The sequence below is a fragment of the Nonomuraea sp. NPDC046570 genome (assembly GCF_040645915.1).
GTDB lineage: Bacteria > Actinomycetota > Actinomycetes > Streptosporangiales > Streptosporangiaceae > Nonomuraea.
Genome location: NZ_JBEYZF010000015.1, coordinates 1 through 112,424, shown reverse-complemented (window position 1 = coordinate 112,424; position 112,424 = coordinate 1). Strand labels below are relative to the sequence as shown.

Below are 112,424 nucleotides of genomic sequence, written 5' to 3'. Positions count from 1 at the left end.
AACACCGAGAGCCTGGCCCACAGCAGCCGTTCCAGCGGCTCGCACAGCTCGTGGCTCCAGCCGATCGCGGTGCGCAGCGTCTGGTGGCGGGGCATCGAGGTACGGCTGCCCGCCGAGAACAACCGGTCGTCGAGGTTCTCCAGGATCTGCTCGGGCGAGAACACCCGAAGCTGTACGGCGGCCAGCTCGATCGCCAGCGGGATCCCGTCCAGTCTGCGGCAGAGTCGCAGCACCGCCCCGCTCGGCTCGAAGCGCGGTTGCACGGCGACGGCCCGCTCGGCGAACAGCCGTACCGCGTCCCCGCCCATCTCGACCGCGTCCAGCGGGGGTACGGCCAGCACGTGCTCGGCGGGCAGCCCGAGCGCCTGCCTGCTGGTGACCAGCAGCCGTACGCCGGGCGCGGCCCGCAGCAGCGCCTCGGCCAGGGACGAGCAGGCCCGCACCAGGTGTTCGCAGGTGTCGAGCAGGATGAGCAGCCGCTTGTCGGCGAGCTGTCCGACCAGGACGTCGAGCTGCGGCTTGGCGCTCTGGTCGCGTAGTCCGAGGGCTTCGCAGATGGTGTGCGCGAGCAGCGCCTCGTCCTGCAGCGCGGACAACTCGACCAGCCAGACGCCGTCGCGGTAGGCGCCCGCCACCCGTTCGGCCGCGCGCAGCGCCAGCCTGGTCTTGCCGACGCCGCCGACGCCGGTGAGGGTGAGCAGGCGGACGCGCGCCAGTAGCCCGGTCGCGTCCTCCAGCTCCCGCGACCTGCCGACGAAGCTCGTCATCTCCGCGGGCAGGTTTCCGGACCGCCCGCCCTCCACCGCACCGATCACGCGTTCTCATGTCGTCGTCGTGGATTTGACGTCAGCCGATCGTAACCATGAAGGCGTCACGGCCTGAGCACGATCAGTGAGATCGGTGGCGGATTGTCCAGCATGCGAGGGATGACAGCCGCCCGTCGCCCCCTGGGACGACCCGGCGGTCATCCCGTCCGGTGGGACATTCGGCACCGCGCGGTAATTACGCTCGCCCCCGTGGGCACACTAGGCTGGTGGCCGACACCGATGACCCCGTGCGGGAGAGCGTCCTGACATCCGGTCAGGACCCCTGAAGGAGCAAGCCCTCCCCGCAAACCTCTCAAGGCAAAGGACCGCGCGGACCAGGTGAGCTCTGGAAAGCAGGCCTGTGGCCTCGCCGAAGGTGAAAGTCCGGCAAAACACCGGGCGAAGCTCTCAGGCAACCATGACAGAGGGGGAGGATGCTGGCATCCAATCTGTCGTGAGGTGCGAACTATGTCCCGACCTACACCGTTGCGAGACATCCACCAGGATCTCGGTGCGACGCTGACCGACTTCGCCGGTTGGCTCATGCCGCTGCGCTATGGCAGCGAGTCCGCCGAGCACAACGCCGTCCGCACGGCCGCGGGTCTGTTCGACCTCTCGCACATGGGCGAGATCTTCGTGACCGGGCCGCAGGCGGGCGAGGCCCTGGACTACGCGCTGGTCGGCCACCTGTCGGCGCTGGCGCCCGGCCGTGCCCGGTACACCATGATCGTCAACGAGCGGGGCGGGGTGCTCGACGACCTGATCGTCTACCGCCTCGGCGACGAGGAGTTCATGGTCGTCGCCAACGCCTCCAACTACCCGATGGTGGCCGTCGAGCTGGCCGAGCGGGCCAAGCCGTACGACGCGGTGGTCGAGGACCGCTCCGAGCAGTGGGCGCTGATCGCCGTGCAGGGGCCGCGCGCCCAGGAGATCCTGGCCACGCTGACCGACGCCGACCTGGAGGGGCTGAAGTACTACGCGGGGCTGCCCGGCGTGGTCGACGGCCGCGAGGCGCTGATCGCCCGCACCGGGTACACCGGCGAGGACGGCTTCGAGCTGTTCGTCGCCAACGCCGACGCCACCCCGCTCTGGCACGCGATCACCGCCGCGGGCGCGCCGTACGGCCTGCTGCCCGCCGGGCTGTCCAGCCGTGACACGCTCAGGCTGGAGGCGGGTATGCCGCTGTACGGCAACGAGCTGAACGCCGAGCTCACCCCGTTCGACGCGGGCCTGGGCAGAGTGGTGAAATTCGACAAGCCGGGCGACTTCGTCGGCAGGGCCGCGCTGGAGCCGCTCAAGGACATCCCGCCGGGCCGTCGGCTGGTCGGCCTGGTCGCGCGGGGCCGCCGGGTGCCGCGCCACGGTTACCCGGTCACGCACGACGGCGCCGTGGTCGGCGAGGTCACCAGCGGGGCCCCGTCCCAGACCCTGGGCAAGCCCATCGCGCTCGCCTACGTGGACACTGGGGTAAGTGAAGATCTGGCCGTGGACATCCGCGGCAGCCATGAGGCGGTAGACCTGGTCGCGCTGCCTTTCTACAGGAGGAACAAGTGAGCAACATCCCCGACGACCTGAGCTACACCAAGGAGCACGAGTGGGTCGCCGGCCTCGACGACGGCCGCACCGTGACCGTGGGCATCACCGCCTTCGCGGCCGAGGCTCTCGGTGACGTCGTCTACGTGCAGCTTCCCGAGATGGGCGCCACGGTGGCGACCGGCGACTCGATCGGCGAGGTCGAGTCGACCAAGTCCGTCAGCGAGATCTACGCGCCGGTCTCCGGCGAGGTGGTCGAGGTCAACCAGAGCGTCGTGGACACCCCCGACCTGGTCAACAACGACCCCTACGGCGAAGGCTGGATGTTCCGCGTCCGCCTCGACAGCGACCCCGAGGACCTGCTGAGCGCGGAGGAGTACACCGCGCTGACCTCCGGCGACTCATAGTCCCGCAACCGCCGGGGCCCTTCCGGGCCCCGGCCTTCGATCCCCCGCCTGAAGGGCGCATCATCAATGGCGATCAGCGTCTTCGACCTCTTCAAGATCGGCATCGGCCCGTCCAGCTCGCACACCGGCGGCCCCATGGCGGCGGCGCACAAGTTCGCCCGCGGCCTGCACGACGACGGGCTGCTGGAGAAGACCGCACGCGTCGAGGCCATCCTGTACGGCTCGCTCGGCCTGACCGGCAAGGGCCACGGCAGCGACAAGGCGGTCCTGCTCGGACTGTCCGGTGAGAAGCCCGAGCTGGTCGACGTCGACACCGTCGACGACCGGCTGGCCGCCATGCGCGCCGCCGGCACCATCGAGCTGTACGGCACGCAGACCATCCCCTTCGTCATCGGCGAGGACCTCGTCTTCGAGCGCAAGATCTCGCTGCCCGAGCACCCCAACGGCATGCGCTTCACCGCCTTCACCGCCGACGGCCACCCGCTGCGCGAGAAGGTCTACTTCTCGGTGGGCGGCGGCTTCGTCGTCGACGAGAACGCCACCGGCGCGGACCGGATCAAGCCGGACGACACGGTCGTGCCGTACCCCTTCCTGAGTGCCGCCGAGTTGCTCGCGCACTGCGCGGAGACGGGGCTGTCGATCTCCGGGCTGATGATGGAGAACGAGAAGGCGTTCGGCCGTACCGAGGAGCAGATCCGGGCGGAGATCCTCACCCTCTGGCGGGTCATGTCGGAGTGCGTGCGGCGCGGCATCGCCAAGGAGGGCGTGCTGCCCGGCGGCCTCAAGGTCAAGCGCCGGGCGCACCAGCTCCACCGCCGCCTGCAGTCCGAGTCGCCCGCCCAGGACCCGCTGCACGCGATGGACTGGGTGTCGCTGTTCGCGCTGGCCGTCAACGAGGAGAACGCCGCCGGCGGGCGCATCGTCACCGCCCCCACCAACGGGGCCGCGGGCATCATCCCCGCCGTGCTCACCTACTACAACCGCTTCCTGCCGCACGCCGACGACGAGGGCGTGGTCCGCTTCCTGCTCACCGCCGCGGCCGTCGGCGTGCTGTTCAAGGAGAACGCGTCGATCTCCGGCGCCGAGGTGGGCTGCCAGGGTGAGGTCGGCTCGGCCTGCTCGATGGCCGCCGCCGGGCTGACCGAGGTGATGGGCGGCACGCCTGAGCAGGTGGAGAACGCCGCCGAGATCGGCATCGAGCACAACCTGGGGCTGACCTGCGACCCGATCGGCGGGCTGGTGCAGATCCCGTGCATCGAGCGCAACGCGGTCGCCTCGGTCAAGGCCATCGCCGCCGCCCGCATCGCGATGCGCGGCGACGGCAAGCACTTCGTCTCGCTGGACAAGGCCATCCGGACGATGAAGGCGACCGGTCGCGACATGCTCGACAAGTACAAGGAGACCTCGCGCGGCGGGCTCGCCGTCAACATCATCGAGTGCTGACCGGCCCGCTTCGCCGTACGTGCAGTCTGACCAGCGCGCCCATCTCGTCGTCGCCGACCTCGCGCCTGATCCGGCCCACGACCTCGCGGTCGAGGCGGCCGGCCACGGCGCCGACGTCGGCGGCGGGCGGGCAGGTCACCGCGAGGCGCAGCCGCTGCTTCCCGACGACCCTGACCCGTGTCCGGCCGACGCCTTCGACGTCCTTCAGCCCGACGCAGAGCAGCGCGGTGCCCGTGCCGTCGCGGCTGCCGATCCGGCCCCAACCGGCCGCCATCAGCAGCCAGCGCAGCGCGAGCATCGCCAACAGCACCAGGACCAGCGCGGCCGCCCAGCAGGCCCACGGGTGCTGCGCCAGGTAGGCGGCCAGGCCGGGCCGCAGGATGCGGGCGCCCTTCGGCTGCGCGGGCAGGGTGCCGGTGCCGCGCAGGAAGGTGTACGCGCCCGCGCCCAGCAGGATGGCGCCGACGACGGCCAAGCCGACCCTGTTGCCCGTGTACTGCCGCATCACAGGCCCCTTCTGCGCAGCCGTACGACCACCTCGCTCGCGCAGAGGGCGCCGAGGCCGTTCAGCCTGTCCCCCACCGCGGCGCCGACCTGCCGGAGCGTCGCGCCGGTGCGGTCGGCCTCGGTGACCACGACGACCTCGATCTGCCGGGGGCGCAGCCGTACCTTCGCCCGGATCACCCCTTCCACGTCCTCGGCCACGGCGCGCAGTGTGCGCCGCAGGCCCGAGCGGGTGATGCCGATGACCAGGCGCGGGTCGGTGGTCTCCACCGCCACCAGCCTGGCCCGGCCCGGTAGCAGCGCGAGCAGCAGCAGGATGGTGCCGAGCACCGCGGCGACCAGCGCGCCGCCGACCACGAAGGGGTTCGACCACGGGTGCTCCGCCGCCAGGTCCGCGGCCTGGTCGACGGGTACGAGGCCGATCCGCTCGCCCATCAGCGCGGCGACGACCTCGACCGCGGTCAGGCCGAGCCCTGCTGTCAGGGCCAGCGCCACCGCGACCCCGGCGGGTGTACGCGCCGGTTTGAGCGCCCTGCTCGCCCTGCGCCTGGGGGTTTCCTGCTCGGGGCGGGAGGCCGCGCCCGGCAGGATCCCCTGGAGAGTTGTCATCACACCGACCAGAGGTACAGCCCCCGGCTAGCAGCCGACGGCCCTCCTCGCCGCCCGTTTGCACGATCATGGGGATTTCCAGGGGTGCGGTTAATATGAACTGGACTCATATTCAATGACGGCTACCCTGCTGGTATGGACGATCGACAGCGCTATGACCTGGCCACGGCCGCGCTCGACCCACCCTTCGCCGTTCTCGACCTCGCCGCGCTCCACGCCAACGCGGCCGACCTGGTACGCCGGGCGGGCGGCAAGCCGATCCGGGTGGCCAGCAAGTCGATCCGGTCCAGGGCCGTGCTGGAGCGGGTGCTGGGTATGCCCGGGTTCCACGGGGTGCTCGCGTTCACCTTGCCCGAGGCGTTGTGGCTGGTCTCCACCGGGGTGCGGGACATCGTGGTGGCCTACCCGACCGTGGACCGGCAGGCGCTCGCCCGGCTGGCCGGGGACGCCAGGGCGGCCCGGGAGATCACCGTCATGGTGGACAGCACGGACCATCTCGACTTCATAGAGTCCGCGGTGTCCGAGGTGGCCAACCGCCAAGAAATCCGGATATGTATGGACATCGACGCCGGATTTGTCGCCCTTGGGGGGCGGTTCCGGGCAGGTGCCTTGCGTTCGCCCATCCGGGAGCCCGAGGACGCCGTCGACCTGGCCACCGACCTCGCCAAGCGCCCCGGGCTCCGGCTCGTCGGCCTCATGGCCTACGAGGCCCAGATCGCCGGAGTGGGCGACGACCCGCCGGGCAGCGCCGCGTTCGCCAAGGCCATCCGGGTGATGCAGGGCCGGTCGGCACGCGAGCTGATCGTCCGGCGGGGCCGCATCGTCAACGCGGTCCGGCAGATCTGCGACCTGGAGTTCGTCAACGGGGGCGGCACCGGCAGCATCGAGAAGACCGTGCGGGAGAAGGCCGTCACCGAGGTGGCAGCGGGATCCGGCTTCTTCCATCCCCGGCTGTTCGACTTCTACCGGGGCTTCACCGGACGGCCCGCCGCCCTCTTCGCCCTGCCCGTGGTACGGCGTCCCGCCCTGGACGTGGTGACCGTGCTCGGCGGCGGCTACCCGGCCTCCGGAACGCCGGGGGCCAACCGGCTCCCCCAGCCGTACCTGCCCGCGGGCCTGACGTACTCGGCGGACGAGGGTGCCGGAGAGGTCCAGACGCCGCTGCTCGGCCAGGCCGCGCAGGACCTGCGCATCGGAGACCGGGTGTGGTTCAGGCACGCGAAGGCGGGCGAGATGTGCGAGCGCTTCGCCTCCCTGCACCTGATCGAGGACGACCGGGTGGTCGAGGAGGTCCCCACCTACCGCGGCGAGGGCAAGACCTTCCTCTGAGCCCCCAGGTCAGCCGCTCGTCCTGGGCCGCCAGAGCACGAGCCGGGGCGCGCCGACTCCGTTGGAGATGAAACCGGCGATCTCCCCCTTGTCGTTGACGGCCTTCGGGGTGGCGGTGTACGCGCCACCGGGGTCGGGCAGCCTGAGCGGGCGGCTGTCGTACCCCTGCCAGACTCCCGCGTAGCTGTCGCCGTACGGGCTGGAGCAGCCGTACTCGCCGACGATCAGGCCCGCGTCGTTGATGTCGGCCGGTGTGGCCCCGCCCGAACCCTCCTCGCGGAGCGGCCGCATCCCTGTGGCGGCGCTCCAGACGAAGCCGCGCGAGAAGACGCCGCCAGCGTCCATCGCGGACTCGCCCAGTACCTCGCCGCGATCGTTGATGGCGACGGCCGTGCTCCAGTTGCCGCCGAGGGTGCCCAGGTCCCGGGTGACACCGCCCTGCCACACGAACGCCCGGTCGGTCCGCTCGGAGTACGGCCCCGCCGAGGGCGTGATCTTGTGGGTGCCCGCGATCTGGCCCGCGTCGTTCACCGCCACTCCGACGCTCGCCGGGGAGGTGTTCAGGCGGATCGCCTGGCCACCCTGCCACCGGAACGCGCGCTGACCGGCGGCCGTGGACCAGTCCGTCACCACCTGGCCGACGACCACCCCGCGCTTGACGCCACGCGTGAGGACGCCCTTCCCACCGAGGAGGCCGAGATCCCGCATCTGTCCGCCCTCCCACAGGAAGGCGTGCAGCTTCCCGTCGGTGGCTTCCGAGTACCCGGCGATCCGGCCCTCGTCGTCGATTCCGGTGGCCCGGCCCGTTGGATAGCCGCCGAGCGTTGGGAGCACGGTCAACTGCCCGTCCTGCCAGAGGAACGCGCGCCCGTTCGACGCCCCGCCCCTCAACTCGCCGACGATCTGCCCAGAATTGTTGATGTCGGAGACGACTCCCTCGACGCCTAGATCGACGTACTCCCACTGGTCGGTCGGGACCGGACAGTCCGCGGCCAGCGCGGGCGACTGGCTCACGAGGAGTGCCAGGGGTAACGCGGTCGCGGCGATGGCGTGTACGGCTACGCGTCTTCTACGCATGACAGGCGATTCCTTCCGCTTCACGATGAACTGGAGCAAAAGGCGGGCCCGCCTTGAAGATCACGTTACCCACGAACCCGGCGCCCGGGGAGAACCACCCTCATTACCGATCTCTTACGGCGGCGCCCCGCTCTCGGGGCGCCCCGTACCTCGGCTACCGGCGCCTGCGGCTGCGGAACAGGGCGATGGCGGCGCCGATCACCAGGATCGCGCCCACGCCGATCAGGACGGGCGCCAGGCTCGGCGGCTCGTCGTCCCACAGGTCGTCGGCCTCGTCGCCGAACCGCGCGGGGCGGGCCGTCACCCCGAGCGAGTCGCCGACCGAGGTCACGAAGTACTCCGCCTTCGCCTTGACGCTGTCCACGCCGCGCTGGGCGACCCGCTTCGGGCTCACCCGTTCGGCGATGGCGTCGACGGTCTGCGCCAGCTCCGCGCGCGTCTGCGCGATGCGCCGCTCCAATTCATCCGGATCGGTGTCCGCCATGGCTCTCCTCTCGACCGTCATCTCACCCGCCGTGATCAGTCTGTCAGGTCACGGTGCCGTACGGCACAGCGGGCAGGCGGGTAAGTTCTCGCACTGAGAACTCCTGGAGGATCCCATGACCGAAACCAAGCTCCAGCCCGGCGATGCCGCGCCGGACTTCACGCTACCCGCAGCCGACGGCGGCTCTGTCACCCTCGACGCCTATCGCGGCAAGCGGGTCATCCTCTACTTCTACCCGGCGGCGATGACGCCCGGCTGCACCAAGCAGGCGTGCGACTTCCGCGACAACCTCGGACGGCTCACCGACGAGGGCTTCGTCGTGCTCGGCGTGTCCAAGGACAAGCCCGCCAAGCTGGCCAAGTTCGCCGAACACGACGCGCTGACGTTTCCGCTGCTGTCGGATCCGGAGCTGGAGGTGCACAAGGCGTACGGGGCCTACGGGGCCAAGAAGTTGTACGGCAAGGAGATGATCGGGGTGATTCGTTCCACCTTCGTCATCGACGCGGACGGGAAGGTCGAACTGGCCCTCTACAACGTGAAGGCGACCGGGCACGTGGCCGGGCTCACGAAGAAGCTGGGCCTGGGCTGATACGGAAGAGTGGCGCGTCGAACACGATGCGCCACTCTTTCGACGTTTTCGCTGAATATGCTCGATCCGAAATTGGCGCCGACTGTGAATTCTTGGCGTCAAATGGGTCGGCGACCGCCGTCCGCCGGCGCGTCCGCTTCCGCCGCTGACCTGGCAAGGAGCCGTCGGCGTACCGGCTCCCCCGCACCCTGCGAGAGAGGGCCGCGCGGCCGGGCGGGCGGTGCGTGCGGCCGGGCTTCCCCAGGCCTGCGCAGGCTGTAAGATTGGCGGCGTCTGGCAGAGCTGACCGCTTACGCTTCACGTCTAATGGAGAGTCGGCGTTTCCTCTGCCGGAACTGCCATTCCCGGACTGGTGAGGGATAAGGCGAACGGGGGCCGTAGCCCAACGGCAGGAGGCGAAAGCTTTAGGTGCTTTACAGTGTGGGTTCGAATCCCACCGGCCCCACAAACGGAAACACCAGCCAATTCGCTCCACTCAAGCGTTTCCCCGGCCGGGCCCACAGGCCCTTGGCCGCTAAAGGCCCTCACTCAGCCTTTCTTGAACGCTTGCGCATCCATCGCCACAGGCTGCCCGTTCGACTTCACCGCGCCGACCTCGAACGGTCGCGGGGGCGCCCAGGAAAACCGCCGGCGGTCAGCGGAAGTCCGCGAGGTGATCGCGGGCCCATTCGGCGTAGCTGCGCGGGGCGCGTCCGGTGACCTGCTCCACGTCCGGCCAGACCCGCATCAGCGCCGACCAATCCTGGTCGGCGTAGCCGTCGGCGCCGGTCGCGGCGTCGCCGCCGTACTCGATGAAGCCCAGCATGAGGTCGGCCGACTCGGCGGCGAACCCTCCTTGCCTCTTCATCAGCTCACGGGCGCGCTCGCGGCTGACCTCCTCGTAGCGGACCTGCTCGCCGAGCGCGTCGCCGATGGCCGCCACCTGCTCGCGAACGCTGACCAGCCCCGGCCCGGTCAGCGTGTACGCCCTACCGTGATGGCCGTCCTCCAGCAGAGCGGTGACGGCGACGGCGGCGATGTCGGCCTCGTGGACCAGGTTCATCGGCTCGTCCGCGAACGGGTAGCGGACCACCCGCTCAGCCCGGATGGACGGAGCCCAGATCTGCGACAGGTTCGTCATGAACCCGCACGGCCGCACATGTGTCCATTCCAGCCCGGACTCCTCGACCGCCTGCTCCACCGGGTTGGTGTGCAGGCCGGCGGTCACCGACGCCGCCGACAGCACCACGACACGCCCCACCCCCGCCTGCCTGGCCAGCGCGACGACTTCGCGCGCGGTCTCCTCCACGGAGAACAGGTACATCCGTTCCACGCCCTCCAGCGCGGCGGCCACGCTCGCCGGTGCGGTCAGGTCGCCCTCGACAACCTCCACCTGCGGCGGCAGCTTGGCCGCCACAGGGTTGCGGGTCAGCGCCCGCACACCGACGCCCGCCCACATGAGCTGGTCCACCACGTGGCGGCCGACGATCCCCGTCGCTGCCACCGGAACCCGCTTCCGCCCGCGCGACCTGCCCGCCGCCGACGCCGCCGCCTTTCGACGACCACTCCTGCCACCTGCGGCTGCAGGTGGACGCTTTCGACTGGCCGGTGCTCATCCTCGCCGCGGTGGGTGCGGAATTCGAGGTCATCCATCCCCCCGAGTTCCGCCACCACCTTCGCGACGTGGGCGAGCTCTTCCTACGAGCGGGAACCGGTGAGGATCTGTGCGGGCCTCTGGCGGAAGAAGGCACGGAAGGAGTCTTCTGAAGGAGAAGGAGCCGGTTCGCCGCCACCCGATGAGGATGCGCCACGATCCGCGGGATCGAGTGGCGCCGACGTTGGCGGGAGGCCGTCCGGGTGGCGCTCAGGGCCTGGGTCGCGCGGCGCTTCCTCTTCGCCGCGCGACCCGGCATCACGATCATGATCCGCCATCACGATCTCCCTTTACTCGCCCGAGGGCGCTCCCAAAACGAGAATGGCAAAGACCGCGTAAGGGCCGCGTAAGCCCGCGAAAAGTGCGACCTGGGTCGTACATGAACCTCCGCCTGGAGGCGGACAGATCCACTCCCGCTCCTACGTATCGTAATGATGTGTTCGGCCGGATTCGCGCCTGGTCCAGGCGCCACAGCACCCTCGCGGACGTCCTCTGGCTCGCGCCGCTGATCGGGCTGTGCGTGGTCAACGCCTCGACGTACGCCGCTTTGACCGGTCTGGCCGTCCATTTCGGCCTGTTCGGCTACGTGATCATCTCTGCGGCGCTGCTGGTGCCGCTGTTCTGGCGGAACACCTACCCGCGGCTGGTGTTCGCGGCGATCTCGCTGATCAGTTTCGGGCAGTGGGTGGTCGGCGGGGACCCGTTCGTGGCGAACTTCGCGGTGCTGATCGCGCTGTTCGCGGTCGCCTCGCACGGCGCGCTGCCCTGGGCGGTGGCCGCGGGGGCGGTGGCCGAGCTGGGCATCTTCCTGGCCCTGGTGCGCTGGAACAATGCCACGCTCGGCATGTTCTTCAGCGGTACGTTCTTCGTCGTCACCGTCTGGGTTACCGGGATCTACGCCAAAACCCGCCGCCGCTACCTGGAGGGTCTGGAGGAGCGCGCGGAGCGGGCCGAACGCGAGCGGGACCAGCAGGCGAAGATGGCCGCGGCGGCCGAGCGGACGAGAATCGCCAGGGAGCTGCACGACGTGGTCGCCCACAATGTCAGCGTGATCATCGTCCAGGCCGACGGCGCCGGGTACGCGATCGACAGCGACCCTGAGCAGGCGCGCCTCGCCGTACAGGCGATCTCCAAGACCGGGCGGGAGGCGCTGGCGGAGATGCGGCGCCTCGTGGGGGTGTTGCGGCAGGACGGCGGCTCGCCGGCGGACTACCTGCCGCAGCCGGGGCTGGAGCAGCTCGCCGGGATGGTGAGGGGCTCCGGGCTGCCCGTCGCGCTGACGATCAAGGGGACGCCGCCGGAGCTGCCCGAGGGCGAGCAGCTCGTCATCTACCGGATCGTGCAGGAGGCGCTGACGAACGCGCTCAAGCACGGCGGCCCCGAGGTCACGGCCGTGGTCGAGATCGACTACGGTCCGCAGCAGGTGTCGGTGCGGATCGCCGACGACGGCAGGGGCGCGGCGGTGGTCCGCGGCCCGGACGGGCACGGGCTGGTGGGCATGCGGGAGCGGGTCGGCATGTACGGCGGAGCGGTGTGGACCGGCCCCCGCGCCGGAGGCGGTTTCGAGGTGCGGGCGACGCTGCCCGTCCCGGAGGTGAGAGCGGCGTGATCCGCGTCATGCTGGTCGACGACCAGGAGTTGCTGCGCGCCGGCTTCCGGATGGTGCTGGGCGCCCAGCCGGACATCGACGTGGTCGCCGAGGCCGCCGACGGCGTGGCGGCGCTGGAGGTCCTGCGCACGACCGAGGTCGACGTGGTACTGATGGACGTGCGGATGCCGCGGATGGACGGGGTCGAGGCCACCGCGCTGATCGACGGCCCGAAGGTACTGATCCTGACCACGTTCGACCTGGACGAGTACGCCTTCTCGGCGCTCAAGGCGGGCGCGTCGGGGTTCCTGCTCAAGGATGTGCCCGCGGCGGACCTGGTGAGCGCGATCCGTTCGGTGCACGCCGGCGACGCGGTGGTGGCGCCGAGCACGACGCGCAGGATGATCGCCAGGTTCGCCTCGATGATGCCGTCGGCGCCCACCGGCGAGCCGCCCGGCGCCGCGCCGCTCACCACCCGCGAGCGGGAGGTGATGCTCATGGTGGCGCGCGGCCTGTCGAACACGGAGATCGCCGAGCACCTCGACCTGGCGGAGGCGACGGTCAAGACGCACCTGGGCAGGGTGCTGGCCAAGCTGGGGCTGCGCGACCGGGCGCAGGTGGTGGTGTATGCGTACGAAAGGCGATTGATCATTCCGTCGGATCGGCCGAAAGGCTGATACGGGTCATCTCCCGGCTTACCCAAAGTCCATTCTCAAGACTCATTAATCCTCCTTTACTCGCTCATAGCGTTGGTCACGTTGTTGAACGCGAGCAAGGAGTGAACGTGACTCTCACAGATGTCCACCGCCAGGCCCCGCCCGCGGCGGTGGCCAGAGGCCTGACCAAGGTGTACGGGCAGGGCGACGCCGAGGTGCACGCCCTTCGCGGGGTGGACGTCGCGTTCGCCACCGGCGCCTTCACGGCGATCATGGGCCCGTCCGGTTCCGGCAAGTCGACGCTGATGCACTGCCTGGCCGGGCTGGACACGGTGAGCTCGGGCTCGGTGCACATCGGCGACGTGGAACTGACCGGCCTGACCGACAAGCAGCTCACGATGCTGCGCCGGGAGCGGATCGGCTTCATCTTCCAGGCGTTCAACCTGCTGCCCACGCTGACCGCCGAGCAGAACATCCGGCTGCCGCTGGAGATCGCCGGACGGCAGGCCGACCAGTTGCTGTTCGACCGGGTCATCGAGACGGTCGGGCTGCGTGACAGGCTGGCCCACAAGCCGACGGAGCTGTCGGGCGGCCAGCAGCAGCGGGTGGCGGTCGCCCGCGCGCTGATCAGCAAGCCCCAGGTGATCTTCGCCGACGAGCCGACCGGCAACCTCGACTCGCGCAGCGGCGCCGAGGTGCTGTCGTTCCTGCGTACCAGCGTGCGTGAGCTCGGCCAGACGATCGTCATGGTCACCCACGACCCGGTGGCCGCCTCCTACGCCGACCGGGTGGTCTTCCTGCGCGACGGCGAGCTGGTCACAGAGCTGGACCGGCCGACGCCGCAGTCGGTGCTGGACACGCTGATGAAGCTGGAGGCGTGAGTTGCTGAAGACGACTCTCGCCGGCCTGCGGGCGCACAAGCTGCGCCTGCTGCTCACCTCCCTGGCGATCACGCTGGGCGTGGGCTTCATCGCGGGCACGTTCGTGCTCACCGACACCATCGAGGCCGGTTTCTCGCAGAAGGTCACGGCCGAGGCCGGCAAGGTGACCGTGGCGGTGCTGGCCGATGGCGACAAGCGCCTGCCCGCGAGCATGCTGGAGAAGGTACGCGCGCTCGACGGCGTCACCGACGCCCGGGGGCTGGTCCGCGGCAACGCTCCCCTGCTGGGCAAGAACGGCAAGGCCGCGGGCGACTTCCCGAGCACCGCCCTCTCGGTGGCCGACGGCCCGCTGAACCGTACGGTGGTCACCGAAGGCGTCCTTCCGGCGGCCGACGACCAGGCGATCGTCGATGAGAACACCGCGCGGACGCAGGGCTTCAAGGTCGGCGACACGATCAAGGTGCTCGACCGGAAGAACACCGAGCACGAGTTCGCCCTCGTCGGCGTCTTCGACACCGGCGTGGACCAGGAGCTGGCCTACACGGGCGCGGTCGGGTTCACCGCCGACACGGCCGTACGGATGACGGGTGAGAAGGGCTTCCGCGAGATCGACGTGGCGGGCGCCGACCCGGACGCGCTCAAGGCGACGGTCGCCGCCGCGCTGGGCTCCGGCCACACGGTCCTGACCGGCCAGGAACTGGCCGCCGAGCTGGCCAAGAGCTCCGGCGTGGACAACGACGTCATGAAGGTGGGGCTACTGCTGTTCGGCCTGGTGGCGATGCTGGTGGCCGCGCTGGTCATCTACAACACCTTCAACATCCTGGTCGCGCAGCGCACCAAGGAGATGGCGCTGCTGCGGTGCATCGGCGCCACCCGCTCGCAGGTGTTCGGCTCGATCCTGCTGGAGTCGGCGGTGGTCGGCCTGCTCTCCTCCGTCCTCGGCCTGCTCGCCGGGTACGGCCTCGGCGCGGGGGCGATGGCCGTGCTGAGCGCGATGGACGCCCCCCTCCCCACCGGCGCGAGCGTGTCGCTGAACCTCCGCACGATCGCGGTCGGCCTCCTGGTCGGCCTCGTCGTCACCGTCGGCGCGGCGCTGCTGCCCGCGCGCTCGGCGACCAGGGTCGCCCCCATCGCTGCGCTGCGCAGCCAGGTCGAGGAGCAGACGTTCCGCACCGGCCTGCTGCGCTCGATCTCCGCCGCGCTCTTCCTGCTGGCCGGGATCGGCGCCACCGTCGTGGGCGTGACGACCGAGCCCGGCATGCAGGCGCTGTTCACCGTGGTCGGGGGTGGCGCTCTGACCTTCCTGGCGGTGCTGATCCTCGGGCCGGTGATCGTCAAGCCGCTCAGCGCGTTCGTCGGCTGGCTGCCCGCCAAGCTGTTCGGCGTGCCGGGCAGGCTCGCGGTGGACAACTCAGGACGCAACCCCAAGCGGGCGGCGACCACCACCGTGGCGCTCACCATCGGCGTCACGCTGATGACGCTGATCTCGGTGATCACCGCCTCCACCCGGGTGACCATGGCCGACAAGCTCGACGACCAGTTCCCCGTCGACTACATGATCATGAGTCAGGCACGCGACTCGACGATCCCGCGCTCGATCGGCGAGGAACTGCGCGGCAAGCCCGAACTGGGCTCGGTGCTGCAGATCCGCCGCACCACCGCGGCCATCGGCCGGGGTGAGATGGAGATCGGCACGTTCAGCGGCCCGATCAACCAGACCCCCAAGTCGGGCTCGATGAAGAACCTGGGCGCCGGCCAGGTCGCGCTCGCCGACTCCGTGGCGACCGAGCTCGGGGTGAAGGTGGGCGACCAGGTGCCGGTGAAGACCAAGAAGGCCGGAGCGGTGTCGCTGAAGGTGGTGGCCGTCCTGGACGGCGAGTCGTCCCAGCTGCCTTCGGTGACCGTGGCCGAGCCGGAGTACGAACGCTACTTCGGCAGCACCCCCGACGCGCGGGTGCTGATCAACATCAAGGACGGCGTCTCCGCCGACCAGGCCCGCAAGGTGGTCGAGGCGGCCACGGCGGCCTACCCGACCGTGCTGGTCGGCAGCTCGACCGACGTCCGCGGCCAGTTCGACGAGGCGCTCGACATGATGCTGATGGTCATCACCGGCCTGCTGGGCCTGGCCATCCTCATCTCACTGCTGGGCATCGCCAACACGCTGTCGCTGTCGGTGCACGAGCGCACCCGCGAGTCGGCGCTGCTGCGGGCGCTCGGCCTGACCAGGCCGCAGCTCCGGAACATGCTGTCGGTCGAGGCGCTGCTGCTGGGCCTGATCGGCGCGCTGGTCGGCGTCGTCCTCGGCGGCGCGTTCGGCTGGGCGGCGATGCGGGCGATGATCGACGGCGTCAGCTTCGACATCCCGGTGGGGCAGATCGCGCTGTTCGTCGTGCTGTCCGGGCTGGCCGGTGTGCTGGCCGCCGTCTTCCCGGCCCGCAAGGCGGCCCGCGCCTCGATCGTGGGGTCGCTGGCCGCCGGATGAGCGTGCGCGGGGCCGCCCGGCGAGTTGCACCCCTCGCGGCCCCGCGCATTTCCGCTGAGCCGGGCGCCCTCCCAGGGAAGCGCCCGGCTCAACGGGGTTTGCGGCCCGGCCACTGCTCGGCGACGGTCTCCGGGTTCAGCAGCGGCCTGATGACCACTTCGCCGGTGGTCCTGTCGATCACGATGCACGCCCCGCCGACCGTGGCGGGCAGCAGGGAGGGGCTGCCGGGCTCGCTGTCGCGCGCCCAGGCGACGTAGCCCTCGCGGAAGCCGTACAGGCCGACCTCGACGGACTGGGCGGCGGGTCTGACCCCGTTGAAGTACTCCTCGGCCAGTGCCCTGGCCTGGTCCAGGTTCACCTCGGCTCCCCTCTCCTGTCGAGGACCACGCAGAACACGCCGGTCACCGCCTCGTACGGCGGCTCCACGGCCATGTGCCCGCGCTGGGCGTCGATCCAGATCACTTCGCCGCCGGAGTTGACGGCGTTCCACGCGTGCGAGCCGCCGCCCGGCCAGCGCACCACCAGCACCGCGGCGGCGCCGTGGCCCGCCTCGGCGAGCCGGTCGGCCACCAGCGGGTAGGCGTGCCGCCCCTGCCCCACGCAGCCGAAGCGCTGGCCGACCCACTGCTCGATCCTGGCCGCTCCCCCGCTCTCGCCGGTGAGCAGCGGCTTGCCGACCCGGTCGTACTCCGGGAACCTGGGCGCCGCGACGACCGGCTCGCCGTGCCAGGTGGACAGTGTGGCGAGCGCGCAGTCGGCGGAGTTGCTCGCCCGGAACGGGTCGTCGGCGGGGCCCTCGCCGTTGATCAGGCGGATCCAGGTGCCGCGCGGGTCGGGGAAGCGCGTGCCCGACGGCAGCGCGCGGGCCATGTCCTGCTCGATCTCCGGGTCCGGGCGTGCCAGCCCGCCCGGCTTGCCGTACGGCCGGCAGTCGGTCAGCCTGGGCGGCCGGTGTGGCAGGTCGAACCAGTCGGGTCCTGGCGAGGTAACCGGAGAGGCCGGTCCGGGTTCCGGCTGGGGGCTCGCCCCTGCGGCGTCGGCGGCGAGTTCGTAGTCACGCCACCGCACCCCGTCGCCGATCACCGGGTTGTACCGCCCCTCGGGAAGGCTCCACCGGACGCCGCGGTTCTGGTCGCGGAGCACGTCCATTGCCTCCTGTCCTGTTCGACAGTCGATCGTAGGATGCCCATCCGCTCCCTGTCAGCCCGATCAGCGACCAGGAACCCCATCTCTACCAGGGCAAATGCTGCGAAATCAGGCGACTCTGACCGAGATGGTGTGCCATCCGCTCGCCCCGTCGGGATCCGGCGGGGCCACCTGCTCGGTCTGGGTACGGCCCGCCGCGTCGGTCGCCCGCACCTCGACGGTGTGCTCGCCGGGCGTGGCGTCCCAGTCCAGCGACCACTGCCGCCACGTGTCCGGCCCCGGCACCTGGGCGAGCCTCGCCTGCCGCCAGACGCCCCGGTCGACCCGCACCTCCACGGCGGACACGCCGGTGTGCTGGGCCCAGGCGACCCCGGCGATCGTGGTCCGTCCCGGGCTGAGCGAGGAATTGGGCGCGGGCAGGTCGATGCGGGACTGGGTCTTGATCGGCCCCTTGGCCGCCCAGCCGCGCGGCGTCCAGTACGCCTCGTCGGTGTCGAACCTGGTGACCTTGACGTCGACGACCCACTTGGTGGCCGACACGTAGCCGTACAGGCCGGGGACGACCTGCCGTACCGGGTAGCCGTGGGCGGCGGGCAGCGCTTCGCCGTTCATCGCGATCGCGAACAGCGCGTCCCTGCCGTCCATCACCACCTCCACCGGGGTGCCGCAGGTCCAGCCGTCGGCGGATCTGGACAGCAGCATGTCGGCGCCCCGCTGGATGCCCGCCTCGCGCAGCACGTCGGCCATGCGCACGCCCAGCCAGCGGGCGTTGCCCGCGTACGGCCCGCCGACCTCGTTCGAGACGCAGGTGAGCGTGATGTCGGCCTCGGTGAGCGGGCGGCCGAGCAGGTCGGCGTAGGTGAGCTCGACGGGCCGGTCCACCAGGCCGTGCACGCGCAGGGTCCACGTGGCGGGGTCGACGTGCGGCACGATCAGGGCGGTGTCGACGCGGTAGAAGTCCTTGTTGGGGGTGACGAACGGGGTCAGGCCCTTGAGCCGGAAGTCCACGCCCGGGGGCAGCGCCTCGGCGGGCACGGCCGGGGCGGGCAACGCCAGGGCGCTCCGCGCGGTGTCGGCCACCCGCCGCCCGCTCAGGTACCCACCCGCCAGGGCCCCGGCCCCCGCCACCACGGCACCGCCCGCCACACCGGTGAGCAGCCTCCTGCGGTCGAAGGCGTACACCTCAGCACCCGCCCGCATGACAGCGGGCCGATCCGCCTCCCCTTCCGGCGACGCGTCCGCCGCGGGGGACGGCAGGCGGGTCGTCGCCCTGCCGAGAAGCCATGGCAGTGCGAGCATCCCCGCCGCCACGCCCACGACCGTCGGCAGCGCGTCCATAGCGATCGCGCCGGGCCTGCTCAGCACCGCCAGCAGACCGATGACGGCGAATGCCGCCAGGCCCGCCTGGCCGTACCGGGGGGAGCGGAGGGACAGCACACCCAGTCCGGCGGCGATGACGGCCAGCACCAGGAGCACACCCGTGATCAGGACTGTCTTGTCGTTCTCGCCGAACGACCTGATCGCCCAGTCCTTGACCGGGGCCGGCGTCAGGTCCACGGTCGCGGCGCCCACCGCCACGACGGGGAACGCCGCGGGATTCACCAGGCTCGCGACCACCTGTGCGACCGCCAGCGCCACGCCGCCGGCGGTCAGTCCGGCGAGCGCCCCCGCCCAGCGCGGGACCTCCTTGTTCTCCACCCTTCCGACGCTACGCCCCTGGCCGGCCGCGAGTTCTTACGCCCCGGTTACGCCTGCTTCGGGGCGGGCAGCAGTCGCAGGGTGCAGGCCCGTTCCAGGCGGGCGCCGATGCGCTCCCAGCCGTCGGCCGAGGCCGCGAGGGCGTCGGCGTCGCCGTGCAGCCGGCCGGTGGCGCGGGCAACGCAGGCGGCGGCCCAGTCGTTCTGGTCCGCGGCGGCGGCGGCGTGCGCGAGCCGTTCCGGGGCGTCGGGGAGCCCGGCGACGACGGCGAGCTCGGCTCCGGCGGCGCGGGCGTACCCGCCGTAGCGGCTGGCGGGGAAGGCGGCGAAGGCGCGTTCGACGAGGAGCGCCGCGTCGGTCAGGTCGCCGGTGTGGACGGCGATCCGGGCGTCCACGAAGGCGATCGGGGCCAGGCGGAGGTGGTGGCGGGCGTCGGTGATGCCCGCCACCTCCAGCACCCTTGCCCGCCACAGCCGGAACCGGCGCTCCTCCCCCAGCAACCCGTAGGCGAGGGCGACGGTGGCCACCGCGGGCGACATCCACCCCGCCGGGGGCCGTCCGGCCCGCTGCCAGCCGTCCCACATCGCGCTCGCGTACCGCAGGGCCGGGTCGAGGTCGCCGGTGAGCACCAGGGCGGGGATCTGGCTCGCCGCGGAGATGTAGGAGTGGTTGCCGAGCAGGTCGTCGTCCAGGATCCGGCGGGCCGCGAGCAGGGCGGCGGGCAGGTCACCGGCCATGATGGCGTCGGCCGCGGCGGTGGCCAGGATGTCGATGATCTCGGTCGCCGAGTACGGGTCGGTGCGGTCCATCAGGGCCAGTTGGGCGAAGCGCAGACCGGTGTGGCGGTTCGCCTCCCGCAGCCGCCCGGCGTTGCCCGCCGCGGTGCTCATCGCGTCGAGGGAGGCGCTGATGAGCACCGGATCCCCGGTGACCCGCGCGGCGTCGAAGGCTAGGGCGGCCAGGCCGGGGTCGGGGGCGGACTTCTCCGGCCCCGCGGTCCACGCCGCCGCGGTCGCCAGGCAGGCCGCCACCACCGGGTCGCGGGCGTCACCGGCCGCGGTCGCCTCGTCGAGCAGGCGGCACAGGCGGTCGTGGGGGATCTCGGTGGGAAAGGTCGCGGGAGACCTGCAGACCCGCTCCACCGCCAGCGCCAGCCCGATCGCCTGCGCGTCGCCGTCACCGGCCGCCCTGGCCTGCTCGGCCGAGGCGAGCAGCAGCTCGAACACCTGCGGCCCCGAGGTGGTGCTGACCCGTGCGCAGTTCGCGGCGGCGCGCAGGTCCCTGGCCGCCTCACCGGGGGTGGGCGCCCGCTGGGCCGCCTGCTGGTAGCGGTCCAGGGACTCCATCAGGAACCGGCGCGCGTAGGTGAGCCGTGCCAGGGCCCTGGCCAGCCGGTGCGGGATGGCGTCCGGGCCCGGCGGGGCGGCGGCGAGGGCCGCCCGCAGGTCGTCGGCGACGGCGTCGAAGTCGTCGCGCCACTCCCCGTCCAGGCGGCCGGTCAGGTCCGTCGCGGTGGCTTCGGCCCAGCTCAGGTGCCGTCGCCGTACCTCCTCCTGCTCGTCGCCGTCGGCGAGCCGGTCGGCGGCGAAGGCGCGGACGGTGTCCAGCAGCCGCCACCGGCCCGCCGCGCCGTGGGTGACGAGGCTCTTGTCGACGAGCCGGCCGAGCACGTCGGCGACCGCGCCGCGGGTGCCGTCCGGGGTCACCGCGACGGCCGCGGCCAGGTCGAATCCGCCGGCGAAGGCGGCCAGCCGGCAGAGCAACCGGCGCTCCTCCTCGTCGAGCAGGTTGTAGCTCCAGCCGATGACGGCGCGCAGCGAACGATGCCGCTCGTCGCTGCGTCTGGCGCCGGAGAGCAGGCGCAGGATGTCCTCCAGAGCCGCCAGCAGCCCCTCGACGCCGAGTGAGGCGACGCGGGCGGCCGCGAGTTCGATGGCCAGCGGCATGCCGTCGAGCCGCGCGCAGATGTCGGTCACCGTGCCGGGGTCGGCGGCGAAGTCCGGATCGGCGGCGGTGGCCCGGTCGTGGAAGAGCACCTCGGCGTCGGAGGAGAGCGGCAGCGGCGCGATCCGCACGATCCGCTCCCCGGCGACGGCGAGGCGTTCGCGGCTGGTGACCAGGATCCTGGTGCCGGGGCAGGCCGCCAGCAGCCGTTCGGCGAACCTGGCCACCGCGTCGAGCAGGTGCTCGCAGTTGTCCAGGACCAGCAGCGACCTGCCACGCCCGAGCCGTTCGGCGATGGCGTACTCCAGGGGCTGCCGGGGGTGCTCGGTGACGCCGAGCGCGGCGGCGACGGCCTGCGCGACGAACCCGTCGCGCACCGGGACCAGGTCCACGAAGGCCCGGCCGGAGGGGAAGGAGGCCGCCGCCGTCTCGGCGAGCACCGCGGCGAGGCGCGTCTTGCCGACCCCGCCGGGGCCCGACAGCGTCACCAGCCGGGCGTCGTCGAACGCGGCGAGCACCCGCTCCAGTTCCCCGGCGCGGCCGACGAACGTCGTGAGCGCGGCCGGGAGACCCGCCACCTCGCCGGTCACCGTACGACCGAGGTCGGCCAGTGACCTCCGGTCGGCGACACCGTGTTTGCGCAGCAGCGACGAGACGTGGCTCTCGACCGTCCTGACTGAGATGTGCAACCTGCCGGCGATCTCGGAGTTGGACAGCTGCTCACCGAGGGCCTCCAGCACCTGGGCTTCCCGCCTGGACACCGAACCGGGACCGGTAGTCGTCACCCCGTCATCATGGCCGACACCGATATCCCCGCGAATCAGAATCAGTACCTCATTCCGTAGCAATTCCGTGAACGCCACGGATGCCCCCGGACCAGCGCGGAGAGCACGCTTCTCGCACAGGAACGACACCAGAGAAAGGCATCACCTGTGGATAAAGTGATCTCCAACGACGGCACGCCCATCGCCTTCGACCGGCTGGGCAGCGGCCCGGTGGTCATCATGATCGGCGGCGGCCCGACCGACCGCTCCGCCGGCTACCCGCTCGCCGAGCTGCTGGCCGAGCGGTTCACCGTGTTCAACTACGACCGCAGGGGCCGTGGCGACAGCGGTGACACCGCGCCGTACGCGGTCGACCGCGAGTTCGAGGACATCGAGGCCCTCATCGAGGAGGCCGGCGGCTCGGCCCTGGTGTACGGCACGTCCGGCGGCGGCATCATCGCCCTGGAGGCGGCGGCCCGCGGCCTCGCCATCACCAGGCTGGCGGTCTGGGAGACCCCGTTCATCGTCGACGACACCCGCCCCGCCCTCCCCGCGGACTACCGTCTGCGGCTCATCGACCTGCTGGAGCAGGACCGCAGGGGCGACATGATCGAGCTCTTCTTCACCAGCGCGGTCGGCCTGCCCGCCGACTTCGTCACCCCGATGCGCGGCACGCCGTTCTGGCCGTCGATGGAGGCGGTGGCGCACACCCTCGTCTACGACGCCACCATCACCGGCGACTTCACCCTGCCCGCCGACCGGCTGGCCGCGGTCACCGTGCCCACGCTCGTCGTCGACGGGGGGACCGAGAGGTGGCTGACCAACGCGGCCGACGCGGTGGCCGCCGCGGTGCCCGGCTCCCGGCGGCACACGCTCGCGGGCCAGCCGCACAACGTGGACCCCGCGGCCATCGCCCCGGCGCTGGCCGAGTTCTTCGCCGCCTGAGGCGTCCTGAAGTAAGGAGGAAACGTGAGAAAGATCATCGCGGGGCTGTTCGTCTCCGTGGACGGCGTCGTGGAGTCACCGGAGGAGTGGCACTTCCCGTACTGGAGCGACGAGATGCAGGAGGCCGTCGGCTCGCAGTTCGACGAGGCCGACATCCTGCTGCTCGGCCGGGCCACCTACGAGGTGTTCGCCGCGACCTGGCCGCACCGGGGCGGCGAGTCGCTCTTCGCCGACCAGCTGAACGGCATGCGCAAGCTGGTGGCCTCGACCACCCTGAAGAACGTGGAGTGGCAGAACTCGGCGCTGATCGAGGGAGACGTCGCCGAGGCGCTCACCCGGCTGAAGGCGGAGCCGGGGAAGAACATCACCATCAGCGGCAGCCCCACCCTCGTGCGGTCGCTGCTGCGCGAGAACGTCCTCGACGAGCTGCGGCTCCTGGTCCACCCCATCGTGCTGGGCAGTGGCCGGCGCCTCTTCGAGGACAAGGACGACCACCGCCCGCTGCGGCTGGTGGACTCCGTCACCTTCGGCACCGGCGTGCTCAACCTGACCTACGCGCCGGCCTGATCTCAGCCGAGCAGGTCCCGCACGATCGGGGCCAGGGCGCGGAAGGCGCGGCCACGATGGCTGATGGCGTCCTTCTCGTCGGGTGACAGCTCGGCCGCGGTACGCCCCTCGCCTTCGGGGACGAAGATCGGGTCGTACCCGAAGCCGTTCGACCCGCGCGGCTGGGACAGGATGTGGCCGGGCAGCAAGCCCTCCACCACCTGCTCCTGCCCGGCGGGCAGGGCGAGCGCCGCGGCGCAGGTGAAGTGCGCGGCACGGCGGTCGGCGGGGACATCGGAGACCTGGGCGAGCAGCAGGTCGAGGTTGGCCTTGTCGTCGCCGTGCCGTCCGGCCCAGCGGGCGGAGAACACGCCCGGCATGCCGTTCAGCGCGTCGACGCAGAGGCCCGAGTCGTCGGCCACCGCGGGCAGGCCGCTCTGCGCGGCCACCGCGTGCGCCTTCAGCAGGGCGTTCTCCGCGAAGGTGAGCCCGGTCTCGGCCACCTCGCCGATGTGCGGGAACTCCTCCAGCCCCACCACCTCGAACCCGGCCATGATCCGCCGCAGCTCGAAGATCTTGCCCGGGTTGCGGGTCGCCAGCACGATTCTCATGGGCTCAGCGCCTCCTGCTGATGCAGCGTCAACTCCTCGCATCCGGCCGCGGCCAGGTCGAGCAGGGAGCCGAGGGTGGCCCGGTCGAACGGGGCGCCCTCGGCGGTGCCCTGCACCTCGACGAACTTGCCCGAGCCGGTCATCACGACGTTCATGTCGGTCTCGGCCACGACGTCCTCGGTGTAGCAGAGGTCGAGCAGCGGCGTGGTGCCGACGATCCCCACCGAGACCGCGGCGACGGAGTCGACCAGCGGGTCGCCGGGGCACATCTTGCGGGCGCGCATCCAGGCCACCGCGTCGGCCAGCGCGACATAGGCGCCGGTGATCGCCGCGGTGCGGGTGCCGCCGTCGGCCTGCAGCACGTCGCAGTCGAGCATCACGGAGTTCTCGCCCAGGGCCTTGTAGTCGACGCAGGCGCGCAGCGAGCGGCCGATCAGCCGGGAGATCTCGTGGGTACGCCCGCCGATCTTGCCGCGCACGGACTCGCGGTCGTTGCGGGTGTTGGTCGCCCGAGGCAGCATCGCGTACTCGGCCGTCACCCAGCCCTGCCCGCTGCCCCGTCGCCAGCGGGGCACGCTGTCCTGGACGGAGGCCGCGCACAGCACCTTCGTGCCGCCGAACTCCACGAGCACGGAGCCCTCCGCGTGCGCCAGCCAGCCACGAGTGATCGTGACCGGGCGTAGTTGTCCGGGGGTGCGTCCATCCTGTCGAGACATGCAGATCACCCTATCTCCGTGCGCCAACACCCTTGACCGACCCTGTCCTGGACATAGATCCTTACGCAATGACAACGGGGGTGTTGCGAAACCCTGACTATCTCCGCTTCTTGAGCTCCCATGTGCTCAACGAGCTCGGCGCGAACGTCGCGCGTGTCGCACTACCGCTGGTCGCCGTGCTGACCTTGCACGCCACTCCGTTCGAGGTGGGCGTGCTCTCGGCCGCGCAGACCGTGGCCTTCCTCCTGCTCGGACTGCCCGCGGGCGTCTGGATCGACCGGCTCCGCCGCCGCCGCGTGATGGCCGCCGCCGACCTGGCCAGATTCGTGCTGCTGGCGTCCATCCCGCTGGCCGACCTGTTCGGCGTGCTCTCCATGACCATGCTGTACGTCGTGGCGCTGCTGGCCGGCTGCGCCCAGCTCTTCAACGACGTGGCCGACCAGAGCTACCTGCCCACCCTGGTCGGCAAGGGCGAGCTGACCGACGGGAACTCCAAGCTCGAAGTGGTGCGCGCGACGGGCGGCCTGGTCGGCCCCGGCCTCGGCGGCCTGCTGGTGCAGTTGCTGACCGCCTCGCGCACGCTGCTGGCCACCGCCGTCGCCGCCCTGGGCTCGCTGATCTTCCTGATCACGATCAGGACGGCGGACCCGCTGCCCGTGCGCCCCCAGCGGGAGGGCCTGCGCAGGGAGATGGCCGAGGGGCTGGCCTTCGTCTGGCGCGACCGGATCCTGCGGATGATCTGCCTGACCACGGCGGTGACGAACCTCACCGTGAGCGCGGTGCTCGGCCTGTCGGTCCTGTTCCTGGCCGACGTCGTCGGCCTCGCCCCCGGCCTGGTCGGCGTGCTGCTCACCGGCGGCGCGGTCGGCGCGCTGATCGGCGGCGCGGTCGGCACCCGGATCTTCGCCCGGTACGGCACCGCCAGGGTCACCTGGGTCGCCCTGCTGGTCACCTCCCCCTTCGGCCTGCTGCTGCCGCTCACCGAGGCGGACTGGCGGGTGTCGCTCTACGCGATCACCTCCATCGCCCTCACCTTCGGCTCGATCCTGTACAACGTGGGCCAGCTCACCTACCGCCAGTCGGTCACCCCCGCGCACCTGCTCGGCCGGGTCAACGCCACCGTGCGGTTCCTGGTCTGGGGCACGATGCCGCTGGGCGCGCTGCTCGGCGGCGTCGTGGCGCAGGCGATCGGGGTGCGCGAGGCGCTGTGGGTGTTCATGGTGGGCCGGCTGCTGTCGGCGCTGCCGCTGCTGTTCTCACCGCTGCCGGGGATGCGGGAGTTCGTCACCGAGACGGCTCAGGTCAAGTCGTAGACCGCGCCGCTGCGGGCCAGCTCGATCGGCCCGTCGAAGCCGCCGCCCGAGGCCTCGGCGAGGACGCTCGCGTGGTCGTTCCACGGCACCAGGTGGGTGAGCACGAGCCTGCCCACGCCCGCCTCGGCCGCGTGCTCCGCCGCCTGCCGCCCGGTCAGGTGCAGGCCGGGCGGCAGGTCGGGGGCCTCCAGGAAGGACGCCTCGCAGAGCAGCAGGTCGGCGTTCTCGGCTAGCTTCACCAGCTCGGCCGACTCGCCGGTGTCGCCCGAGTAGGCGACGGTCCTGCCGCCGTGCGACACCCGGAAGCCGTAGGTCTCCACGGGGTGGTTGACCAGCCCGGCGGTCACCGCGAACGGGCCGACGTCGAACGAGCCGGGCGCCAGCCGGACGAAGCGGAAGGCTGTTTCCATGCCGGGCTCCTCCGGCATGCCGTAGGCGGCGGCCAGGCGGCGGGGGGCGTCGGCGGGGGCGTGCACCGGGATGCGCGGGTAGGGGGCGGCGGGGCCGTAGGTGCGGGCCACGTGGTAGCCGCACAGGTCGAGGCAGTGGTCGGCGTGCAGGTGGGACAGGAGGACGGCGTCGATGTCGTACAGGCCGAGGTGGCGCTGGAGTGTTCCGAGCGCGCCGCTGCCGAAGTCGAGCAGCATCCTGAAGCCCTCGGCCTCCAGCAGGTAGCAGGAGGCGGGGCTGTCCGGGCCGGGAAAGCTTCCCGAGCATCCGATGATGGTCACTTTCATACGAGCCTCCCGTTCGGCGTGGTACCCCCCAGTGCGGCCAGGTCGACCGCGTCGATCTCGGGCCCGAGGAAGCGCCGCCCCAGCCGGGCGAACAGGGCGGTGTCGCCGGTGGCCATGAAGCGGTGCCGGGGGTGGGCGCCGCCGTCGGCCAGGCCGCGGTCGTGCAGGATCCGGTAGACGTCCTTGGCTGTCTCCTCCGCGCTGGAGACGAGCGTGACGTCCTCCCCGGCCACGTAGGAGATCGCGCCGGTGAGCAGCGGGTAGTGCGTACAGCCGAGGATGAGCGTGTCGCAGCCGGCCGCCTTGATCGGCTCCAGGTAGCCGCGCAGCACCTCGATGAGCTCATCGCTCATCGTCTCGCCGCGCTCGACGTACTCCACCAGGCGCGGGGCGGCCACGCCGGTGAGCTGGATGTCGGGCGCGGCGGCGAAGGCGTCGTGGTAGGCGAGCGACTCGATGGTCGCCCGGGTCGCGATGACCCCCACCCGCCCGTTGCGGGTGGCCCGCACGGCCCTGCGCGCCGCCGGCTGGATCACCTCGACCACGGGTACGGCGTAGCGTTCGCGCGCGTCGCGCAGCACGGCGGCGCTGGCGCTGTTGCAGGCGATCACGAGCATCTTCACGTCGTGCTCCACCAGGTGGTCCATCACCTCCAGCGCGTAGGCGCGGACCTCGGCGATCCGCCTGGGCCCGTACGGCTGGCGGGCCGTGTCGGCCACGTAGGTGATGGTCTCGTGGGGGAGCTGATCGATGATCGCCCTGGCGACCGTCAGGCCACCCACCCCGCTGTCGAAGATTCCGATGCTCGCGTCGTCCGGCACCCTTCAGAGGGTAGGCGACCAGGCACTTCCCAACATCGTAAGAATCCTCACAACGCCGGCTCAGCCCCTTCCGACGCGGGCGATCTGGCGGGACTGGGCGACCAGCCGCCCGGTCGAGTCGCGGACCTCGACCTCCTCGTCGAACCAGCCGTCGGCGATCAGCCGCCCGCTGCCGAGCAGGGTGAGCCAGCCGGGGGCGGGCAGCGCGCGCAGGTGCCAGGTGAGCTCCACGGTCGGCGCCCAGCCCTTGCCGCCCGCCGAGAACACCACCGGCGGCAGCGCGTCGACGGCCAGAGCCAGCACGTACGGGTCGGGGTCCTGCGGCTCGGCCATCCTGAAGTAGGCACGCGCCTCGGGCCTGCCGGTGGGCCGGCGCGACAGCCAGCCGATGGTGGGCGGGTCGAAGGCCATCTCCACCTGGGCGTTGATCGTCATGCCGGATTCGGGCTTGGGCGCGGGCAGCCGGACGCACTCCTCCAGGGGCGGCATCGGGTGCGGCGGCTCGGCGCTGTAGTCGGGTTCGACGTCGTTCAGCGTGGCGGTGGTGACCAGCAGTTCGATCTGCGGCACGTCGTCCTGGAGCAGCGTCGCCCTGGCGAAGGCGGCCGTCTTCCCGGCCTTGAGCTGCTCGACCCGCATCCTGGCCGGTCCGGGGCGCGGGGCTTTGAGGAACTGCGCGCTGGTGCTCACCGGGTGCGCGTGCGGCGAGGCGTCCACCACGGCCCGCAGCGCCACGGCCATCAGGTACCCGCCGTTGAGCGGCCCGCCGATGGAGTAGCCGGGATCGAGGCACACGTCATAGGTGGTCTCGTCGACCCTGATCGCCTGTGTCGCCTCGTCGAACTTCGTCATTCCGCCACCCTTGCACCCGAATTATGTTCTAGTCGGCCATACTCTACGGCATCACCGCTCCAGCGCGCCTACCTGCGAAAACGCCTCCTGACTGGGAGGATTCGATCATGGTTGGGGTGAATGGACTCATGGGGCAGTCGGTATGGGACGCCCGGGGCATCTGGATCGGCCGGGTGGTCGACGTGCGAGTGATCAAGAATCGCGAGGAACGGTCCATGCAGCAGAGCCATACCATTTACGGGCTGGTTGTCTCGGTCAGGCGGGCGCCCGTCATGCTGGGGCTCACCCGCGACCGGGAAGGGCGGCTGGGCTGGCTGTCCTCGCTGGTGGCCAGGGTGGTCTACGCGGGCTGCATGTTCGTCCCGTGGGAGAGCGTGGCCTCCAGCGATTCGGGTGAGGTGCACCTCGCCTCGACCCGCAAGCAGCTGGCCCGGGTCTGAAACCTGAAATCAGGCGTTTCAGCACATTGCAAGTCACCCTCTAGTTGAATCGGCTAACTTGCACAGTGGTCAATAAGTCCACTTTGTGAGTTGAGTGATGTCTGCGAACAATCCCCCCGGCGGCCAGGATCCGGACCGGACCACGGCATACCGCTGGAACCAGGGCCAGCCCGAGAGCTCCCAGCAACCGGGCGGGCAGCCGTACCAGCAGCACCAGCCCTACCCGCCGCAGCAGCCGCCGTACCAGCAGCAGCCCCAGCAGCCCTATGGCCAGCCCCAGCAGCCGTACGGGCAGCCGCAGCAGCCCTACGGGCAACCCCAGTACAACCAGCAGCAGCCCTACGGGCAGCAGCAGTACGGCCAGCAGCCCGGATATGGCGACCAGACCGTGCGCGAGCCGCACGGCTGGCAGCAGCAGGGGCCTGAAGGTTTCGGCCCCTCGCATGCCGCGCCCGCCAAGAAGGGCGGCAAGGGTTGGCTGATCGCCGCGATCGCGGCCGTGCTGGTGGTGCTGGTCGGCGGCGGTGGCGTGTACGCGGTGAGCGCGCTCAGCGGTGGCGGCGCGCAGCCGCACGAGGTGCTGCCCGCCGGCGCGATCGGCTACGTGCGCATCGACCTCGACCCGGCCGCCAACCAGAAGGTGGCGCTGTTCGCGCTGGCCAGGAAGTTCACCGTGACCAAGGACAAGGTCACCGGCGACGACCCGCGCAAGGCCCTGTTCGAAGCGATCAAGTCCGACAGCGACAGCCTGGCCGACGTCGACTTCGCCAAGGACGTCGACCCGTGGCTGGGCAGCAGGATCGGCGCGGCCGTCCTGCCCGCCGCCGCGGGCAGCGAGGAGCCCGGCTTCGCGGTGGCCGTCCAGGTGACGGACGAGGCCGCGGCCAAGGCCGGCATCGCCAAGCTGATGGGCAAGGAGAAGTACGGCCTCGCCTTCCGCGACGACTACGCCATCCTGAGCGAGGACCAGGCCTCCGCCGCCAAGTACGCCCAGGGCCCGACCCTGGGCGAGGACGGCGAGTTCACCGGCGACCTCGACGCGCTCGGCGAGCCCGGCGTGCTCTCGTTCTGGACCAACGTCGGCAAGCTCGGCGAGATGTCCAAGTCCGCGATGACCGCCGAGCAGAAGCAGATGCTGGACAAGGTCAAGAACGCCAGGTTCGCCGGCGCGCTCCGCTTCGACAGCGCCTACGCCGAACTGGCCGGTGTGGTGCGCGGCGCCGAGGCCATGTCGGCGGGCGACCCGCAGAGCGCGAACATCTCCACCCTGCCCGCCTCCACCGCAGGCGCGTTCTCCGCCTCCGGCCTCGGCGACCTCGTAGTCAAGCAGTGGTCCGAGCTGATGACCTCGGCCTCCGCCACCCCTGACGGCACCTCCGCCAAGCAGCTCATCGACCAGGCGCAGCAGGCCTACGGCCTGTCGCTGCCCGACGACCTGGGCACCATGCTCGGCAAGAACCTCACCGTCGCCGTCGACGGCGAGGGCCTGGACGCGCAGATGCCCAAGGTGGGCGTGCGCATCGTGACCGACCCGGCCAAGGCCGAGGCGATCATGGCCAAGATCGAGAAGGCGCTGACCGACAGCGGCCAGGCCGCTCCCAAGCTCAACAAGCAGTCCGGCGACGGCACCTACACCATCGCCACCACGCCCGAGTACGCCAAGCAACTGGCCGAGGAGGGCACGCTGGGCGACAGCGAGACCTTCCAGACCGCCATCCCCGACGCGGGCTCGGCGACCTTCGCCCTGTACGTAGACCTGGACAAGATCGAACAGTTCTACCTCAAGGGCCTGCAGGGCGACGACCTGGCCAACGCCAAGCTCTTCCGCGCGGTGGGCCTGAGCGGCACCCAGTCGGGCGCCGACGCCAGCTTCTCCCTGCGCGTACTGTTCAACTGACACCAGCAACACATCGAGAGGCGGCCGACATCCTGTCGGCCGCCTCTTCGATTTCGTGCGCCGGATGGACCACCAGGCGCTACTTTCTGTCGCCGCCGAGGACTTTCCGCGCCGTCTACGCAGAAGAGCCATCTTCCTTGTGTTAAAGGTCTGGATATACCTTTCATATCTACAGACACGACCACATCAGCGTCGGGGGCGCGGTCAGGGCGTCAGGGGAGGGATGTGCGGACACACGGGGTCGATCCCAAGCGGGTCGTTGACATACTCATGAGCATTTCCGACATGGACGCTGAAACGCTACTAAAGGTCGTGGATGGCGAGCTCACCCGCCGTCTCGCCGTGAACAAGGCGTCCGCCCAGCACGTCTACTTTTACAATATTGTATGGAAATGCCTGGAAGAGGATGACAGCAGGCGGGCGCTGATCACCGCGGTGGACTTCCTCGCGCCGGGCAGTTCCAAGGCCGTTCAGATCAGGCGGATGCTCGGCCTCGCGGCCGACGATCTCACCGAGGGCGACGCGCTGCACATCGAGGCACTTCTGCGCCGCTGTCCCGCCGACAACCTCGCCCACCTGTACCACGTGGCGGCCGGGAGCGCCAGCGGGCTGTTCCCCATCGGGCTCCGGAGCGCCTCGGAGGTCTTCGCCTATCTGGTCGACCTCAACACCCGGCGGGGTGCCCTAGCGCCACACCTGCGGTTCGTCGCCCTGCAGATCAGGAACCTGGTCTACCGCGAGGGCCCGTCGCACCCGGACCTGGTTCTCGAACTGCGGCACTGGATGTACCAGCAGTGCGACCGGCTGCGCGAGAGCGGCGACCAGGAGGCGGCCACTGAGCTGGACCGCCTGCTGCGGCAGCCGCCGGCCTTCCAGGCGCACGACGACTTTCCCATCTGCCTGGTGGTCGAGATCGAGCCGCTGCCCGTGCCGTACGACGAGCGGAACCTGCACCGCGTCACGTCATGGCGCCAGGTGGACCAGACGGCGTGGTGTCCCGTCCGCGAGGCCGACGAGATCCTTCCGTTCACCGAGGTGGTGCCCCATGTTCTGCGCCTGGTGCGGGACGCCGAGGAAGGCTGGGGGTACGGGGTGCGAGGCCCCCTGGTCGTGGAGTTCCTGCTCTCCCCCGAGCTGATCAATCTGGCCGTCGACCAGTGGAGCACACCGGCGACCGGCGCTCTGCCGCCCCGGGCGCTGGGCATGGACTACGAGATCGTGCTGCGCAGCGGTGTGCGCCTGCGGCCCCGTCACCGGCACGCCCGCTGGCTGAACCGCTGGGAGCGGCTCATGACCATCGGCGGTGAGACCCACCTGATGTCGCTGGAGGACGCGGCGGACCTCGGAGCCGTGCACGGCGAACTGCTGGCCGGAGATCACCTGGTGGCCTGCGTCCTGTCCGGCCCACCCGATCGCGAACCCGGGCGTTCCGAACTGGCCGCGGCCATCGACGCGGGCCTGCCGATCGTCCTCTGGTGCAGAGATGTCACCATCAACGGCGAGTTTCGCCATGCGCTGCGCGACGCCCTGCATCCGGTACAGCTCAAAAAGCTGCCGAGTAATATCACCAGCTTGCGCAGCTCAGCAATAGCACCGGGGGGCGATATGCATGTTTGTCGCCATGTGTCCCTTCTTTGGGATGACCCAAATCACCGTATACCGGAATCCGATCCTCTAACGTCGCCCTCCAGATAAGACGGTTGCGCGGGTTGCGCGCCAACGGCGCGCGGAGGATGCTTTGGAAGGAAACTATTCCATTGACGCACCTGTACGCCCCAGCAGAGGACGTCCGCAGATGAGCGCCGACAGATCACGCGACAACAGCGATCTCGGCGTCATCCCCGAAGGATGGTTCATCTACCGGGGCACCGGCCTTCCCCTCACCGACGGCTCCCTACGCGAGGCGCTGCCCGCTCCGCCGCCCTGGCGGGCCTTCGACGGTGAGCCGCTCCTGCAGGCACCGCCCGAAGACCATGCCGAGCTGGACCGCAGACTGGGCCCGGTGGACCACCTGCCGGGCCGTGCCGCCGAAGCCCAGGAGGTCATCGCGGTCAACGCCGCGCTCTGCCTGCGCAGGCCCCTGCTGGTCACCGGCCGTCCGGGAGTCGGCAAGTCCACCCTCGCCTACCAGATCAGCCGCGAGTTACGGCTGGGGCCCGTCCTGCGCTGGCCCATCAACAGCCGCACCACCCTGCGCTCGGGGCTCTACGAGTACGACGCGATCGCGCGGGTTCAGGACGCGCGCCGGCGCGCCGAGCCCGGCGGCGAACCCGCGGACCACGACCGGGACATCGGCGACTACCTGCAACTCGGCCCGCTCGGCACCGCCCTGCTGCCCTACGAACTGCCGCGGATCCTCCTGATCGACGAGTTCGACAAGAGCGATCCGGACCTGGCCAACGATCTGCTCGACGCGCTGGAAGAAGGCGGCTACCAGATCCCTGAGCTGCGCCGCATCCGCGCCCGGGTGAACGAGGTGACCGTCCACACCGCCGACGCCGAGGGCACCGCCACGATCAGCGGGGGCACGGTCTCGTGCCACGCCTTCCCGTTCATCGTCATCACCAGCAACGGGGAGCGGGAGTTCCCGCCGGCCTTCCTGCGGCGCTGCATCCAGCTGTCGATGCCCGAGCCGAGCCAGGAAAGGCTGTCGGACCTGGTGACCGCGCGCTTCGCCAGGGCCGCCGAGCCGTTCAAGGAGCAGCTCATCCAGGAGTTCCTCGAATACCGCCGCCGCCATCCGGTGGCGGCCGACCAACTGCTGAACGCGCTCTACCTGGCCATCCAGGGGCAGGCGGGGCCGGACAAGATGGACGAGCAGACGTGGAGGCAGGTGCTCAACGTAGTGCTGCAACGACTCGACGCGGCGGGGACGGGGTGACCTGGCCACCGCGAGAGACGAGAGGTGACTCCGTCTCCCGACCGCACTGGCAGGAGGTCGGCGAGCTCCTCTGGCTCGCCGCCCAGATCGCCGGGCGCGCGAACCTGGCGGCGCGATCACCATCGGCCACACCTCCCACTGCCGACGAACCCGACACCAGCGCCCCGCCCGACCGCGACACCGGCGCGGATCTCGACGCCGAGGCACCCGACCCCGGCACCGAGCCCGACTCCGGGGCCGACCCCCTCACCGGCGTTGCGCCCTTTCCCGGACCGGACGAGGTGCCCGCCCTCCTGGTCGGATCGGCCGGCGCACCGGGGACGCACCGCCGCTCGCTCACCCAGGCGGCACGCTCCTTTCGGCGCACCGTCCCCGCCCCGCACAGGCCGTCGCTGCTGGACGAGGAGGCCACGGCGGACCGGGCGGCCCAGGACGGGCTGTGGCTGCCCGTGCTCACCGAACAGCGTGAACCCCTCCTCGATCTCGACCTCGTGCTGGACGACCGCCCGTGCGCCGAACTGCACCGCGACCGCGCCCAGCGCTTCGTCCACGCGATCACGGACGCGTGCGCCTTCCGCCGGATCCGCCTGCACCTGCTCGACAGCGACGTCAAGACCGAGCCCGAACTGTGGCTACGCGACCCGGGCCCGGAGCACGCCATGACCCCCGCGCACAAGCTGGCCATCCCGCGGCGCACCGGACGGCGACTGATCATCGTTCTCACCGACGGAGTCGGCGCGGCGTGGCACAGCGGAGCGGCGCACCGCCTCCTGGCCCAGTGGGGGCAGAGCTGCACGGTGTCCGTCGTCCACCTGCTGCCCGCCCGGCTCTGGCGGCGCACGGGTGTCGACGCGGTGCGCACCACCCTGCGCAACACCCATCCCGCCGCCCCCAACGAGAAGTACGAGGCCGGCCCGCCCCACCGCACCGGGGTGCACATCCCGGTGCTCGAGGCCGAGACCGAGACCGACCGGGTCGAAGCCTGGGCCCGCCAGGTCACGGCCTGGGCGGAGCTGGTCATGGGCTCGCGCGCGCCCTGGCTCGGCGCGACGATCGCCTGCTCGCTCGACGCCTCGCCGCCGCCTCAGGAGGAACCGGCCGAGCCGTTCTCGGCCGAGCAGCGCGTCCAGCGGTTCCGCATGGACGTCTCCCCCACGGCCTTCCGTCTGGCGGTCCACCTGGCCGCGGCGCCCCTGAGCACCCGGGTGATACGGCACGTCCAGCGGACCTTGCTCCCCCGATCCACCGAGGCCCACCTGGCGGAACTGCTGGGCAGCGACCTGGTGCGGCTCGCCGGTCCGCAGACCACGAAGCTCCCCGTCCCGGTCGCCTACGACTTCGCCCCCGGCGTACGGCAGGAGCTCCTGCTCGCCGGCCGGCGCTCGGAGACGGCCCAGGTCCTGGTCACGTGGGCCGACCATCTCGGCGAGGAGGTCGGCGCGCTGCGCGGGTTACGCGACGTGATCGTCGCTCCGGGCCTGGCCGCCCTCCCAGAAGTCTCCGAAGAGCTCTCTCCTCTGATGGACCCGGCCGTCTCGGCCATGGAGGCCATGGCGGGGCCCTACATCCGGCCTGCCCGCCTCCTCAAGGACGCACTCTCCGTAAGCGAAGATGACCAATCTGTCGCCGCAGACAGGAGTGACGGCATGGGGGCAGGGAACGAACAACGCGATCTTTCTGAGGACAACGTCTACCAGCACATCACCAACGAAGCCCAGTCCGTCGATCCTTTTGGAGTAAGCGTCAATATGAGCGCGCTACCTGTCGCCCGCAAGCGTGAGTCACACGAACCGACCCCGGTTTGGAACGTCCCGCAGAAGAACCAGAGTTTCACCGGACGTGAAGAGCTTTTGAGCCTCCTGCACGAACGGCTGTCCACCGGGACGACGGCCGTGTTGCCCGAGGCCCTGCACGGTCTGGGCGGCGTGGGCAAGTCGCAGATCGCCATCGAGTACTGCTACCGCCATCAGCGCGACTACGACCTGATCTGGTGGATTCCGTCCGAGCGGTTGACGATGGTCCGCCAGGCTTTCGTGAATCTGGCCGAGCACCTCTCGCTCAATGTCACCGAGCCCGCCGTGGCCGTTCCGGCGGTGAAGGAGGCGCTGCGGCTGGGCAAGCCGTACGCCGACTGGCTGCTGGTGTTCGACAACGCCGAGGACGTCGACGAGATCAGGCGGTTCTTCCCGACGAACGGCCCCGGAAAGATCATGATTACCTCACGCTCACGCGACTGGTTCAGCCACGCCGCCCCCCTGGAGGTGGACGTGTTCCGGCGCGAGGAGAGCCGCCAGTTGCTTCGCGCACGCGGACCCGAGCTGACCGACAAGGACGCCGACGAACTCTCCGAGCGGCTCGGCGACCTGCCGCTCGCCATCGAGCAGGCCGCGGTGTGGCTGTCCGAGACGGGCATGCCGATCTCGGAGTATCTCCAGCTCTTCGACGAGCAACGGCGGGAGTTGCTGAGCGTCGAGGGCGCCGAGGTCCCGGTGGCCGCGGCGTGGAACGTGTCCTTCGAGCGGTTGCGGCAGAGTCACCCGGCGGCGCTCCAGCTTCTCCAGGTCTGCGCGTTCTTCGCCCCCGAGCCGATTCCGCGATCCCTGCTGACCAGCACCCGCGATCTTGAGGGCCCGCCCGAACTTCTCCAGGCTCTGGCCGACCCGATCGAGCTGGGCCGCACCACTCGGGCGATCAGCCAGTACGCGCTGGCCAAGATCAACCACCGGGACAACACCATCTCGCTGCACCGGCTGGTCCAGCGCGTGGTCACCAGTCAGCTCAGCGAGGGCGAAGCCAACATGTTCCGCCACTGCGGGCACATGCTGCTGGCCAACGCCGACCCCAGGGACCCGGGCAACCGGGGACGGTGGTCCGACTACCAGGCGCTCTTCCCGCACGTCTTCAGTTCCAAGCTGGAGGACTGCCCGGACTCCTGGGCCAGGGACCTCTTCCTGAACCTCGTCGACTTCCTCTACCTGTGGGGGGACAACGAGGGCTACCGCGCTCTGGCACAGCGCGCGGTGGACGCCTGGACCGTCAACCTCGGGCCCGACCACGACGCGACGCTCAAGGCCGAACTCCGTCTGGGACGGGCCCTGCGCCTGTTCGCGGAGTTCGAGAACGCCTACCGCCACCACCTGCACGTCCGGGACGTCCTGCGCGACCGCCTGGGGGCCGACCACGAGCGCACCCTGGAGGCCCAGGGCTATCTCGGCGCCGACCTGCGCTACCTCGGACGGTTCGCCGAAGCCGTGGAGATCGACCAGCAGGCGTACGAGACTCTCCGCCGCCGCTTCGGTCCCGACGACCCGCTGACCCTGGAGCAGGCGCACCTCCTGGGCATCGACTGGCGGCTGAACGGCGCGCCCGACCGGGCGCGGACCTTGGACCAGGAGACGCTCCAGCGCAAGGAGGAGGTGCTGGGTCCTGACCATCTCAGCACGACCAGCACACGATCCGCGCTGATCATCGACGAGATGGAGTGCGGCCGTTACGTCGAGGCGTTCCACATGCAGGAGCAGCACGTCAACGTCATGCGGCGGCGATACAAGAACTCGCATCCCGGGACCATGGACGCCATCGCGCTCCTGTCCGTGATGGCCAGGAAGGCCGGGCACCACGACGAGGCGCTCAAGCTCTCCGAGGAGGCGCTGTCGCTGTTCCGGGCCCGCTACGGAGAGAAGTACCAGAACACCGTCGCGATCTCGATGAACCATGCGGTGAACCTGCGCCACATCGGCGACCTCAGCACGTCCGCGGAGCTCGGCGGGCAGGCTCGCGACAACTATGAGCAGCTCTTCGGCGCACGGCACCCCAACACCCCGACGGCCGACGTCAACGTGGCGGTGAGCCTGCGTCTCATGGGGCGTTTCGACAAGGCGCGGGAACTGGACGCCAAGGCTTTGGCGGCACTCACGGAGATGGTCGGCGATGACCATCCGCGCTCCCTGGTGTGCGCGGTCAACCTGGCCAGCGACCTGAACGCCCTGGGGGAGTTCGAGCAGGCGCTCGACCTGGACCTCGCCACTTTGGCGCGGCTGCGGCGCGTCCACGGAGACGAACACCCCACCACGCTGGCCTGCGCCCTCAACCTCAGTCTCGACATGCGCGCCCTCGGCCGGGAGGCGGAGGCCTCGGCGCTGCTCGCCGACACGCTGGCCGGATACCGCCGGACTCTGGGCGCCGACCACCCCGCCATTCTCGCCGCTGCCCAGGGCAAACGAGCAAACTGCGATATTTATCCGATTCCACTCTAGAAAGACGACCATGCCACCCACTATCGAGACATAGCCACTTTTATCGAGAAAACTCACCCGCGGGATAGGACAGCGTTGTCTATCTGCTGGCTGGTTCCATAATAAGCCGACCCGGAGCCGACAAACGTGATCAATAGCACAGACCTCGCCCGAGCCGCCTGGCGGAAGAGTTCATTCAGCGATCAACAAGGCGGATGTGTCAGTGTGGCCGATCTGGGCGCCTATTGTGCGGTCAGAGACAGCAAGAACACCGGAATCCATTTCTTAGTCTCACAGGATTCGTGGACCGCCTTCATCTCCTGGATCCGCCAGGGCGAGTCCACCGTCCTCGACACCAGCAAGGACGCCGGCGCGCGGGCAGGCCCCTCCGCGCACGGCTAGGACATGGCTGCCAGCCCGGCGCGAGCTGGCAGCCGCGCCGCTCACAGCCGCCGAGACCTGATCGATCCGACGAACGCGGACCACGCCTCCAGGGAGAAGCGCAGCTGCGGGCCCGCCGGATTCTTCGAATCGCGCACGGACAGGCACGCCTCCGTCTCCGCCACTTCGACGCAGGTACCGAACTCCTGCTCGGTGCTGAAGCTACTCTTACGCCAGACCGGCGTGGACTCGCGCATGCAAGACCTCATCTCCGACAAACCCTTGGGTTGACCACTCTCCGTAGCTTTATAATTACCTTATAGGCGAACGCGCATAGCTCACGACACCCTCGCTTCGCTACCAGGCGGGGCTAAGATTCGACCATGACTCAGAACAAACCTTCGGCAACCGATTTCGACCTCTCTTCGCTCGACTGGATAAGCGGCGCACTCGATCCAGACATTAAGGACCCGGTAGAAATTGCCCATTCCGGAGAAAATATTCTTATGCGGAACGGCGGGAGCGACGACGACGTCGTCCTCGTGTTCACGCGGGCGGAGTGGGATGCCTTCGTGGCCGGAGCGCTCAACGGCGAGTTCGACTACGAGTGATCGGCCGCTGACCCTCCGAGTGCCGCCGCGAGCTCGCTGACCGGCGTCGAGTCCGCGCCCTCCAGGTCGACGAGCACGGCGACCAGGTCGCGGAAACCGCTGGGATACTCCTCGCAGATCTTGACCAGGTGGAGCAGGGCCACCCTGGTCCTGGCGTCGCGTGCCACCCTGACCGAGATCGGCGGACCGAGCAGGTTCAGCACGACATCGCGGTCAGCGGGGGTCTGGAGAGACGGCACCCGCTCCATCAGCCCCACGAGGTCCATCGGTCTGGACGGGCGAGATCCGGCTCGCCCTTCGCCCAGCGCCTCCAGTACCGCGCGGAGATAGGCCGCTGCCGCCAGCGACGCGTAAGGCTGCCACAGGTCCGACTTCTCAGCGTCCCCGTAGTCGCTGATCCCCCGGATCACCAGGCACTCGCGCCCGCCCAGAGCGGCGCTCACCGCCACCCCCGCGCCCTCCATCTCGATCGCCAGCAGATCGCCGGTCCGCGCGATCTCGTCCCGCCGTGAGGCGCTGCGCAGCAGTTCGTCGCCGCTGCCGATCCGGCCGTAGAACACCTCGGCGGAGCCCGGCCGGGCCGGTAGGGGGTCGGTGTGCGGGCCGGGCCGCCGGTAGGACGCGAACGGCGGCGCGTCGAGCCAGCGCTGCCAGGGACGCCGCCCCAGATGCTGCGCCGCCCGGATCTCGTTGACGCCGCGCATCAGCGTGGGCGAGGCGACCAGCGTGTCCCCGCGCAGGTCGCTGCCCCCGTCGGTGACCCGCCGATGGCTGTAGTGGACGACACCGGCACTGCCCACGGCGACGTCGCCCAGCCGCAGGTCGTGCTCCGGGTCGCCGGGGCGCGGCACGCCGAGCGCTATGCCGCACATCACGACCGTCCGGACGCTCGGGAAGCTGTGCACCAGGTGCGCGCAGGCGTCCGCGGCGGCGGCGTTGCCGGTGGCGACCAGCAAGGTGGACACCACGGTGCCGCAGGCCAGCGTCACCGTGGCGTAGCGATTGGGGTCATGGCGGGCCGGTACGGGCGCCATGCCGCCCAGGACATGACGCACAGCCACGGTTTCGACGGGTAATGCAGTGATCACCCCTATTTCAGGACCCACTCCGACAAGCCCCTTCCAGGTACCGTGCTTCCCCTCCACACTAGATCGCGTGGACTCCGCGCAGCGAGAATCAGGAGCCGCCCGTGAAGGAACTGATCATCGGCGTGATCAGCTCGCTGGTCGCCACCGTGCTCACCGTGACGGCGGGGTGGTTCGGCTGGTCGTGGCCCAGACGCTTCCTGCTCCGCCTGCTGGCGAGGATGAGCGGGACGGGGATCGAACGCTCCTACCCCCAGCAGAAGATCGCCAACGCCGACCTGGAAGGCGACCTGCGCAAGGCACGCTGGGTACGGGTGTTGGCCGGGCGGGGCAACGAGCTGACCCGCGACAGCTTCCAGGCTCTCTGGCAGCCGGGCCACGCCCGCCTGGAGTCGGTGCAGATCCTGCTGCCCGACCCCGCCGACCCCGGCGGCTGGCTCGGCGTCAGGGAGAACGAGATGCGGCAGACGGACCACGGCTTCGAGGCCGGGCTGCTGGCCAAGCAGGTGTCGGCCAACGTCGACTACGTCTCCGCGATCGCCGCGGGCAACACCGCCGTGTCCCTGCGCCTGTTCGACGCGCCGAACGACTGCCGCATCATCGCCACCGACCAGGTCGTCTACTTCACGCCGTACATGGCCGCCGTGCACGGGCGCAACTCGCCGTGCCTGGTCTTCCGGAACGGCGGGGTGATGTACGAGCACGCGCTGCAGATCTTCACCCGCCTGTGGCAGCGGGCGGCGCCCTCCTGAGCGGCGTACCCGGCCAGGAGGGCGGACGTCAGGCCCAGAGCTGGCCTTCGAGGCGTTCCTCCGCCTCGTCGAGGGTGCCCTCGTAGGCGCCTGTCGAGAGGTACTTCCAGCCGCCGTCGGCGACCACGAACACGATGTCGGCGCGTTCGCCCGCCTTGACCGCCTTGGTCGCCATGCCGAGGGCGGCGTGCAGGGCGGCGCCCGTGGAGACGCCCGCGAAGATGCCCTCGGCGGCCAGCAGTTCGCGGGTGCGACGCAGGGCATCGGCTGAGCCGACCGAGAAGCGGGTGGTCAGCACCGACTCGTCGTACAGCTCGGGGATGAAGCCCTCGTCGACGTTGCGCAGGCCGTACACCAGCTCGCCGTAGCGGGGCTCGGCGGCCACGATGCGCACGCCGGGGACGTGTTCGCGCAGGTAGCGGCCGACGCCCATGAGGGTGCCCGTGGTGCCGAGGCCGGCGACGAAGTGGGTCACGGTCGGCAGGTCCTCGAGGATCTCGGGGCCGGTCGACTCGTAGTGGGAGCGCCAGTTGGCCGGGTTGCCGTACTGGTAGAGCATGATCCACGAAGGGTTCTCCGCGGCCAGGCCCTTGGCGACCCTGACGGCCTCGTTCGAGCCGCCGGCCGCGGGCGAGGAGATGATCTCCGCGCCCCACATCCGCAGGAGCTGCCGACGCTCCTCGGAGGTGTTCTCCGGCATCACGCAGATCAGCTTGTAGCCCTTGAGCCTGGCCGACATGGCCAGCGAGATGCCGGTGTTGCCGGAGGTCGGCTCCAGGATCGTGCAGCCGGGCGAGAGCAGGCCGTCCTTCTCCGCCTGCTCGATCATCCACAGCGCAGGCCGGTCCTTGATCGACCCGGTGGGGTTGCGGTCCTCCAGCTTGGCCCAGACGCGCACCTCGTCGGAGGGCGAGAGCCGGGGCAGGCCCACGAGGGGGGTACGGCCCACCGAGTGGATCAGCGAGTCGAAGCGCATGGCTAGCGCATGCCTCCGGCCACGGCCGGAAGGACCGTGACCGTGTCGCCGTCGGCGACCGGGGTGCCGAGACCGCCCAGGAAGCGGACGTCCTCGTCGTTGAGGTACACGTTCACGAAGCGGCGCAGCGCGCCCTTGTCGACCAGGCGCTCCTTGATGCCCGGGTGCCGGGCCTCCAGGTTGCTGATCAGCTCGTCGAGCGTGGCGCCCTCGGCGTCGACGGCCTTGGCGCCGTCGGTGTAGGTGCGCAGGATGGTCGGAATGCGAACCTCGATGGCCATCGCGGTCAGTCTCCTCAAGTCATGTCGTCCGAGCCCCACCGGGGAACACCGGCGGGTGTGAAGCGATTCCTGTGCCGTCGCTCAGCGACAGTCGTAGACGACGACAGACGGGGTGTGCGCGAAGAGGAAGCTCTGCACAGGCCGGACCGACATGGGACCAAGCTTACCGAAGGCGCGAATCGCCCGGACCTTCCGTCTCACGTGATGGTCACCTGCTCCTCGGTGATGACGCCGTCGAGGATGCGGTACGAACGGAACTCGGCCTCGTCCTCGACGCGGGTGGAGACCAGCACGTAGTGGGCGTTCGGCTCGGAGGCGTAGGAGACGTCGGTGCGCGAGGGGTAGGCCTCGGTGGCCGTGTGCGAGTGGTAGATCACGACCGGCTCCTCGTCGCGGTCGTCCATCTCCCGCCACACCCGCAACTGCTCAAGGGAGTCGAAGCGGTAGAAGGTGGGGGAGCGCTCGGCGTTCTCCATCGGGATGAAGCGTTCAGGCCGGTCTGAACCGATCGGACCGGCGATCACTCCGCACGCCTCGTCGGGGTGGTCGGCCCGCGCGTGGGCGGTGATCTTGTCGACAAGATCCTGCGAGATCGTCAGCATGCCTGGAAGCTACCAAAGGGCGCGTACCAGGGTGTCCTGCAGGTAGGTGAGCCAGTCGTAGGTCACGAAGACGGGGTAGCGCGGGTCGTCCTTGGACATGTTCGCGATCTCGTCGTGCACGTCCTCGGTCACGCCGAGGTCGGTGCCGAGCGCCAGCCGTACGTCGTTGAGTGAGCGCAGCCACGCCTGGGCCTGCTCGGCGGTGAGCTCGCTGCGGCCCGCGCGGGCGGTGTCGAGCATGGTCTGCGCGTCGGCCCGCTTGGCGTCGCGCAGCGTCGCCTCGGTGTAGCGGCGGAACTCGGCCGACTGCTCCTCGTTGTCGCGGTAGGCGGACGGGAAGAGCCTGGCCAGCACCGGATCGGAGGGCACCTCGGTGGAGCCGATGCCCAGTGCGCGCTCCAGCGGGTCGTCGCCGGTCTCCCCCGGCGAGACCAAGCCGAGGATCATCGCGACGAGCGAGCGCAGCAGCGACACCTCGGTCGGCTCGAACTCCGCGATGACGCCGCCGCCACCACGGGACCTGAATCCAGAGCTCACAGGTGCCTCACTTGAGCGAGTCCGACTGGAGGGTCGCCCACAGGCCGTAGGAGTGGAGAATCTGCACATCCCGTTCCATCTCTTCACGTGTGCCGCTGGAGACGACGGCCCTGCCCTTCTGGTGCACGTCCATCATCAGCTTCTCGGCCTTCTCCCTGGAGTAACCGAACACCGTCTGGAAGACATAGGTCACGTAGGACATCAGGTTGACCGGGTCGTTCCAGACGATCGTCACCCATGGCAGATCGGGCCGGACGTCCGTTGAAGGACGCTCGACGGTGATTGGAGCGGTGCTACCCACATCCCCTATCCTGCCCTACCTCGGCCGTAAGCTTCGAGTCGTGAGAATGACCATGAGCACTGCGTTGCTCACAGATCACTATGAGCTGACGATGTTGCAGGCGGGGTTGCGCAGCGGAGCCGCCCGACGACAAGCCGTGTTCGAAGTCTTCGCCCGCCATCTGCCCGGTGGGCGGCGGTATGGGGTGGTTGCCGGCACCGGTCGGGTGCTGGACGAGCTGGAACGCTTCCGCTTCGGTGAGGAGGAACTCACCTATCTACGCGAGAACCAGGTCGTGGACGCTCCGACTCTGGAGTTTCTCGCCGATTTCCGCTTTTCCGGGAACGTGTACGGCTATGCCGAGGGCGACACCTACTTCCCCGCCTCCCCCATCATGGTGGTGGAGGGCACGTTCGCCGAGGCCGTACTGCTGGAGACGCTGATCCTGTCGATCCTGAACCATGACTGCGCGATCGCCTCGGCCGCCTCCCGGATGGTCAACGCGGCGGGCACCAGGCCGATCATCGAGATGGGCTCGCGCCGTACCCACGAGTGGGCCGCCGTCGCGGCCGCCCGCGCCGCCTACATCGCCGGGTTCGCCTCGACCTCCAACCTCATGGCCGGCCACCGGTACGGCGTGCCGACCGCGGGCACCGCCGCCCACTCCTTCATCCTCCTGCACGACTCCGAGCAGGCCGCGTTCGAGGCCCAGGTCGCCTCCCTCGGCGAGACCACCACCCTGCTCGTCGACACCTACGACGTGCCCGCGGCCGTCCGCACCGCCGTGGAGCTGGCCGGCGGCGGGCTCGGCGCGGTCCGCATCGACTCCGGCGACCTGGCCGCCGCCGCGCAGGCGGTACGCGAGCAGCTCGACGCGCTCGGCGCCTTCAGCACCCGCATCCTGGTCACCTCCGACCTGGACGAGTACGCCATCGCCGCCCTGGCCGCCGCCCCCGTGGACGCCTACGGCGTCGGCACCTCCCTGGTCACCGGCTCGGGCGTGCCCACGGCCGCGCTGGTCTACAAGCTGGTGGCCCGCGAGGACGCCACCGGCACCATGCGGCCGGTCGCCAAGCGGTCGGTCGGCAAGCCCAGCAGGGGTGGGCGCAAGCGGGCCTTCCGCATGCTGGACGAGGCCGGCGCGTACGCCGACACCGAGCTGATCACTATTTCGGGGGACGCTCCGGACGGCGGCGTCCCGCTGCTGCGCGAGCTGGTCAGGGACGGCGCGGTGGTCGGCAGGGAGCCGCTGACCGCCGCCCGCGACCGGCACCGCGAAGCGGTCGCGCTGCTGCCCCAGGACGCGCTGCACCTTGGCAGGGGGTACGCGGCGATTCCCACCGAGTTCGCCTGACGTATCGTCGGTGGTGTGACCACCGCATTGATCATCGCGGACGTGCAGAACGACTTCTGCGAGGGCGGCAGCCTGGCCGTGAACGGCGGCTCCGAGGTGGCCGGGGCGATCACCCGGTACCTGGCCGACCATGGTTATGACCACGTGGTCGCCACCCGCGACTACCACGTGGACCCCGGGGCCCACTTCGCCGACGCACCCGACTACGTCGACACCTGGCCGCCGCACTGCGTCGCGGGCACGCCCGGGGCCGACTTCCATCCCGCGCTGGACGTGGCGGCGGTGGAGGAGGTCTTCAGCAAGGGGGCGCAGTCGGCGGCCTACAGCGGCTTCGAGGGGATGTCCGGGGACGACGAGTCGCTGGCCTCGTGGCTGATCGCGCGCGAGGTGCACGCGGTGGACGTGGTGGGCCTCACCACCGACCACTGCGTGCGGGCCACCGCGCTGGACGCGCTCCAGCACGGCCTCGCCGTACGCGTGCTGCTCGACCTCACCGCCGGCGTCGCCCGCCACACCACGGACGCGGCCCTCACCGAACTCACCACCGCGGGCGCCACCCTGGAGGGCACCCCCATCGTCCGCTGACGCCCCCCAGGGTCCCCACCTCAAGCCGCGTCGGCGGGCAACACGGTGAACGCGTCCCCCAGAGCGGCTTCATCGCCCTGAAGTGCCGCTGATCGAGCGTGAGCACCTGCGTGGTACGGCTGCGCCCCGCGGCGACCACCACCGACGCGTCCGCCAGGCCGATGTCGAAGCTCCGATACTTGTCGATCAGCCGGACGGCATCCGTGATCGCCGCCTGCTCGAAGGGCATCAGCATGTAGACGCCGTCGCTGACGTCCTGGAGCGCCGTCAGCTCCGCGTCCACGCCCACGCGCCTGCACAGCAGGTAGTCGAGTTCGGCCAGGACGAAGGGTGAGAGAAGCAGCGGCTCGTCGCTCCGCGTTCTCAGCACGCGCATGACGGCCTCGTGTTCCGGCTGCGAACGGTCGTAGGCGGCCAGCAGGGCGCTGGTGTCCAGGACGATCATCGCTCGCCGAATCCTTCGGCGAGGATCTCGTCGGCGCGGGCAGCCAGCGTCGGATCGCCGCTGGCGATGCTTCCCCAGCGTGGTCGCGGGCGCTCGCCGACGGCCTCTTCGCCGACGACGCGCTCGATCGCTCCGCGCATGTAGTCGTCCTCGGACAGCCCGTGCAGCCGGGCCGCGCGCGCGACCCGATCCTTCAGGTCCTCGGGTAGGTACAGACTCACTTCCGGCACTCCTCCACAGTAACCCCGCCCTTCCTCGGCGGCACTGATCACGAAGAGTACACACGGCGCAACGCTATGGTCATGTGGTATTCAAGACGATGAGAACTCTCCGTCCCTCGATTACTACGGAGAGCAAGACGTCTCCGTATCCGTATGAGGTCCTTTCATGCTCGCCTTCGCTCTTGGACTGACCTGGCTGGTGCTGGCTCCGGTGTGCCTGTGGCTCCTGGTCCGCGGCCGTAACCCGGCCCGCGCCGGTGCCGTGCTCGCGCTCGCCGCCCTGGAGGTCGCCACGGTCGTGGGCGTGCCCGACGAGGCCATGGTGGTCGCTTACGATGTGCCGCCGCAGCCTGTGGCCGTGTGCGCGGAGCGGATGCCCGTGCCGCGTCAGGCGAGTCTGGCGCCGGGCCGCCTGGTGCTGTCGTGGCCCGCCGCGGCCGACGAGTGCGGCACCGCCTCGGTGGTGCTGCGGGAGCGGGGCCGCACGGTGCGGGTCTGGGTGCACGAGGGGCCGCTGCGCGGCCACCACGAGGGGGTGGTGACGGTGCCGGTGCGGGTCGCGCACGGCACCGCCTCGCTGAGCGTGCCCGTCACGACCCCCGCGAGCCGACCGGCCGACGGCCGCAGCGGCAGGCGGATCAAGCTCGTCAGCGGGACCGCTGAGTCGCCCACTTCCTGATCATGTCGATGCGCTCCTGCACCTGCTCGGCGCTGGCCTGCGCGATGGGCGGGCCGCCGCAGGCGCGGCGCAGCTCGGAGTGGATGACGCCGTGCGGCTGCCCGGTGCGGTGGTTCCAGGCGCCGACCAGCCCGTTGAGCTCCTTGCGCAGCTCGGCCATCTGCTCGTGCGGGGCCAGCGTGGGCTCCGGCTTGGGCGCCTTGCGCTTGGCCGCCTGCTGGTCGGACTGGCGCTTGCGCAGCAGCGAGGCCACCTGGTCGGGCTCCAGCAGGCCGGGCAGGCCGAGGAAGTCCTCCTCCTCGGCGGAGCCGACCTCGGCCCCGGTGCCGAACTCGCCCCCGTCGAACAGCACCCGGTCGAAGGTGGCCGACGTCTCCATCGTCTCGAAGGGCAGCTCGTCGCCCAGGACGTCGGGGCTGTCCTTCCTGCGGTTGGCGTCGTCGAGCAGGCTGTCGTCGAGGCCGTCCTCGGGCGGCTTGCGGTTGAGGACGTGGTCGCGCTCCAGCTCCATCTCGTTGGCCAGCCCCATGAGGGTCGGCACGGACGGCAGGAACACCGAGGCCATCTCGCCGCGCTTGCGGGCCCGGACGAAGCGGCCGACCGCCTGGGCGAAGAACAGCGGCGTCGAGGTGGAGGTGGCGTAGACGCCGACGCAGAGGCGCGGGATGTCCACGCCCTCGGACACCATGCGCACCGCGATCAGCCAGCGGTCCTCGGAGGCGGCGAACGCCTTGATCTTCTTGGACGCGCCCGGGTCGTCGGAGAGCACGACGGTGGCGCCCTCGCCGGAGATGGCGCGCAGGTGGCGGGCGTAGGCGCGGGCGGTCTCGTGGTCGGTGGCGATGACCAGGCCGCCCGCGTCGGGCACGCCTCGGCGCACCTCGGTGAGGCGGCGGTCGGCGGCCTGCATCACCTGGCGGATCCAGTCGCCCTTGGGGTCGAGCGCGGCGCGCCAGGCCTGGGAGAGCTGGTCCTTGGTCAGCGGGGTGCCGAGCGTGGCGGCGATCTCGTCGCCGGCCTTGGTGCGCCACTTCATCTCGCCGGAGTAGGCCAGGAATATCACCGGGCGCACGACACCGTCGGCCAGGGCGGGCCCGTAGCCGTAGGAGTAGTCGGAGACGCTGCGCTTGAGGCCCTCGCCGTCCTCGGCGTACTCCACGAAGGGGATGGGGCTGTCGTCGGAGCGGAAGGGGGTGCCGGTGAGCTGCAGGCGTCTGGTGGCGGGCTCGAACGCCTCGCGGATGCCGTCGCCCCATGACTTGGCGTCGCCGGCGTGATGCACCTCGTCGAAGATGATCAGCGTCTTGCGCGCCTCGGTGCGCGCCCGGTGCAGGGCGGGGTGCATGGCGACCTGGGCGTACGTCACCGCGACGCCGGTGTAGTCGCGGGAGGTGGTGCCCTGGCTGTTCTTGAACTCGGGGTCGATGCCGATGCCCACCCGCGCCGCTGCGTCGGCCCACTGGCGCTTGAGGTGCTCGGTCGGGGTGACGATCGTGATCGCCCTGATGACCCCGTTGGACAGCAGTTCGCTGGCGATGCGCAGGGCGTAGGTGGTCTTGCCCGCGCCGGGCGTGGCCACGGTGAGGAAGTCTCGCGGCTCGTGCCGGAAGTAGAGGTCGAAGGCCTCCTGCTGCCAGGCCCTGAGCTTGGGCGCGGTGCCCCAGGCGGCTCGGTCGGGGTAGGAGGGCGACAGGTGCGACGCGGCGAATGTGCTCACTTCGCCTCCTCGCTCCGCTCGTCGGTCCGTGCGCCCCTGCGGCTCTGCCCGTCGGTTCGTTCGCTTCGCTCTCTCACAGTGTTACGAGGGTAATCTGCGGCACTGACAAGACGTGCCGTACACCGAGGATCCTGGCCAAGCTCACCCCTGCGTGCTATTGGATGCCGTACGGCTTTCGCGGCCTCACCGCACGCTCGCCATCACGGCGTCCAATGCCCGCCTGCGTGCGGTTTCGTCAGGTTGGGCCACTCCGACGAGCAGCACGCTCCGCCCGCCCCGAGTGAGCAGCATCACCCGAAGATACGCCGGCCGGTTGACCACGTCCTTGTAGTCCGCGCGTAGCGAACGGCTGTGCCCGGCGAGCGGCCCAACCGTGACCGTCTTGTCCTCCACGGTGGTCACGGTGTCGCCGTTCAGCAGCAGCCGGGAGTACAGCTCGGCGGCCTCCGAGGTCGCCCTGCCCAGGTCGGCGGGCACGCCGGTGATCGGTCTGGCCATCACCAGCGCCTCTCGCCCCAGCCTGGCGGCCGAGGTGAAGCCGGTGGCGGGCGGCACGCCCTCCTCCCGCCAGCCGGGCGGCAGCGGGAACCCGATCCCGGCGGTCGCGTCGGTCAGCGTGCCGTCGTACGGCGCGGGTTCGGCCACCCGCAGGATGAGTGTGGCGAGCCCGGCCACCAGGCCGCCCGCCACGACGAAGGCGAGCAGTGCCGCGCCCCGCCGCCTCCACCGGCGCCCGCGGAGCCTGCGCGCCTTCCCGGGGTCGGCGGGCGCGCCGTAGAACCGGGCCGAGGGCGGCATCGACTCCCAGGGCAGCCGCTCCTCCTCCGCCCGGGAGGACTTCTCGGTGGTGCGCCTGAGCGTGGGATTCCACGGCGCGTCCGCGTCGTCGTCCCGCGAGGTACGGCGATGCCGAGGCTCCGAGCCCGGCGGCCACACCCGGTCGTCGTCCTCCATGCCCGTTGTCCTATCACTCCTCAGCACGGCGATCAGGTGAATCGTGGCCCCTGGGGCAGGAGGGGGAAATGAGTCTCAGGCTCTGGTGCGTACGGCGAGCACCGCGGCCGCGAGAGCGACGGCCCCCATGATCCCGGCGATCATCATGAATCCCGTGGAGATCTGCGCGGAGCTGTGCCCGATCACGTTGATCAGCGCGCCGCCGAGCCCGATGGCCAGGGCCGAGCCGAGCGTGTCCATGACCTGCAGGGCGGCCGAGTTCGCGCCCTGCTCGGCCTGCGGCGACTGCTTCAGCATGGTGACGCTCACGGTGGTCACGCCGATGCCCATGCCGAACCCGGCGATGATCCAGGCGGGCACCGCGATCCAGCCGGACACCCCGGGCAGCGCGGCGAGCAGGGTGCACAGCACGCCGACCGTCACCGCGCCCGCGCCCGCGCGCATCAGCTTCTCCGGCGCGATGTCCCGCTTGCTCTGCAGGTACGACCCGGTCGACCAGCCGAGCGCCCCGGTGGTGAGGGCGATGCCGGCGGCGCTCGGCCCGAAGTTCTGGACCTTGGTGAGGACGAGCGGGATGAAGGAGTTCACGCCGAAGAAGGCGGCCGAGAACATCCCGCGCATCATGATCGTGGTGGGCAGCCCGCGGCCGAACCTGAGCGCGCCCCTGGGCAGCAGCCTGGGCAGGCCGAGGCCGAGCAGCACGAGGCCGGCCACGGTGGCCACGAGGCCGCTGACGAGCGCGTTGTGCAGCCGGTCGACCCCGATGAGCAGCACTCCGGCGCCCGCGGCGGTGCCGGCGGCGGCGAGCGTCATGGCCACCGGCCGCGACCGCTCCCCCTTGGCCTGCCCCGCGTCCCCGGCGGCCTGCTCACCGTGGTCGGGGGTGCGAAGCGCAGGGAGCAGCATGATCAGGGCGGGGATGACGAGCGGGACGATGCCGTAGAAGACCCAGCGCCAGCCGACGGTGTCGGCGACCACGCCGGCGATGGCCGGTCCGACCATGGCGGGCAGTACCCAGGCGGCCGAGAGCGCGGCGAAGATCTTGGGACGGGCCTCGGGCACGTACACCCTGGCGATCATCACGTAGATGGCCACGATGGCGGCGCCGCCGCCCAGGCCCTGGATCGCCCGGGAGGCGATGAACAGTTCCTTGTTCACCGCGGCTCCGGCCAGCGCCATGCCGACGACGAACAGGCCCATGCCGAGCAGGAACGGCAGCGCGTGGCCCTTGCGGTCGGACCAGAGGCCGGCGATGACGTTGGCGAACAGGCCGGCGATGAGGAAGGCGGAGAAGCTCATGCCGTACAGGTCGAGGGCGTTCAGGTCGTCGGAGACGGCCGGCATGACGACGCCGACGGACATGCCCTCGAAGGCGACCAGCGTCACGCTGAGCAGGATGCCGAGGCTCGCGGTGCGGTACTCAGGACCGAAGATGCGAGGAGGTGCGTATGGAGTGTCGAGTATCTTCGGTGCTGTCACCCAAACATAGTAGTCGGGCGTCTATTTCTGGTTTCGCATGGATTCGCGGTAGGCCGTCCACATTTCATGCATCCTGGCCGCCTGACCTGGGGTGAACTCCGACATGCAGCGGTCGTGGGAGTAGTCCATGAAGTTGTGCACCGGGTCGAGGCCCGGCCCGGTGCAGGTGTCCTTACCCGTCGGGCAGCCCGCGGTCGGCCGGTCCTCGGGCGGGGTGTCGGCCACACCGTCGCCGGGCTCTTCGCAGCCGTTCTCGAAGGTGTGGAACAGGCCGAGCCAGTGCCCGATCTCGTGCACCGCCGTGTAGCCGCGGTCGAAGTTGCGCAGCGAGCCGCCCGGCAGGCTGCGCCAGTCGATGACCACACCGTCCAGCTTCGGGTTGACCGCGTACCAGTAGGGATAGGTGGAGTAGCCGAGGACGAGGTTGGTGAGCTGGCCGATGTACAGGTTGAGCGTCTCGGCTCCGCCGCGGCGCAGCTTGGTCTTCATCGCGGCCTCGTGCCCGAGCGGGTCGCTGAACCAGGTCGCGTTCCTGGTCGTGGTGATGCCGTCGAGCTGGAAGGTCACGTGGGTGTCGGCGCCGCCGCGGCGTCCGCCGTACGCCGCGTTGAGGGTGTCGATCTGGCTTCTGACCGACTGTTCCGACGCCTCGCGCCGACCGTCGCCGAGCACGTGCACCCAGGTGGGCACGACGATGTCGGCGTTGGGCACGGCCCTGCCCGCGATGCGCTGGGCCAGGTCGTACAGCATCTGCTCGGCCTGCCCATCCCCGAGCGGCCTGGGGTCCTGCCCGCCACGCCCGGAGCGCGCGCCGAAGGCGTGCCCCTGGTGGGCGCACGCGAAGCCGTCAGGCGTCGCGGAGGCGGATGTGGACGACAGTGGCCCGGCGGCAAGCAGGCATACCAAAGTGACGGCGGTCGCGCGCCGAGCCATGCAATCCCCCGATGTGGCATGAGCTGGTCAGTATCCCGACCGTAGCCCTACCGCGGGCGATCACCCGTGAGCAACACTCACTGTTTGTCGCCCGAATCGTCGCCGCCACCCTTGGGCAGACCCTGGTAGATCTCTTTGCACTCAGGGCAGACGGGATACTTCTTCGGATCGCGACTGGGCACCCACACCTTGCCGCACAGCGCGCGGATCGGAGTGCCCGTCACCATGCTCTCGGTGATCTTGTGCTTGTCGGCGTAGTGGGAGAACCGCTCGTGGTCTCCGTCGCCGTGCGAGAGCCGCGGGGTTGTTTCCTGCTCGGGAAGGATCTTCGTGCTCACCTGACGAGTCTATGCCCGCTCCCGGGTGGTCCCTCTCCCGCAGGTCCGGACAGCGGTACGGCTCCCGCCGGTGGCGGGAGCCGTACCAGGGAAGGGGAAGGTCAGCCCATGTGTACGGGGGCGCCCTCGGTCTTGCGGCCGGCCTTCACGAAGAGGGCCAGCACGGCGGTCAGGATCGCGATGCCCGTGCTCAGTTGGAAGGCCAGGTGCATGCCGTCCATGAAGGAGCTGTTCACGGCCGTGGTGATCATCTGAGTGACCTGCTCGGGCACGCCCGGCATGGGAGGAGTCATACCGAAGGTGGCGGCGGCCTCCAGACCCGGCAGCGCCCCCGGCGGGAGTGCCTGGGCGGCCGGGCCGAGGTGGCCCGGGAGCTGCTCGGCGACCTCGGCGGCCATCACGGCCCCCAGGATGGCCGTGCCCAGCGCGCCGCCGACCTGCATCGCGGACTGCTGCATGCCGCCCGCGACGCCGCTCAGTTCGAGGGGCGCGTTGCCGACGATGATCTCGGTGGCGCCGACGAAGACCGGCGACATGCCGAAGGCGAGCAGCACGAACGGGATGGCGCTGTCCACGAACGAGGCGTCGACCCCCAGCCTGGACATCAGGAACATGGCGACCGCGGTGATCAGCAGGCCGCTCGTGATGGTGATCCTCGGCCCGAGCTTGCCGATCAGCATGCCCGCCAGCGGCGAGGCGACGATCATGCCCGCGCTCATCGGCAGCATCCGCAGACCCGCGTCCAGCGGCGACAGGCCGTGCACGCCCTGGAAGAAGAAGCCCAGGAAGAACATCGCGCCGAACATCGCGAACGCGACCATCATCATCAGCACGGTGCCGATCGAGACCGACGCGTTCTTGAACAGCGACAGCGGCACCAGCGGCTGGCTGGCCTTGCCCTGCCAGAAGATGAACGCCGCGGTGAGCACCGCGAAGACGGCCAGGAAGCCGAGCGTCTTGGTGTCGCCCCAGCCCCACTCGGGGGCCTTGATGATCGACCAGACCAGCGAGAACATGGCGCCGGACAGCAGCACCACGCCCGGCCAGTCGACGCGGGAGAGCGTCTGCGCCTTGCTCTCCTTGATGATCCACAGGCCGATGCCCAGCGCCACGATGCCCACGGGAACGTTGATGAAGAAGACCGACTGCCAGCTCACGTTCTCGACCAGCAGGCCGCCGACGATCGGGCCGGCCGCGCTGGACAGACCGATGATGGCGCCCCAGGCCCCCATGGCGGCGTTCAGCCGCTCACCCGGGAAGGCGTTGCGCAGCAGGGCGAGGGCGGCGGGCTGCAGGAGAGCGCCGAACAGGCCCTGCAGGACGCGGAAGGCGATGAGCGCGCCCACCGAGCTGGTGAAACCGATCGCCAGCGAGGTGACCGCGAAGCCCGCGACACCGATCAGGAAGACGCGCTTGTGGCCGAAGAGGTCGCCGAACTTGCCCGCCGTGATCAGGAAGACGGCCAGCGCGAGCAGATAGCCGCTGGTCACCCACTGCAGGTCCGCCAGGGAGGCGCCCATCTCCTTGCCGATCACCGGGTTGGCGATGCCGACGACGGTGCCGTCGAGCATCACCATGATGACGCCGAGCGAGACCGCGAGCAGCGTCAGCCACGGATGAGCGCCGCCTTCGCTCGCAGCCGGCCTAGACGGCGGTTCCGCCGTCTTCAGGTGAGCCATGGAAGTCCCCCTTGATACGCACCGCCCCACGCCCGAGGCATGTGTCCCTAAAGTCGGGGAACAACTTATGTCAGTCCATGACAGATGACAAATGGTTTTATTAGGCACAGGCTGACTTATGTCACACTATGACAGCATGGTTACTAGGGAGTGACAGCTGTGGGTCTGCGTGAACGCAAGAAGGAGAAGACTCGGCTAGCGCTGATGGACGCGGCGCTGGACCTGTTCCTCGAACAAGGATACGAGACGACGACCATCGAACAGATAGCGGGGTCGGCCGACGTCTCCTCCCGTACCTTCTTCCGCTACTTCACCAGCAAGGAGCACCTCGTCCTGGGCCACCACGACGAGATACAGGCCATCCTCCTGGACACCCTGCGCCTGCGGCCCCCGGAGGAGCCTCCGTTCCAGGCCGTCTGCGCCGCTCTCCGGGCGGTGCTGCGCGAGGTCGAGCAGTCAACGCCCGAGGACCGCGAACGGTTCCTCAAAGGCCGCCGCCTCATGGAGGACAACCCCATGTTGATGGGCAAGGCCATCGGCAGGATGGCGGAGACGGAGCGACTGGCCGTGGACGAGGTGGCCCGCCGCCAGGGCAGCGACCCCCGGGTCGACCAGCTCCCGCACCTCGTCGTGGCCTTCGCCATGTCGGCCATGCGGATCGGGTACGAGTGCGAGCACCGCGACGTGGCCGACATGCGGGAGCTCACCGAACGCGTGGAGTCCGCGATCGCCCTCGCCGAGCGATGTCTGCGCCCCGGCTGGGACCTGACCGGCTAGTTCATCGTCGGATCGTCCGGATGGGTGGCGACGAAGGCCAGCTCGCCCGGCTGCCGCCGCAGCACTCGCCGCCACAGCGTCTCGGGCGCGTCGTGGAAGGTGTCACCGGCCTCCGAGTCGACGACGTACCAGGCGCCTTCGGCGATCTCGCCCTCCAGCTGGCCCGCCGACCAGCCCGCGTAGCCGGCGAAGATGCGCATCTGCGCGATCTCCCCCGCCAGGATCTCCGGCGGCGCGTCCAGGTCCACCGTGCCGAGCCGGGAGACCGCCGGGGTGCCCGCGTGCAGCCGCCGCCAGCCCAGCGGCTCCTCGCCGCTCGGCACCGCCGCGAGCGCCAGCGCGCTGTCGGTCTGTACGGGCCCGCCCTCGAACAGCACCGAGGGCCCGGTCACCAGGTTGTCCCAGACCGGCAGCACCTGCGTCACGGAGATCTCGCTGGGCCGGTTCAGGACCACGCCCAGGGTGCCGCCGTCGAGGTCGTGTTCGAGGATCAGCACGACGCTACGCCGGAAGTTGGGATCGTCGAGCACTGGCGTCGCCACCAGAAGCCCGCCGACGTAGATCGCCTCCGCCATGTCTCCATCATGATGGGTGAAGGGGTCATCCCGCGCCCCCGCCCCCAGGATGTTACATAGTGTGTGCATACGGGCACTGTAGGTAGCAGTTCATGTATCTTGCAGTGCTTCGGGAGTAACCCATGCCCACCGGAATCCGCCTCGCCCTGGTAGCGCTCGTCTTGTCGCTCAGCGCGATACCCCTCCCCGCGGCGGCCTCGGCGGAGCCGGAGGGTCCCGAGCGGATCGATGTGGACGTGGACCGCAAGGCGGGGTGCCCGCAGAGCACCGTGGCGGTCACCCTGTCCGCCGAGGAGGGCGGCGGCGAGCCGAGATTCACCATCTACCGGAACGGCGACCGCATCACCGACGGCGTGGTCAGCCCCGGCAAGACCAGGACCGAGCGGATCTACGTCAGGCCCGGACGCTCGGCCAGGATCAAGGTGACGATCTCCGGGCAGGGCACCTCGACGTTCACCACCAAGTCCACCTGCCGCGGCATGAAGGTCCACCGTGGCGCCCACCTGCCGCGCACGGGGCCGGCCACCGACCTGATGGCCAAACTGGCGACGGCGAGCGGGCTGCTCCTGACGGGCGGCATCATCTGGTGGTACGGATCCGTCTGGCCCCGCCGGACCCCCGCGGCCCCCATCACCGTCACCCGCTCCCCGACCGCCCGCCGCCGCTACCCCGATCTCGACCTCTGACCGGACGTCACCCGGCCGCCTCGGCGAACGCCCCGGCGCGGGCGGCGGCGAGGACTCGGGCCGCCGCCCGTTCGGCGTGCCTCTCGTCGACGGGTTCGCGGGTGACGACCAGGCGGTAGTACAGCGGGGCCGAGACCGCCCTGATCACCTCCGCGCCGTCGGTGCCGGCGGGCAGTTCCCCCCGCTCCACCGCCCGGTCGACGGCCGTCGCCCACTCCTTGACGCGCCGCAGATAGAAGGCGTTCAGCGCGTCGGCCGCCGCCGGGTCGCAGGTCGCGGCGGCGATGACCGCCTGCAGCGTGGCGCCCAGCCGCTGGTCGTTGATCGCGCCGAGCACGCTCATCGCGTTCGCCCGCAGATCTCCCTCGATGCTCCCGGTGTCGGCGTGCGGCGTCGACTGGTCGGCCAGTTCGACCATGAGATCGGTCACCAGCCCGCCGGGGTCGCGCCAGCGACGGTAGACGGTGGTCTTGCCCACGCCCGCCCGCGCGGCCACCCGGTCCATGGCCAGGCCGTGGAATCCCACGTCGACCAGCTCGTCCTGGGTGGCGTCGAGGACGGCCGCGCGCACTTTCGCGGTACGCCCGCCCGGCCGTACCCGGCCCGGTTTCAAATGGGTCTGTGGTTCCATTAAGGCCCTCCAGGGTGTTAGAGTCCTCATCATCTTAACGGAACCAGAAACCCATTAAGGGGATGGCTCGATGACCGCCCTGGACGAGCGCGTGTCCACCCGGATGACCACCCGGCAGAAGCTGATCCTGGTGCTGCTCCTCGGCTCCCAGTTCATGCTCGCCGTCGACTTCTCGATCCTGAACGTCGCCCTGCCGGTGATCGGCGAGGGCCTCGGATTCGCCCTGGCCGACCTGCAGTGGGTGGCCACCACGTTCGCCCTGGCCGCCGCCGGGCTGACACTGCTGTTCGGCAGGGTCGCCGACCTGTTCGGCCGCCGCCGCCTGTTCATCGCGGGCATGGCGCTGCTGGCCGTCTCCTCGCTGGCCGGCGGCCTGGCCACCTCCCCCTCGATGCTGCTGGTCGCCAGGGTCGCCCAAGGACTGGCCACCGCGATCGTCACGCCCGCCGGGCTGTCGCTGCTCACCACCTCCTTCCGCGAAGGCCCGTTGCGGGCCCGGGCGCTCGGGCTGAACGGCGCGCTCATGTCGGCCGGGTTCACCTCGGGCGCGGTGCTCGGCGGGCTGCTCACCGAGCTGCTGAGCTGGCGCTGGGCGTTCTTCGTCAATGTGCCCGTCGCGGCGGCCGTCCTGCTCGCCGCCCCGGTCCTGCTCGCGGAGAGCCGCCCGGACCGGCGGCCCAAGATGGACCTGCCCGGCGCGGTCACGGTGACGCTGGGCCTGCTCGCCCTCGTCTTCGGCCTCACCCGCGCCGGCGAGCACGGCTTCGCCGACACCGTGGCGCTCGGCTCGCTCGCGGCGGGCGCGGTGCTGCTGGTGGCGTTCTGGTTCGCCGAGCGGCGGGCGGACTCGCCGCTGGTCCCCGTGGCCATCCTCCAGCGGCCCAGCGTGAAGTGGGGCAATCTGAGCGGCCTGATCGCGTTCGCGACCGAGACCTCGCTGGTCTTCCTGATGACGCTCTACCTGCAGAAGGTGCTCGGCTACTCCGCGCTGGCCACCGGGCTGACCTTCGGCGTGCTCGGTCTCGGGACCGTCGTCGGCGGCGTGGTGGCCCCCCGCGTCCTCGCCCGGCTCGGAGACCGGCGGGCGCTGGTCGCCGGGTTCGCGGTGCAGGCCGGGGCCACCGCCTCGCTGGCCCTGCTGGGGGTCGCCTCCGGCTGGATCTGGTTGCTGCTCACGGCCACCTTCGTCGGCGGGGTGGGCAACATGATCGCCATCGTCGGCTTCATGGTCACCGCCACCTCGGGCCTGCCCGACTCCGAGCAGGGGCTGGCCACCGGCCTCGCCACGATGACCCAGCAGGTCGGCATCACGATGGGCATCCCGCTGATGAGCTCGGTCGTCACCGCCGCCATGGGCCACGCCTCCGGCACGGCGGCGGTGCTGCACGGAGTCGGCGTCGCCGTGCTGGTCAACGCGGCCATGGTGCTGCTCGGCGCCCTGCTCGCGGGACTCTTCCTCCGGCCGTCCCGCTGACCGGCTCGTTTGGCCGGGCGCCGTGACGGCGCCCGGCCACGTGCGCTGGAGGGGCGTGTTCCTGGAGGGACGCCGGCCCCGTGGCCGCGGTGGCGGGGTGGGGGCCTGCCGTACCGGAAGGTGGGGGTTACGCCTCGGTGAAGCCCCGCGCGCGACCGCCCGCGGACTCGCGGACGGCGGCCGCGACCGCGGTCGCGACGTCCGGGTGGAAGACGCTCGGGATGATGTAGTTGGGGCCCAGCTCCTCCGGGGTGACCACCGCGGCCAGCGCGCCCGCCGCGGCCAGCAGCATCTCCTGGGTGACGCCGCCCGCCTGCGCGTCCAGCAGGCCGCGGAACACGCCGGGGAAGGCCAGCACGTTGTTGATCTGGTTCGGGTAGTCGGAGCGGCCGGTGGCGACGACGGCGGCGTGCTCGCGGGCGTCGTCGGGCGAGACCTCGGGCTCCGGGTTGGCCAGCGCGAACACCACCGCGCCGTCGGCCATGGTGGCGATGTCGTCGCCGGTCAGGATGCCGGGCGCGGACACGCCCACGAACACGTCGGCGCCCTTGACCGCGCCGCGCAGGTCGCCGGAGTACCCCTCGGCGTTGGTGTGCTCGGCGATCCAGCGCAGCGAGTCGTCGAGGTCCTCGCGGCCCTGGTGAACGGCGCCGAGGTAGTCGCAGACGACCACGTTGCGGGCGCCGGCGGCCAGCAGCAGCCGGAGTACGGCGGTGCCGGCCGCGCCCGCGCCCGCCATGGTGATGCGCACGTCCTCGATGGGCTTCTCGACCACCCGCAGGGCGTTGGTCAGCGCGGCGAGCACGCAGATGGCGGTGCCGTGCTGGTCGTCGTGGAAGACCGGGATGTCGAGCAGCTCGCGCAGCCGGCGCTCGATCTCGAAGCAGCGCGGCGCGGAGATGTCCTCCAGGTTGATGCCGCCGAACCCGGGCGCGATCACCTGCACGGTGCGGACGATCTCGTCGACGTCCTGGGTGTCGAGGCAGATCGGCCACGCGTCGATGCCGGCGAAGCGCTTGAACAGCGCCGCCTTGCCTTCCATGACCGGCAGCGCCGCCTCGGGCCCGATGTTGCCCAGGCCGAGCACCGCCGAGCCGTCGGTGACCACGGCGACGGTGTTGCGCTTGATGGTCAGCCGGCGCGCGTCCTCCTTGTTGCGCGCGATGGCCATCGACACCCGCGCCACACCCGGGGTGTACGCCATGGACAGCTCGTCACGGTTGCGCAGCGGCACCTTCGACTTCATCTCGATCTTGCCGCCGAGGTGCATGAGGAAGGTGCGGTCGGAGACCTTGTGGATGACCACCTGGTCGACGGCCTCGAGCTGGTCGACGATGGCCTGGGCGTGGTCGGTGTCGCGAGCCGCGCAGGTCACGTCGATGCGGAGCTTCTCGTGGCCCGCGTTGGTGACGTCGAGAGCGGTGACCACACCACCCGCGGACTCGACGGCGTGGGTGAGCTGGCTGACGGCCTTGCCGCCAGCGGGGACCTCGAGTCGCACCGTGATGGAGTACGACACACTGGGGACGGTCGCCACGTCATCCGCTCCTTTTGCGCCTGACCAAGAGTGCCTTCCATGGTGCCACCTCCGGAGAGTGCCCTGGCCCATCACACCATCGAGGGCGACATTTCCGGATTTATGGGCTTAATCCAGTGCTTCGGCGGCGGTGACGATCAGGTCGACGCAGGCGGTGACCGGGATGCTGGTGCTGTCGATCACCAGGTGGTACAGGTGCGGGTCGCCGGGGTCGGTGCGGTAGAAGTGCCGGACGTAGGCGTTCCTGGCGCGGTCGTTGTCCTCGACCTGCCTGCGCGCCTGGCGCTCGGACACCTCGGCCAGCACCGCCGTCTGCAGGATCCGGCGTCTGGGCGGCGCGTCCAGGCGTACGTGCAGCGCGCCGGGATGCTCGGCCAGCACGACCGCGCCCGCCCGGCCCAGGAAGACCCCGCCCGTGCTGCGCGCGGTCTCCTTGATCATGCGTTCGGTCCTGGTCACGAACTCCTCGGGGGCCAGCGGCAGCACCCCCGGCAGGTACATGTCCACGCCGCCGAAGGTGACCGTCGGCAGCCGCATCGCGCCCGAGAGCAGCCGTCCGAGGCCGTGTTCCGCCCTGTCGTCGTGGAGCAGCGCCTCCTCCAGCGTGCAGCCGAGCTCCTCGGCCACGGCGCCGGGGATCGCCCGGTCCACGAAGGGCACGCCGAGACGCTCCGCCACGGCCGGGCCGATGAGGCTGCCGGCCGTGCCGTACGTCGCCGAGATCGTGACGACCCGCATAGGGGGATTATGCCCCTAAAGGTTAGAACAACGCGCTGGAAAGGGCCCTGCGCGCCTTGGCCAGCGCGGGGTCGTCGGCGGGCAGCGCGTCGAACAGGCCGAGCAGGTGACGCCGGGCCTTGTCGCGCTCGTCGCCTGAGGTGCGCTTGACCACGGCGATGACGCGCGCGAACGCCTCTTCGACCTGGCCGGAGAGCATCTCCAGGTCGGCGCTGAGCAGCTGCGCCTCCAGATCGGCCGGGTCCTGGGCGCGACGCTGCACCTCGGCGGGGTCGACGTCGGCGGTGCGCTTGATCAGGCCGACGCCCGCCAGACCCATCTTGGCGTCCTCGTTCCCGGGCACGCGGGCCAGCAGCCGCTCGTAGGCGACCGCCGCCGCGTCCAGGTCGCCCTGGTCGATCGCCTGCTCGGCGGCCAGCAGGTCGGGGTCGGCCGGCGGCTCCTGCGGCTCGGGCTCGGCCTCACCCGCCGCGGGCGGGCGGGCGTCCGGGTTCTGCTGGTAGAACTGCTCGACCGCGTCCATCAGCTCGTCGAGCCAGCGGCGCACCTCCTGCTCGGGCAGCACCTGCTGGAAGCCGGTGACCGGCTGCCCCTGGAAGATGGCCAGCACGGTCGGCACCGCCTGCACCCGCAGGGCCTGCGCGATCTGCGGACTCGCGTCCACGTTGATCCTGGCGAGCACGGCTTTACCGCCGGTGTCCGCCACCACCTTCTCCAGGACCGGGCTGAGCTGACCACTGCCCGGCGACCTGGGTGACCAGAGGTCGAGGATGACCGGCACGGTCATCGACCGCTCGACGACGTCGGCCGTGAAGGTCTCCTCGGTGACGTCCACGATCGCCTCCGCGGCCTGCGGGCCGGCGGCTTCGCGCCGGGCCTGGGCCTCCAGTGCCTGCTTACGCGCGCCCAGATCGATCGCTCCGTAGAGCGATCCGGGCCTAGAGATGTCCGCCATGCTTCTCATCTTGCCGCATGGTGGCGGTGGAGAAGTCACCAGCCGCCACGCGGAGTGTACGCAGCAGGCCGAACATCTCGTCCAGGTCGCCCTCCTCGTACATGGTCATCGCGAAATCGGCCCCCATGAGGTCGGCGGTCGCCCGTTCCACCACCTCCCGGCCGCGGTCGGTGATCTCGGCGAGCACGCCTCGGCCGTCGCGGGGGTTGCGCAGCCGTACGACCAGTTCGGCCTTCTCCAGCCGGTCGACCGTGTTGGTGACGCTCGTGGGGTGCACCATGAGCCGCTCGCCGATCTTCGACAGCGGGAGGGACCCGGTTCTGCTGAAGGTCAACAACACGAGAGCTTCATATCTGGCGAAGGTCAAGTCATAGGGCTTCAGGAGCGCGTCCAGTTGCGACAGCAGGATCTGGTGCGCTCTCATGATCGAAGTAACGGCGGCCATGGCTGAGGAAGGTCCGAAGTGAACACGCCAGCTCTCAGCGGCGCGCTCGATGGGGTCGAACGGCAGGTTGAGGGACTTCGGCTGCGACACAGCGCTACGTTAGCGCGACCCTCGTCCTGATTCGTATAGCTACGGAGAGCAACCGGGACAGGCGCTTGACCAAGAACCCGGACGGCAATCATCACGCTCAGTTATGGTTCTCTGCATCAATAGGTGAGGCTGAAGCCAAGTCCATGACCCGTGGGGAAACGGGTCGCCCGCCGAGGGGACCGGCGCGGGACCGATCGCTCCGCCTCACCCACCGGGCACGGGGGGTGCTTGATGATGAACAACGGAATCACGGGTGCGTGAGCACGCGGGCGTCTCACGCGAGGAGCTCAAGCACAGCGCGGCCGTCACCATGGCGGTCCTGCTCGCGCTGGGGCTGCTGGCCGCGTGGAGCGTCCTGATCCCAGGCGTCGACGCGTGGGAGAACATCGTGGTCGCGGTGATCGGTTCGCTCAAGCTGACCGGTCCCGTCGCCGCGGCGTTCGCGGCGTGGGTCGCCGTGCGCAAGCGGCGGGCCCTGCGCGGGCGCGCCATCACCGCGTGGACCGCCCTGAAGGCGCCGCTGGCCATCCTGGTCGTGGTGGTGGGCTCGTTCTCGGCGACGGTGCTGGTGCTCGCGGTGAAGACGGTGCTCACCGAGCAGGCGGGGCGGCTGAGCCTGGCCGGGCTCGGCATGGGCATGGCGGGGCTGGCGCTCTACAGCGTCCTCGGGTGGGTGACCGGGTGGCTGCTGCCGCGTCCGGCGACGCCGCTGCTGGCCGGACTGGGCTGCTACGGCCTGTTCACCTGGCTGGCCGGGGGCTCGACCTGGGCCGACCGGCTGGCGCCCGGCACCGGCGAGCCGTACGACCTGTTCCAGGGGTTGAGCGGCGCGGCGTTCCTGGACCAGATTCTCTGGCTGCTCGGCATCACGCTGACACTGCTGCTCGGCTGGGCGGCGGCCGTCACCCGGCAGGCAATGGTGCTGGCGTTCGCGCTGGTGTCGGTGCTGGCCGCGGGCACCGGGGTGGCCAGGCTGCTGACCGAGCCGCAGGCGGCCGCCGCGCAGCCGATCGCCTACAGCTGCCAGGAGTGGCCGATCACGGTGTGCGTGCATCCCGGCATGCGCGGCGGGCTCACCGAGCTCGGCGCGTCCTTCACCAAGATCGCGTCGCGGCTGTCGGGCACGCCCGCCGCGTTCACCAGGGTCGAGCAGCGCCCGCTCGACGACGCGCTGAAGGGGGCCACGGGCATGGTGCCCATCCACGTGGCCGACCTGGCGGCGGGCTTCGCCGACGAGGCGGCCTACGAGTTCGTCGAGACGCTGGCCGCCAAGTGCGGGGACACGCCGGCCTCCGGCTATCGCGAGATCGTGATGGCCTGGCTGCGCGGCGAGCCGCTGCCCGGCGGCCCGATGCCCGAGCACCAGTACGCCGCCGCCTGGTTCTCGGGGCTCACCGAGCACCAGCGCCGCGACTGGCTGCGGATGTTCTACACCGACTTCCAGTCGTGCGGGCTGTCCGCCAGGCACTTCGGCGGCGGGCAGGCGGCGTCCCGCCACTCGCCCGCGACGAGCCAGGCGTATCCGGTCTATCCCACCTCCACCGGTGAGACGAGCCCACCTCAGTGGGGATCGGAGATGTCACCACGAAACTGGCAATGATCATGTAGTTATGGGTAGTGACAGCCCCATGAAACGCGAAGCCGTGACACCCCCCGAGGCGCCCGCCGCCACGGCCGTGCGGCGCCGCCGCCGGTGGTGGCGATATCTCGCCGGACTGCTCGTCCTGGCCGTCCTGCTCGTCGTGGGCGGCCGCCTGGCCTGGAGCTGGCTGACCCCCTTCGACGAGCGGGCGATCGACCGCAGCCAGCCGGTGCTGCTGCAGTCCATCCACGACCTCAGCCGCTTCGAGGCCGCGACGGGCAACTACCAGGTCGTCGTGGACCTGGAGAAGGACGCCCCGTTCCTGCCCGACGGCATCAAGGGCACCCGCACCCTCTTCGTCGGCGCCGGCAACGTCGACGCCTACGTGGACCTCGGCGCGCTGGGCAAGGACGCGGTGACGGTCTCCGCCGACCGCACCGAGGTGACCGTACGGCTGCCGCGCGCGCAACTGGAGAAGACGAACCTGGACAACAAGCGTTCGTACGTCTTCGCCCAGCAGCGCGGCCTGCTCGACAGGGTCCAGGACTTCCTGTCCTCCTCCCCCAGCGGCCAGCAGGACCTCTACGTGCTGGCGGAGAAGAAGATCGCGGAGGCCGCGCTGAACAGCGACCTGCGCGCCCGCGCCGACGCCAACACCAGGCAGATGCTCGAAGGCCTGATGAAGTCGCTCGGCTTCACCAAGGTGACGATCAAGTTCACCGGGGAACCGTGAGAATGAGGGCGTCCCCCTGACCGCCTCCGCCGCACAGGGCCGCCGCGCCCACACCGCCGCCCCTGCGCCTGAGCTCGTGCGCCAGCGTGAGCACCAGGCGGGCGCCGGAGGCGCCGATGGGGTGGCCGAGGGCGATGGCGCCGCCGTTCGGGTTCACCTTCTCCTGCGGCAGGCCGAGCTCCTTGGCCGACTGCAGCGCCACGCTGGCGAACGCCTCGTTGATCTCGACCACGTCCAGGTCGTCGACGGTCAGCCCCTGCTTGCCCAGGGCGTGCTTGATGGCGTTGGCGGGCTGGGACTGCAGTGAGGCGTCCGGCCCGGCCACGTTGCCGTGCCTGCCGATCTCGGCCAGCCAGGGCAGGCCCAGCTCCTCGGCCTTGGCGCGGGACATCACCACGACCGCGCAGGCGCCGTCGGAGATCTGCGAGGCCGACCCGGCGGTGATCGTGCCGTCGGCGGCGAAGGCGGGCCGCAGCCGGGCCAGCGCCTCCGCGGTGGTGTCGGCGCGCACGCCCTCGTCGTCCTTGACCACCACGGGCTCGCCCTTGCGCTGCGGGATCGACACCGGGACGATCTCGTCCTCGAACACGCCGTTCTTGATGGCGGCCGCGGCGAGCTGGTGGGACCTGGCGGCGAACTCGTCCTGAGGGGCGCGGTCGATGCCCAGGCGGGTGTTGTGGCGCTCGGTGGACTCGCCCATCGCGCACTGGTCGAAGGCGCAGAACAGGCCGTCGTGCGCCATCGAGTCGACGACCTGCGAGCCGCCGTACTTCACGCCCTTGCGCAGGCCCGGCAGCAGGTGCGGGGCGTTGGTCATCGACTCCATGCCGCCGGCCACCACGATGTCGAACTCGCCGGCCCGGATGAGCTGGTCGGCCATGGCGATGGCGTCGAGGCCGGACAGGCACACCTTGTTGATGGTCACCGAGGGCACGGTCATCGGGATGCCCGCCTTCACGGCGGCCTGCCGGGACGGGATCTGGCCCGCGCCGGCTTGCAGCACCTGGCCCATGATGACGTACTCGACCTGGTCGGGAGCCACGCCCGCGCGCTCCAGCGCGGACTTGATCGCGATGCCGCCCAGCTCGACGGCGGTCAGACCGGACAGCGCGCCGAGCAGCCGCCCGATCGGGGTACGAGCTCCGGCGACGATGACGGAACCAGACATGGCAGGGGCCTCCCTGGCAGGAACACGGGGTCGTTTGCCACGATACCCATGAGTAGGCGGATGGCCGCTATGGAGGTAGACCACACATGTTCATGAGAATCGACCACATCGGAATCGCCTGTCACGACCTGGAGGAGAAGATCGCGCTCTTCTCCGACCTGTTCGACCTGACCGTGGTCGCCCGCGAGGTGAACGAGGAACAGGGGGTCAAGGAGGCCATGCTGCACATCGCCGACGGCGAGGGCGGTGGCTCCTACATCCAGCTGCTGGAGCCGTTGTCGGGCGACTCCCCCGTTGGGAAGTTCTTGGCCAAGCGCGGCGAGGGTGTGCACCATGTCGCGTTCGGCGTGCCGGACGTGGCCGGAGCCATGTCGGCGATCGGCGCCAAGGGCGTCAGATTGCTCGACGAGAAGCCCCGGCACGGCTCGATGGGATCGTCCATAGCCTTTCTGCACCCCAAAGACGTGGCAGGAATGCTGACGGAGCTGGTCGAGGCTGCTCAACGCCCGTGAACGCAAAAAAGCTTCATATGTAACTAGTCACGCAGAAAGCCGGACGGGGCCTCCAACCCGGCATCGGCGGAGTACGCTGGCTTTCCACCGGACGTGGAGCCCGCCGTGAGGCACGGGCTCCCGGATCGGATGTCCGAACCCCCCGTCCGGCCGATGTAGCCGTCTCGACAACCCAGGATCGAGCCTCCATGCAGTCCGACATCGACGCCCAACTCAACAACTTCTTCGAGGACGCCCCAGCGCGGGAATTCGACGTGGTGCTCCGTGGATACGACCGCCACCAGGTCCACGACCACCTGAAGCAGATCGACGGCGAGCTACGCCAGTCACGCGAACAGGTCACCGCCCTGCAGAGGGACCTGTCCGACTCCCAGCGCCAGCTCCAGGAGCAGGAGCGGCCCACCTACTCCGGTCTCGGCGCCCGGATCGAGCAGCTCCTGCGCCTCGCCGAGGAGCAGGCCACCGAGCTCGTCCAGGCCGCCAGGTCCGAGGCCAACGAGATCAAGGCCGCCGCCAAGGTCGAGGCCGCGGACCTGCGGGCGCACGCCGAGAACGAGGCCGCCGAGAAGCGCGCCCTGGCCACCCGCGAGGCCGACGACATGCGCGGCACCGCCGAGCGCGAGGCCGAGGAGATCCGCTCGACCGCCCGCCGCGAGGCCGACGAGCTGACCAACACGACCGAGCGTGAGGCCGCCAAGCTGCGTGCCACCGCCGATCACGAGGTCGCCGAGAAGCGCGCGGACGCCGAGCGCGAGATCGCCAAGCTGCGTACCACCACCGAGCGTGAGGTCGCCCAGCTGCGCGCCTCGACCAAGCGCGAGCGTGACGAGGTCCTCACCACCGCCAAGCGCCAGGCCGACGAGATGCGCGCCCAGGCCCAGCGGGTGCTGGAGGAGTCCGAGGCCAAGCGCGCCCAGGACGAGGCCGAGTTCGAGATCCAGCTCGCCTCCCGCCGCGAGGAGGCCGAGCGCCAGGAGGCGGAGCGCCACGCCACCGCGCAGGCCGCGACGCAGAAGCTGGTCGCCGAGGCCGAGCAGCGCGCCGCGACCGCCGAGCAGCGCGCCACCAAGGCCACCCAGCAGGCCGACCAGACCCGCCGCGAGGCCGACACCCACGCCAAGCAGCTGGTCGCCAACGCCCGCAAGAACGCCGACCAGGTGGTGGCCGAGGCCAAGTCCAGCGCCGAGTCGATCGTCAGCGAGGCCAAGGCCGAGGCCGAGCGCACCCGCACGCAGATGCAGAAGCACGTCGACGACCTGACCCGTCAGCGCGACAGCATCACCAGCCACCTCGCGCAGCTGCGCCAGCTGCTCGGTGGCGCCCCGCTGCCCGGCATGGAGCCGGAGCCCGCGGTGACCGCCGCGCCGCCGAAGCCGGCCATCGCGGCCTCGACCTCCAACGGCGCCGACAAGCCCGCTCCGGCGGCCCCGGCGGCGACCACGACGAAGTCGGAGGCCCGCTCGGAGGACGACGCGGAGTGGTGGCAGGAGTAACGACCGTTTCCGGGGGCTGAAAGACGGCTGGGCGAGCCTGGCGACCTCACGGGTCGCCAGGCTTTCCTTTTGCCCTCCGGTACGCCACGGGCCGCCCTGGGCGCGGCACGGGCGGACTCCCGGGCACCGCCTCAGGCCCGCATGTCAGACTGGTCGGTCTTCACCCCCCGACGATCAAGGAGCGCACGTGACCGCCGAAGTCGACGATCCCGCCCACCGCGACCGCTCCGCCGAGACCGCGCCGGACGACGACCGGCCCGCCGATCCCCCGGGCCCGCAGGCGTTGCCGTACGGCCTGCCGGGGAAGCCGCTCGCTCGGGGGCCCTTCCTGTTCGGCCTGGTGGGCGGGCTGGGCGTGCTGACCGCGATCGGTATCGCGCACCTGCTGACGCTCTCCCTCGGCGTGATCGTCCAGGTCGTGGTGGCCATGTTCCTGGCCGTGGGCCTCAACCCGGCCGTCGAGGCGCTGCAGCGGCGCGGCCTGGCCAGGCGCTGGGCGATCTCGATCGTGTTCGCCGGCGTGATCTTCATGTTCGTGCTGTTCGGGTTCGCGATCGTGCCACCGGTCAGCCAGGAGTCGGCCGACTTCATCAAGGCCATCCCGGGCTACATCGACCAGCTCGCCGCCAACCCGACGCTGCGCCAGCTCGACGCCGACTACCAGCTTCTGCCCAAGCTCGCCGAGTTCGTCACCGGCGGCATGGCGGCCTCGCTGGCGGGCGGGGTGCTCGGTGCGGGCCTGGTGGTGCTGGAGTCCGTCTTCACCGGGGTCACGCTGCTGGTGCTGACGCTGTACTTCCTCGGCTCACTGCACACGATCAAGGAGTACCTCCTCAAGCTGGTGCCCAGTTCCCGGCGGACCAGGACGAAGGCGATCAGCGAGGAGATCCTGGACGGCATCGGCGGCTACGTCGCCGGCAATGTGCTGATCTCGGTCATCGCGGGCGCGCTCACCTGGGCGTTCCTGTCCGTCGCCGGGGTGCGCTACGCCCTGGCGCTGGCCCTGGTGGTCGCGGTCACCGACCTGATCCCGCTGGTCGGCGCGACGATCGGGGCGGCCCTGGTGACGGGGGTGGCGCTGCTGCAGTCGGTGCCGCTCGGCCTGGTGTGCGCCGTCTTCTTCGTCATCTACCAGCAGGTGGAGAACTACCTCATCTACCCGCGCGTCATGAAGCGCTCGGTGGACGTGGCCCCGGCCGTCACGGTGATCGCGGCGCTGTTCGGCGGCGCGCTGCTGGGCATCGTCGGCGCGCTGCTGGCCATCCCGGTCGCCGCCGCCATCGCGCTGATCATCCGCGAGGTCGTGCTTCCTCGCCAAGCTCAGAACTGATGAACGCGGCCACCGCCGCGTTGAACGCCTCCGGCTGCTCCACCGCGCTCAGATGCCCCGCCTCGGGAATCACCGCCAGCCGCCCCTCGGGTACGGCCCGCGCCATCGCCTCGGCCTCGGCCGGCGGCGCGAGCTCGTCCTCCGCCCCCACCACGACGAGCACGGGCACCTTGAGCGCCCGCAGCGTGTCGAAGGAGTCGGGCCGCCCGGCCATGGCCCGCTGCGCCCACGCGACCGCGCCGGGCGGAGCCGCCTGCACCAGGCCCCTGATCCGGCCGAAGACCATCGCCCTGCGCTCCTTGGTGGTGGCGCCGATCAGCGTCGGCAGCACCTCCTCGACCAGGACGCCGGTCCCGTCGGCGAGCACGGCCTCGGCGACGCGCTCCCGGTTGGCCTTCGCCTGCGGGCTGTCGGCGCCCGCCTTGGTGTCGGCCAGGATGACGCCGAGCACCCGGTCGGGGTGGCGGCGGCAGAACGCCATGGTCACGTAGCCGCCCATCGACTGCCCGCCGACGACCGCCCGCTCGATGCCCTCCTCGTCGAGCAGCCCGGCGACGTCGTCGGCCATGGCGTCGATCGAGGGGGCGTCCTCGCCGAGGCGGGTCCCGCCGAATCCGCGCAGGTCGGGGGTGATGACCCGGCAGGAGTGGGCCAGCCCCTCGCGTTGGGCCAGCCACATCGCCGAGGACAGGGGGAAGGCGTGGAGCAGGACGACCGGGACACCGCTACCGGCTGATCTCGTGTAGAGCTGCACGACCACACGGTAGCCCGGTTCCCGGCGACAATCACCGTACGGCCTAGGTCGTTATGGGGCCTAAGGTGCGTCCGGTTCTCAGATCGCGGTCGCGCCGCCGTCGATGAACAGCACCTGGCCGGTCATGTACGCCGACGCCTCGGCGGCGAGGAAGACCGCGGGGTGCGCCATCTCCTCGGGCGTGCCCCAGCGCCGCATGGGGACGGTGGCGACGGTGGCCGCGCCGGCCGTCTCGTCCTCCCACAGGGCGCGGTTGAGGTCGGTGGCGGTCCATCCGGGGCAGAGCGCGTTGACCCGCACCCCGGCCGAGGCCCACTCGACGGCCAGCGTCTTGGTCAGCGCCACCAGGCCCGCCTTGGCCGCGGCGTACGGGGCCAGGAAGGGGGCGCCGAGCGCGGCGACGGAGGCGACGTTGATGACCGAGCCGCCGCCCCGCTCCAGCAGGTGGGTGGCGGCGGCGTGGCAGACCGACACCGCCGAGTCGAGGTTGAGGCGCATCAGCTTGTCCCAGCCGGTCAGGCGCAGGTCCTTGAACTCGACGAGGAAGTTGGAGCCGCCCGCGTTGTTGACGACGATGTCGAGGTGGCCGAGCGCCTGGATGGCGTCGTGTACGGCGACGGCGGCGGCGTCCCTGTCGGTCAGGTCGGCGGGCAGGATCGCGGCCTGCCTGCCGTACCCCTCGATCTCCTTGGCGACCTCGGCCAGGGTCTCGGCGGAGCGGGAGACCAGCGCGACGTCGGCGCCGGCCTCGGCGTAGGCGAGCGCGATGGCCCGCCCGATGCCTCGGGACGCCCCGGTGACCAGGGCCTTCCTGCCTGACAGATCGAACGCGCCCACGGCTGCTCCTCAGATCGACCGAACATGATTCTGTCAGATCTGGGTGGGCAGCGGATAGGCCGCGGGATTCACCCGCCTGACGATCTCGTCGAAGACGATCCGCACGTACGGCTCGCCGACCCACAGGTGCTTGGCCCCGTCCACGCCGATCACCTCGGCCTGCGGCACCCGGGCGAACCGCTTGCGCGCCTCCTCGGGCCGCAGGTAGTCGTCGAACTCCGGCACCATGGCCACCAGCGGCCGGCCGAAGCGCGCCCAGGCGTCGAGGTCGGCGTCACCGGCCCGGTGCAGCGGCGGGGACAGCAGGATCGCGCCGGTCACCAGCGGGTCGGTCGCCCATTTCAGCGCCAGCTCGGTGCCGAACGACCAGCCGACCACCCAGACCTGCGGCAGGTCGTGGAACTCGGCGTACTCCAGCGCGGCGGCCACGTCGAAGCGCTCGCCCTCGCCGGAGTCGAAGGCCCCCTCCGAGGTGCCGCGGTCGGAGCCGGTGCCGCGGGTGTTGAAACGCAGCACGGCCACGTCGGCCAGGGCGGGCAGCCGGTTGGCGGCCTTCTTGTACAGGTGGCTGTCCATGAAACCGCCGTGGGTGGGCAGCGGGTGCAGGGTCACCAGGGTGGCCACCGGCGGCCGGTCCTCGGGCAGCGCCAGCTCGCCGACCAGGGTCAGCCCGTCGGCGGTGTGCAACTCGATCGGCTCCCGGCGGGCGGGGAGCACGGTGGCCGCGCGGATCTCCATGAGGGGTCCCTTTCAGTAACGGCTGCGACCGGGGCCCCGGTCCAGCCTCTTGCGCCAGCACGCCGTATGCCAGTGTCGCCGCTCCTGGTCGCCGCCGTTCCAGTGCGGCCAGCTCACGATGTGCGGCTGGCCTGGCCTGATCTCCTGGTCGCAGCCGGGACACCGGTAGCCCTTGTCGGAGGAGGCGCCGTTGAGCATGCGGACCTTCCACTCCCCGTCCGGCCACGTCTCAACCCTGTCGGTGGAGCTGGGGAAGGCGATCGGGCGGGTGGACTCCTTGCGGCGGGCTCGGCGCGGGCTCATGGCCGGGGGAAGGCGTCCAGGCCGGCGGTGACCAGCTCGTCGAGCAGCGGGGCGGGGGCGAAGGCCTGCTCACGGTACTCGGTGTAGATCGCGTTCAGCTCGTCGCGCACCTTGGCCAGGCCGATCGACTCCAGCAGCTCGAACGGCCCCGCCGGGTATCCGCAGCCCAGCTTCATGGCGGTGTCGATGTCGTCGATCGAGGCGTAGCCCGAGTCGTACATCCGGACGGCGTCGTTGAGGTGGGCGTACAGCAGCGCGCCGGTCACCCCGCCCGCCCGGTCCTTGCACGGCACCGGCGCCAGCCCGACGATCTTCATCAGGTCGGCGGCGCACAGCGCGGCCCCAGGCGAGGTCAGCACCGTGGCGGCGACCTCGGCGACCGTGTCGCCGACCACGCGGACGCCGACGAGCCGTCCGGGCGGCGCCAGCCGTACGTCCGGCCGCCCGCCCGCCTGCAGGACCACGTCGGCGCCGGAGACCTGCTTGAACCCGGCGGCCGACAGCCGCTCGGTGAGCGCGTCCGCGTCGGGGCCGATGACGCGCACGGTCGAGATCGCCGACCTGGTCTCCGGGCTCACCGGGGACTCCTGGGCGTGGTCGTAGAAGCCCTTGCCGCTCTTGCGGCCGAGCAGGCCCGCCGAGACCAGCTCGCGCAGCAGCGGCGCGGGCGCGTGCCGCCGGTCGCGCGACTCGGCGAAGAGCACCTCCATGACCTCGTAGGAGGTGTCCAGCCCGATCAGGTCGAGCAGCGCGAACGGCCCCATCGGCAGCCCGGCCCCCCGCCGCATCGCGGTGTCGATGCCGTCCCGGGTGGCCATCCCCTGCTCCAGCAGCACGGCGGCATGGTTCAGGTACGGCAGCAGCAGCCGGTTGACCACGAACCCGGCCCGGTCCCCCACGCTCACCGGCGTCTTGCCCAGACGCCTGGCCAGCCCGGCCACCTCGGCGGCGACGCCGTCGCCGGTCAGCACGGTGTGCACGACCTCGACCAGCTTCATCACCGGCGCCGGGTTGAAGAAGTGCATGCCGATCACCCGGTCCGGCCGCCCGGTGGCGGCGGCGATCGCGGTGACCGGCAACGAGGAGGTGTTGGTGGCGAGGATCGCCGACGGCTTGCAGAGCCGGTCCAGGTCGGCGAACAGCTCGCTCTTGTACGCCATGACCTCGGGGATCGCCTCCACCACGAGGTCGGCCTCGGCCAGCTCGGCGCGCGAGGTGGTCAGCGTGATCCGGTCGAGGATCTCCCGCTGCCCTTCGGCGGTGAGCCTGCCCTTGGACAGCGCTCTGTCCGTGGAGACCCGCAGGTGACCGCGCCCGCGTTCCAGCGCCTTCTCGTCGGCCTCCACGCCGACGACCCGCAGCCCGGCCCGGGCGAACACCTCGGCTATCCCGGCCCCCATCGTGCCGAGCCCGACCACTCCCACCATTTCGCACGCCATGCCCCCCAGTTTTCCAGAGCCGGTAGGGTTGGCCGTCATGCGGCTGGTCATCGCTCGTTGCAGCGTGGATTACATGGGGCGGCTGACGGCTCACCTGCCGATGGCCCCGAGGCTCATTCTCATCAAGGCGGACGGCAGCGTGTCCATCCACGCCGACGACCGCGCGTTCAAGCCGCTCAACTGGATGAACCCGCCGTGCAAGCTGAAGGAGGACGGCGCCACCTGGACCGTCACCCACGGCAAGACCGGCGAGAAGCTCGTCCTGACGATGGACGAGGTCATGCACGACACCTCACACGAGCTGGGCGTCGACCCCGGCCTGATCAAGGACGGCGTCGAGGCGCACCTGCAGGAGCTGCTGGCCGAGCACATCAGCACGCTGGGCGAGGGCTGGACCCTGGTCAGGCGGGAGTACATGACGGCCATCGGCCCGGTCGACATCCTGTGTCGCGACGCCAAGGGCGCCACGGTGGCGGTGGAGATCAAGCGGCGGGGCGAGATCGACGGCGTGGAGCAGCTCACCCGCTATCTGGAGCTGCTCAACCGCGATCCGCTGCTGTCGCCCGTGCGCGGCATCTTCGCCGCTCAGGAGATCAAGCCGCAGGCCCGGGTGCTGGCCGCGGACCGCGGCATCGACTGCGTGACACTGGACTACGCGGCCCTGCGGGGCATCGAGCCGGAGAATCCCACACTGTTCTAGCGCTGTCCTCCCGACCCGGTGAACTTGAGCGGCTGATCAGGTTTGTCACGTTCTTGCACGGGCGACGTAAGCGCCAATGTCAACACTCTTTCCTCATTGGGATCACCCGTCCATAATTGTGTGCTCTGGGGGCCACGATCATGCTGGACGGGTGAATGTGAACCGGTCTTACCGGGGAATGACAGCTGAGCAAAGACTGGCGGACAGGCGGGAGCGGCTGATGTCAGCCGCATACACGCTCTACGCAAAACCAGGTTTCGCCGCCACGACCATCGAAAGGCTGTGTACCGAGGCACGGATCTCGAACCGCGCCTTCTACGAATGCTTCGGCGGCAGAGAGGAACTACTTCGGGCATTGCACGAGAGGTGCGTCGAGGAAACCCTCGCGGCGGTTGCCAAAGCGTTACATGACGCGCCAGGGTCACTCAACGATCGCATCAATGCAGGAATAAGCGCATATGTTGCGTTCGCCACCGCGGACTGGCGCAGAGCGCGCATCATGCATCTGGAGGTACGCCGTTCGGGGGACGTCCTCACTCTGGCGAGACAACGGGCCATAGCGGCCTTCGCCCAGCTCGTCGAAGCGGCCTGGGCCGACTATCCGGCCCCCACCCCGGTGAGCAGACGGCTGGTCGCGCTCGGCGTGATAGGAGCACTGCAGGAGCTGCTCATCGAATGGGTCCTGGCCGAGGAGCAGCCACCGGTGGATGAGCTCGTGGCGGCGGCCGTACACATCTTCAACCGGTCGTTCACAACCGTTCCCTGAGGCGGGCCTCGACGAGCCGAGGGCAGGTCGCGGCTGTTCGCGTCCTGCCCTCCGAATATCACGGGACACCGGCACACTCCCGTCAGCGCCGGCCCACCGTGTCAGGCCACCGCGGCCGCGGGCACCTCCACGTGCAGCACTCGATTCAGCCGAGTCACCGCCAGCACCCGCATGATCCGCGGCGGCACGCCCCGCAGAACGAGGCGGCGCTGCGCGCTCAGCGCGCGCCGATGCGTGCCCACGAGCACCCCGAGGCCGGTCGCGTCGATCATCTCCAGCTCGGACAGGTCGACCACCAGGTCACCGTCACCGGCGTCGACCGCTTCGTGGAGCCGCGGACGCACACCTGCCACAGTGCCCACATCGAGCCTCGTCCCGACGCCTATCACCTGTGCCCCAGGCTTCCCCTGGACGCGCATGCCACCTCCTCAGGTCACGTTGCCCTGTGATCACACAACGTAGCCATACCCTGTCACAGAGTGCCCTCCGGAGGGAACTCCGACACCTTCTGTCAGTACGGCTACCCGCTCACAGCCATCCCATGTCCCTCGCCGTCTGAATTGCGGTAATCCGGTTGCTCGCCCCGAGTTTGGTGATCGCGCTGGACAGATAGTTGCGCACCGTGCCCTCGGTCAGGTGCAGGGCGGCCGAGATCTCCCCCACGGACGCCCCTGAGGCGGCCAGAGCCAGCGCGTGACGCTCACGCTCAGTCAGCGGGCTCTCCCCCGCCATCATGGCCGAGGCGGCCATCTCAGCGTCGAGATAGCGCCCGCCCGCGTGCACCTTCCGCACGGCTGCGGCCAGCTCGCTGGCCGAGGCGTCCTTGGGGATGAAGCCCCGCACCCCCGCCGCCAGCGCCCTGCGCAGGTATCCGGGGCGGCCGAAGCTGGTCAGCATGACCATCGCCCGCCCCGGCAGCGACTCGGCGACGCTGAGCCCGTCCAGCCCCGGCATCTCGATGTCCAGGACGAGGACGTCGGGACCGTGCGCCTCGGCCGCGCCCGCGACCTGGTCGCCCCTGCCCACCTGGGCGACCACCTCGATGTCGGCCTCCAGGCCGAGCAGGGTGGCCAGTGCCTGCCTGACGAGGTGTTCGTCGTCGGCGAGCAGCACTCGGATCATGCGTCAGCTCCTCTTGTACGGTGTCAGCGGCAGCACGGCCCGCAGCCTGAACTCTCCCTGCCGGCCGGGTCCGGCGGTCAGCACACCGCCCAGTGCGCTCACCCGCTCGGTCATGCCCGCCAGGCCGCTGCCCGGCAGGCTGCCGGGGGCGCCGCCCCCGTTGTTGGTGACCTCCAGCGCGACCTCGGTCCCCTCGGCCCGCAACACGATCCGGCAGCGGGTGGCGGTGCTGTGCCGCAGCACGTTCGTGGTGCTCTCGCGCACCACCCAGGCCAGCAGCGTGCCCACCTCGTCGGGCAGCTCGACGCCGTCCCGCTCCAGCGTGCAGACGATGCCCGCCGCCTCCAGGACCGCGGTCACGCTGCGCAACTCGGCCTGCAGGTCGACGGCTCGGTAGCCGTGCACGACCGCGCGGATCTCGCGCAGCGACTCCCTGGCCAGCCGGCGCACCTCGGCCATCTCCTCGGCCGCCCCGGACGCGTCCACCTCGGCCAGCCTGGCGGCCAGCTCGCTCTTGACGGCGATCGCGGACAGGCTGTGCCCCACGGTGTCGTGCAGGTCCCGGGAGAAGCGCAGCCGCTCCTCGGTCACCGCCAGCTTGGCCTGCGCCTCCTTGCCCTCGTGCGCGGCCCTCACCACCTGCCAGAACCATATCTGGAAGCGGTTGGCCCAGGTCAGGGTGACGGTCACGAACGCGTAGTAGTACACGCGGCCGTCCCAGGCGCCCGTCACCGACACCATGACCAAGACTGTGACCACCCCGGTGACGACCACCTGGAGCCGGGTCTGGACCAGCGCCGCCACGCCCGCCCAGACCGCCAGGATGAGCGGCCACCCGATCACCGCGGCCTGCTGGGGCAGCCTCCACGAGGTGAGCAGAAGGGTGAGGACCGCCACCGCGCCCGCGGCGACGATCTCGCGGCGCGCGGGCAGCCCGACGACCACCCGGTTGACCACCCTGACGAACAGCCACGAGAAGACGACGAGCCCCGAGCAACCCGCCACGATGGCGAACGGCGCGGTCCCACCGGGCTCGGCCAGGGCGATGAACGGCCCCAGCCAGGCCACCGCCAGCCCGATCCCGAGGGACCAGATGGTGGCCCGCCGAATCTTGTCGTATTGGGTGCTCTTTGTCCGCATTATGGCCACACGTTAGCCGCGCCGGGGATCCCATCGGAACAGCCACCTGGCAAGCACCGCGGCGATCACCACCCACACGGCCAGCACGCCGAGGGACGGCAGGGCCTGCAGCCACTGCTCGGCCATCCCGATCGGTCCGCCGGGGGCGCCGAACAGGTCCATCCCGGTGTAGCCGGTCCGCATCATCTCGGCCACGGCGGTGACCGGCATGAACGTGGCGATCACCCGCATCGGCTCCGGCATCATGTCGAGCGTCGTCATCAGCGGCGCCAGGACGACGGCGACGATCAGCACGGGCAGCACCAGGATCTGCGCCATCTCGGCGTTCGGGGTGAGCCCGGAGAAGGCCGCCGCGAGCAGCGCGAAGACCGCGGTGCCGAGCACCGCGGCGAGGAGCATCATGGGCAGGTTGGCCGGCATCGCGCCGTCGTCCCCCCTGAGCCAGACCACCACCAGCGCCACCTGGAACAGATAGACGATCAGCGAGGCCAGGCCGGGACCGCCGAAGATCGCCACCGCCGAGCTCTGCCCGCCGCGCAGCCGCTTGAGCACCAGCTCCTCGCGGCGGGCGGTGAAAGAGTTCACCAGGTTGATGAAGACCGCGAAGGCCAGCATCATCCCGGGCAGGCCGGTCAGTACGAACGTCCGCGCGGGCAGGCCCGCCATCTCCCCGTCCACCGCGCTGGTGTAGAGCCAGGCGAAGAGCAGCGGCATCAGCATGACCGTGAACAGGGCCGTGGTGTTGCGGCCGAGCAGCTTCAGGTCGACCCTGGCCAGCCGCCAGGCGTGCAGGACATCGGTACGCATCACTTGCTCTCCTCGACCACGCGCAGGAAGACGTCCTCAAGGGTGCCGGGTCGCACCTCTAGCCGTTCAAGGGTCAGCTCGTGCCGGTCCGCCCAGCTCAGCAGGGGCCGCAGTGCGGCGTGGGAGCGCTCGGTCCCGCCGTACACGGTATAGGCGGCCTCGGTACGGCCCTCGGCGTACCGCACGACGGGCGCCGCGCCGCCGACGACCGGCAGGTCCTCCACGCTGTACGGCAGGCGGAACGAGATCTGGTCCCCGGTCGTGGCGACCACCTCCTCCACCGTCCCGTAGGTGTGGATCAGCCCGCCGTGCATGATCGCCAGCCGGTCGGCCAGCCGCTCGGCCTCCTCCAGGTAGTGCGTGGTGAGCAGCACCGTGGTGCCGCGCTCGCGCAGGTCCCCGATCACCTTCCAGGTGGCCTGCCGGGCCGCGGGGTCCATGCCGGTGGTCGGCTCGTCCAGGAAGAGCACCTCGGGGCGGGACAGGATGGCCAGCGCCAGGTCCAGCCGCCGCTTCTCCCCGCCGGACAGCTGCCGCACCCTGGTCCTGGCCTTGCCTGTGAGCCCGACGGCGGCCAGCGGGTCGCCGTCCATGGGCGTCCTGCCGGTGTCGGCGACCAGCCCGAGCCCCATCGCCACCGTCTCGGCGACGGTCAGGTCGCCGAGGAATCCGGCCTCCTGCAGCATGATGCCGATCCGCGGGCGCAGCGCCCTGCGGTCCCGGACCGGGTCGAGGCCGAGCACCTCCACGCTGCCGCCGGCGGGCCGGGCGTAGCCCTCCAGGACCTCCATCGTGGTGGTCTTGCCCGCGCCGTTCGTGCCCAGGAGGGCGAACAGTTCGCCGCTGCGCACCTCGAAGGAGATCCCGCGCACCGCCTCGAACGCGCCGTAGTTCTGGCGCAGTTCCGCCACCCTGATCGCACCGTCCAGACCGGTCCCGGCGTCCGCCACCAACTGCTCTGTCGTCATGGGTCAATCGTCACGGAATGCGAGCTTTCGCCGTAGTCGCCGATATCACCGGCCCGCTGTGGATCTCGCGGCGGTCCTCGATGACATTTGTCATTACGCTGAACCCATGACGCGCGCAGACAAGGACAAGCCGGTCGTCCTCTCCAAGATCTACACCCGTACCGGGGACGACGGCACGACCGCGCTCAGCGACCTGAGCCGCACCACCAAGACCGACCCCAGGCTGGCCGCCTACGCCGATGTGGAGGAGGCCAACGCGCACCTCGGCGTCGCGCTCGCGTACGGCACGCTCTCCCCCGAGATCACCGAAGTGCTGGGACGCGTCCAGAACGAGCTGTTCGACCTGGGCGCCGACCTGGCCACGCCGGTCGTCGAGCAGCCCGAATGGCCGCCGCTGCGGGTCGAGCCGTCCTATGTGGCCTGGCTGGAGTCGCAGTGCGACCGCTTCAACGAGGAGCTGAAGCCGCTGCGCAGCTTCATCCTGCCGGGCGGCGACCCGGCGACGGCGCAGCTGCACGTGGCCCGGGTGACGGTCCGCCGCGCCGAGCGCACGGCCTGGTCGGCGCTGGCCGCCCACGACGATGTGAACCCGCTGACCGCGAAGTACCTCAACCGGCTCTCGGACCTGCTGTTCATCCTGTGCCGCGTGGCGCACGCCGGCCAGGAGATCCTGTGGAAGCCGGGCGCCACCCGCTGATCAGGCCACGGTCAGGCCACGTCGAGGTAGGCGCCGGGCGGGGCGGACTCCAGCCACGCCAGGAAGCCGGTCAGCGCGTCCTCGCTCATCGCCAGCGACACGCCGGCGCAGTCGATCGCCCACAGGCCGCCCTCGACCGGGCGGCGGGCCGAAACGGTCAGGCCGCGCCTCGCGATCGCGTGGCGCGGCCTGAGCAGCACACCTATGAGCGGGATCCAGTGAAGCTCCCCGTCGGCGTACCGGGCTACTCCGCTGCGCCAGCCGTGATTTCCCACCTGAAGCCGGCACGGCACGCTCCCTCGGGAGCGTGCCAAGGTGAACCCGCGAAGAACGATGAGGGCCGCGAAGAGCAGCACGCCTGCCAGAACCGTCAGCGTTGCCGCCATCGCCGCCCCCACCTGTTGTAAAAGATCAGACGTCTTCACCGGCCGCGTGCAGCCGGGCCTTCGCACGCTTGGCCTTGACGGCGGCGTCGGCGTCCTCCTGGTTGGCCTCGATGGACGCCTGCGCCCGCTCGAGAGCGTCCCGAGCCGCCGCGACGTCGACCTCGGAACCGAGCTCGGCGACCTCGGCGAGCACGGAGACCTCGTCGTCGGCCACGGAGATGAAACCACCGTGGACCGCGGCGACGAGATCGCCCTCGCCGTCCCGCTTCACGCGCAGCACTCCGCCCTCGACGAGCACGCCGAGAACCGGTGCGTGTTGCGGCATAATACCGATCTCGCCGTCCACCGTCTTGGCAATCACCATGTCGGCTTCGCCCGACCAGATCTCACGCTCCGGCGAGACGACCCCTACGCGTAGCTTCGCCACTGATGTAGGTTCCTTTCCGATCAAGTGCCGGTACGGCTCAGCCGTACCGGCACGAGAGGCGATTACTTGGCGAGGGACTTGGCCTTGGCCACGGCCTGCTCGATCCCGCCGACCATGAAGAACGCCTGCTCGGGAAGGTGGTCGTACTCACCTTCACACAGGCCCTTGAAGGAGGCGATCGTCTCGTCCAGCGGCACGAACTCACCCGGCTGACCGGTGAACGCCTCGGCGGCGTACATCGGGTGCGACAGGAAGCGCTCGATGCGGCGGGCCCGGTTGACCGTGACCTTGTCCTCTTCGGACAGCTCGTCGATACCGAGAATCGCGATGATGTCCTGGAGCTCGCGGTACTTCTGCAGGATCCGCTTGGTCTCCTGGGCCACCCGGTAGTGCTCCTCGCCCACGATCTGCGGGTCGAGGATGCGGGAGCTGGAGTCGAGCGGGTCCACCGCGGGGTAGATGCCCTTCTCCGAGATCGGCCGGGAGAGCACGGTCTGCGCGTCGAGGTGCGCGAAGGCGTTGTGCGGGGCCGGGTCGGTGATGTCGTCCGCGGGCACGTAGATCGCCTGCATGGAGGTGATCGAGTGGCCACGCGTCGAGGTGATGCGCTCCTGGAGCACACCCATCTCGTCGGCCAGCGTGGGCTGGTAACCCACGGCGGACGGCATACGGCCGAGGAGGGTGGAGACCTCGGAACCGGCCTGGGTGAACCGGAAGATGTTGTCGATGAACAGCAGCACGTCCTGCTTCTGCACGTCGCGGAAGTACTCCGCCATGGTCAGCGCGGACAGCGCGACGCGCAGACGGGTGCCCGGCGGCTCGTCCATCTGGCCGAAGACGAGAGCGGTGTCCTTGAGAACGCCGGCCTCCTCCATCTCCAGCCAGAGGTCGTTGCCCTCACGGGTACGCTCACCGACGCCGGCGAAGCACGAGGTTCCGGAGAACTTCAGCGCGACTCGGCGGATCATCTCCTGGATCAGTACGGTCTTGCCGACACCGGCGCCACCGAACAGACCGATCTTGCCACCCTTCACGTACGGGGTGAGCAGGTCGATGACCTTGATGCCGGTGGGCAGCATCTCGGTACGCGACTCGAGCTGGTCGAAGGCCGGGGACGGACGGTGGATGCCCCACTTCTCCGTCACGTTGAGGGAGGCGGTCGGCACGTCGAGCGACTCGCCGAGCGCGTTCCACACGTGGCCCTTGACGATGTCGCCGACCGGCACCGAGATCGGCTGACCCGAGTCGGACACCGCCGCGCCGCGGACCAGGCCGTCGGTGGGCTGCATGGAGATGGCGCGGACCAGGTTGTCACCCAGGTGCTGGGCGACCTCCAGGGTCAGCTTCTTGGTCTCGCCGCCGAGGGTGACCTCGACGTTCAGCGCGTTGTAGATCTCGGGCATCGCCTCGACGGGAAACTCCACGTCGACGACGGGACCGGTGACGCGCGCCACGCGGCCGACGCCGGCGCCCGCCGCGACGGTCTCAACAGTCTCTGCAGTCATTTCACTCTTTCCCCGCTGCGGCGTCAGCCAGCGCGTTGGCGCCACCGACGATCTCGCTGATTTCCTGGGTGATCTCGGCCTGGCGAGCCTGGTTCATCTGCATGGTGAACACACGGATCAGCTCGTTGGCGTTGTCGGTCGCCGACTTCATGGCCCGGCGGCGCGACGCCTCCTCCGATGCCGCCGCCTGGAGCAGCGCGCTGAAGATGCGCGACTCCACATAGCGGGGCAGCAGCGAGTCGAGAACGTCGCCGGCAGTGGGCTCGAACTCGAAGTACGGCGGGATCGTCTCGGACGCGGCCGGCTCGGTCTCCTCGACCTCCAGCGGCAGCACCCGCTTGACCGCGACCTCCTGCGTCAGCATCGAGACGAACTCGGTCGACACGATGTGGATCTCGTCGATCCCGTTGTCGTCCTTGAAGGCCCCGATCAGCGCGTCGGCGATCTCCTTGGCGTTGGCGTAGGACGGCTTCCTGGAGAATCCGACCCACTGCCCGCCCATCTCCCGGCCACGGAAGGTGTGCCAGCCGACGCCCTTGCGACCGGTGACGAACGGCACGACGCGCAGGCCGCGCGCTTCGAGCAGACTCCGAAGAGCCGCCGCCTCACGCAGCACGTTGGCGTTGTAGCCACCGCAGAAGCCGCTGTCGCTGGTCACGATCAGCACGCCCGCGCTGGCGGGCTGCTCCTTGGCGACCGTCAGGGGATGCTCGACGCTGGAGGAGTTGGTGACGACGCCCGTGACAGCGCGAGTGATCTCACGCTCGTACGGCACGGCCGCCGTCATCCTCTGCTGCGCCTTCGCGATCCGCGAGGATGCGATGAGCTCCTGAGCGCGCGTGATCTTGGCGGTCGACTTGACCGACTTGATCCGGCGCCGCAGCAGCCGAAGCTGGGCTCCCATCGCTACTTCTTCTCCGCCGGGCGGACGACCTTGCGGATCTTCTCCTGGCCGACCTCGCCCGCTTCCAGCGGAGCGACCGGCTCCTCGTTGACGAGCAGCTCACCGCTGGAGGTGGTGAAGCCCTTCTTGAACTCCGTGATGGCGTCCTTGAGCGCGGTGACCGTGTCGTCGGCCAGTTCCTTCGTCTCGCGGATGCTGTCGTTGATCCCCTTGTGGGAACTCTGCACGTAGTCGAGGAACTCGCTCTCGAAACGGCGGATGTCCTCGACCGGGACCTCGTCCAGCTCGCCGGTGGTGCCGGCCCACACCGAGACGACTTCGCGCTCCAGCGAGAACGGGCTGTACTGCGGCTGCTTGAGCAGCTCCACCAGACGCAGACCGCGCTCCAGCTGGGCCTTGGAGGCGGCGTCCAGGTCGGAGGCGAAGGAGGCGAAGGCCTCCAGGTCACGGTACTGCGACAGGGCCAGACGGAGCGTGCCCGCGACCTTCCTCATCGCCTTGGTCTGCGCCGAGCCACCGACTCGGGAGACCGAGATACCGACGTTGATGGCGGGGCGGACACCGGCGTTGAACAGGTCGGTCTCCAGGAAGACCTGGCCGTCGGTGATGGAGATGACGTTGGTCGGGATGAACGCCGAGACGTCGTTGCCCTTGGTCTCGATGATCGGCAGACCGGTCATCGAGCCCGCGCCCAGGTCGTCAGAGAGCTTGGCGCAGCGCTCCAGCAGCCGGGAGTGGAGGTAGAAGACGTCGCCGGGGAAGGCCTCACGGCCCGGCGGGCGACGCAGCAGCAGGGACACGGCGCGGTAGGCGTCGGCCTGCTTGGTCAGGTCGTCGAAGACGATGAGCACGTGCTTGCCCTGGTACATCCAGTGCTGGCCGATGGCCGAACCGGTGTACGGGGCGAGGTACTTGAAGCCCGCGGCGTCGGAGGCCGGAGCGGCGACGATGGTGGTGTACTCCATCGCGCCCGCCTCCTCCAGGCGGCCCTTGACCTGCGCGATCGTCGAGCCCTTCTGGCCGATCGCGACGTAGACGCAGCGCACCTGCTTCGCCGGGTCACCCGACAGCCAGTTGTCGCGCTGGTTGAGGATCGTGTCCACGGCGATCGCGGTCTTGCCGGTGCCGCGGTCACCGATGATCAGCTGACGCTGACCCCGGCCGATCGCGGTCATGGCGTCGATCGCCTTCAGGCCGGTGGCGAGGGGCTCCTTCACCGGCTGACGCTGGACGACCGAGGGGGCCTGCAGTTCGAGGGCGCGCAGGCCCTCGGACTCGATGGCGCCCTTGCCGTCCAGCGGTACGCCCAGAGGGTCGACCACGCGGCCGAGGAAGTTGTCGCCGACGGGCACGGACAGGACCTCGCCCGTCCTGCGGACCGTCTGGCCTTCCTCGATCTTGCTGAAGTCGCCCAGGATAACGACACCGATTTCCCGGGTGTCGAGGTTCAGTGCCAGGCCACGCGTGCCGTCCTCGAACTCGAGCAGTTCGTTCGCCATCGCCGAGGGAAGGCCGGAGACATGGGCGATGCCGTCGCCACAGTCGACGACGGTCCCGATCTCCTCGCGCGCGGCGCCTTCCGGTTCGTACGCCTGGACGAAGCGCTCAAGCGCGTCCCGGATCTCGTCCGGCCGGATCGTAAGCTCCGCCATCTCTACTCTGTCTCCCTATTCGCCTAGCCGGCCAACCGGCGGCGGACTTCTTCGATTCGTCCCGCGATGGTGGTGTCGATGACCTCGTCGCCGATGCGAACCGAGAAACCACCGAGCACTCGCGGATCCACCTCGACGTTCAGGTGAACGTCACGGCCATACGAGGTGCGCAGCCACGCACCCAGACGCTGCTTCTGCTCGTCGGAGAGCACGACAGCGCTGCGCACCACCGCGACGAGGCGCTGGCGCTGTGCGGCGACGAGGGTGGAGTACTCCTCCAGGCCCCTCTCCAGGCTACGTCCTCTGGGGTGCACTGCCAGCTGCGTGATGAGCCGCAGGCTGGAAGGGGTGACTTTGCCCTCGAGCAGCGAGGCCAGAAGCTGCCGCTTGCCCTCCGCGGGTGCGGCGGGGTCCGACAGCGTGCGCCGCAGGTCGGGGTTCGCCGCGACGATGCGGCCGAAGCGGAAGAGCTCGTCCTCGACGTCGTCGAGGCGGCCGTCCGCCTCAGCCTGCGCCGCCGAGGCGACGACGCTGAAACGCTCGAGCGCGTCGGCCAGGTCACGGGGGCGTGACCACTTGGCCTCGACCGCGGCGGCCACCGTCTCGAGAGCGGCTTCACTGACCTTGCCCTCGAGCAGCGCGCGAGCGATCTGCGTCTTCTGAGCCGCGGGCCGCGCCGGGTCGGACATGTTCCTGCGCAGGCCGTGTTCACGGTCGAGCAGGTCCGCGACCGCGGTGAGGTCGTCGGCGAGGCGGGCGAAGTCCGCCGACGCCGCGACCGCGTTGAAGCGCTCCTCGACTTCGGCGAGCGAGCTCCGGCTCAGACCTCTCATCAGCGCACCGCCTGCGCCGAGGAGCTCTCCAGCTCGTCGAGGAACCGGTCGACCGTGCGCCGCTGGCGGACCTCGTCCTCAAGGGACTCGCCGACGATGCGCGCGGCCAGATCGGTCGACAGCCGACCGATCTCGGTGCGCAACTGGGCGAACGCCTGCTGGCGGTCGGCCTCGATCTGCGCGTGGGCCGCCTCCACGAGACGGCGGGCCTCGGCCTGCGCCTCCTCGCGGAGCTCGGCCTTGATCTGGGCGCCCTGCTCGCGAGCCTCCTCACGCAGCCTCGCGGCCTCGTGACGAGCCTCCGCCAACTGGTCGCGGTACTGCTTCGCCAGAGCCTGCGCCTCGGCCTGGGCGTCCTCCGCCCTCTTGATGCCGCCCTCGATGGCGTCGGTACGCTCGGCCAGAGTCTTCTGGATGCGCGGGGTGAGGATCTTACCGACGACGACGAGGACGACGAAGAACGCGAAGATGCCGACGACCAGCTCGTACGCGTGGGGAATGAGCGGGTTCGCCGCTCCTTCCTGAGCGAGGAGCGAAGCTGCTGTAATCATGGGTGCAGCCTTTCGTCAGGGGTTCTTCTGGTTACTTGATGGTCTGGAAGATGAACGGAGCGACCAGACCGATGAGGGCGAGGGCCTCGGTGAGGACGAATCCGAGGAGCATGTTCTGGCGGATCAGGCCGTAGGCCTCGGGCTGGCGCGCGATGGCCTGCACGCCCTGACCGAAGATGATGCCGACGCCGATGCCGGGGCCGATGGCGGCGAGACCGTAACCGATGGCGGTGACGTTGCCGGAGACCTCAGCGAGAACGCTCATTGCTGTTTTCCTTTACTGGACGGCCGGTGAGCGGTGTTCACCGGTCTGGACAATTCCGTGGCGGTTCTTAGTGCTCCGCGTGCAGGCTGTTGCCGATGTACATGGCGGCCAGCATCGCGAAGAGGAATGCCTGCAGGAACATGATGAACAGCTCGAAGCCGGTCATGATGATCGTCATCACGACACCGGCCACGCCGATGGGGGCACCGAGCGGGGTCAGGTGCTCGAACAGGAACCAGAAGCCGACCATGCTGAAGAACGCGATGAGCATGTGGCCGGCGAACATGTTCGCGAAGAGTCGCACGGCGTGCGTGAACGGCGCGATGATCATGTTCGAGAGGAACTCGATCGGGGCAAGCAGGACGTAGATGAACTTCGGCAGTCCCGGAGGGAACATCATGTTCTTGAAGTAGCCGAAGAAGCCCTGGTGCTTGAAGCCGAGGTAGAGCTTGATGATGTAGACCGTGAGGGCCAGCACGATCGGGAAGGCGATGTGCGAGGGAACGGGGAACTGAAGCAGCGGGACCACGCCCACCACGTTCCAGACCCACACCAGGAAGAAGATGCTGAGCAGCAGGCCCATCCAGCGGTCGGCGTCCTTACCCAGGAACGGGCGGGCGACCTGGTCTCGCACGAACGTGTAGCCGATCTCGGCGACGTTCTGGACACCTCTGGGGACGATCTGCGGCTTCGCGAAGGCCGACCACATGAAACCGATCACGACGATCGAGCTGAGCACCGCGAGCAGAACCGGCTTGGTCAGCCAGTCGACGCCCGGGATGATCGGGGGAAGTTCGAAGAGCTCCGCCGGAGTCGGAGCCTGGAACTGCCCAGGGTCGTCAGCGGCGAGGACCGTCAGCGCACTCACGCGGCGTTCCCTTCAACGTGGTAGTTGATCACAGTGATTTCCTCAGCGGAGCGACCTGCGGATGGAGCTAGCGGCCGTACTTCCGATAGACCAGATAGGCGGCGAGTATCGTCCCCAGGACGACGCCTATGGGGAAGAACGCGGACGTGTCGAGCCAGCGGTCCAGCAACCAGCCCGCGCCGCCGTAGATCGCCATCCCGGCGAGCAGGTAGCTGGGAATCGACCACGCGGCGTTGGCGAAGTCGCTGCCGTCGTCTTCCGGTCGGCGTTTCTCTTCGCTCATCGCGCGCCTGACGATAGCAGTTGGTCGAAGGACTAGTCATATCGGACCCCGTCACTTTACCCAACTTCACGCTTTGCCCTGTCCGGGAATGTGGGTGTCGGGGTCGACATAGAGCATTTTCGTCTTGACGAAGGCCCGGATCTCGAAGCCGGTCCACACGATGGTTCCGACGACGACCGCCCAGGCGAACGCGCGCGGATTCCAGGCGGTGGTGTCACCGAAGGTGCGCAACATCACCATGATGACCACGACCTTGATCAGGTAGCTGACCATGGCCGCGATGGCCATCATCTGCGGGGAGACGCGTGAGGCGAAGGAGACGGCGACCACGCTGATGCTGAAGAAGACCAGCACCAGCAGCGTGCCGACGGTCGCTCCGATCGCACCCTTGGCACCGGCGATCAGCAGGGACACGATGACGGCGACGGCTCCCACCGCGAGGGTGGGCAGCGCGGCGCTCTTGAGGACGCGCACGTCGTTGGCCTGCATCGGTGCTCCAGATCTGAGTTGTCAAGCGAGCGATTGCTACCCCACGGGCCTGTATGTCGTAGGGACCTTGCTCGTGAAAGATATCACAAGCTCCCGAAGTAGCACTTTTACCTGCTTTTTCTAGTTGGCGATCATGAACGGCCGGGGAACACCGGAATGACGGCGGTGTCCTCACTGGAGGTGCGTTGCTGAACAGGGGGCGGCGGCTGCCGTACGACGGGGGTGTCCCCGCGGATGGGCGGCATCGGGCCGGTCGCGGGGCCGTCGTCGTCGTCGGGCTGGTCCTTGCGGGTGGCGGCGTGCGCGCCCCCGCGCCCCCGCCAGCGCGGCAGCGCCATCAGCACCAGCACGCCGAGTGCGAGCAGAATCACCACCGGGAAGAGGATCACCGGGACGGTGACCACCGACATGCCCACCAGGCCGAAGGCGAACAGCGAGGTCCAGGCGTACATGATCAGCACCGTGCGCCGGTGCGAGTGGCCGATGTCGAGCAGCCGATGGTGCAGGTGGCCGCGGTCGGGCGCGAAAGGGGACATGCCCCACGAAGTACGGCGAACCACGGCGGTGATCAGGTCGGTCAGCGGCAGCACCATCACCGCGACCGGCAGCAGCAGCGGCAGGATCGCGGGGAACTTGTTGATGCCCTCGATGGTCGAGGGGTCCACCGGCGTCACCGTGACCAGCGACGAGGCGAGCACCAGGCCGATGAGCATCGCCCCGGTGTCCCCCATGAAGATCTTGGCCGGATGGAAGTTGTGCGGCAGGAAGCCCAGGCACATGCCGATCAGCACCGCGGTGATCGCCGCGGTGGCGTTGATCCGGTTTCCGTCGACGACCTGGTCGAGGAAGATGGAGTAGGTCCAGGTGGCCACCGCCGCGATGCCGACGATGCCCGCGGCCAGGCCGTCCAGCCCGTCGACGAAGTTGACCGCGTTGATGGTCACCACCACCACCATGATGGTGATCACCGTGCTCAGCGTGTAGTCGAGGCCGGTCGAGCCGCCCCAGCTCTGCGGCAGCGGGATGTAGGTCAGGCGCAGGTCGAAATAGACCAGCACGCCGGCCGCGGCGATCTGCCCGCCGAGCTTGATGAAGGCGTCCATGCCCCACCAGTCGTCGAGGAAGCCGGTCAGCGTGATGAGCGCGCCGGCCGCGATCAGCGCGATGACGGTCTTGTCCTGGCCGAGCGCCTCACCGGTCTTCGGCAACTGGCTGGCCACCAGCAGCCCCAGGACCAGCCCGCCGTACATCGCGAGCCCGCCCAGGCGTGGGGTCGGCGTGGTGTGCACGTCCCGATCGCGAACCTCGGGCATGGCTCCGATCCGGATGGCGAACCGGCGGACCAGCGGAACCAGCAGGTAGGTCATCGCCGCCGCGACCAGCGCCATGAACATGTATTCGCGCACGGACCTAGTTTCCCGGATGCTCCGGCCAGCTGTGACCGGAAATCGACACAGAACAGCTTATAATTCGCTGAGATATGGCTGATGTATCGCCACGAGCGCGGAAACACGTTCCTGCACTTCAGACGCCGTTTCCGGGTATTTCACTGCTTGTGCCACCAACCTGCCCACCTCCTTCAGCTCCCCCGCGCCCATGCCCTGAGTCGTCACGCACGGAGTGCCCACCCGCAGGCCGGAGGTGACCGTCGGCGGTTCGGGGTCGTAAGGGATGGCGTTGCGGTTGAGCGTGATGCCCGCCGCCACGCACCTGCGCTCCGCCTCCGCGCCTGTAACCCCCAGATCCCGCAGGTCGATCAGCGCCAGATGGCTGTCCGTACCGCCCGAGACCGGCCGCATGCCCTCGGCGGCGAGGGTGTCGCACAGCGTCTTGGCGTTGGCCACGACCTGCCGCGCGTACCCGGCGAACTCCGGCCGCGACGCCTCCAGGAACGCCACCGCCTTGGCCGCCACCACATGCATCAGCGGCCCGCCCTGCGCGAACGGGAACACGGCACGGTCGATCCGGGCGGCCAGCTCCGCCGAACAGAGGATCGCCCCGCCGCGCGGCCCGCGCAACGTCTTGTGCGTGGTGAAGGTCACCACATCCGCGTACGGCACGGCCGACGGGATCGCCTTGCCCGCCATGAGACCGACCGTGTGCGCCACATCCGCCAGCAGCCAGGCGCCCACCTCGTCGGCGATGTCCCTGAACACCGAGAAGTCGATCAGTCTCGGGTAGGCCGTCGCACCGCAGATGATCATCTTGGGCTGGTGCCGCAGCGCCAGATCCCTGACCTCGTCGTAGTCGATCAACTCCGTGTCGCGGCGGACGCCGTACGCCACCACGTCGAACCACTTGCCGGAGAAGTTGACCTTGGAGCCGTGGGTGAGGTGACCGCCGTGCGGTAGCGCCATCGCCAGCACCGTGTCGCCCGGCTGCAGCAGGGCGGCGTACGCGGCCAGATTCGCGGAGGCGCCCGAATGGGGCTGGACGTTGACATGCTCGGCGCCGAACAGCGCGCGCGCCCGGTCGATCGCCAGCCGCTCCGCTCGGTCCACCACCTCGCAGCCGCCGTAGTAGCGCCTGCCCGGGTAGCCCTCGGCGTACTTGTTCGTCAGTGTCGAGCCCTGCGCCGCCAGGACGGCGGGCGAGGTGAAATTCTCGCTGGCGATGAGCTGGAGGCCGCCGCGTACCCGGGCGATCTCGTCGAGGAGCACACTGGCGATCTCCGGGTCCTGCCGTTGCAGCAGCCCGAAGTCAGGCCCGTAGTCATCGCGTGCACCCATTTCCCCACTGTAAGCCTGGGTGTCCGGTTTTCCGCGTCAGGGTCAGGAGAAAGCGTGTGGCGCCCCCACCGGGCTCGGCACCCAGCGGGGTGTGTCGGCGGCCTGGTCGCTGATCGCGGTGAGCACCGCCTGGCGGTACAGGCCGAGCCTGTTGCGCCATTCGGCGATGTCCTCGACGTACCGCGCTCCCACAGGCGCGTCCCACGTCTGCGGGCTCCTGGCGAGCCCGTAGGCCTTGTCCAGGGCGTCGCCGAGCGTCTCCAGCATGGGGATGACGGCGTGCCAGGCGTTCACCAGGCGCTGGTAGTCGGGATTGAACTCCCACGCCCTGGGCTGCCCGTCCAGCGGCCCCGCTCCCGTGGTCGGGGGCGTCTCACCAGGCTGCCTGGGCTGCGGCGCCGGCGGATCGACATACATCCAAACTCTCCTCTCAACCCCTACCAACGAACCCGTACCGCTCCCTCACCTACCCTGCGCCCCCACCAAACCCCCTACCGACAAATCCCTTCCACCCGCCCAAGACCTCCACAACCTGCCACCCTGCGGCCCCGCCCAGGCGGCGGAATCCGCTTCCCCCGCGTACGGCGAGGCTGGTGTCCGGTCGGACAGTCCAAGCATCAACCGCCCGGTGGCGGAATCGGCCTACCCGGCATCCCAGGCTCCACCGACCCTGGCGGCCCGTCGGGCCTGATGTCCTCGGGTACCCAATCTCCCTTGCCCCACTCCCCAGCCGGAACCCGTACATCCGGTATGTCCAGCGGCTCGATCTCCCGCGCATTGTCGGCCAGCACCTTCAACGCCTCCGGCGAAGGCGACTCGACATCCACCGACACCACATCACTCCCGTCATCGGCCCACCCCGCGACGGCACTCACCACACGCGCGGCCCGCCGCCACCCAGAACCCCCGCCTCGCCAGCACTGCCGGAAACACTCGCCGCACTTCCACCAACGGCACTCGCCGCCCTGCCACCATCGGCACGGGCGTCGTGTCCGCCGTCGGTACGAGTGTCACCGGCACTCGTATCGTTCCGATGATCTGTGCCGCCACCCGCCGCCCCCAGGCTGGTGTCGCCTGCGGAGCCGCCCGCCGTGGGCTGCACCCCTTCGCCCGCCTGCTGCCCAGGCGGATCGATCGGCGTGTTCGGCGTCCCCGGAGCCACCGACCCCGCAGGCCCATCAGGCCGGATGTCCTCCGGAACCCACTGCCCCTTGCCCCACTCCCCCGCCGGAACCCGCACATCCGGCATGTCCAGCGGCTCGATCTCCCGCGCATTGTCGGCCAGCACCTTCAACGCCTCAGGCGAAGGCGGCTGGACATCCACCGACACCACGTCACTCCCATCACTCACCCACACCGCCCGCGCCCCAGCACCATCATTCGCGGTGCCACCCCCGCCAGCCTCCACCCGAGCATTGGCACCCCCCTCAACACCCGCGCCCACTGAGCCGCCACTCACCCCGCTCCCAGAAAGGGACGCACCACTCCCTCCGACACCTACGGAAGTCGAGTCGGCATGTGAGGAATCGGCCATCCCTGCCCCTGGAAGCGACGCACCGCCCACTCCCGGCCCAGCGGAAGACGAGTCCGTACGAGAGGAATCAGCCACCCCCGCCCCTGGAAGCGACGCGCCACCCCCTGTGGAAGTCCGGCTGGACGCGCTGTCGTCCGGGGGCTGGATGGTCTGGTCGTTGGCCGGGCCGACGGTGTCGAGGAGTGGGTGGTCGGGTTTGCGTGAGGGGTCGGCCGGGCTTGGGTCGACCTGGCCAGGGCGGGTGTCGTCCGAGACTGTGGGCATGTCCATGGGGCGGGCGTCGTCGGCGTTCTCCAGGAGCGCGGCGAGTTCGTCGGCTGTGGGCGGGTTCAGCGGGACCTGCAGAACCTTGACCCCGTCCACCATGACCACCTGCGGCTTGCGCCCATCCACACCGTCGGCGTCGTCCGGGTGGTCCTTCTTAGGCGTATCCAGCACACTGGTGTCCCGCTCAGTGCCGGCCGGGACATCCTTCCCCGGCTCACTGTCCGCGGGCGCGACCGTACCCTTCCCCGGATCGGCTGGAGCGCTTCTGTCGCGCCCAGTGTCGGCAGGCGTCCCCTTGTCCTTCCCAGCGTCAGCTGGGGCGCTCTTGTCCTTCTCAGGGTCAGCAGGCGTGCCTTTGTCCCGCTCGGTGTCGGCAGAGGTGCCCTTGTCCGTGGGTGGGGTCTTGTCGTTCGAGCTGTCGACCTCGACGGGCTTGCGCTCCTCGGCGGCCCGGACCTCCTGGTCCACTTTGTCGTGCTGAAGCTTGGGCGGATCGGCCTTCGGCTGCTCGGTGGGCGTGTCCTTGGCAGGCTCCGGCGAGGAGGGCTGCTTTGAGGACGGGTCCTTGGCGGAAGGGTCGTTCGAGGGCGGCTGCTTGCCGGGGTCGGTGTCGCCGGACGACGGTGACCGGTCTCCGGTTCTGTCGGGTTCCTTCTTCTCCAGGAGGGCCAGCCGGGAGGTGACGTCGCGGACCATCTCCTCGCACGCGTCCGCCACCTGGGCGGGCCGGTGCGTCGTGGGGGTGGCCAGCCCGGCCCCGCTCATGAGCTGGGTGATGCGCCCTTCGACCGTCCGTATCTGGACAGCCGCGCGTGACGTCTCCGCCAGCAGGTCGCGCACCAGTGCCGGGTCCATCCCGTCGAACTTGCCCATGGCCGTCTCCCGGAAGTCTCGATCAGCTTCACGGTAGGTGGAGGGGGCGGTAGTCCGCTTCAGGGATAAGCAGACGGCATGGTTCAGTCGGTGGCGACGTATCCGATGATGCCGCGCAGCTTCTCCACCGGGATGGCGCCCTTCCTGAGCAGCCGAGGTACGGCCGTGGTCAGGTCGACGATGGTGGAGGGGATGTCGTCGGCGCACGGGCCGCCGTCGAGGTAGACGGCGACGGCCTCGCCGAGCTGCTCTTCGGCGTTCTCGGCGGTGGTGGCGGCGGGCGCGCCGGACCGGTTGGCGCTGGAGACGGCCAGCGGCCCGGTCTCCTTGAGCAGGTCGAGCGCCACGGGGTGCAGCGGCATCCGCAGCGCCACGGTGCCCTTGGTATCGCCCAGGTCCCACGACAGCGACCTGTTGGCCTTGCACACGATGGTCAGCGGGCCGGGCCAGAACGCGTCGATGAGGTCCTGGCCGTACGGGCCGAGGTCTTCGACCAGGGCGTTGGCGGCGCGTACGGTGCCGACGAGGACGGGCGGGGGCATGTCGCGGCCGCGGCCCTTGGCCTCGAGCAGCGCGGCGACCGCGGAGGGGGTGAAGGCGTCGGCGGCGATGCCGTACACGGTGTCGGTCGGCAGCACCACCAGTTCGCCGCGGCGTGCGGCGGAGGCCGCGTCGGTCAGGCCAGCGGCGCGCTGTTCGGCGTCCGCGCAGTCATAGCGTCGTCCCACGGCGTGCATCCTATTCCTGGCCGAACCTGGCGGTGACGAAACGGTCCCTGCGGGTGAGGTCCTGGCGAAGGCGTACATCTCGCCAGCCGTTCTCCTCAGGGAAGATCAGGTAGACGGACTGGCCCTGCTCGTCGGCGTGTTCGACGGCTACCCAGCCGCCCGGCCTGAGGAGTCTGCGGGCGGTGCGTTCGACGGCCCTGACCTCGTTGAGGCCGTCGGCGCCGCTGCCGTACAGGGCGCGGTCGGGGTCGTAGTCGCGGACCTCGGGGTCGCGCGGGATGGCGCCGGGCGGGATGTAGGGCGGGTTGGAGATCACCAGGTCGACGCGACCGTTGAGCTCGGGCAGCGCCTGAGCCAGGTCGTCGGGGTGCAGGGTGACCCGGCCCTGGCCGTGTTCGGAGATGTTGCGCTTGGCCCAGCCGTAGGCGTCGGGGTCGACCTCCACGGCGTGTACCTGGGCGAGCGCGACCTCCTGGGCGATGGACAGCGCGATCGCGCCGGAGCCGGTGCCGAGGTCGACGACGAGCGGTTCGGCGACGTCCATCTCGCGCAGCCGCTCGATCGCCCAGCCGGCGACCACCTCGGTCTCCGGGCGGGGGACGAAGACGCCGGGGCCGACCTGCAGTTCCAGGTAGCGGAAGTAGGCGTGCCCGGTGATGTGCTGCAGGGGCTCGCGTGCCTCGCGGCGGGCGACGCCCTCCCAGAAGAGCGCGTCGAAGTCGGCGTCCTTGACCGTGTGCAGCTCGCTTCTGCGCACGCCGTGGACGAAGGCCGCGATCTCTTCGGCGTCGGTGCGCGGCGAAGGCACCCCGGACTCGGCCAGCCGGGCAGTTGCGAGTGCGATCTCGTCCAGCAGAAAGGTCATGGCTCTTTTAGGAGTGGGCGGCGAGCTTCTCCGCCATCTCGGCATCGATCAGGGCTTGGGTGACGGCATTGAGCTCGCCGTCGAGGACCTGGTCGAGGTTATACGCCTTGAAGCCCACGCGGTGGTCGGAGATGCGGTTCTCGGGGAAGTTGTAGGTCCTGATGCGCTCGGAGCGGTCCATGGTACGGACCTGCGACTTGCGTTCGGCCTGGGCGGCGGCCTCGGCCTGCTCCTGGGCGATCGCCAGCAGCCGGGCGCGCAGGATGCGCATGGCCGACTCCTTGTTCTGGAGCTGGCTCTTCTCGTTCTGGCAGGAGACGACGGTGCCGGTGGGCAGGTGTGTGATGCGCACAGCGGAGTCGGTGGTGTTGACGCTCTGGCCGCCGGGGCCGCTGGAGCGGTAGACGTCGATGCGCAGCTCGTTGGGGTCGATCTGCACCTCGACCTCTTCGGCCTCGGGGTAGACGAGCACGCCGGTGGCGCTGGTGTGGATGCGGCCCTGCGACTCGGTGACGGGCACTCGCTGCACGCGGTGCACGCCGCCTTCGTACTTGAGCCGGGACCACACGCCCTCGTCGCCCTTGGCCTTGATGGCCACGGTGACGTCCTTGTAGCCGCCGAGGTCGGAGTGCTGGGCGTCGATGACCTCGGTCTTCCAGCCGCACCGCTCGGCATAGCGGAGGTACATGCGCAGCAGGTCGCCAGCGAACAGCGCCGACTCCTCGCCGCCCTCACCCTGCTTGATCTCCATGATGATGTCCTTGTCATCGTTGGGATCGCGCGGGATGAGCAGGTGCTTGAGGCGTTCCTCCAGCTTGGGGATGCGCCCTTCGAGCTCGGTGGCCTCCTCGGCGAAGGCCTCGTCCTCGGCCGACAGCTCCCTGGCGGCGGCCAGGTCGTTGCGTACGGCGTCGAGCTCGCGGTAGGTGCCGACGATGGGGGTGAGCGCGGCGTAGCGCTTGCCCAGCGTGCGCGCCTTGTTCTGGTCCGCGTGCACGGCGGGGTCGGCGAGCTGCAATTCCAGCTCGGTGTATTCACTGAGCAACTCGTCGAGGTTCACCGTGCGTCCTTACGTCGTTTTGCCGGCCTTTTCACCAAGAACGCCGACCTGGGCTCGCCCGAGAAGAGCGATTCCAGGTCGGCGTCAAGGGAGCTACTTGCTCTCGGCCTTCTTGCCGAAGCGCTTCTCGAAGCGCGCCACCCGGCCGCCGGTGTCCAGAATCTTCTGCTTGCCCGTGTAGAACGGGTGGCAGGCGGAGCACACGTCAGCGTGGATCACGCCGTTCTTGGCGGTGCTGCGCGTGCTGAAGCTGTTGCCACAGGTGCAGGTCACCTGGGTCAGGTGGTAATCGGGGTGAATGTCGCGCTTCATCGCTAATCCTTTCGGGGCGCGGTCGCCGGGTCGCCATCTCTTGCGTACGGCATGCGCGCTGTCGCACACGGGTGCGCGCGGGCGGGAACCGGAACCGCATCGGTTCAGCTACCAGTGTGCCAGATGCTGCAACCAACCCAGGCCACGAGGCATTCCCCCGACGAACACTGGCGAACCGATGGACGAGTCACTTCCGCCACACTAGGCTCCGATGTCCAATCCGTAACATTTCTCACGTTTAAACCGATGCAAGGGGGCCCATCACATGATGAGAAGGCTGCGGTTGCTAGTAGCGACCGCGACGGGGGCGGCCGTCCTGCTGACGGGCGCGAGCCTGTCGGCGGCCAGTGCCACGACGGCCGGCAACGACATCTCCGGCGTGACGGCCAGCGGGACCGTCATCCCGACCAGCGGCGACACCCAGGCGAGCATCGCCTTCCAGCTGCGCGACCCGCTGGGCACCCAGTCCGCTCCGGGAACGGCCTCGGTCAGCGCCGAGATCACGCCGCCCGGCAAGAGCGCCAGGGCCGTCTCGATCAGCTACAGCCCGCCGACCGCGCCGAGCGAGGGCCAGCCGCTGCCGACCAGCCAGTCCGGCAGTGGCACGTTCACCATCGGCAAGGACGACCCCACCGGTGACTGGACGCTGAACCTCAAGGTCTCGCGCGGGGGCGCGGAGTCCTCCAACACCTTCTCGGTGACCGTCTCGGGCGACAGCACCATCACCGGCGCCACCGTCGACCCGAACCCGGTCAACCTCCAGAAGGGCAAGGAGGTCAAGGTCAGCGTCTCCGTCTCGGTCAAGGACGCGACCTCGGTCAGCGCCCAGCTGGTCAGCGACGACACCAACGAGTACTACGACCTCGGCAGCCTCCAGGTCGACGGCAACGGCTACTACAGCGGCGAGACGTTCTTCAGCGACGACACCGCGCCCGGCGACTGGAAGCTGGAGGTCACCGCGAGCAGGGGTGGCCGCTCGCTCAAGGGCGTCGGCTCCTTCACGGTCAACGCCCCCTCGGGCGGCAGCTCGAAGAAGACCAAGGCCAGGGCGACCATCACCGCCCCCGCCAAGGTCACCGCGGGCAAGGCCTTCAAGGTGAGCGGCAAGGTCTACCGCGGCTCCAAGGCCTACAAGGGCAAGGTCGTGGAGGTCTACTTCAAGAAGAAGACCAAGGGCGCGAAGTACAAGCTGATCGGCCTGGTCAAGGCCACCTCGACCGGCAAGTTCGCCAAGTCGGTCAAGCAGAAGGCGGACGGCTACTGGCGGGTCAAGGTGCCCGGCACCAGCAAGACGTACAGCGCGCTGTCGGCGCAGAAGTTCGTCGACGTGAAGTAGGTCCCGGCCCCAGAACCCCGGGGCAGAGAAACGCGTGAAGGGGCGGCGGGCACCAGGCCCGCCGCCCCTTCCGTTACGCCGCCGGGGTCAGTCCCGGTCGTTGCTCACCGTGGTCTTCTGGACCTGGAGGAGGAACTCCGCGTTGGACTTCGTCTCCTTCATCTTCTCCAGAAGCAGTTCCAGCGCCTGCTGCATGTCCAGGGCGTGCAGCACGCGCCGCAGCTTCCAGACGATCTGCAGCTCGTCCTTGCCCATCAGGATCTCTTCCTTACGGGTGCCGGACGCGTCGACGTCCACCGCGGGGAAGATGCGCTTGTCGGCCAGGGAGCGGTTGAGCTTGAGCTCCATGTTGCCGGTGCCCTTGAACTCCTCGAAGATGACCTCGTCCATCTTCGACCCGGTCTCGACCAGGGCGGTGGCGAGGATCGTCAGCGAGCCGCCGTTCTCGATGTTGCGCGCGGCGCCGAAGAAACGCTTCGGCGGGTAGAGCGCGGTCGAGTCGACACCACCGGACAGGATGCGCCCGCTCGCCGGGGCGGCGAGGTTGTAGGCGCGACCCAGACGGGTGATCGAGTCGAGCAGGACGACCACGTCGTGACCCAGCTCCACCAGGCGCTTGGCGCGCTCGATGGCCAGCTCGGCGACCGTGGTGTGGTCCTCGGCGGGACGGTCGAAGGTCGAGTGGATGACCTCGCCCTTCACCGACCGCTGCATGTCGGTGACCTCTTCGGGACGCTCGTCCACGAGCACGACCATCAGGTGGCACTCGGGGTTGTTGTGCGTGATCGCGTTGGCGATCGACTGCAGCACCATCGTCTTGCCGGCCTTGGGCGGCGAGACGATGAGACCGCGCTGGCCCTTGCCGATCGGCGACACGAGGTCGATGATCCGCGTGGTCAGGATGTTGTGCTCGGTCTCCAGGCGCAGCCGCTCCTGCGGGTACAGCGGCGTGAGCTTGTTGAAGTCGGGCCGGTTGCGGGCCTGCTCCGGGTCCATGCCGTTGACCGTGTCGAGGCGGACGAGCGCGTTGAACTTCTCGCGGCGCTCGCCGTCGCGCGGCTGGCGCACGGCGCCGGTGATGACGTCGCCCTTGCGCAGGCCGTTGCGGCGGATCTGGGCCAGCGACACGTACACGTCGTTGGAGCCGGGCAGGTAGCCGCTGGTCCGGACGAACGCGTAGTTGTCGAGGATGTCCAGGATGCCGGCGATCGGGATGAGCACGTCGTCGTCGCCGATGACGGGCTCGTTGCTGTCGAAGCGGTCGCGGCCACGGCCACGGTTGCGCTCCCTGAAGCGGCCACGACGGCCACGGCCACCGCGATCGTCGTCGTCGGCGCCACCCCGCGGGTCACCGCCCCGCGGGTCGCCACCGCGCTGGTCCTGGCCACGGGAGTCACGCGAGTCACCGCGCGAGTCGGCGCGGCCGTCACGCGAGTCACCGCGCCCGTCACGGGAGTCGCCACGGACATCGCCGCGGCTGTCACCACGGGAGTCGGAACGCGAGTCCGCGCGGGAGTCGGAACGCGACTCCACACGCGAGTCGGCGCGGCTGTCGCTACGGGTGCGCTCGCCGGAGTCGGTACGCTGCTCGCCACGGTCACCACGGTCGCCACGCTCGCGGCGGTCCCTGCCACGGCGGTCGCCACGCTCGCGACGGCTTTCGCCGCGCTCGGCGCGGGTGTCGGCCTGGCCCGCGTCGGCGGACTGCTCCACCACGGGCTCGGCGTGCGCGACGGCGGCCGCCTCGGCCTTGACCGGGGCGGGCTCGGCGACGGCGGCGGGAGCCGCGGCGACGGGAGCGGCGGCCGGCTCGGCGACGGGCTCGGCGGTGGCCGCGCGGGAACGTTCCCTGCGGCTACGGGTGGGGCGCTCCGCGGCGGCGGGCGCCGGCTCGGCCACAGGGGCGGGAGCCTCGACGACGGGGGCCGCGCTGTCGCCGGAGCCACCCGTCTTCTCCTGGATGGCCGCGATGAGCTGGCTCTTACGCATGCGCCCGGTGCCGCTGATGCCCAGTTCGGCGGCCATCTTCTGCAGCTCGGGCAGCACCTTCGCGGACAGGCCGGTGCCGGAGCGACGCGCACGCGGCTTGGCCGCGGCGCGGGTGGGGGTGTCGCCGGACGCGGGCTGCGCAGGTGAGCCGGAAGCGTCGGAGAGGAGTTCGGTGGTGTCGCTCAACTAAAGGGTCCTTCCCAGGGGTCGGGCGTCGGCCATGATCGCCGATCGTTCCCGGAGGTGCTGTCGATCCGGCGGGACAGACCGGGTCGGGGTGCACTTCGCGATCTTCGGCCGCCGTTGACGGCCGCCACTTTCGGGGAGGGGTGAGTCCGTACCGCCACAGGAACGTGGCGCTTGGAGGGCACCCCCCAGATTGCTGTCGCCAGCCAGATGTCGAGTGTGCTTCGAGCGCGCGGATCCCCGTATACGCCGCCTCACGTTGCGCCAACCGGGTGTGGGCCAACCGGAGGCAACGGATTCGGGGAGACAGCCATGCCGCCCACGCCTCGCGACGTGAAGCATGATGCAGCGATGTGTGGCTGACAAGCACGCACCCAACAAGGGGGCATCTGGTGCGGCTACCAGCCTAACATCACCAGCGCACACGGCTATTCCCTGAAGGTCTAAAGAGGCATCAGCGTGTCTCGGGGACCTGAACGTTCGCACCATATGGGTCGACGTCCATTTGCTGGATGTGCCAGTCAGTACCCACTTGTGGCGCGATCAAATCCTGCGTATCCGATGTCGAAAACGCAAGGATCGTGGGACCCGCTCCCGAGACGACCGCGGGCACGCCCACTGCACGCAGACGTTTTACCAGATCCGCGCTCTGTGGCATCGCAGGCGCGCGGTAGTTCTGGTGCAGCAGATCCTCGGTCGCGGCGAGCAGCAACCCGCTTTCCGGCCTTTGGGTGAGCGCCGCGATCAGCAGCGCGGCCCGTCCGGCGTTGAAGGATGCGTCCTTGTGGGGCACGTCCTTCGGAAGCAGCCCCCGAGCGGTCTCCGTTGACAGCCGCGTCGCGGGAACGATCGCGACCGGGCGGATTCTCGCATCCGGGACCAGTTTCACCATACGCGCAGGACCCTCATGCTCGGTCCATGCGATGGTCAGCCCGCCGGCCAGGCAGGGCGCGACATTGTCGGGATGCCCCTCCAGCTCGGTCGCGAGCTGGAACACCTCGTCGTCGCCGAGGTCCGTTGTTCGCTGAGAGCCGAGCGCGCCGACCCCTGTGTACGGCCCGCGGGCGAGCGCGCGGGCCGCGAGGATGCCCGCGCAGATGGCGGCCGAGGACGAGCCCAGCCCCCTGGCGTGCGGGATCCGGTTGTGGCAGCGCAGCCTGATCCCGGCGGGCTGCGCGGCGCCCATCCGCTCGAACGTCGCGCGCATCGCCTGGACGATCAGGTGGCTCTCACCCAGGTCGAGCTCACCCGCGCCCTCACCCTCGACGTGCACCTTCACCTCGCGCGCGCCGCCGGCGGGGGTGTAGAGCTCGGCCTCGACCTCGTCGTGGAAGGCGAGCGCCAGGCCGAGGGAGTCGAATCCGGGGCCCAAGTTGGCCGACGTCGCCGGAACCCGGACGACGACCCTGCAGTCGGTCATGCATCTCCTCGAAACACCGGGGCCCGTACAGCACGCGGAAGCCGCCGCGTGCCGTACCGGAGAGAAAGCGGAAGATCAGGCGAGGTTGAGCGCCGAGGCGGCGGCGTGGACGTCGATGGGGATGGTGACCGGCGCGGGAGCGCCGGAGATCGCCCAGTCGGGGTCCTTGAGGCCGTTGCCCGTGACCGTGCAGACCACGCGGCTGCCGCGCTCGATACGGCCCTGGGCGTGCGCCTGCAGCAGGCCGGCGACGCTGGCGGCCGAGGCGAGCTCGACGAACACGCCCTCCTCCTGCGCCAGCAGCTTGTACGCGGCGGCGATCTGCCGGTCGGTGACCGCCTGGATGTCGCCGCCGGACTCGTCGCGGGCGGCCTCGGCGAGCTGCCAGGAGGCGGGGTTGCCGATGCGGATCGCGGTGGCGATCGTGTGCGGGTGGGCGACCGGGGCGCCGTTCACGATGGGCGCCGAGCCGCTGGCCTGGAAGCCGAACATGCGCGGCGTCCGCGAGGAGACGCCGTCCGTGGCGTACTCCTGGTAGCCCATCCAGTAGGCGGAGATGTTGCCCGCGTTGCCCACCGGGATGCAGTGGATGTCGGGCGCGTCGCCCAGCGCGTCGACGATCTCGAAGGCGGCGGTCTTCTGGCCCTGCAGCCGGTACGGGTTGACCGAGTTGACCAGCGCGATCGGGTAGCTCTCCGACAGCTTGCGGGTCATCTCCAGGCAGTCGTCGAAGGAGCCCTCGACCTGCAGCAGCGTGGCGCCGTGCACCAGCGCCTGGGCCAGCTTGCCCATCGCGATCTTGCCGCGCGGCACGAGGACCGCGCAGGTCAGCCCGGCGCGCACGGCGTACGCGGCGGCCGAGGCGGAGGTGTTGCCGGTGGAGGCGCAGATGACCGCCTTGGCGCCCGCTTCCACGGCCTTGCTGATGGCCATGGTCATGCCGCGGTCCTTGAAGCTGCCGGTCGGGTTGGCGCCCTCGACCTTGAGGTACACCTCACAGCCGGTGAGCGCGGAGACGCGGTGCGCGGGGACGAGCGGCGTGCCGCCCTCGAGCAGCGTGATCACGGGCGTCGTCGTGCTGACCGGAAGACGGTCTCGATACTCCTCGATGAGGCCACGCCATGCCCTGGTCATGATTACTCCTGCCCGACTACCTGCGGTCTTGTGCACAAAGTTTACGGGCAACCGGCCCGAGTCGGTGCTGGGGCGTCCATCTGATGGACAGACTCCTCAGGAAATACTCAGCATCCCCCGATATGGTCTGACGCAGGGGACGGGGAGGGCTCTAACATCATGAACGCGCGTCCTGTGATGCGGCAGAACGACTTCTCGGCGCTGACTCCGCCCGAACTCGGCGCCTGGACTCCGGACCTCTCGGTCAGCGTGGTGATCCCCGCGCACGGCGGTGAGCACCTGGACCTGGTCCTGGCGGCGCTCGCCGCGCAGACCTACCCGGAGCATCTCCTGGAGGTCGTGGTCGTCGACGACGGCAGCGAGCCGCCGATCCGCCTGCCGGAGATCAGGCCCGGCAACACCCGCGTGGTGCCCACCCGGGACGGCTGGGGCATCTCGCACGCGGTCAACACCGGCGCCAACGCCGCCGACGGCGAGATCATCCAGCGGCTCGACGCCGACATGGTGGCCTGCCGCGAGCACATCGAGGCGCTGGCCCGCTGGCACCATCTGACCGACTACCTGGTCACCATCGGCATGAAGAGGTTCGTCGGCGTCCCGCCGCTCACGCCCGGCCAGGTCTTCGAGGCGGGCAGCCTGGGCGAGCTGTTCGACCTGTCGGCAGCGGTGCCGAGCTCGACCGAGGCGACGATCGCCAAGACCGACGGCCTGCGGGCCAGCAGGAACCCGTACCACGTGTGCACCGGGCCGACCCTGGCCCTGCCTCGCGAGATCTTCCATGCGGTCGGCGGCCTGGACCCCAACGTGCTGCGCGGCGGCGACACCGAGTTCGCCTACCGGCTGGCCATGCACGGCGTGGTGTTCGTGCCCGACCTCGCGGCCGAGGCCGTGCACCTGGGGCTGCCCGCGCAGCGGCGGGACAAGGACCGGGTGGTGCGGGCGGTCGAGCCGTACCTGGCGCATCGGGTCCCGCTCCGCCGGGATCTGCGCAAGGACGGCGGGCGGCGGTGGCTGGTGCCGTACGTCGAGATCGTGCTGGACGTGACCGGCGCCCCGGAGCCGGTGGTACGGCAGGCGGTGGCGGCGGCGCTCGGCGGCACGCTGCAGGATGTCGTGGTGACGCTCGTAGGGCCGTGGACGTCGTTGCCGGACGGGCGGCGGTCGGTGCTCGACGACGCCTGCTTCGAGCTGCGGCTGATCCGGGAGCTGTACGCCTACGACGACCGGATCAGGATGATCGACGAGGCGGCGCCGACGCCCGCGCCCACGCCGTTCCGGTACGTGGCGCCGGTGGACGTGCCGCTGCACCGGCGCACGCTGGAGCGGATGGTCGAGACGGTGCAGAAGGACCTGACCGGAGTCCTGGTCGTGGACCTGCCCGACGGCCGCACGGCCCGCCTGGAGCGCACCTCCGCCCTGGCCCGCGCCCTGCACCTGGCCGGCCCGGCCGCCGACCTGGACGACGTCATCGCGAGCACCCACGGCGTACGGCACGCCGACCCGGACCGCTACTGGCCTCCGCCCGCTCCCCCGGCCGCTCCTCCCGCGCCCACGGCCGCGCCCTCCGTTGCCGCCGTCAAGCCCGATGCGCCGCGCCCCGCGCAGGTGCCGACAGAGCGCACACTGCTGAAGCGCCTGAAGTCGGCCCTCCGCCCCGACTGAGCGCCCGCGAGGCAAGGCGCTCTCGCGCCAGGTCAGTCGGGGAGGTTCTTGCGCAGGGCCCGTTTGATGGAGGTGCCCAGGACGGTGCGCAGGCTGCGCTGGACCCTGCTGGCGGCGGCGAGCTGGCGGCGCAGCGTGCCGACCTCGCGGCGCAGCTCCACCGTGGTCCTGCGCCAGCGCCCCGCCTCCTCGCGCCACCTGGCGACCTGCGCCCGCATCCGCTCCACCTCGGCGGCCAGCCGGACCGCCTCCGCCTCGGCCTCGGTCCTGGCCCGGTACGCGCCGCGCCGCCCGGGGACGCGTGGCGCGTCGGCGGCGGGCACGAACCCGTAGGACTCGCCCTCCACCCAGCGCACCCCGAACACCTCGTCCACCACGTCGTCGAGGTCCTCGCCGGGCCGGGCCACGATCGCCGCCCTGGCGAACGCCGCGGTCCGCTCCAGCCGGGCGGCCACGATCCCTGCGGCCGACTCCTCCAGCAGCACGCTGACCAGCCCCTGCCCCTCCTCGGCCAGTTCGAGCAGCCTGGCCAGGGTGTCCTCGCCGGGCACCCACCCGACGGGCGTCCGCAGCACGTACGGCACGGCGGGTTCGGGGACGGGCGAGCGGGCGAGCCGTACCCGGCCCTCGTGGGCGTAGTGGCCTTCGATCAGCATCAGGTCGAGGTCGTGGGCCTTCAGGGGGGCGCGCGGTTCGCGTTCCAGGTCGTCCCACGGGCCCACGAGTGTGACCGACACGTCTGGGACCGTTCCGGCCAGCAGTGCGTCGACGGTGGCGCGGGCGTCCTCGTAGGAGGTGCCGCGGCCGGTTTCGACGATCGCCTCGGCGTAGGGGACCTTCCACTGGCGGGCGGGATGGGCGCGGAGCCAGCGGTAGGCGGGGATGCGGTCCGCGACGAAGGCGTGGCTGACCCGGTCGATGGGCGCCTTGTCGCGCATGCGCATGGTCAGGCCGAGGTGGTAGGCGCGGGCCAGCGGCTCGGGGACGAAGACCGCCCCGGCCTGGGCCAGGCGGTAGCCCATCTCGGTGTCCTGGCCGAGGATCAGTCCGTCGTCCATCGGGCCCGCGGCGGCGGCGAGCCTGGCGTTGACCGAGGTGGCGCCGCCGACGTGCAGGCTGAAGGGGCGCTTCGGGTTGTCGGTGAGGCCGTCGGTGCGGTCGACGAGGGCGACGATCCAGCCGTGCGGCTCGGCGGGCTCGAAGAGGGCCTCCAGGTCTCCGGCCGCGACCTGCCCGGGGGTGGGCAGGTCGGCTTCGGTGAAGCGCATGTAGCCGGTCACGACCAGGTAGGGGGCCAGGTGGTGCCAGCGCATATGCGCCTCGACCGCGCCGGGGGTGGGCACCACGTCGGAGTCGAGCCAGTGGATCACGTCGCCGGTGGCGGCGGCCAGTCCGGCGTTGCGCGCGCTGGCCCGGCCCGCGTCGTCGCAGACCAGCAGGCGAGCGCCGGGCGGCGCGAGGGCGGGCAGGCGCAGCGGCGGGGAGCTGCCGTTGTCGACGACGATGACCTCGGTCAGCTCGGCGGGGTAGCTCTGGCGGGCCAGTCCGGCCAGGACCAGGTCCAGTTTGTCCTGCGCGCCGTAGGCGGGGACGATCACACTGACCTTGAGCGACGGCGTCCAGGTCCCAGGCTCGGGCGGGGTCAGCGTCCGGTAGTCGTTGCCTCTGACGCGCGGCACCGCAGTCATGCGGTCTCCAGCAGGAGGCTCGGCTTGAAGCCGCGCCACTGGTTGGTCTGGACGCGCAGGAAGTGGGCGAGCGGGAGCTGCCAGGTGTGCGAGCCGGCCACGGACCTGCGCAGCACGTAGCCGAGGCCGTGGGTGCGGTAGATGCGGGCGCCCTGTGCCTGCTGGGACTTCAGCAGGGCCGCGTCGACGCCGCGCGGCAGCGGCTCGAAGCCGGGGAAGCGGGATCGGTCGAGCAGGATCGTGCCACCGGCCACGAAGTCGGTCCACACCTCGCTGCGGTAGGAGGTCCGGCGAATCATGGTGGTGAGGGGCTCCAGGTAGAAGAACTCGGCGGCGGTGCCCACGATGTCGGCGCCGGAGTACCGCTTGGCCAGCAGCAGATCGGCCAGATGCTCGGGGCCGTACCAGTCGTCGTCATCCCATTTGGCGATGAACTCCCCGCCGGCTCGTGCGGCGGCCCGGTCGAGCAGTTCGCCGAAGGGCACCGACGGGCTCGCGGAGACGACGGTGATCGGCAGGGGGAAGTCGGCGAGGGCCTTGCCGACCGCCTCGTGGCCCTCGATGCCGTGCAGGCCGAGCAGGACCTCGACCCGGACATGCCGCTGCCGGGCGATCTGCCGGAGCGCGAAGCCGAGCAGGTGGGGTCGTTTGCTGCTCATCACCACGCTGACCGTGGGCGGCTCGGCGGGGCGGGGGGCCAGGCGGCGCAGCCGTACGCTGTGCTCCTCGCGGCGCAGGTCGGCCAGGCAGCGCGCGGACCCGTCGGGGCGGACCGCCAGCCAGGCGCGGTCGGTCAGCAGGGCGGCCAGTTCCCCCGGCACCCAGCCGGGGACGTGGGCCGAGGTCAGCGGCACTCCGGCGTGGGCCAGGCGCAGGACGTCGTCCAGCGGGACCTGGTGGCCGGGCCAGGCGAGGTCGAGGCCGCGCAGCGGGCGCAGGGCCGCGGGGTCGAGGGCGTGGCCTTCGGCGCTCCAGCCGTCCGCCGTCCAGCGCAGGGGCGCCAGATCGTGTTCCGGGGTGCGCGTGTAGCCCGCCGCTCCCGCGCTCCCCTGCGCGGCGACGAAGGGGGTGGCTGTCATGGGGCGCGCTCCTCGACCGGTCGATCTCAGTCGGCGCCTACCTTACGCCGCTTTGACCTAGAACCTGTCTCCGCCCTCCAAGATCGGCATCAAGGATGCCCTGGTGAATGCGCGTTCGCGAAACTCGGAGAACCAGGGATTCCCAGGATTCGCTCAGGAACCTATGGCACGGTAGGGGGAATTGTTTACTAAGGTGTAAATATCCCCCCAATATCCCTGCGCCCTTGTGGCGTTGACTCACGGAAGGCACACGCGCGGATGCTTACGCCCCGCCGACTGACAGCGGCCACCGCGGTCCTCGGAGGTCTGGCGCTCGCCGCGCTGGTAGTCCTCACGTCCACCGGTGTTCTGCCACTTGGTTCCGCCGCCGCCACCGGCGCATTTCTGATCATGATGGCGGCGCTCGCGTTCGCCGTTCTGACGGTCCGCAGAATCGACGGCAGGACCCACCGGATCGATCTCCGGGTAAAGCGGGTCGAGAACGATCTCGCCCGTACCGCCACCGCTTTCCAACGCATCGAGACCAGAATCGACCGGCTGACCGAATCCGTCACCGCCTCGACCGGCGGACGCGCGGACGACCTGGCCGCCATCCTCGCCTCGCTCGGCGAGGACCGGGTCAACGCGATGGCCAGGGCCCGCGAGGTCGAGGAACTCGGCGCGGAGATCCGCGCGCTGCGACGGCGAGAGGCCGAGGAGACGGTATGACCCCCGCCTCACCCCCGATCAGGCACAACGACTACGGCTCGGTCGAGCCGCCACCGATCGGGGACTGGCGGCCCGAGCTGTCGGTCAGCGTGGTGATCCCGGCCTACGACTGCCAGGACGCCCTCGATCGCACACTCGCCGCGCTGGCCGTGCAGACCTATCCGGCGGACCTGCTCGACGTGGTGGTGGCCGACGACGGCAGCCGTCCCGCGCTGCGGGTGCCGCCGATCGCCCCCGCCCGCACCCGCGTCGTACGCGTGCCGGAGGGCTGGGGGCGCGGCGCCGCCCGGCAGGCCGGAGCGCTGGCCGCGACCGGCGAGGTGATCCACTGGCTGGACTCCGACATGATCCTGGACAGGGAGCACATCGAGGCGCACATGCGCTGGCACCACGTGCTCGGGTACGCGGTGGTGATCGGCGACATCCGGTTCGTGCCGCTGCCCGCCCCCTCGGCGCGCGAGGTGTTCGAGGGGTCCTACCTGCCGCCGGAGGGCGAAGGCCGGGCGTACACCGCCAGGATCCACGCCGAGACCAGGATGCTGAAGGACGCGGGTCCCAGCGCCTACCTGGTGCACACCGGCGCCACCACCTCCGTCCCGGCCCGGCTGCTGCGCGCGGCGGGAGGCGTGGACGCCTCGCTGAACATGGCCGAGGACACCGAGCTCGGCTACCGGCTGGCCCAGGCGGGCGCGGTGTTCGTGCCCGAGCCGCTGGCGCGCAGCTGGCATGTCGGGGAGTCCACGGTGATGCGCCGCGAGAAGGAGGTGCACCGGCACAACTGGTCCTTCCTCGGCGACCTGATCCCCGAGCTGCGCTGGCTGCGCGGGCATCCGCGGCGGCAGTGGCGGGTGCCGTACGTCAGGGTCGTGGTCGAGGCCGGCGGCTACGAGCCCACCCGCGCCACCGTCGACTCCGCGCTGGCCGGGACGCTCGCCGACGTGGCCGTCACGCTGGTCGGGCCGTGGGACAAGCTGACCGGCGAGCGCCGCTCCAGCCTGGACGACCCGATGCTGGAGACGCGGCTGCTGCACAACCTCTACCGGTACGAGCCGCGGGTGGACTTCGCCGAGGCCGCGCCCACGACCGCGGCCCCCACCCCGTTCCTGCTCACCGTGCCCGCGGGCTGGGCCCTGGGCGCCGAAACCCTGCACCGGCTGGTACGGCTGGCCGACGCCGACATCCGCGGCCTGATCAGCGTCGCCCTCGACGAGCACGAGACGGGCGTCCTGACCGCCCGCCTGGAACGCACCGCCGCCTTCGCCAGAGCCCGCCTGCTCACCCAGGACCACCACGACGACCTGGTGGACCAGACATTCGGCTCGATGTGGGTGAGCGGCCAGGAGTACGACTTCAGCACGGCGGCCGAGGCCGGACCGCTGGCCGGCGACCCGGCCAAGTGGCGGGCGGTGGCCACCGAGCGGCAGAAGGAGATCAAGGCGTTGACGGCGGAGGTGGCGCGGCTGACCGCGCGGGTGGAGGAACTGTCCGCGCCCCCGCCGGACAAGGACAAGGACACCGGAGGCGGGCTCGGCTCGCTGATCAGGCACCTCAGGAGCGCCGGATGATCGACGACCTCGTCCGCGAGGCCCTGGCCCGCGGTCCGCGCGTGCACGTGTACCTGGCCGGGCTGGACCTGGCCGTGGACGGCGCCGCCCGGGTCGTCGACCTGGACCGGGACCTGCTGGAGGCGCCCGCGGAGAAGGGCACGGTGAGCGAGGTCCTGGTCCTCGCCGGCACCCCGGCCGACCTGCGCAGGGCGGCCACCCTGCACAAGCTGATGCCGGACGCCGAGCGGGTCGTCGTGGGGGTGGCCGACGCGCCGCCTTCGCACCCGGCGCCGGTGCCGATGCCGACCCCGGCCAACCGCTGGCGGTCGCTGACCGAGCTGCGCGTCTACCAGCCGAAGAGCCGCGCGTGGGTGGTGGACGCCCGGTTCTCCGCGCCCGCGCCCGCCGGCCGTACCGTGGCCGCGACCGCGCGTGCCTTCGCCGGGCAGCGGCTGGATGTGATCGCCGCGCCGGCCGCCGCCCTGGCCGGGGTGGGCGCCGCCGACTGGCGGCCGGGCGATCCCAACGCCACCCCCGCCGACCTGGGCGGACCCGTGCCGAACCGGGTCGGCGCGCCCGGCAGCGACGTGGTGCTGCGCACCCTCGACGCCGCCGACGCCGGGCTGCCCGAGGACGAGCAGGCCGAATGGGCCGGCGAGGAGGCGCCCGTGGACCGGCCCACGGTCAGCGCGGCGAGCTGGGAGCGGCTGGGCCGTCCCGGCGGCTCGGAGCTGGCGGTCGCCGACCCCGAGGTGCTCGCCGAGCCGTCGATGGTCCCGCCGGTGGACGAGCGCCTGGTGAACCCGCAGGGGTTCGTGACCACCCCGTCGCGCGGCCTGGCCAGGCTGTGCGAGGACGCGGGCCGCTGGTCGGTGGTGCTCGACGGCAAGCCGCTCGTCACGTTCGCCAACTCCGGCGGCGTGACCGACGCCGACGTGGCCAGGCTCCGGCAGGTGCGCGGGGTGACGATCGACTGGCAGCACGCGCACAGCGGGCCGCTGGCCGCCGTCCGGGTGCTGGCCGGGCTGGCCGCGGCCGGGGTGCCGCTGGTCGCCGACGCGGTCCCGCGCTGGGCGGGCGCGCTCGGCGGGCGGCTCACCGAGCTGCTCACCACGCCCGTCGACCTGGCCGACGACCTGCGGCGCGAGGAGCACAGCATCAGGCTGCGCCGGGAGGCGCTGCGCACGCACGGCGTCGCCGCCCGCTGGGAGCAGCTCGGCGCGCCCGCGCCCGTCCCGCCGCTGACCTCGGTCCTGCTGGCCACCCGCCGGGCCGACATGGTGGGCTTCGCCCTCGACCAGGTCTCCCGCCAGCGCGGCGCCCAGCTTGAGGTGATCCTCGCCCTGCACGGCGTACCGCGGGGCCACCCCGACGTCGCCGCCGCGATCGCCGCCTTCGACCGGCCGCTCACCGTGTACGAGGCCGAGCGCACCGCGGTGTTCGGCGAGGTGCTGAACGACGCGGCGGGCCGCGCCTCGGGGTCGTTCCTGCTCAAGATGGACGACGACGACTGGTACGGCCCCGACTTCCTGTCCGACCTGCTGCTCGCCCACTCCTACTCGGGGGCGCAGGTCGTCGGCACGGTGCCGGAGTTCGTCTACCTGGCCTCGATCGGCGTCACCGTGCACCGCAGGCAGATCACCGAGCAGATCACCAGCTTCGTCGCGGGCGGCACCATCCTGGTGGAGCGGTCGGCGTTCCAGGCGGTCGGCGGGTTCCGGCCGCTGCCGCGCTCGGTGGACACCCAGTTCCAGGAGGCGCTGCAGGCCGCGGGCGGCCAGATCTACCGCACCCACGGCCTCGGCTACATCCTGCGCCGCGGCGCCGCGGCCAACCACACCTGGCAGGAGCCGATCGGCACCTTCCTGCAGCGCAACCGGCGGCAGTGGCGCGGGTTCCAGCCCAGCGCGCTGATGGAGCTGCCAGAGGGGAGCCCGCGCGGATGACCGGCACGCCCAGGATCAGACGCAACGACTTCGGCTCGCTCACCCCGCCCGAGCTCGGCCGATGGGAGCCAAGCCTCACGGTGACCGTGGTGATCCCCTCCCTGGACTGCCAGGACACCCTCGACCTCACGCTCGCCGCGCTGTCCGCGCAGAGCTACCCGGCGCACCTGCTGGACGTGATCGTGGTGGACGACGGCAGCCGGGTACCGCTGCGGGTGCCCGCCCTGGCCCCCGCCAGGACCAGGGTGCTGCCCAGCCCCGAGGGCGGCTGGGGGCGGGCCTGGGCAGTGCAGGCGGGCGCCGACGCGGCCGGCGGGGACGTGGTGTTCGTGCTCGACTCCGACATGGTCCCGCACCGGCGGCACGTCGAGGCGCAGATGCGCTGGCACCACCTGGCCCCCTACCTGGTGGTGCTCGGCTGGATCGACTTCACCGAGCGCGGTGAGCTGCCCGCGCCCAGCGAGGTGCGCGAGGCGCTGGAGGGCGGCCACGAGGGCAAGCTGTTCCATCTGTCGGCGCACCGGCACGAATGGGCCGAGAAGATCATCGAGCAGCATGACGGGTTGCGGGCCGCGCCCAGCGCGCTGGCCTCGCGGGTGCACGTGGGCGCGACCGTGTCCTACCCGGCGGCGCTGCTGCGGGCGGCGGGCGGGCTGGACACCTCGCTGGTGCTGGCCGAGGACACCGAGCTCGGGTACCGGCTGACGCAGCGGGGGGCGGTGTTCGTGCCCGAACCCGCGTCGCGGGCCTGGCATGTGGGGCTGCCGACGGCGATGCGGTCGTTCGCGGAGCTCAAGCGGTACAACGATCCGTTCGTCGCCGATCGGGTGCCGTACCGGAGGTATCTGCGGTTGGACGCGGGGCGGCAGTGGCTGGTGCCGTACGTCGACGCGGTGGTGGACGCGCGGGGCGCGTCCTACGAGGACGTGCGGGCGAGCGTCGACGGGCTGCTGGCGGCGACGCTGCCGGACGTGCGGGTCACGGTGCTCGGCGACTGGGACGCGCTCACCGGCGAGCGCCGCTCGCCGCTCGGCGACCCGCTCCTGGACCTGCGCCTGGTACACGCCCAGTTCGAGCACGACCCGAGGGTACGGCTCACGCCCGGCCCCGGCGACGCGCCGTTCAGGCTGCGCCTGCCGCCCGGCTGGGTCCCGGCCGACGACACCCTCGAACGGCTCGTCACCCACCTGGAGGAGCAGGACGGCGGCCTGCTCTGCGTGGCGCTGGAGGAGACGCGCGAGGGCGTGCTCACCGCCCGCCTGGAGCGGACCGCCGCCGTGGCCCGCGCCGAGCTGGTCGGCGAGCCCGGCGACGACCTGGACGACCTGATCCACGAGCTGTTCGGAGTGGAGTGGGTGGACGGCGAGTCGTGGGGGTTCAAACCGCGCCCGCCGGTCTACCCGCCGCGCAGGCGGCCGGTGCCCGAGAGCCGCCGCCTGGCCCTGCAGCACGAGAAGGAGCTGGCCCGCCTGCGCAAGCGGGCCGCCGCCCTGCAGGCCGAGGTCACCCAGCTCCGCAGGGAGGCGGGCAAGGGCAGGCGGGACGCGGAACGGTGGCGGGAGAAGGCGGAGCGATGGCGGCGCGAGGCCGTACGGCTCGGCCGCGAGCGCGACCGCACCATCCTGCGCCGGGCGGTCCGCAAGGTCCGCGGCCTCGCCTTCCCCGACACCTGAGCCTCACTGCGGGCGGCAGACCGTGCCGGGCGGCGGCAGGCGCAGCGAGACCAGGTACCTGTTGGCGTGCGCGATCGTGCAGGCGTCGCCGCTGAGGTACAGGCCGTGGCCGTGCCCGTCGAAGCGGACGGTGGAGGAGCCTGGCACGCGCATGGCGAGATCGGCGGTGTCGGCGTAGTCGGTCCAGGTGCCCGCGCCCAGCATCGGCGGCAGGGCCTGGACCGGGATCGGCTGGACCGGGTTCCTGACGGGGACCGGCCAGCCCGCGCAGCCGAGCGGGTGCCACCGTCCCCGGCGAGACCAGGTGCGGCAGCGCGGCGGTCTTCAGGTCGAAGCCGCTGTAGGCAGCCTGCTCGCCCTTGACCGGCACCGGTACCCGGTCGGCGGCGACCACCAGCGCCCGCCATGCCGCACCGACGTCGCGGCCGTGCAGCGTGCAGGCGGTGTCGGCCTCGCACCAGGCGGCGAAATCACCACGGTGCGGTACAAGGGGCTGTTCCTGGAAGATCCGCTGGATGTGCCGTGGGTAGTGGTGGATCATCTGGCCGAGCAGTTGAAGATCGCCGATCCCTCGTGCGTCAAGGCTTACATCCAGCGGCAGATGACAGCTTATGAACACGCGTGGGAGATCCGCGACACCTACGGCTTCCACACCTTCGAAGACCTCGCTGCTCGGCTCAGTGGGCATGTTGCGCGTCCTGGGCGGCGTCTTCCGCGAAACTGCGCGCTGGCGACAACCCCGCCGAGCTCGATGACATCACCGCGTTCTTCAAGCGCCTCGACCCCCACATGGCTGCCCCAGTCACCGAGACCAGCATCTGACGCATCAGCGACGCGGGCGGCGACTTCGAGCCGAACGCCTCCGCACCGATCATGCGGACGCAGAACATCGTGAACCTGGTCAAGGTCATCACTGGCTGGTACGGGAGGCCGCCCGCCGCCCTGTAACTGTCCGCGCCCCATGAAGGGCGTCCTCTCTAGTACGGCAGCCGCCATTTGCTGGATGACCAGGCCAGATTCGCAGCAGGTCGATGTGATCCTGTGATCGGAATCCGATCCAACGAGAACAGCC

At 70.4% G+C, this 112,424-nt stretch carries 112 protein-coding genes, 1 tRNA gene, 1 pseudogene and 1 riboswitch (1 of these 115 running past the window's edge); of the genes and pseudogenes, 42 read left to right on the top strand and 72 right to left on the bottom strand.

Features of this window, described 5'->3' with window-relative positions; all coding sequences use genetic code 11:
- Positions 1-815, bottom strand: the beginning of a protein-coding gene (locus ABZ911_RS23860) for an NB-ARC domain-containing protein (protein ID WP_358059693.1). Its footprint begins 1,225 nt before the window's first position; 815 of the gene's 2,040 nt are visible here — the first part of the coding sequence; its start codon is at positions 813-815; the stop codon falls past the left edge of the window.
- A gap of 232 nt (positions 816-1,047) precedes the next feature.
- Positions 1,048-1,145, top strand: a riboswitch (glycine riboswitch).
- A 129-nt stretch (positions 1,146-1,274) separates the two neighbouring features.
- Here ABZ911_RS23860 and gcvT point away from each other — a divergent pair.
- From gcvT to ABZ911_RS23845, 3 genes are all read left to right on the top strand, one after another.
- Entirely contained in the window at positions 1,275-2,360 is a 1,086-nt protein-coding gene (gene gcvT, locus ABZ911_RS23855; protein ID WP_358059690.1) for a glycine cleavage system aminomethyltransferase GcvT, read from the top strand.
- Positions 2,357-2,746, top strand: a complete 390-nt coding sequence (gene gcvH, locus ABZ911_RS23850) for a glycine cleavage system protein GcvH (RefSeq protein WP_358059687.1) — start codon at positions 2,357-2,359, stop codon at positions 2,744-2,746. Before gcvT ends, gcvH begins: the two co-directional genes overlap by 4 nt.
- A gap of 66 nt (positions 2,747-2,812) precedes the next feature.
- Positions 2,813-4,189 (top strand): L-serine ammonia-lyase, encoded by a 1,377-nt coding sequence (locus ABZ911_RS23845; protein WP_358059684.1) that lies wholly within the window; start codon positions 2,813-2,815, stop codon positions 4,187-4,189.
- Here ABZ911_RS23845 and ABZ911_RS23840 read toward each other — a convergent pair.
- Positions 4,176-4,694 carry a hypothetical protein gene (locus ABZ911_RS23840; protein ID WP_358059681.1) on the bottom strand — a complete coding sequence of 173 codons (519 nt, stop codon included), beginning with the start codon at positions 4,692-4,694 and terminating at the stop codon, positions 4,176-4,178. The two genes, ABZ911_RS23845 and ABZ911_RS23840, sit on opposite strands and share 14 nt — an antisense overlap.
- Positions 4,694-5,302 (bottom strand): DUF6286 domain-containing protein, encoded by a 609-nt coding sequence (locus ABZ911_RS23835; RefSeq protein ID WP_358059678.1) that lies wholly within the window; start codon positions 5,300-5,302, stop codon positions 4,694-4,696. Before ABZ911_RS23835 ends, ABZ911_RS23840 begins: the two co-directional genes overlap by 1 nt.
- Before the next feature lie 135 nt (positions 5,303-5,437).
- On the opposite strand from ABZ911_RS23835, the gene ABZ911_RS23830 reads away from it, so the two are divergent.
- Positions 5,438-6,631: an amino acid deaminase/aldolase gene (locus ABZ911_RS23830; RefSeq protein WP_358059676.1), complete on the top strand. Its 1,194-nt coding sequence runs from the start codon at positions 5,438-5,440 to the stop codon at positions 6,629-6,631.
- 9 nt (positions 6,632-6,640) lie between these two features.
- Here the strand turns inward: ABZ911_RS23830 and ABZ911_RS23825 are convergent, their stop codons facing one another.
- Together ABZ911_RS23825 and ABZ911_RS23820 are read right to left on the bottom strand one after the other, a co-directional pair.
- On the bottom strand, positions 6,641-7,708 hold the full coding sequence (locus tag ABZ911_RS23825; protein WP_358059673.1) for a hypothetical protein: 1,068 nt from the start codon (positions 7,706-7,708) through the stop codon (positions 6,641-6,643).
- Positions 7,709-7,862: 154 nt separating this feature from the next.
- On the bottom strand, positions 7,863-8,192 hold the full coding sequence (locus tag ABZ911_RS23820) for a DUF3618 domain-containing protein (protein ID WP_358059670.1): 330 nt from the start codon (positions 8,190-8,192) through the stop codon (positions 7,863-7,865).
- A gap of 115 nt (positions 8,193-8,307) precedes the next feature.
- Between ABZ911_RS23820 and bcp the strand changes: the two genes are divergently transcribed.
- Together bcp and ABZ911_RS23810 are read left to right on the top strand one after the other, a co-directional pair.
- Positions 8,308-8,781, top strand: a complete 474-nt coding sequence (gene bcp, locus ABZ911_RS23815; protein WP_358059667.1) for a thioredoxin-dependent thiol peroxidase — start codon at positions 8,308-8,310, stop codon at positions 8,779-8,781.
- Positions 8,782-9,152: 371 nt separating this feature from the next.
- Positions 9,153-9,226 (top strand) — tRNA-Leu (locus ABZ911_RS23810).
- A 189-nt stretch (positions 9,227-9,415) separates the two neighbouring features.
- On the opposite strand, the gene ABZ911_RS23805 is transcribed toward ABZ911_RS23810, so the two are convergent.
- Entirely contained in the window at positions 9,416-10,264 is an 849-nt protein-coding gene (locus ABZ911_RS23805) for an NAD(P)H-binding protein (protein ID WP_358059664.1), read from the bottom strand.
- A 586-nt stretch (positions 10,265-10,850) separates the two neighbouring features.
- On the opposite strand from ABZ911_RS23805, the gene ABZ911_RS23800 reads away from it, so the two are divergent.
- The 4 genes from ABZ911_RS23800 (at position 10,851) to ABZ911_RS23785 (ending at position 16,021) form a co-directional block, all read left to right on the top strand.
- Entirely contained in the window at positions 10,851-12,023 is a 1,173-nt protein-coding gene (locus ABZ911_RS23800) for a sensor histidine kinase (protein WP_358059661.1), read from the top strand.
- Positions 12,020-12,679 (top strand): response regulator transcription factor, encoded by a 660-nt coding sequence (locus ABZ911_RS23795; protein ID WP_358059658.1) that lies wholly within the window; start codon positions 12,020-12,022, stop codon positions 12,677-12,679. Before ABZ911_RS23800 ends, ABZ911_RS23795 begins: the two co-directional genes overlap by 4 nt.
- 107 nt (positions 12,680-12,786) lie before the next feature.
- Complete coding sequence (locus ABZ911_RS23790) at positions 12,787-13,539, top strand: ABC transporter ATP-binding protein (RefSeq protein WP_358059655.1); 753 nt, start codon at positions 12,787-12,789, stop codon at positions 13,537-13,539.
- Between the two features lies 1 nt (position 13,540).
- Positions 13,541-16,021: an FtsX-like permease family protein gene (locus ABZ911_RS23785; RefSeq protein ID WP_358059652.1), complete on the top strand. Its 2,481-nt coding sequence runs from the start codon at positions 13,541-13,543 to the stop codon at positions 16,019-16,021.
- Positions 16,022-16,109: 88 nt separating this feature from the next.
- Here the strand turns inward: ABZ911_RS23785 and ABZ911_RS23780 are convergent, their stop codons facing one another.
- From ABZ911_RS23780 to ABZ911_RS23765, 4 genes are all read right to left on the bottom strand, one after another.
- Positions 16,110-16,379 (bottom strand): hypothetical protein, encoded by a 270-nt coding sequence (locus ABZ911_RS23780; RefSeq protein ID WP_358059649.1) that lies wholly within the window; start codon positions 16,377-16,379, stop codon positions 16,110-16,112.
- The gene (locus tag ABZ911_RS23775) at positions 16,376-17,170 is read right to left on the bottom strand and encodes a toxin glutamine deamidase domain-containing protein (protein WP_358059646.1); all 795 of its coding nucleotides are present in this window, start codon (positions 17,168-17,170) and stop codon (positions 16,376-16,378) included. The genes ABZ911_RS23780 and ABZ911_RS23775 overlap by 4 nt, the downstream gene beginning before the upstream one ends.
- 105 nt (positions 17,171-17,275) lie before the next feature.
- Positions 17,276-18,865 (bottom strand): molybdopterin-dependent oxidoreductase, encoded by a 1,590-nt coding sequence (locus ABZ911_RS23770; protein ID WP_358059643.1) that lies wholly within the window; start codon positions 18,863-18,865, stop codon positions 17,276-17,278.
- 47 nt (positions 18,866-18,912) lie between these two features.
- Complete coding sequence (locus ABZ911_RS23765; RefSeq protein ID WP_358059640.1) at positions 18,913-21,594, bottom strand: LuxR C-terminal-related transcriptional regulator; 2,682 nt, start codon at positions 21,592-21,594, stop codon at positions 18,913-18,915.
- Positions 21,595-21,741: 147 nt separating this feature from the next.
- Here ABZ911_RS23765 and ABZ911_RS23760 point away from each other — a divergent pair, with 147 nt between their 5' ends.
- Both ABZ911_RS23760 and ABZ911_RS23755 read left to right on the top strand, forming a co-directional pair.
- Positions 21,742-22,518 (top strand): alpha/beta hydrolase, encoded by a 777-nt coding sequence (locus ABZ911_RS23760; protein ID WP_358059637.1) that lies wholly within the window; start codon positions 21,742-21,744, stop codon positions 22,516-22,518.
- 24 nt (positions 22,519-22,542) lie between these two features.
- Positions 22,543-23,085, top strand: coding sequence for a dihydrofolate reductase family protein (locus ABZ911_RS23755; protein ID WP_358059634.1), 543 nt, complete (start codon positions 22,543-22,545; stop codon positions 23,083-23,085).
- A 2-nt stretch (positions 23,086-23,087) separates the two neighbouring features.
- On the opposite strand, the gene ABZ911_RS23750 is transcribed toward ABZ911_RS23755, so the two are convergent.
- Both ABZ911_RS23750 and rph read right to left on the bottom strand, forming a co-directional pair.
- A complete protein-coding gene (locus tag ABZ911_RS23750) occupies positions 23,088-23,675 on the bottom strand; it encodes an XTP/dITP diphosphatase (protein ID WP_358059631.1) in 588 nt (195 codons plus the stop codon).
- Entirely contained in the window at positions 23,672-24,391 is a 720-nt protein-coding gene (gene rph, locus ABZ911_RS23745) for a ribonuclease PH (RefSeq protein ID WP_358059628.1), read from the bottom strand. Before rph ends, ABZ911_RS23750 begins: the two co-directional genes overlap by 4 nt.
- A gap of 110 nt (positions 24,392-24,501) precedes the next feature.
- On the opposite strand from rph, the gene ABZ911_RS23740 reads away from it, so the two are divergent.
- Positions 24,502-25,704 carry an MFS transporter gene (locus ABZ911_RS23740; protein WP_358059625.1) on the top strand — a complete coding sequence of 401 codons (1,203 nt, stop codon included), beginning with the start codon at positions 24,502-24,504 and terminating at the stop codon, positions 25,702-25,704.
- Here the strand turns inward: ABZ911_RS23740 and ABZ911_RS23735 are convergent.
- Genes ABZ911_RS23735 through ABZ911_RS23725 form a run of 3 tightly spaced genes read right to left on the bottom strand, consistent with a single transcriptional unit; the run spans position 25,689 to position 28,114 of the window.
- Positions 25,689-26,441 (bottom strand): MBL fold metallo-hydrolase, encoded by a 753-nt coding sequence (locus ABZ911_RS23735; RefSeq protein ID WP_358059622.1) that lies wholly within the window; start codon positions 26,439-26,441, stop codon positions 25,689-25,691. The two genes, ABZ911_RS23740 and ABZ911_RS23735, sit on opposite strands and share 16 nt — an antisense overlap.
- Complete coding sequence (murI, locus tag ABZ911_RS23730; RefSeq protein ID WP_358059619.1) at positions 26,438-27,262, bottom strand: glutamate racemase; 825 nt, start codon at positions 27,260-27,262, stop codon at positions 26,438-26,440. The genes ABZ911_RS23735 and murI overlap by 4 nt, the downstream gene beginning before the upstream one ends.
- 60 nt (positions 27,263-27,322) lie before the next feature.
- Positions 27,323-28,114: a thioesterase family protein gene (locus ABZ911_RS23725; protein WP_358059616.1), complete on the bottom strand. Its 792-nt coding sequence runs from the start codon at positions 28,112-28,114 to the stop codon at positions 27,323-27,325.
- Positions 28,115-28,230: 116 nt separating this feature from the next.
- Here ABZ911_RS23725 and ABZ911_RS23720 point away from each other — a divergent pair, with 116 nt between their 5' ends.
- The 6 genes from ABZ911_RS23720 (at position 28,231) to ABZ911_RS23695 (ending at position 37,969) form a co-directional block, all read left to right on the top strand.
- Positions 28,231-28,554 carry a hypothetical protein gene (locus ABZ911_RS23720; RefSeq protein WP_358059613.1) on the top strand — a complete coding sequence of 108 codons (324 nt, stop codon included), beginning with the start codon at positions 28,231-28,233 and terminating at the stop codon, positions 28,552-28,554.
- Positions 28,555-28,651: 97 nt separating this feature from the next.
- A complete protein-coding gene (locus ABZ911_RS23715) occupies positions 28,652-30,451 on the top strand; it encodes a DUF3352 domain-containing protein (RefSeq protein ID WP_358059610.1) in 1,800 nt (599 codons plus the stop codon).
- A gap of 270 nt (positions 30,452-30,721) precedes the next feature.
- Complete coding sequence (locus ABZ911_RS23710; protein WP_358059607.1) at positions 30,722-32,146, top strand: hypothetical protein; 1,425 nt, start codon at positions 30,722-30,724, stop codon at positions 32,144-32,146.
- 100 nt (positions 32,147-32,246) lie between these two features.
- Positions 32,247-33,332 (top strand): MoxR family ATPase, encoded by a 1,086-nt coding sequence (locus tag ABZ911_RS23705; RefSeq protein ID WP_358059604.1) that lies wholly within the window; start codon positions 32,247-32,249, stop codon positions 33,330-33,332.
- Positions 33,329-37,588 (top strand): FxSxx-COOH system tetratricopeptide repeat protein, encoded by a 4,260-nt coding sequence (gene fxsT, locus ABZ911_RS23700; protein WP_358059601.1) that lies wholly within the window; start codon positions 33,329-33,331, stop codon positions 37,586-37,588. The genes ABZ911_RS23705 and fxsT overlap by 4 nt, the downstream gene beginning before the upstream one ends.
- Positions 37,589-37,714: 126 nt before the next feature.
- The gene (locus ABZ911_RS23695; protein ID WP_358059598.1) at positions 37,715-37,969 is read left to right on the top strand and encodes a DUF397 domain-containing protein; all 255 of its coding nucleotides are present in this window, start codon (positions 37,715-37,717) and stop codon (positions 37,967-37,969) included.
- A 41-nt stretch (positions 37,970-38,010) separates the two neighbouring features.
- Here ABZ911_RS23695 and ABZ911_RS23690 read toward each other — a convergent pair whose 3' ends face one another.
- Positions 38,011-38,205 carry a DUF397 domain-containing protein gene (locus ABZ911_RS23690; protein WP_358059595.1) on the bottom strand — a complete coding sequence of 65 codons (195 nt, stop codon included), beginning with the start codon at positions 38,203-38,205 and terminating at the stop codon, positions 38,011-38,013.
- Between the two features lie 126 nt (positions 38,206-38,331).
- Here ABZ911_RS23690 and ABZ911_RS23685 point away from each other — a divergent pair, with 126 nt between their 5' ends.
- Positions 38,332-38,559 carry a DUF397 domain-containing protein gene (locus ABZ911_RS23685; RefSeq protein ID WP_358059592.1) on the top strand — a complete coding sequence of 76 codons (228 nt, stop codon included), beginning with the start codon at positions 38,332-38,334 and terminating at the stop codon, positions 38,557-38,559.
- Here ABZ911_RS23685 and ABZ911_RS23680 read toward each other — a convergent pair.
- On the bottom strand, positions 38,550-39,647 hold the full coding sequence (locus ABZ911_RS23680; RefSeq protein ID WP_358059589.1) for a hypothetical protein: 1,098 nt from the start codon (positions 39,645-39,647) through the stop codon (positions 38,550-38,552). The genes ABZ911_RS23685 and ABZ911_RS23680 overlap by 10 nt on opposite strands.
- A gap of 101 nt (positions 39,648-39,748) precedes the next feature.
- On the opposite strand from ABZ911_RS23680, the gene ABZ911_RS23675 reads away from it, so the two are divergent.
- Positions 39,749-40,396: a hypothetical protein gene (locus ABZ911_RS23675; protein WP_358059586.1), complete on the top strand. Its 648-nt coding sequence runs from the start codon at positions 39,749-39,751 to the stop codon at positions 40,394-40,396.
- 28 nt (positions 40,397-40,424) lie between these two features.
- Here ABZ911_RS23675 and ABZ911_RS23670 read toward each other — a convergent pair whose 3' ends face one another.
- From ABZ911_RS23670 to clpS, 5 genes are all read right to left on the bottom strand, one after another.
- Positions 40,425-41,372, bottom strand: a complete 948-nt coding sequence (locus tag ABZ911_RS23670) for a cysteine synthase (RefSeq protein WP_358059583.1) — start codon at positions 41,370-41,372, stop codon at positions 40,425-40,427.
- 2 nt (positions 41,373-41,374) lie between these two features.
- Complete coding sequence (locus ABZ911_RS23665) at positions 41,375-41,653, bottom strand: MoaD/ThiS family protein (protein ID WP_358059580.1); 279 nt, start codon at positions 41,651-41,653, stop codon at positions 41,375-41,377.
- Between the two features lie 197 nt (positions 41,654-41,850).
- Positions 41,851-42,255 (bottom strand): M67 family metallopeptidase, encoded by a 405-nt coding sequence (locus ABZ911_RS23660; protein ID WP_358059577.1) that lies wholly within the window; start codon positions 42,253-42,255, stop codon positions 41,851-41,853.
- Between the two features lie 9 nt (positions 42,256-42,264).
- Complete coding sequence (locus ABZ911_RS23655) at positions 42,265-42,792, bottom strand: DUF2017 domain-containing protein (protein WP_358059575.1); 528 nt, start codon at positions 42,790-42,792, stop codon at positions 42,265-42,267.
- A 7-nt stretch (positions 42,793-42,799) separates the two neighbouring features.
- Entirely contained in the window at positions 42,800-43,093 is a 294-nt protein-coding gene (gene clpS, locus ABZ911_RS23650) for an ATP-dependent Clp protease adapter ClpS (protein ID WP_358059572.1), read from the bottom strand.
- 46 nt (positions 43,094-43,139) lie between these two features.
- Here clpS and ABZ911_RS23645 point away from each other — a divergent pair, with 46 nt between their 5' ends.
- Both ABZ911_RS23645 and ABZ911_RS23640 read left to right on the top strand, forming a co-directional pair.
- Positions 43,140-44,426, top strand: a complete 1,287-nt coding sequence (locus tag ABZ911_RS23645; RefSeq protein ID WP_358059569.1) for a nicotinate phosphoribosyltransferase — start codon at positions 43,140-43,142, stop codon at positions 44,424-44,426.
- 15 nt (positions 44,427-44,441) lie between these two features.
- Entirely contained in the window at positions 44,442-45,011 is a 570-nt protein-coding gene (locus ABZ911_RS23640; RefSeq protein ID WP_358059566.1) for an isochorismatase family protein, read from the top strand.
- Here the strand turns inward: ABZ911_RS23640 and ABZ911_RS23635 are convergent.
- Together ABZ911_RS23635 and ABZ911_RS23630 are read right to left on the bottom strand one after the other, a co-directional pair.
- On the bottom strand, positions 44,965-45,456 hold the full coding sequence (locus ABZ911_RS23635; protein WP_358059563.1) for a PIN domain-containing protein: 492 nt from the start codon (positions 45,454-45,456) through the stop codon (positions 44,965-44,967). The two genes, ABZ911_RS23640 and ABZ911_RS23635, sit on opposite strands and share 47 nt — an antisense overlap.
- Positions 45,453-45,677 (bottom strand): hypothetical protein, encoded by a 225-nt coding sequence (locus tag ABZ911_RS23630; protein WP_358059560.1) that lies wholly within the window; start codon positions 45,675-45,677, stop codon positions 45,453-45,455. The genes ABZ911_RS23635 and ABZ911_RS23630 overlap by 4 nt, the downstream gene beginning before the upstream one ends.
- A gap of 166 nt (positions 45,678-45,843) precedes the next feature.
- On the opposite strand from ABZ911_RS23630, the gene ABZ911_RS23625 reads away from it, so the two are divergent.
- Positions 45,844-46,356: a hypothetical protein gene (locus tag ABZ911_RS23625; RefSeq protein WP_358059557.1), complete on the top strand. Its 513-nt coding sequence runs from the start codon at positions 45,844-45,846 to the stop codon at positions 46,354-46,356.
- Here ABZ911_RS23625 and ABZ911_RS23620 read toward each other — a convergent pair.
- The 6 genes from ABZ911_RS23620 to ABZ911_RS23595 form a co-directional block, all read right to left on the bottom strand.
- Positions 46,325-48,073: a DEAD/DEAH box helicase gene (locus tag ABZ911_RS23620; RefSeq protein ID WP_358059554.1), complete on the bottom strand. Its 1,749-nt coding sequence runs from the start codon at positions 48,071-48,073 to the stop codon at positions 46,325-46,327. The two genes, ABZ911_RS23625 and ABZ911_RS23620, sit on opposite strands and share 32 nt — an antisense overlap.
- 183 nt (positions 48,074-48,256) lie before the next feature.
- Entirely contained in the window at positions 48,257-49,027 is a 771-nt protein-coding gene (locus ABZ911_RS23615) for a hypothetical protein (RefSeq protein WP_358059551.1), read from the bottom strand.
- A 75-nt stretch (positions 49,028-49,102) separates the two neighbouring features.
- Positions 49,103-50,506 (bottom strand): MFS transporter, encoded by a 1,404-nt coding sequence (locus ABZ911_RS23610; RefSeq protein ID WP_358059548.1) that lies wholly within the window; start codon positions 50,504-50,506, stop codon positions 49,103-49,105.
- Positions 50,507-50,527: 21 nt separating this feature from the next.
- Positions 50,528-51,439 (bottom strand): zinc metalloprotease, encoded by a 912-nt coding sequence (locus ABZ911_RS23605; protein WP_358059545.1) that lies wholly within the window; start codon positions 51,437-51,439, stop codon positions 50,528-50,530.
- A gap of 77 nt (positions 51,440-51,516) precedes the next feature.
- Complete coding sequence (locus ABZ911_RS23600) at positions 51,517-51,777, bottom strand: DUF3039 domain-containing protein (protein WP_358059542.1); 261 nt, start codon at positions 51,775-51,777, stop codon at positions 51,517-51,519.
- A gap of 101 nt (positions 51,778-51,878) precedes the next feature.
- The gene (locus ABZ911_RS23595; RefSeq protein ID WP_358059539.1) at positions 51,879-53,456 is read right to left on the bottom strand and encodes a DHA2 family efflux MFS transporter permease subunit; all 1,578 of its coding nucleotides are present in this window, start codon (positions 53,454-53,456) and stop codon (positions 51,879-51,881) included.
- 159 nt (positions 53,457-53,615) lie between these two features.
- Here ABZ911_RS23595 and ABZ911_RS23590 point away from each other — a divergent pair, with 159 nt between their 5' ends.
- Complete coding sequence (locus ABZ911_RS23590) at positions 53,616-54,233, top strand: TetR family transcriptional regulator (protein WP_358059536.1); 618 nt, start codon at positions 53,616-53,618, stop codon at positions 54,231-54,233.
- On the opposite strand, the gene ABZ911_RS23585 is transcribed toward ABZ911_RS23590, so the two are convergent.
- The gene (locus tag ABZ911_RS23585; protein ID WP_358059533.1) at positions 54,230-54,808 is read right to left on the bottom strand and encodes a YqgE/AlgH family protein; all 579 of its coding nucleotides are present in this window, start codon (positions 54,806-54,808) and stop codon (positions 54,230-54,232) included. The two genes, ABZ911_RS23590 and ABZ911_RS23585, sit on opposite strands and share 4 nt — an antisense overlap.
- Before the next feature lie 122 nt (positions 54,809-54,930).
- Between ABZ911_RS23585 and ABZ911_RS23580 the strand changes: the two genes are divergently transcribed.
- The gene (locus tag ABZ911_RS23580; protein WP_358059530.1) at positions 54,931-55,494 is read left to right on the top strand and encodes a hypothetical protein; all 564 of its coding nucleotides are present in this window, start codon (positions 54,931-54,933) and stop codon (positions 55,492-55,494) included.
- Positions 55,495-55,501: 7 nt separating this feature from the next.
- Here ABZ911_RS23580 and ABZ911_RS23575 read toward each other — a convergent pair whose 3' ends face one another.
- On the bottom strand, positions 55,502-56,125 hold the full coding sequence (locus ABZ911_RS23575; protein ID WP_358059527.1) for a TetR/AcrR family transcriptional regulator: 624 nt from the start codon (positions 56,123-56,125) through the stop codon (positions 55,502-55,504).
- Between the two features lie 70 nt (positions 56,126-56,195).
- Between ABZ911_RS23575 and ABZ911_RS23570 the strand changes: the two genes are divergently transcribed.
- Positions 56,196-57,599 carry an MFS transporter gene (locus ABZ911_RS23570; RefSeq protein ID WP_358059524.1) on the top strand — a complete coding sequence of 468 codons (1,404 nt, stop codon included), beginning with the start codon at positions 56,196-56,198 and terminating at the stop codon, positions 57,597-57,599.
- A 127-nt stretch (positions 57,600-57,726) separates the two neighbouring features.
- Here ABZ911_RS23570 and ABZ911_RS23565 read toward each other — a convergent pair whose 3' ends face one another.
- The 4 genes from ABZ911_RS23565 to ABZ911_RS23550 all read right to left on the bottom strand — a co-directional run bounded on the left by ABZ911_RS23565 (position 57,727) and on the right by ABZ911_RS23550 (position 61,364).
- A complete protein-coding gene (locus tag ABZ911_RS23565; protein WP_358059521.1) occupies positions 57,727-59,136 on the bottom strand; it encodes an NAD-dependent malic enzyme in 1,410 nt (469 codons plus the stop codon).
- Between the two features lie 108 nt (positions 59,137-59,244).
- Positions 59,245-59,874 (bottom strand): cytidylate kinase-like family protein, encoded by a 630-nt coding sequence (locus ABZ911_RS23560; RefSeq protein WP_358059518.1) that lies wholly within the window; start codon positions 59,872-59,874, stop codon positions 59,245-59,247.
- Positions 59,875-59,896: 22 nt separating this feature from the next.
- Positions 59,897-60,829 (bottom strand): tetratricopeptide repeat protein, encoded by a 933-nt coding sequence (locus ABZ911_RS23555; RefSeq protein WP_358059515.1) that lies wholly within the window; start codon positions 60,827-60,829, stop codon positions 59,897-59,899.
- On the bottom strand, positions 60,813-61,364 hold the full coding sequence (locus tag ABZ911_RS23550; protein ID WP_358059512.1) for a MarR family transcriptional regulator: 552 nt from the start codon (positions 61,362-61,364) through the stop codon (positions 60,813-60,815). The genes ABZ911_RS23555 and ABZ911_RS23550 overlap by 17 nt, the downstream gene beginning before the upstream one ends.
- A 253-nt stretch (positions 61,365-61,617) precedes the next feature.
- On the opposite strand from ABZ911_RS23550, the gene ABZ911_RS23545 reads away from it, so the two are divergent.
- Both ABZ911_RS23545 and ABZ911_RS23540 read left to right on the top strand, forming a co-directional pair.
- Positions 61,618-62,964 carry a hypothetical protein gene (locus ABZ911_RS23545; RefSeq protein WP_358059509.1) on the top strand — a complete coding sequence of 449 codons (1,347 nt, stop codon included), beginning with the start codon at positions 61,618-61,620 and terminating at the stop codon, positions 62,962-62,964.
- A gap of 28 nt (positions 62,965-62,992) precedes the next feature.
- Positions 62,993-63,679: a DUF4230 domain-containing protein gene (locus ABZ911_RS23540; RefSeq protein ID WP_358059507.1), complete on the top strand. Its 687-nt coding sequence runs from the start codon at positions 62,993-62,995 to the stop codon at positions 63,677-63,679.
- On the opposite strand, the gene ABZ911_RS23535 is transcribed toward ABZ911_RS23540, so the two are convergent.
- Positions 63,663-64,847, bottom strand: coding sequence for an acetyl-CoA C-acetyltransferase (locus ABZ911_RS23535; protein ID WP_358059505.1), 1,185 nt, complete (start codon positions 64,845-64,847; stop codon positions 63,663-63,665). The two genes, ABZ911_RS23540 and ABZ911_RS23535, sit on opposite strands and share 17 nt — an antisense overlap.
- Before the next feature lie 86 nt (positions 64,848-64,933).
- On the opposite strand from ABZ911_RS23535, the gene mce reads away from it, so the two are divergent.
- The 3 genes from mce (at position 64,934) to ABZ911_RS23520 (ending at position 68,182) form a co-directional block, all read left to right on the top strand.
- Positions 64,934-65,359, top strand: coding sequence for a methylmalonyl-CoA epimerase (gene mce / locus ABZ911_RS23530; RefSeq protein WP_358059502.1), 426 nt, complete (start codon positions 64,934-64,936; stop codon positions 65,357-65,359).
- A 188-nt stretch (positions 65,360-65,547) separates the two neighbouring features.
- Positions 65,548-66,852 (top strand): DivIVA domain-containing protein, encoded by a 1,305-nt coding sequence (locus ABZ911_RS23525; RefSeq protein ID WP_358059499.1) that lies wholly within the window; start codon positions 65,548-65,550, stop codon positions 66,850-66,852.
- 187 nt (positions 66,853-67,039) lie between these two features.
- The gene (locus ABZ911_RS23520) at positions 67,040-68,182 is read left to right on the top strand and encodes an AI-2E family transporter (protein ID WP_358059495.1); all 1,143 of its coding nucleotides are present in this window, start codon (positions 67,040-67,042) and stop codon (positions 68,180-68,182) included.
- On the opposite strand, the gene ABZ911_RS23515 is transcribed toward ABZ911_RS23520, so the two are convergent.
- The 5 genes from ABZ911_RS23515 to ABZ911_RS23495 all read right to left on the bottom strand — a co-directional run bounded on the left by ABZ911_RS23515 (position 68,142) and on the right by ABZ911_RS23495 (position 72,253).
- On the bottom strand, positions 68,142-68,936 hold the full coding sequence (locus ABZ911_RS23515) for an alpha/beta fold hydrolase (protein ID WP_358059492.1): 795 nt from the start codon (positions 68,934-68,936) through the stop codon (positions 68,142-68,144). The genes ABZ911_RS23520 and ABZ911_RS23515 overlap by 41 nt on opposite strands.
- Positions 68,937-69,014: 78 nt before the next feature.
- On the bottom strand, positions 69,015-69,773 hold the full coding sequence (locus ABZ911_RS23510; protein ID WP_358059489.1) for an SDR family NAD(P)-dependent oxidoreductase: 759 nt from the start codon (positions 69,771-69,773) through the stop codon (positions 69,015-69,017).
- Positions 69,774-69,806: 33 nt separating this feature from the next.
- Complete coding sequence (locus ABZ911_RS23505) at positions 69,807-70,511, bottom strand: alpha/beta fold hydrolase (RefSeq protein WP_358059486.1); 705 nt, start codon at positions 70,509-70,511, stop codon at positions 69,807-69,809.
- 12 nt (positions 70,512-70,523) lie between these two features.
- The gene (locus ABZ911_RS23500) at positions 70,524-70,814 is read right to left on the bottom strand and encodes an ATP/GTP-binding protein (RefSeq protein WP_358059483.1); all 291 of its coding nucleotides are present in this window, start codon (positions 70,812-70,814) and stop codon (positions 70,524-70,526) included.
- Positions 70,811-72,253 carry a 3-hydroxybutyryl-CoA dehydrogenase gene (locus ABZ911_RS23495; protein WP_358059480.1) on the bottom strand — a complete coding sequence of 481 codons (1,443 nt, stop codon included), beginning with the start codon at positions 72,251-72,253 and terminating at the stop codon, positions 70,811-70,813. Before ABZ911_RS23495 ends, ABZ911_RS23500 begins: the two co-directional genes overlap by 4 nt.
- Positions 72,254-72,290: 37 nt before the next feature.
- On the opposite strand from ABZ911_RS23495, the gene nucS reads away from it, so the two are divergent.
- Both nucS and ABZ911_RS23485 read left to right on the top strand, forming a co-directional pair.
- Positions 72,291-72,953: an endonuclease NucS gene (gene nucS, locus ABZ911_RS23490; protein WP_358059477.1), complete on the top strand. Its 663-nt coding sequence runs from the start codon at positions 72,291-72,293 to the stop codon at positions 72,951-72,953.
- Between the two features lie 220 nt (positions 72,954-73,173).
- Positions 73,174-73,719 carry a TetR/AcrR family transcriptional regulator gene (locus ABZ911_RS23485; protein ID WP_358059474.1) on the top strand — a complete coding sequence of 182 codons (546 nt, stop codon included), beginning with the start codon at positions 73,174-73,176 and terminating at the stop codon, positions 73,717-73,719.
- Between the two features lie 101 nt (positions 73,720-73,820).
- Here ABZ911_RS23485 and ABZ911_RS23480 read toward each other — a convergent pair whose 3' ends face one another.
- The 5 genes from ABZ911_RS23480 to ABZ911_RS23460 form a co-directional block, all read right to left on the bottom strand.
- Positions 73,821-74,138 carry an STAS domain-containing protein gene (locus tag ABZ911_RS23480; protein WP_358059471.1) on the bottom strand — a complete coding sequence of 106 codons (318 nt, stop codon included), beginning with the start codon at positions 74,136-74,138 and terminating at the stop codon, positions 73,821-73,823.
- Between the two features lie 109 nt (positions 74,139-74,247).
- Positions 74,248-74,841, bottom strand: a complete 594-nt coding sequence (locus ABZ911_RS23475; RefSeq protein WP_358059468.1) for a response regulator transcription factor — start codon at positions 74,839-74,841, stop codon at positions 74,248-74,250.
- A 3-nt stretch (positions 74,842-74,844) separates the two neighbouring features.
- Positions 74,845-75,981: a sensor histidine kinase gene (locus ABZ911_RS23470; protein WP_358059464.1), complete on the bottom strand. Its 1,137-nt coding sequence runs from the start codon at positions 75,979-75,981 to the stop codon at positions 74,845-74,847.
- 12 nt (positions 75,982-75,993) lie between these two features.
- Positions 75,994-76,788 (bottom strand): ABC transporter permease, encoded by a 795-nt coding sequence (locus ABZ911_RS23465; protein WP_358059461.1) that lies wholly within the window; start codon positions 76,786-76,788, stop codon positions 75,994-75,996.
- Complete coding sequence (locus tag ABZ911_RS23460) at positions 76,788-77,756, bottom strand: ABC transporter ATP-binding protein (protein WP_358059458.1); 969 nt, start codon at positions 77,754-77,756, stop codon at positions 76,788-76,790. The genes ABZ911_RS23465 and ABZ911_RS23460 overlap by 1 nt, the downstream gene beginning before the upstream one ends.
- Positions 77,757-77,862: 106 nt before the next feature.
- Here ABZ911_RS23460 and ABZ911_RS23455 point away from each other — a divergent pair, with 106 nt between their 5' ends.
- A complete protein-coding gene (locus ABZ911_RS23455) occupies positions 77,863-78,453 on the top strand; it encodes a cob(I)yrinic acid a,c-diamide adenosyltransferase (protein WP_358059455.1) in 591 nt (196 codons plus the stop codon).
- Between the two features lie 11 nt (positions 78,454-78,464).
- On the opposite strand, the gene ABZ911_RS23450 is transcribed toward ABZ911_RS23455, so the two are convergent.
- From ABZ911_RS23450 to rpmE, 19 genes are all read right to left on the bottom strand, one after another.
- Complete coding sequence (locus ABZ911_RS23450) at positions 78,465-78,839, bottom strand: DUF2550 domain-containing protein (protein WP_358059452.1); 375 nt, start codon at positions 78,837-78,839, stop codon at positions 78,465-78,467.
- Between the two features lie 25 nt (positions 78,840-78,864).
- Entirely contained in the window at positions 78,865-79,266 is a 402-nt protein-coding gene (locus ABZ911_RS23445; RefSeq protein ID WP_358059449.1) for a F0F1 ATP synthase subunit epsilon, read from the bottom strand.
- 62 nt (positions 79,267-79,328) lie between these two features.
- Entirely contained in the window at positions 79,329-80,771 is a 1,443-nt protein-coding gene (atpD, locus tag ABZ911_RS23440; RefSeq protein ID WP_358059446.1) for a F0F1 ATP synthase subunit beta, read from the bottom strand.
- A gap of 1 nt (position 80,772) precedes the next feature.
- On the bottom strand, positions 80,773-81,675 hold the full coding sequence (locus ABZ911_RS23435; protein WP_358059443.1) for a F0F1 ATP synthase subunit gamma: 903 nt from the start codon (positions 81,673-81,675) through the stop codon (positions 80,773-80,775).
- Positions 81,676-81,677: 2 nt separating this feature from the next.
- On the bottom strand, positions 81,678-83,327 hold the full coding sequence (gene atpA / locus ABZ911_RS23430) for a F0F1 ATP synthase subunit alpha (protein ID WP_358059440.1): 1,650 nt from the start codon (positions 83,325-83,327) through the stop codon (positions 81,678-81,680).
- Positions 83,328-83,350: 23 nt separating this feature from the next.
- Complete coding sequence (locus tag ABZ911_RS23425) at positions 83,351-84,160, bottom strand: F0F1 ATP synthase subunit delta (RefSeq protein ID WP_358059437.1); 810 nt, start codon at positions 84,158-84,160, stop codon at positions 83,351-83,353.
- Positions 84,160-84,711: a F0F1 ATP synthase subunit B gene (locus ABZ911_RS23420; protein WP_358059434.1), complete on the bottom strand. Its 552-nt coding sequence runs from the start codon at positions 84,709-84,711 to the stop codon at positions 84,160-84,162. Before ABZ911_RS23420 ends, ABZ911_RS23425 begins: the two co-directional genes overlap by 1 nt.
- A gap of 31 nt (positions 84,712-84,742) precedes the next feature.
- Positions 84,743-84,976: an ATP synthase F0 subunit C gene (gene atpE, locus ABZ911_RS23415; RefSeq protein ID WP_358059431.1), complete on the bottom strand. Its 234-nt coding sequence runs from the start codon at positions 84,974-84,976 to the stop codon at positions 84,743-84,745.
- 67 nt (positions 84,977-85,043) lie between these two features.
- A complete protein-coding gene (atpB, locus tag ABZ911_RS23410; protein ID WP_358059428.1) occupies positions 85,044-85,844 on the bottom strand; it encodes a F0F1 ATP synthase subunit A in 801 nt (266 codons plus the stop codon).
- Positions 85,845-85,911: 67 nt separating this feature from the next.
- The gene (locus ABZ911_RS23405) at positions 85,912-86,127 is read right to left on the bottom strand and encodes an AtpZ/AtpI family protein (protein ID WP_358059425.1); all 216 of its coding nucleotides are present in this window, start codon (positions 86,125-86,127) and stop codon (positions 85,912-85,914) included.
- Between the two features lie 66 nt (positions 86,128-86,193).
- Positions 86,194-86,616, bottom strand: coding sequence for a hypothetical protein (locus ABZ911_RS23400; protein WP_358059422.1), 423 nt, complete (start codon positions 86,614-86,616; stop codon positions 86,194-86,196).
- 131 nt (positions 86,617-86,747) lie between these two features.
- Positions 86,748-88,022 carry an MraY family glycosyltransferase gene (locus ABZ911_RS23395; protein WP_358059419.1) on the bottom strand — a complete coding sequence of 425 codons (1,275 nt, stop codon included), beginning with the start codon at positions 88,020-88,022 and terminating at the stop codon, positions 86,748-86,750.
- Between the two features lie 57 nt (positions 88,023-88,079).
- Positions 88,080-89,345, bottom strand: a complete 1,266-nt coding sequence (gene glyA, locus ABZ911_RS23390) for a serine hydroxymethyltransferase (RefSeq protein ID WP_358059416.1) — start codon at positions 89,343-89,345, stop codon at positions 88,080-88,082.
- A gap of 42 nt (positions 89,346-89,387) precedes the next feature.
- The gene (locus ABZ911_RS23385) at positions 89,388-89,762 is read right to left on the bottom strand and encodes a hypothetical protein (protein ID WP_358059413.1); all 375 of its coding nucleotides are present in this window, start codon (positions 89,760-89,762) and stop codon (positions 89,388-89,390) included.
- 454 nt (positions 89,763-90,216) lie between these two features.
- Positions 90,217-92,019: a hypothetical protein gene (locus ABZ911_RS23380; protein ID WP_358059410.1), complete on the bottom strand. Its 1,803-nt coding sequence runs from the start codon at positions 92,017-92,019 to the stop codon at positions 90,217-90,219.
- Between the two features lie 83 nt (positions 92,020-92,102).
- Positions 92,103-92,747: an L-threonylcarbamoyladenylate synthase gene (locus ABZ911_RS23375; protein WP_358059407.1), complete on the bottom strand. Its 645-nt coding sequence runs from the start codon at positions 92,745-92,747 to the stop codon at positions 92,103-92,105.
- Positions 92,748-92,757: 10 nt separating this feature from the next.
- The gene (prmC, locus tag ABZ911_RS23370) at positions 92,758-93,612 is read right to left on the bottom strand and encodes a peptide chain release factor N(5)-glutamine methyltransferase (protein ID WP_358059404.1); all 855 of its coding nucleotides are present in this window, start codon (positions 93,610-93,612) and stop codon (positions 92,758-92,760) included.
- Positions 93,613-93,619: 7 nt separating this feature from the next.
- Positions 93,620-94,672: a peptide chain release factor 1 gene (gene prfA, locus ABZ911_RS23365; protein WP_358059401.1), complete on the bottom strand. Its 1,053-nt coding sequence runs from the start codon at positions 94,670-94,672 to the stop codon at positions 93,620-93,622.
- Positions 94,673-94,765: 93 nt separating this feature from the next.
- Complete coding sequence (rpmE, locus tag ABZ911_RS23360; RefSeq protein WP_358059398.1) at positions 94,766-94,984, bottom strand: 50S ribosomal protein L31; 219 nt, start codon at positions 94,982-94,984, stop codon at positions 94,766-94,768.
- Positions 94,985-95,249: 265 nt separating this feature from the next.
- On the opposite strand from rpmE, the gene ABZ911_RS23355 reads away from it, so the two are divergent.
- On the top strand, positions 95,250-96,320 hold the full coding sequence (locus ABZ911_RS23355; protein ID WP_358059395.1) for a hypothetical protein: 1,071 nt from the start codon (positions 95,250-95,252) through the stop codon (positions 96,318-96,320).
- An 87-nt stretch (positions 96,321-96,407) separates the two neighbouring features.
- Here ABZ911_RS23355 and rho read toward each other — a convergent pair whose 3' ends face one another.
- From rho to thrC, 3 genes are all read right to left on the bottom strand, one after another.
- Complete coding sequence (rho, locus tag ABZ911_RS23350) at positions 96,408-98,495, bottom strand: transcription termination factor Rho (RefSeq protein ID WP_358059392.1); 2,088 nt, start codon at positions 98,493-98,495, stop codon at positions 96,408-96,410.
- A gap of 454 nt (positions 98,496-98,949) precedes the next feature.
- Positions 98,950-99,915, bottom strand: coding sequence for a homoserine kinase (gene thrB / locus ABZ911_RS23345; protein WP_358059389.1), 966 nt, complete (start codon positions 99,913-99,915; stop codon positions 98,950-98,952).
- Positions 99,916-99,990: 75 nt separating this feature from the next.
- Complete coding sequence (thrC, locus tag ABZ911_RS23340) at positions 99,991-101,049, bottom strand: threonine synthase (protein WP_358059386.1); 1,059 nt, start codon at positions 101,047-101,049, stop codon at positions 99,991-99,993.
- 159 nt (positions 101,050-101,208) lie between these two features.
- Here thrC and ABZ911_RS23335 point away from each other — a divergent pair, with 159 nt between their 5' ends.
- Complete coding sequence (locus ABZ911_RS23335) at positions 101,209-102,711, top strand: glycosyltransferase (protein WP_358059383.1); 1,503 nt, start codon at positions 101,209-101,211, stop codon at positions 102,709-102,711.
- Positions 102,712-102,743: 32 nt separating this feature from the next.
- Here ABZ911_RS23335 and ABZ911_RS23330 read toward each other — a convergent pair whose 3' ends face one another.
- Entirely contained in the window at positions 102,744-104,399 is a 1,656-nt protein-coding gene (locus ABZ911_RS23330) for a glycosyltransferase (RefSeq protein ID WP_358059380.1), read from the bottom strand.
- Positions 104,396-105,478 carry a glycosyltransferase family A protein gene (locus tag ABZ911_RS23325; RefSeq protein ID WP_358059377.1) on the bottom strand — a complete coding sequence of 361 codons (1,083 nt, stop codon included), beginning with the start codon at positions 105,476-105,478 and terminating at the stop codon, positions 104,396-104,398. Before ABZ911_RS23325 ends, ABZ911_RS23330 begins: the two co-directional genes overlap by 4 nt.
- Positions 105,479-105,868: 390 nt before the next feature.
- On the opposite strand from ABZ911_RS23325, the gene ABZ911_RS23320 reads away from it, so the two are divergent.
- From ABZ911_RS23320 to ABZ911_RS23305, 4 genes are read left to right on the top strand one after another with little or no spacing between them, the layout of a single operon-like run.
- A complete protein-coding gene (locus ABZ911_RS23320) occupies positions 105,869-106,186 on the top strand; it encodes a hypothetical protein (protein ID WP_358059374.1) in 318 nt (105 codons plus the stop codon).
- Positions 106,183-107,751 (top strand): glycosyltransferase, encoded by a 1,569-nt coding sequence (locus ABZ911_RS23315; RefSeq protein ID WP_358059371.1) that lies wholly within the window; start codon positions 106,183-106,185, stop codon positions 107,749-107,751. The genes ABZ911_RS23320 and ABZ911_RS23315 overlap by 4 nt, the downstream gene beginning before the upstream one ends.
- Positions 107,748-109,679, top strand: a complete 1,932-nt coding sequence (locus ABZ911_RS23310) for a glycosyltransferase family A protein (protein ID WP_358059368.1) — start codon at positions 107,748-107,750, stop codon at positions 109,677-109,679. Before ABZ911_RS23315 ends, ABZ911_RS23310 begins: the two co-directional genes overlap by 4 nt.
- A complete protein-coding gene (locus tag ABZ911_RS23305) occupies positions 109,676-111,352 on the top strand; it encodes a glycosyltransferase (protein WP_358059365.1) in 1,677 nt (558 codons plus the stop codon). Before ABZ911_RS23310 ends, ABZ911_RS23305 begins: the two co-directional genes overlap by 4 nt.
- A gap of 3 nt (positions 111,353-111,355) precedes the next feature.
- On the opposite strand, the pseudogene ABZ911_RS23300 reads toward ABZ911_RS23305, so the two are convergent.
- Positions 111,356-111,595, bottom strand: a pseudogene (locus tag ABZ911_RS23300) (alpha/beta hydrolase); the annotation flags it as partial.
- A gap of 61 nt (positions 111,596-111,656) precedes the next feature.
- Between ABZ911_RS23300 and ABZ911_RS23295 the strand changes: the two are divergent.
- The gene (locus ABZ911_RS23295; RefSeq protein ID WP_358059363.1) at positions 111,657-112,247 is read left to right on the top strand and encodes a DUF4158 domain-containing protein; all 591 of its coding nucleotides are present in this window, start codon (positions 111,657-111,659) and stop codon (positions 112,245-112,247) included.
- Positions 112,248-112,424 lie beyond the last annotated feature (177 nt).

Coding starts and splice junctions, on each gene's coding strand:
- ABZ911_RS23705 (WP_358059604.1), top strand. CDS start 32,247: ATGAGCGCCGACAGATCACGCGACAACAGCGATCTCGGCGTCATCCCC.
- ABZ911_RS23635 (WP_358059563.1), bottom strand. CDS start 45,456: ATGATCGTCCTGGACACCAGCGCCCTGCTGGCCGCCTACGACCGTTCG.
- ABZ911_RS23670 (WP_358059583.1), bottom strand. CDS start 41,372: ATGCGCTTCGACTCGCTGATCCACTCGGTGGGCCGTACCCCCCTCGTG.
- thrC (WP_358059386.1), bottom strand. CDS start 101,049: ATGACCAGGGCATGGCGTGGCCTCATCGAGGAGTATCGAGACCGTCTT.
- ABZ911_RS23660 (WP_358059577.1), bottom strand. CDS start 42,255: ATGCTGACGATCTCGCAGGATCTTGTCGACAAGATCACCGCCCACGCG.
- ABZ911_RS23505 (WP_358059486.1), bottom strand. CDS start 70,511: ATGGAGATCCGCGCGGCCACCGTGCTCCCCGCCCGCCGGGAGCCGATC.
- ABZ911_RS23595 (WP_358059539.1), bottom strand. CDS start 53,456: ATGGCTCACCTGAAGACGGCGGAACCGCCGTCTAGGCCGGCTGCGAGC.
- bcp (WP_358059667.1), top strand. CDS start 8,308: ATGACCGAAACCAAGCTCCAGCCCGGCGATGCCGCGCCGGACTTCACG.
- atpA (WP_358059440.1), bottom strand. CDS start 83,327: ATGGCGGAGCTTACGATCCGGCCGGACGAGATCCGGGACGCGCTTGAG.
- rph (WP_358059628.1), bottom strand. CDS start 24,391: ATGTCTCGACAGGATGGACGCACCCCCGGACAACTACGCCCGGTCACG.
- glyA (WP_358059416.1), bottom strand. CDS start 89,345: ATGGGTGCACGCGATGACTACGGGCCTGACTTCGGGCTGCTGCAACGG.
- ABZ911_RS23685 (WP_358059592.1), top strand. CDS start 38,332: ATGACTCAGAACAAACCTTCGGCAACCGATTTCGACCTCTCTTCGCTC.
- ABZ911_RS23495 (WP_358059480.1), bottom strand. CDS start 72,253: ATGGCGTGCGAAATGGTGGGAGTGGTCGGGCTCGGCACGATGGGGGCC.
- ABZ911_RS23320 (WP_358059374.1), top strand. CDS start 105,869: ATGATGGCGGCGCTCGCGTTCGCCGTTCTGACGGTCCGCAGAATCGAC.
- ABZ911_RS23605 (WP_358059545.1), bottom strand. CDS start 51,439: ATGGCTCGGCGCGCGACCGCCGTCACTTTGGTATGCCTGCTTGCCGCC.
- ABZ911_RS23330 (WP_358059380.1), bottom strand. CDS start 104,399: ATGACTGCGGTGCCGCGCGTCAGAGGCAACGACTACCGGACGCTGACC.
- ABZ911_RS23725 (WP_358059616.1), bottom strand. CDS start 28,114: ATGACGAAGTTCGACGAGGCGACACAGGCGATCAGGGTCGACGAGACC.
- ABZ911_RS23775 (WP_358059646.1), bottom strand. CDS start 17,170: ATGGACGTGCTCCGCGACCAGAACCGCGGCGTCCGGTGGAGCCTTCCC.
- ABZ911_RS23475 (WP_358059468.1), bottom strand. CDS start 74,841: ATGATCCGAGTGCTGCTCGCCGACGACGAACACCTCGTCAGGCAGGCA.
- ABZ911_RS23645 (WP_358059569.1), top strand. CDS start 43,140: ATGACCATGAGCACTGCGTTGCTCACAGATCACTATGAGCTGACGATG.
- ABZ911_RS23580 (WP_358059530.1), top strand. CDS start 54,931: ATGCCCACCGGAATCCGCCTCGCCCTGGTAGCGCTCGTCTTGTCGCTC.
- nucS (WP_358059477.1), top strand. CDS start 72,291: ATGCGGCTGGTCATCGCTCGTTGCAGCGTGGATTACATGGGGCGGCTG.
- ABZ911_RS23400 (WP_358059422.1), bottom strand. CDS start 86,616: ATGCAGGCCAACGACGTGCGCGTCCTCAAGAGCGCCGCGCTGCCCACC.
- ABZ911_RS23305 (WP_358059365.1), top strand. CDS start 109,676: ATGACCGGCACGCCCAGGATCAGACGCAACGACTTCGGCTCGCTCACC.
- ABZ911_RS23835 (WP_358059678.1), bottom strand. CDS start 5,302: ATGACAACTCTCCAGGGGATCCTGCCGGGCGCGGCCTCCCGCCCCGAG.
- ABZ911_RS23535 (WP_358059505.1), bottom strand. CDS start 64,847: ATGTCTGGTTCCGTCATCGTCGCCGGAGCTCGTACCCCGATCGGGCGG.
- ABZ911_RS23385 (WP_358059413.1), bottom strand. CDS start 89,762: ATGTATGTCGATCCGCCGGCGCCGCAGCCCAGGCAGCCTGGTGAGACG.
- ABZ911_RS23845 (WP_358059684.1), top strand. CDS start 2,813: ATGGCGATCAGCGTCTTCGACCTCTTCAAGATCGGCATCGGCCCGTCC.
- ABZ911_RS23470 (WP_358059464.1), bottom strand. CDS start 75,981: ATGCGGACAAAGAGCACCCAATACGACAAGATTCGGCGGGCCACCATC.
- ABZ911_RS23455 (WP_358059455.1), top strand. CDS start 77,863: ATGACGCGCGCAGACAAGGACAAGCCGGTCGTCCTCTCCAAGATCTAC.
- ABZ911_RS23480 (WP_358059471.1), bottom strand. CDS start 74,138: ATGCGCGTCCAGGGGAAGCCTGGGGCACAGGTGATAGGCGTCGGGACG.
- ABZ911_RS23615 (WP_358059551.1), bottom strand. CDS start 49,027: ATGGAGGACGACGACCGGGTGTGGCCGCCGGGCTCGGAGCCTCGGCAT.
- ABZ911_RS23570 (WP_358059524.1), top strand. CDS start 56,196: ATGACCGCCCTGGACGAGCGCGTGTCCACCCGGATGACCACCCGGCAG.
- atpD (WP_358059446.1), bottom strand. CDS start 80,771: ATGACTGCAGAGACTGTTGAGACCGTCGCGGCGGGCGCCGGCGTCGGC.
- mce (WP_358059502.1), top strand. CDS start 64,934: ATGTTCATGAGAATCGACCACATCGGAATCGCCTGTCACGACCTGGAG.
- ABZ911_RS23355 (WP_358059395.1), top strand. CDS start 95,250: ATGATGAGAAGGCTGCGGTTGCTAGTAGCGACCGCGACGGGGGCGGCC.
- prmC (WP_358059404.1), bottom strand. CDS start 93,612: ATGACCTTTCTGCTGGACGAGATCGCACTCGCAACTGCCCGGCTGGCC.
- ABZ911_RS23560 (WP_358059518.1), bottom strand. CDS start 59,874: ATGCGGGTCGTCACGATCTCGGCGACGTACGGCACGGCCGGCAGCCTC.
- ABZ911_RS23325 (WP_358059377.1), bottom strand. CDS start 105,478: ATGACAGCCACCCCCTTCGTCGCCGCGCAGGGGAGCGCGGGAGCGGCG.
- rpmE (WP_358059398.1), bottom strand. CDS start 94,984: ATGAAGCGCGACATTCACCCCGATTACCACCTGACCCAGGTGACCTGC.
- ABZ911_RS23825 (WP_358059673.1), bottom strand. CDS start 7,708: ATGCGTAGAAGACGCGTAGCCGTACACGCCATCGCCGCGACCGCGTTA.
- ABZ911_RS23310 (WP_358059368.1), top strand. CDS start 107,748: ATGATCGACGACCTCGTCCGCGAGGCCCTGGCCCGCGGTCCGCGCGTG.
- ABZ911_RS23450 (WP_358059452.1), bottom strand. CDS start 78,839: ATGGCGGCAACGCTGACGGTTCTGGCAGGCGTGCTGCTCTTCGCGGCC.
- ABZ911_RS23690 (WP_358059595.1), bottom strand. CDS start 38,205: ATGCGCGAGTCCACGCCGGTCTGGCGTAAGAGTAGCTTCAGCACCGAG.
- ABZ911_RS23625 (WP_358059557.1), top strand. CDS start 45,844: ATGCTCGCCTTCGCTCTTGGACTGACCTGGCTGGTGCTGGCTCCGGTG.
- ABZ911_RS23710 (WP_358059607.1), top strand. CDS start 30,722: ATGAGCATTTCCGACATGGACGCTGAAACGCTACTAAAGGTCGTGGAT.
- ABZ911_RS23405 (WP_358059425.1), bottom strand. CDS start 86,127: ATGAGCGAAGAGAAACGCCGACCGGAAGACGACGGCAGCGACTTCGCC.
- ABZ911_RS23840 (WP_358059681.1), bottom strand. CDS start 4,694: ATGCGGCAGTACACGGGCAACAGGGTCGGCTTGGCCGTCGTCGGCGCC.
- ABZ911_RS23460 (WP_358059458.1), bottom strand. CDS start 77,756: ATGACGACAGAGCAGTTGGTGGCGGACGCCGGGACCGGTCTGGACGGT.
- ABZ911_RS23380 (WP_358059410.1), bottom strand. CDS start 92,019: ATGGGCAAGTTCGACGGGATGGACCCGGCACTGGTGCGCGACCTGCTG.
- ABZ911_RS23665 (WP_358059580.1), bottom strand. CDS start 41,653: ATGGCCATCGAGGTTCGCATTCCGACCATCCTGCGCACCTACACCGAC.
- ABZ911_RS23525 (WP_358059499.1), top strand. CDS start 65,548: ATGCAGTCCGACATCGACGCCCAACTCAACAACTTCTTCGAGGACGCC.
- ABZ911_RS23820 (WP_358059670.1), bottom strand. CDS start 8,192: ATGGCGGACACCGATCCGGATGAATTGGAGCGGCGCATCGCGCAGACG.
- ABZ911_RS23335 (WP_358059383.1), top strand. CDS start 101,209: ATGAACGCGCGTCCTGTGATGCGGCAGAACGACTTCTCGGCGCTGACT.
- ABZ911_RS23540 (WP_358059507.1), top strand. CDS start 62,993: ATGAAACGCGAAGCCGTGACACCCCCCGAGGCGCCCGCCGCCACGGCC.
- ABZ911_RS23465 (WP_358059461.1), bottom strand. CDS start 76,788: ATGCGTACCGATGTCCTGCACGCCTGGCGGCTGGCCAGGGTCGACCTG.
- ABZ911_RS23735 (WP_358059622.1), bottom strand. CDS start 26,441: ATGAAAGTGACCATCATCGGATGCTCGGGAAGCTTTCCCGGCCCGGAC.
- ABZ911_RS23420 (WP_358059434.1), bottom strand. CDS start 84,711: ATGATTACAGCAGCTTCGCTCCTCGCTCAGGAAGGAGCGGCGAACCCG.
- ABZ911_RS23750 (WP_358059631.1), bottom strand. CDS start 23,675: ATGAGAATCGTGCTGGCGACCCGCAACCCGGGCAAGATCTTCGAGCTG.
- ABZ911_RS23830 (WP_358059676.1), top strand. CDS start 5,438: ATGGACGATCGACAGCGCTATGACCTGGCCACGGCCGCGCTCGACCCA.
- ABZ911_RS23585 (WP_358059533.1), bottom strand. CDS start 54,808: ATGGCGGAGGCGATCTACGTCGGCGGGCTTCTGGTGGCGACGCCAGTG.
- thrB (WP_358059389.1), bottom strand. CDS start 99,915: ATGACCGACTGCAGGGTCGTCGTCCGGGTTCCGGCGACGTCGGCCAAC.
- ABZ911_RS23555 (WP_358059515.1), bottom strand. CDS start 60,829: ATGGCGGACATCTCTAGGCCCGGATCGCTCTACGGAGCGATCGATCTG.
- ABZ911_RS23425 (WP_358059437.1), bottom strand. CDS start 84,160: ATGAGAGGTCTGAGCCGGAGCTCGCTCGCCGAAGTCGAGGAGCGCTTC.
- atpE (WP_358059431.1), bottom strand. CDS start 84,976: ATGAGCGTTCTCGCTGAGGTCTCCGGCAACGTCACCGCCATCGGTTAC.
- gcvT (WP_358059690.1), top strand. CDS start 1,275: ATGTCCCGACCTACACCGTTGCGAGACATCCACCAGGATCTCGGTGCG.
- ABZ911_RS23575 (WP_358059527.1), bottom strand. CDS start 56,125: ATGGAACCACAGACCCATTTGAAACCGGGCCGGGTACGGCCGGGCGGG.
- ABZ911_RS23485 (WP_358059474.1), top strand. CDS start 73,174: ATGTCAGCCGCATACACGCTCTACGCAAAACCAGGTTTCGCCGCCACG.
- ABZ911_RS23715 (WP_358059610.1), top strand. CDS start 28,652: ATGTCTGCGAACAATCCCCCCGGCGGCCAGGATCCGGACCGGACCACG.
- ABZ911_RS23500 (WP_358059483.1), bottom strand. CDS start 70,814: ATGAGCCCGCGCCGAGCCCGCCGCAAGGAGTCCACCCGCCCGATCGCC.
- ABZ911_RS23315 (WP_358059371.1), top strand. CDS start 106,183: ATGACCCCCGCCTCACCCCCGATCAGGCACAACGACTACGGCTCGGTC.
- ABZ911_RS23435 (WP_358059443.1), bottom strand. CDS start 81,675: ATGGGAGCCCAGCTTCGGCTGCTGCGGCGCCGGATCAAGTCGGTCAAG.